Below are 111,010 nucleotides of genomic sequence, written 5' to 3'. Positions count from 1 at the left end.
TCAGGAAAGGACCCCTCAAATAAAAATACGCCCGACGGCGACACGCCGACCGGACACACTTTCTGCTACTTAACCCCTTGTTCACGGCGTTCGGCTTTGGCGTGTGCGTGGTCTCTGATTGACGAGGTCGCGCGCTCTTTGATGCCTCGCGCTGAACAAGCGTGGTGTTTTGTGGCGTTGGTGGTGAACAAGCGTGGTGTTTTGTGGCGTTGGCGGTGAACAAGCACGCTCTTTTTGGGCGCCGGTGGTGAACAAGCGCGGTGGGAAGAGCGGGATCCGGGCCTCGTGGTCCTTTGCGATACCGGAAATAGCAGAGGGTGGAAATTCTCGCAAAGTGACAGACGGGGCCGCAGAAGAACCGAACTCGCCGGGGCCACGAGTACGCTAGGGAACAACTGACACAACGCTTTCCGGCACGATGCCGGCGTGAATGAAGGAACTCAAATGGCACGATTGTTTGGCACCGACGGTGTCCGTGGCCTTGCGAATGTTGATATTACGGCTGACCTAGCGCTGAAGATCGGTGAAGCTGCTGCTCGCCACTTTGGTGCGGTCCGCAGTGATGGGACGAAAGCACGTGTCGTCATTGGTCGAGATACGCGCATTTCGGGTGAGTTCCTTGAGCACGCTCTGGCTGCCGGGCTTGCAAGCGCAGGCATGGACGTGACTCTTCTTGGCGTTGTGACGACTCCGACCGTTGCCTACCTGACTGCTTCGCAGGACGACATTGACTTGGGTGTCATGATCTCGGCGTCGCACAACCCGATGCCTGACAACGGCATTAAGTTCTTCGCGCACGGTGGCTACAAGCTCCCCGACGCGGTTGAAGATGAGATTGAAGCGCTGATCGGAACCGAGTGGGACCGCCCGACCGGCGACGGCGTCGGTGAGGTCGACGCGCAACATGAGAAGGCGAAGCGCCTGTACGTTGACCATTTGGTGAAGTCCGTGAACACGGACCTGAAGGGTCTGACGATCGTCGTTGACGCCGCTAATGGTGCCGCCTTCGAGCTCGGTCCGCTAACGCTACGTGAAGCGGGTGCCGAGGTCATCGTGATCAACGCTGAACCCGACGGCCGCAATATCAACCACAATGCTGGTTCAACCCACCCTGAAGGCCTGCAGAAGGCAGTCGTCGAGCACAAGGCAGACCTTGGTGTCGCTTACGATGGTGACGCGGACCGTTGCTTAGCAGTCGATGCTGAAGGCAACCTGATCGACGGTGACAAGATCATGGGCGCGCTCGCGGTGGATGCACGTGAGCGTGGCAAGCTCAAGGGAGACACCCTTGTCGTGACCGTGATGTCGAACCTCGGTCTGATTCTCGCGATGCGTGACAAGGGCATTAAGACGGTTCAGACCGCAGTCGGCGACCGCTACGTGCTCGAAGAAATGCGCGCCTCCAACTATGTGCTGGGTGGCGAACAGTCCGGCCACATTATTGACCTCGACCATGCGACGACGGGTGACGGGATTCTATCGTCCCTGCTGGTTGCTCGCATGGTGAAGGAATCCGGTCGCTCCCTGGCGGATCTGACTGCGTTTGTTGAGCGCTTGCCGCAGACCCTCATCAATGTGGGCGGGGTTGACCGTAGCGGTGCAGCGACGAACGAAGCTGTCGCGGCGGCTGTCAAGGCTGGTGAAGCGCAGCTCGGCGATACCGGTCGTGTTCTTCTTCGCCCGTCGGGCACCGAGCCGTTGGTGCGCGTCATGGTTGAGGCCGCCACCCAGGAACAGGCTGATTCTGTAGCAGCGTCACTCGCTGACGTGGTGAAGGAAAACTTGGCGATCTGATACGAGGCACCCGCTTAGGGGTGCGACTGAGACATTCAACGGGCTTGGTAGGGGTATCCTCTACCGAGCCCGTTGAGCTTTGTCTTCACCGCCAGAGGCGTTCAGAGTTCTAGAAGGAGCCTCGTCGCCTGATGCGAACTGGGAAAGCTGGTCGCTAGTCCTTACGTAATAGCAGCGAATCGACGCGGTGATTCTGGTCTTTGTGGAAGATCATCGTGGCGCGTTCACGAGTGGGGGCGATGTTTTCGCGCAGGTTTGGCAAGTTGATTGCCGACCAGACCATGCGCGCTGTCGTTTCGGCCTCCGTGTCCGTCAAACTGGCGTAAGTGCGGAAGAAGGAGTCTTCACGCGAGAAGGCAGTCTGGCGAAGAGTGAGGAACCGGTCGACATACCACTGCTCGATGTCGGATTCTTCAGCATCGACGTAGATCGAGAAGTCGAAGTAGTCAGACACGGAAACACCGAGCGCCCCAGGGTGCAGGCGCGGGGGTTGTAGAACGTTCACGCCCTCGACGATCAGAATGTCGGGAGCCTCGACGTGGAGGATTTTGCCCGGGACAATGTCGTAGACGACATGCGAGTACACGGGAGCAGTGACGTCTGGCGCCCCCGACTTCACGGCGGCCAAGAAATTCAGCAGAGCCTGACGGTCGTAGGACTCCGGGAAGCCCTTGCGTGCCATGATGCCCTTTTCTTCGAGCACGGCGTTCGGATAGAGGAAGCCGTCGGTTGTCACCAGGTCGACGCGCGGGGTGTGCTCCCAACGCTGGAGCAGAAGTTGCAGAAGGCGGGCGACGGTTGACTTTCCAACGGCCACCGAGCCGGCAATTCCGATGACGAAAGGGGTGGGTGTGGGCGCTTGCTCGCCGAGGAAGGTGGCGCGCTCGCGGGCGGTGCGTCGCCTGCCGTCAACGTACAGCTGAAGGAGGGCAGACAAAGGGCGATAAATCGCGTCGACTTCGCTCATGTCGATGGGGTCGCCTAAGGAAGCGATCCTGGTGATGTCTTCTTGGCTCAATGGCAGGGGAGTGTGGTCGACCAACCTATCCCAATCGGCGCGTTCAATGCGCGTAAAAGGGGAGATCGCAGAGTAAGCGTGTGCATTGTGGGAAGTCACGATGGCATTGTCTCGCACTCGCTTGTTCGAATGCACCTTTGAGCCAAAAGTGTGAAGAATGGCGGGTATCTGACGGACGTGGGCAAGGCGACGAGCGCAACTCTGCTAGATGTGTTGGAATTGCTTGCATGTGTGGAATTGTTGGACATATTGGTTGCGCCCCTTCCTCTCGTTCGCGTGAGGTCGTCATGGGGGGCCTCGCTCGCCTGGAATACCGTGGATACGACTCTGCCGGTTTGGCTCTGTCAACTCCGGACGGCCTGAAGGTGATTCGCGCGGTTGGTAAGCTCGCGAACCTTGCTGACGAGATCGAGGCCCAGAAGCCTGCCGATGCTGTTGCTGCAATCGGTCATACTCGTTGGGCGACGCACGGTCGTCCGACTGTTGCGAATGCTCACCCGCATTCGTCTGCAGATGGTCGTTTCGCTCTGGTGCACAATGGCATCATCGAAAATGCTGACGCGTTGCGCGCCGAACTTCGCGCCGATGGCGTCACTTTTGCGTCCGATACGGATACTGAGGTTGTTGTCCACCTGATTGCCAAGATGTACGAGGCCGGGACTGCTGGGCAGTGGGGCGGTTCTCTTGCCGGAGTGCACGCTGGCGAAGATGCTGTTCGTCGCCTGATTGCTGCGATGCGCGCTGTTACTGAGCGCCTGCAGGGCACATTCACGCTGCTACTCGTTTCGGCCGATGTGCCGGAGGTTATTCTTGCGGCACGCCGTTCTTCGCCTCTGGTCGTTGGTTTGGGTGATGGCGAAAACTTCCTTGGTTCTGACGTTTTGGCATTCATTGAGCACACGAATCGCGCTGTCGAGATCGATCAGGATCAGATGGCTGTTGTCACGGCTCGTGGCGTGACTGTTCTTGGCCATGATGGGAATGTTGTTCCGCTCAAGGAATACGAAGTTGACTTCACTTCGGATCGTGCGACGAAGGACGGCTGGCCGACCTTCATGGAAAAGGAAATTCACGAGCAGCCTCGTGGCGTTCGTGAAACCTTGGAAGACCGTATTGATTCCACCGGTCACCTTGCACTCGACGAGGTTCGTATCCCCGAATATATCCTGCGTGGCGTCGACAAGATCGTCATGATCGGTTGCGGTACCGCGTCCTACGCTGGTCAGGTCGCCAAGTACGCGATCGAACACTGGTGCCGTATCCCCGTCGAGGTCGAGCTTTCCTCTGAGTTCCGCTACCGTGACCCAGTCGTCACCGAAAAGACGCTGGTTGTGGCCATCTCGCAGTCCGGTGAAACCATGGACACGATCCAGGCGATCCGTCACGCTCGCGAGCAGGGCGCGAAGGTCGTGGCAATCGTGAACACTCCGGGCTCGACTATTTCGCGTGAGTCCGACGCGGTTCTGCTGACCCACGCGGGCCCGGAAATCGCTGTCGCCTCTACCAAGGCGTTCACGTCTCAGGTCACCGCCTGCTTCATTCTGGGCCTGTACCTTGCCCAAGTTCGTGGCAACAAATACTCCGACGAGATCATCGACTATATGGAAAAACTGGCTGAAGCGCCGGAGAAGATCCAGAAGATCCTCGACCAGGGCGAGGCTGTCCGACAGTTTGCTCGCACCATGAAAGACACGACGTCCGTCATCTACCTCGGTCGCCACGTCGGATACCCGGTAGCCCTTGAAGGCGCCCTGAAGCTCAAGGAAATTTGCTACATCCACGCAGAAGGCTTCGCGGCCGGTGAACTCAAGCACGGCCCGATCGCACTGGTCGACGAAGGCCAGCCGGTCATCATCGTTGTTCCGACCCCGCGTCGTCCCGAACTGCACAACAAGGTTCTAGCAAACATCCAGGAAGTTCGCGCTCGCGGTGCAAAGACCATCGTCATCGCTGAAGAAGGCGACACCTCCGTCGACGAATTCGCTGAAATCGTGTTCAGGATTCCTCCGATCCCGACGCTGTACGCACCCCTCTTAACGGTTGTCCCACTGCAGATCTTCGCCTGCGAACTCGCAACCGTGAAGGGCCTTGACGTCGATCAGCCACGCAACCTCGCTAAGTCTGTGACCGTTGAGTAAGCATCCCTGATTGGACTTTTCCTGCGTCTGCCACACGTCGTGGCAGACGCAGGATTCGTTTCATATGGGCGATTTCGCTTTCGCGGGACAAACCCCACTACCATCGGGCTGTATCCGCTTGTTGACCGAGTATGCGAGCCCGGCCTCGTACACCAAAAACAGGATTGAGATTATCGTGATCGACATTCTCTGGGCGCTCGTCCCATCGATTTTGTTTGGCCTTCAAACCACCCTCACCGGTGCGGTTCACACAACTGACCAGCAGCGTGTTCTCGGTTTGACGACGGGTGGTTTTGTTTTCGCGCTCGCGGTCACGCCCTTCCTGGGGGTCGAGTGGAATGTGCGCGATGTAATCGTCGCTTTCGTCACCGGCTTGATCGTCGGCTGGGGTTTGGTGGACCAGATCCCAGCTTTCAACGTGCTGGGTGTTTCGCGCACGATGCCGGTGTCGACGGGCGGGCAGTTGGCGGCGATCTCGCTGGGTGGTGTTCTTCTGTTCGGCGAATGGCGTCACGGTGGGGCGCTCCCGGTAGGCGTGGTTGCGATTATCGTCCTCATTCTGGGTATTTGGTTCGTGTCGCGCACCGAGGAAGGCTCCGATACGAAGAACCTAGACTGGGCGCGTGGGACACGCCTGCTGGCCACATCGACCTTCGCTTTTTCAAGCTACGTGCTGATCGGTCGTGCATTCGGCCTTGACGGGCCGTCGATTCTGTTGCCACAGGCGACGGGCTACTTCCTTATTGCCCTGATCGCGTACGCCGTCGACGCGCGCCGGAAGGGGGACGAGGCTCCCACGCTACTGAGTGTCCCGATGGCGCAAATGACGGCACTCGGCCTGATGTGGGGTGCCGGCGTCGTCCTGCTCCAGGTCGGCGCTGGACGCGTAGGTGTCGCGACCGGTTTCACCCTGTCCCAGCTGGGCATTCTGATTTCGACTCCTCTCGGTATCCTCTGGCTGGGTGAACACCGCACGGGCAGGGAACTGCGTTGGACGGTCATCGGCGTCGCCCTGGTTATCGTGGGCGCTGTGCTTGCGGGGGTCGCTAAGGGGCTCGACGTCGCCTGAGGTGTTTTTCGTCCGCGCTTGGCGCACATCCCCCGGTCTTCTACTACCGCGCTTGTTCACGGTTCGGGGGTGTATGCGACTGCGCTTGTTCACCGTGGCGACACCGCGCTTGTTCACCGTTCATCCGCCTTTTCGCCCGGACGCGTTGAAAGCGACGATTGTCTGACGCTTCCTCGCGTGTGCGCGCTTGTTCACCGCGCGGCGCCGACCCCTGAGAGTGAAGAAACCGCGACAATCCGCGCAATAGGTTGATGCGTACCCAAAGGGGTGACACTATCACTGCATGATCTTCGTGAACGATCGCGCGACTGCGCGTGCCATTGAGGCTGACTTTTTAGCACGCCACACAGATGCAAGAGATAGCGATCCGGATTGGTTAATGAAGCGAGCGGCACACGCAGTAGCTGAAGCCGTGACCGCGCTTGTTCACCGTTCACCCGCCTTTTCACCCGAACGCGTTGAAAGCGACGATTGTCTGACGCTTCCTCGTGTGTGCGCGCTTGTTGGAGGCGGGGACAACGGAGGCGATGCTCTGTATACGCTCGCCTACCTAGCTGAACAGGGGTTTTCCTGCTCGGCTCTGCTTCTTGCTCCGAAGTCTCATTCACGAGGCCGATCAGTTGCGCTTGAGGCAGGTGTGCAGATTCTTGATGCTTACGCGCTTGTTCAGGAAAAGCTTGCCGATCAGCAGGATCCAATCGGTGGCGCTGACGGTGAACAAGCGCGGTCGAAGTTGTGGGCGCTCACTGACATTTCAAGCATGGCCACGGCTTTGGAAGCTCCTATCTGGATCGATGGAATTCTTGGCATTGGCGCGTCAGGCGAGCTTCGGGAACCGACACGCTCGTTCATCGATGAGCTTGCCCAGCTTCAACAAGCGCGGGGAGTGAAGGTCGTCGCAGTCGACGTACCTTCCGGGCAGTTCTCAGATGATGGGGAAGTGACTGGGCCCGTAGTGTCTGCGACAACGACCGTCACTATGGGATTGGTGAAGACACCACTCGTCCTCCCTCCCTCCGCCTATTACGCGGGGACTCTGCAGTGTGTTCCGCTGGGTTTTAACGCCCAGGAATCAGACGTTCGAGTCGTGAGCGACCAGGATATTGCCCGCACGGTCATTCGCCCCGATTGGACGGACCACAAGTACACGCGCGGAGCCGCAGGCTTGGTAGCCGGCTCGGAAACTTACCCCGGAGCAGGGATCCTGACTTGTCTGGGTGCCAGCTATTCCGGCGTGGGCATGGTGCGTCTTGATGCGCCCGAACGAGTCCTTGACCTGGTGCTGACGCGCGAGCCGGGGATCGTTGGTGTCGGTGGTCGAATTCAGGCGGGTCTGGTTGGTCCGGGAATGGATGATGACACGCGTGTGAACGCGCTTGAGCTGGCAAAGTTCTGCGTTGCCTCGCATCTTCCCCTGATTGTCGATGCTGGCGCGCTGTCCTTTGTCCGAGAAGTGGCGACGATGGGAGGCTTGGAGCGGGTGCTCCTCACCCCTCACGCGGGCGAAGCCGAGGCTATATTCAGCCAATGGGGTCAGAAGCGCCCCCGCTGGTGGGTTGAGCAGTGCCCGGTAGAGGCAGCACGTCTTCTTGCGAAGCTCAGTGGAGCAAACGTGTTGCTGAAAGGAGCCTCGTGCATTCTTTCAACACCGCACGGTGAAATCGTTGCTGTTCCGCGAGGGAGTGGCTGGGCTGGAGTCGCAGGAAGTGGTGATGTGCTGGCGGGCGTGCTCGCAGGCTTTGCGGCTCAGTGGGGTGCAAAGAATGAACGAGGCTCATCAACTACTTCGCTTGTTGAAGCTCTGGCTGCGGGCGCGCTTGTTCACGCGCGTGCCGGCGAACGCGCTGCATCGAAGGTGAGTGTGAGCGGTGGCCCGGTGACCGCAATCCAGATTGCAAGATGCGTGTCGAGCGTGATCGGGGAGTTGCTCGCCTGATTTTTACTGCGCTTGTTCAGCACTCCGTTTCACCAAATTGTTTCTGACCAGCTGTTTTCTTCAACAAGCGCGGTGTTGTTTGACGAGTAAACGGTGAACAAGCGCGGTCGGTTTGGTGAACAAGCGCGGTGGGAGACGCGCGAATCTGAAGATGGGAGCGACGATGATGGCCCTCCGTAACGTGCGCTTGTACACCGGTGCGATACTAGAAGCGTGATGAACGAAGAATCTTCCGCTTTCGCCCAGTACCCGGCGCGCGCTGTCGTTGACCTCAGCGCCATTGCCGACAATCTGGCGGTGCTGAAACAATCTGCGCCGACGGCCATTCAGATGGCAGTTGTCAAGGCAGACGCCTACGGGCATGGAATTCTTCCCGTTGCGATGACTGCGCTTGAGGCAGGAGCCTCGTGGCTCGGTGTCGCGCAACTCGGTGAAGCACTCGCTCTGCGATACGCGCTCGACGAAGCTGGAGTAGCACGTGAGAAAGCGCCGATTCTGACCTGGATTGCCCCCTCGGGAGCTGACTGGGCACAGGCACTCGAAGCAGACTTGGATCTGTCGGTGTCGTGGACCTGGGTGCTGGCGCAGATCTGCGCGGCTGCACGCGAAACTGGTAAGAAGGCGCGCATTCACGTGAAAATCGATACGGGCATGTCGCGCGCGGGTTCGACGCTCGCGGATTTGCCAGCACTCGCTTCGGCAGTGCGAATGGCCCGCGACGAGGGTCTTGTCGAGGTGATCGGCGCGTGGAGTCACCTGTCGCGCGCGGACGACCCCAGCGACGAGGGTAATGCGTCGACCGCCTCGCATGTTCGATTTTTCGAGGCCGGTTGCACGATTCTGGCGCAGGCTGGAATTAGGCCGGAACTTCGCCACCTGAGTGCCACATCAGGCATCCTCTGGCATCCCGAAGCGCACTACGACATGGTGCGCGCCGGCATCGGTATGTACGGACTGAGCCCCGACCCCGCCGTGGCGTCCGCATCTGACTTGGGCTTGCGTCCCGCGATGACCCTGCAAGCGCCACTGACCAGTGTCAAAGTGATCGAAGAGGACACCCCCGCTTCATACGGTGGCACGTGGCGTTCACCCTCGAGGCGCTGGGTCGGTCTGGTGCCCCTCGGATATGCCGACGGTATTCTGCGCTCCGGATCGAACGGCGCCCCCGTCCTTGTCAACACGGATAGGGAGCCGATTCGCGCGCATATTGTGGGCCGAGTGTGTATGGACCAGTTCATCATCGACCTTGGCCCGGCATCGGGTGAAGCGCGTCTGCCCACCGGCCGCACCGAGAATGCGCCCGCACAGGTTGGCGACGGCGTCATCCTTTTCGGTGACCCAGCCACCGGCGCGCCACTGGCTGACGAATGGGCAAGCCAAGCCGGCACCATCAACTACGAAATCGTTGCCCGCTTGGGTGAACGCATCCCGCGCCTCTATATTGGCACGACCCGACGTGAGGAGAACCGTTCATGACCGCTGAACCCCAATCGCTGGAGACCGCTTCCGCTGATGAAACGCGGTGCCTGGGGCGCGCCTTGGGCGAAAACCTGCGCGCCGGCGATCTCATCATGTTGCGTGGCGGTCTGGGCGCCGGCAAGACGACGTTCACTCAAGGCCTGGGCGAAGGCATCGGGGTACGAGGCCGTGTGGCATCCCCGACATTCATCGTGGCCCGCGTTCACCCGAACCTCGGCGACGGTCCTGACTTGATCCACGCCGACGCCTACCGTATCCGCGACCTCGAAGACCTCGAAACCCTGGACCTTGATTCTTCTCTGGCAGAGTCCGTGACCGTCGTCGAATGGGGCGAAGGCAAGACGGAATCCCTGTCTGATGAGCGCCTCGAAATTGATGTCACGCGCAAGACCGGTGGTGAAGCTGCCCACGACGGAGACGCGATCAACCTCGAAACGATGGATGACGGCGAGCGCACCATTACACTCCACCCGCACGGCACCCGTTGGGATGGCGTTCTCGAAGCAGTCATGGCACGCGCCAGCGAACTGATTGCCACCTTGGACGAAGACTGATTGGCAAGCCCCGTGTTTCTTGGACCCGCCCGCTCCCGAACCTCGCGTCGTGACCCGCTGATCCGACGAGTAGGATTGCCCTTGTGATTGAACTGAGCCTTGATACCTCCGCCGCCACGATCATTTCTCTCTTGAAAGACGGAACCGTGGTGGGACACGCTCGCAACGAATCGACCCGTCACCACGCGGAATCGATCACCGAGCTTGTCCGCGAGGCCCTCGATCAAGCCGGTCTGCCGGTCGAGGCGAAGGACGCTGGTATTGAACGCGTGCTGGTTGGTACCGGGCCGGCACCGTTTACCGGTTTGCGCGCGGGCCTCGTCTCCGCGCGAGTGTTTGCGCTTGCGACAGGCGCGCCCGTCTACGGTGCCTCAAGCTTGGATGTCATTGCCCGCCAGACACTCGACTTGCTTCCTCCGGACACCCACGTGTACGCCGTTTCTGATGCGCGCCGTAAGGAACTGTACTGGGGACACTACGTCGCAGAAGGTGCCGATGATGTGCGGTTGATCGGTCGCCTTGAGGTCGGCACGGCTCAGAGCCTGCTCAACTCGATGCGTGAGGCGGACGGTCTGATCATCAGCGCGGGTGAACTTCCCGCTCACTCCGTCGACTGCCTTGCCCCCGCGGGTAAGGGGCCGATCGTTGATGGAGATCCGGCAGTTCTGTCGCGTATCGTTTCTGCTCGTTTGGCCAAGGGCGAAGAAGATCGCCTCAGCACCGAGCCACTCTACCTGCGCCGTCCTGAGATTCACGGCCAGCCGATGGAGCGCATGTGACCGGCGCTCCGCTTGAGTTCCATCAGGCAAAGCCGGGGGATGAAGAGATCCTGGTTGCGCTTGAAGAAGCTCTTTTCCCGGAGGATCCGTGGACGTGGGGAATGATCGCCGACGAGCTGGCCTCCCCATTTTCCACCTACTACCTGGCGGCATTCCCAGATGGCCCTGACCTGCAGGTTGTCGGCTACGGGGGAGTGAAAGTGGTGGGCGACGGCGCCGACATTATGACAATCGGCGTTTTCCCTCATTTACGAGGCCAAGGTCTGGGTAAGCAGATTCTCGACCTGCTGGTATCTCGCGCACGTGAAGCTGGAGCCGACTATGTGTTTCTTGAAGTTCGCGAGTCGAATGAAGCTGCGCGACGCCTCTATGAACGTTCGGGTTTTATCGTCCTAGATCGCTTGAGTGGGTATTTTAAGAATCCACTCGAAGACGGCATCGCCATGCGATTGGAGCTGACGAACTGAAAGCGTGGGCGGCCTCGTCCCTTCAACGTCGAACGTGACGGTGGCGGAAGAGAACACCCAAGTAGGCGCGCACCTGCGTTTTACGACGGGTTTCGCAAAACTGTCATATGCTCGAAATTTGAAACAGGACGGTTAGGTAAAAGGCAGTCAGCACCCGCCTGAAATGCCTCTGTCACACGCGTAACCAGCCCCCAAAACGCCAAGGATGCCCCCTAGAATTTTGCTAAATTACGCGGAAAACTGCGCTGGCAAAACGCTCGTCTAGGACCAAGGGCGGACAACGGTCCTAAAATGCGCGAAGACGTGTGGATATTCTTGGGACATGGCCACTACAAATGTCGCAACGAAGAAGCGCCGCGCGTGGACCACCAGTGTTTTTATTAAGCAGCTGATGGCCATCTCGGGCTTCATTTTCGTCTTCTTCCTGCTGTTCCACTCCTACGGCAACCTCAAGATGTTCCTCGGTCAGGAAGCGTATGACCATTACGCACATTGGCTGAAGGAAGAGGCTTTCGTGCCGATCTTCCCGCACGGCGGATTTATCTGGGTCTTCCGCGCCGCGATGCTCCTGATGCTTGTTATCCATCTGTACGCAGCTGCATACACGTGGAAGCGTTCGCGTCGCGCACGTTCGACCCGCTACGTCGTGAAGAAGTCCGTTACCGATTCGTACGCTGCGCGCACCATGCGCATGTCCGGCGTTCTGATTCTGTTCCTCTTCGTCTTCCACATCCTGCACTTCACGACCGGTACCGTCCGCACTGGCTTCACCGCTGATTCGACGCCTTACGAGCGCATGGTTGCATCGTTCAATTCGCCCCTGCTCGTCATCGTGTACGCAATCTTCGTCGGTCTTGCATGCGTTCACGTTTCGCACGGCTTCTGGTCCATGTTCCAGACGCTCGGTTGGGTTCGCCCCGCGACTCGTAAGCCGATGATCGTCCTCTCCGGCCTCGTTGGCGCCATCATCTTCGTGATGTTCATGGCACCTCCGATCGCAATCGCCGCCGGAATCATCTCTTGAGGAAGCTGATTACTCATGACTGAAACCCTGATTAAGGGCCTCTACCGTGAAGGCGATAAGATCGCTGACACCAAGGCTCCTCTCGATGTGCCGATCGCCGAATGCTGGGAACAGCGTAAGTTCTCCGCCGCTCTGGTGAACCCGGCTAACCGTCGTAAGCTCCGTGTCATCATCGTTGGCACCGGCCTTGCGGGTGGCGCTGCTGCCGCTTCGCTCGGCGAAATGGGCTACAACGTCGACGTGTTCTTCTACCAGGATTCCGCTCGTCGCGCGCACTCCATTGCTGCGCAGGGTGGTATCAACGCTGCGAAGAACTACCGCAACGACAATGACTCCGTCTACCGCCTCTTCTACGACACGGTTAAGGGTGGTGACTACCGCGCCCGCGAAACCAACGTCTACCGTCTGGCAGAGGTCAGCGCGAACATCATCGACCAGTGCGTCGCACAGGGCGTTCCGTTCGCACGCGAATACGGTGGTCTGCTCGACAACCGCTCTTTCGGTGGTGTCCAGGTCTCCCGTACGTTCTACGCGCGTGGCCAGACAGGTCAGCAGCTCCTGATCGGCGCCTACCAGGCGCTGGAACGTCAGGTTGCAGCCGGCACGGTCAAGGAATACTCGCGCCACGAAATGGTTGAGATCATCGTTTCCGATGGTCGCGCCCGTGGCATTGTCGCCCGTGACATGGCAACCGGCAAGCTGGAAACCTACGTCGCTGACGCGGTTGTCCTGGCAACCGGTGGTTACGGCAATGTCTTCTTCCTGTCGACCAACGCGATGGGGTGTAACGCCACCGCAATCTGGCGCGCATACCGCAAGGGCGCCTACTTCGGTAACCCCTGCTTCACGCAGATCCACCCGACCTGCATCCCGCAGCACGGAGATCAGCAGTCGAAGCTGACCCTCATGTCGGAGTCTCTCCGTAATGACGGTCGTATTTGGGTTCCCAAGAAGGCTGAAGACTGCGAAAAGGACCCGCGTCAGATCCCCGAAGAGGATCGCGACTACTACCTGGAGCGCATCTACCCGTCCTTCGGCAACCTGGTTCCCCGCGATATTGCATCGCGTCAGGCAAAGAACATGTGTGACGAAGGTCGTGGCGTCGGCCCGAAGATCGCCGGCGTCGCCCGCGGCGTCTACCTCGACTTCGCCGATGCGATCGAGCGCATGGGTGTGGCCGCCGTCTCTGCGAAGTACGGCAACCTGTTCGATATGTACGAGCGCATTACGGGCGACAACCCCTACGAGGTCCCGATGCGCATCTACCCGGCAGTCCACTACACCATGGGCGGGCTGTGGGTTGACTACGATCTCGAGTCCAACCTTCCCGGTCTGTACGTTGCTGGCGAAGCAAACTTCTCCGACCACGGCGCCAACCGCCTGGGTGCATCCGCGCTCATGCAGGGGCTGTCGGACGGCTACTTCGTCCTGCCGAACACAATCAACGATTACCTCTCCAAGTGCTTCAACCTGCCGAAGCTGGACGAATCGTCCGCTGACGTTGTCGAAGCTCTCTCGACGGCTCAGAAGCGCATCGACACCCTGATGTCGATCAACGGTTCCCGCTCGGTTGATTCCTTCCACAAGGAACTCGGCCACATCATGTGGGAATACTGCGGTATGGAGCGCACCGAGGAAGGCCTGAAGAAGGCAATCGGTATGATCCGCGAACTTCGCAAAGAGTACTGGCAGAACGTTCGCGTTCCCGGCAAATCCATTGGTGAACTCAACCAGTCCCTCGAAAAGGCTGGTCGCGTTGCCGACTTTATGGAGCTTGGTGAACTCATGTGCATCGACGCTCTTCACCGCGAGGAATCCTGTGGCGGCCACTTCCGCGCCGAGTCACAGACCCCCGAAGGTGAAGCGCTTCGTGATGACGACAAGTTCCTGTACGTCGCCGCGTGGGAGTGGGGTGGCGAAGACCAGCCACCGATCCTCCACAAGGAAGACCTCATTTACAACAACATCGAGCTGAAGCAGCGGAGCTACAAGTGAACCTGACACTGAAGATCTGGCGCCAAGATGGTCCCGAGGACCGTGGCGCGATGCACGAGTACCAGGTGAAGGGAATCTCCGAGGAGTCGTCCTTCCTTGAAATGCTCGACGTCCTCAATGAGGAACTCTTCGCACGTGGTGAAGAGCCCATCGCATTCGATTCTGACTGCCGTGAAGGCATCTGCGGTCAGTGTGGCATTGTCATCAACGGCATTGCCCACGGTCCAGAGGTCACCACGACCTGCCAGCTTCACATGCGTACTTTCCATGACGGTGACACCATCACCATTGAGCCGTGGCGTGCAGAAGCATTCCCGGTCATCAAGGATCTGGTTGTCAACCGTTCCGCACTGGACCGCATCATTCAGGCTGGTGGCTACATTTCAGTCAACACTGGTGCAGCCCCGGATGCTCACGCAACCCCGGTCCCGAAGCAGGACGCAGACCGCGCATTCGAAGCGGCTGCATGCATCGGCTGTGGCGCTTGCGTGGCAGCCTGCCCGAACGCTTCGGCGATGCTGTTCACCTCGGCTAAGGTGACACACCTCCAGCTTCTGCCCCAGGGCAAGCCGGAGAACTACAAGCGCGTTGTCAACATGCTCAACCAGATGGATGAAGAGAGCTTCGGCTCCTGCACCAACATCGGTGAGTGTGCTGCGGTTTGCCCGAAGCAGATCCCGCTTGACGTCATTTCCACGCTGAACCGTCAGCTCGGAAAGGCTGCCCTGAAGGGCATCTGATCCGGCTTGTGGCCTTCGCGGGGTCCCGGTGGTTTGCCACCGGGACCCCGCTTTCATTTATGTTTGCATACATTACCAAGAGGGAGGTTGAGGAGTGGATGTGTGCGGGCATCGATTGTTATTCACTAGCAAGCGAGTTATTGCTACTCTCACAGGTGGTGAGTAAGGTAACACTTACGTATCAAATCAGTTGCTTTCGTAAGGGAGCGACATGATAATCGAGAGGATTTCAGCGTGCATTTTGCCTTGCCCACAGTTCAAGAGGTTGTCTGTGAGCATGAGCCGCTATGAATCGGAAGCAGCCACATTATCCCTTTCTATTTGCCTATTTCTTTAACTGCAGGTCTGTGTATTCCGGATGTTTCAACAGTTCGATCAGCCACCTATTTCTAACTCGCGAGAATATACCTTTCACCTTTGCTTGCAATAGCGCATACTTCAATCCCTGGGCATTTGCCCATACAACACAGAGAGGCTCGTGAAGATGCGAGCCACACGAAGAAGGAAAGCATATGAGAACTCGTACGAAAGCGTTGATCAGCGGATGTGCCAGCGCGGTGCTTGTCTTAGTTCCACTTGCTACGCAGGCTACCCCCAATGCTGAGGTGCCTGAAAGTCCGGCGAAGACTGAAGAAAGCGTAAGCCCTGTTCTTTCTGAAGATAATGTGCTCCCTGTTGCGCCCGAATCTGGGAAGCCGGATACCCCAGCAGAAGAGAAGTCTGACTCTGGTGCTTTAGTCACCTCTTCTGAAACAGAATCAGCTCCTCAGCCAGCACGCCCAGGGGGAGACATTGTCATGCTCAACCTCTACACCCTCACTGACGTTCATGGGCATATCGAGCAAGTGAAGGACAAATCAGGAAAAGTCACAGAGGCCGGGCTTTCGGCGATGAGTTGCTACCTGAAGAAAGCACGCACCGATAACCCGAACTCCTCTTTTACTCTGCTTGGTGACAATATCGGAGCCTCTCCCTACACCTCTGGTTCATTGAAGGACAATCCGACGATTGCGGCCCTCAATACGCTTGATCCTCTCGCTTCTACCATTGGCAACCACGAATTCGACATGGGGCAAGCAGTGTTCAAACAGCGTGTCGATGGTTCGAACCCCGCTGAATACGTTCAGGTGGGATTCCCTTATCTTGGGGCCAACGTTCAGGGAATGGGGACTTGGGATTCAGGAACGAAACCCTATCTCGGTGACTACAAGGTCTGGGATTCTCCGGCGGGCGTCAAGGTCGCGTTCATCGGTGCCATTGCTGAGGATGTTCCTTCCAAGCTGAGCCCAGGGGTAACCGATGGACTCACGTTCACGAATCCGATCGAGAAGATCAATAACCTTGCTGCTTCGCTCAAGTCTGATGGGGACGCACAGGTTGTCATCGCCATGCTTGATGATGATGTGAAAAACAACTATCCGAAGGTGTCTGCTGACGTTGATGGCATCATGGGTGGTGACACGCACGTCCCCTACGAGTTCGACAAGGTTGACTCTGCAGAGAAACTTGATTCTCAGAACTCGCTGCTTGCTGGCGTTGCTTCGGGCTCCTACACAGACAACCTCGGTCTGATTCGTATCAGCTACGACACTGCGAATAATAAGGTAGTCAAGGCAGACGCTCAGATCATCTCCGCTGCAACAGTCGCTGATTGTGGAGATGACGCAGTGACACAGGCAATCGTTGACGACGCTGTCAGCAAGTCCGAACAAGCGGGCAATCGCGTTGTAGGTACCGGCTATCAACAGCGTTTCAATCGAGGAGTTTTCGCTGCTCCCGACAAGGATCCGGTTGCTGGCTCAAACCGTGGTATCGAATCGAGCCTCGGCGATTTCGTCGCTGACATGTTCAAGGATAAGATCACGACCACTTCGGGTAAGGGCGTAGATATCGGTGTCGTCGTTGCCGGTGACTTGCGTGCGGATCTAGTTCCGAACGAAGCAGGGGAAATTACCTACAAGCAAACATATGATGTCTTGCCGTGGTCGAACGAACTCGGCTATGTGACACTGACAGGTGCAGATTTCAAACTTGCGCTCGAGCAGCAGTGGAAGGCTCTCTCAGAGCAGAATTCTCGACCGCTTCTCAAGCTCAACCTTTCTTCTAACGTTCACTACACCTATGATCCTCTAGCTGAAGTGGGACACCGTATCACCTCAGTGACCATCAATGGCGAGCCTCTTAATGACACAACGGAATACACGATCGGATCGAATTCTTACATCCTGACGGGCGGCGATTCCTTTGATGCGTTTAAGAAGGGCGCCTTTATGAATAGTGGCTATTTGGATCGGGATAAGTTCAATGAGTACCTCGGTGAGCATTCGAATAAGAATGCGGCTCCGCGTGCACTGAAGTCCTCTATCGGCATCACCCTCCCTGAGGGGCCCGTTGAGAATGGTGCCACAGTTGACATTGCTCTGCGCGGGCTATCCTTCTCTGAAGGTCCTTCGATCACAAAGAAGGTGCGAGTCGCGATTGGAGGGGAGGCTTCCGAAGAAAATGTTGATAATTCGCTCGTCGAAGCACACTCTTCAGATGAAAGTTCCGTGATCACTACCGATGGTGCGGGACGTGCGACTGTTTCTGTTGTTGCAAATGGTGCCTGTGAGGGTAAGGAATCCGGAGAAATCGTGGCAACTCCGGTTGTTGTCGAGACTGATTTCGGTCCGGTCGTTGAAGCGTCTGCCGGTTTGACGATTCCGGTGAAGTGTGGGGACGTTCCTGCCCCTGCATCGAAGCCACACAAGCAGCTTGCCAAGACTGGTGCAAATGATCTGCCTGCACTTCTCGGTACCGTTCTGCTGGGGGCCGGAACAATGCTCGTGCTAGCCCGCAAGCGTCACTAACTCTGCTGAAACAGCCTCAAACCCTGAAGCACACGCTCCCCAGAAGTTGGATTGGTAGTTTCTTTCTTCTGGGGAGCGTGCCTGTGTTGATGTTGAACCGTCAGGCGCGCATGTTCACCGAATTCGACTTGGGATCAAGCGTCGAACTGCGGATGGATGACCTTATCTCGCCGACTACTCAATGCAGAAGAGGCTAGAATAAGAGCACGTAAAATTGCTGGTCAGCGCCATTGTTCAGCGTCGATGTGGAAGGTGATTTCAATGGAGAAATTCGACGAAACAGGCCCGAACACTCACACTCGTCGCTACTGGGTTTCATCATCGGTTGCTATCGGAGCAATGATTGTCTTCGCGATCCTGTCAATCCTGCTTCTCCTTGGTTTGATGTTCGGTTCGGATACAATCAAGGTCATCTCGGATAAAGCATTCCCCTGGTCGCTTCTTGCCTTCACCGTTGCAGGTGTTGCAATGATCGTTGCCAACAAGCGGACTCCGTCGAAGGATGATGACCCCGTAGAAAACTCACAGTGATGGCAGTCCGTGCCACGGCACGGATGTCACACATTTGGATTCACGGCCTCGTTCCTTGCCGGCATAAACTGGAAGGGTGAAGGAATCACTCATCCTCGGAATCGAATCCACCTGCGATGAAACTGGCATTGGTCTTGTGCGCGGGTGCGAACTGCTCGTCGACCGCACGGCCACATCGATGGATCAGTATGCCCGCTACGGTGGTATCATCCCAGAAATTGCGTCGCGCGCTCACCTTGAATCGTTTATCCCGACCCTGAATGCGGCGCTTGATGAAGCTGACGTGACGCTTGATGACGTGGATGCGATTGCTGTTGCTGGCGGCCCGGGCCTCGTTGGTTCTTTGACGGTCGGTATTTGTGCTGCGAAGGCGCTTGCCTCGTCCCTTGGTAAGCCTCTGTACGGTGTGAACCACGTGATCGGCCATCTTGCTGTCGATAAGCTTGCTGACGGCCCGCTCCCTGAGCGCTTTATCGGTCTGGTTGTTTCCGGTGGCCACTCGAATATTCTGCTGGTTAACGACATTGCGACCGACGTTCAAGAACTGGGCGGCACGCTTGACGATGCTGCCGGCGAAGCCTTCGATAAGGTTGGACGCCTGCTTGGTCTGCCTTACCCGGGTGGGCCGCACGTTGATCGGCTCTCTCAGGCTGGCGACGTGAATGCCATTAAGTTCCCGCGCGGTTTGTCCGGTGGCAAGGATAAAGAACGTCACAAGTACGATTTCAGCTTCTCCGGTCTGAAGACCGCTGTTGCTCGCTACGTAGAGGGTGCCGAGGCTCGCGGTGAGACTGTGAGCGCTGAAGACGTGTGTGCTGGCTTCTCTGAGGCAGTGAATGACTCTCTGACCGCTAAAGCAGTGCGCGCGGCGTTGGACATGGGGTGCCAGACGATCGTTGTGGGTGGCGGTTTTTCTGCGAACTCTCGTCTGCGTGCGCTTCTTGCTGAGCGTGCTGAGGCTTCTGGTCTTGAGGTTCGCCTGCCCCCGTTGCGTTTCTGCACGGATAACGGTGCGCAGATCGCTGCGATGGGGTCGGAGCTTGTTCGCGCAGGTGTTGCTCCGTCGGATTGGAATTTCTCGCCAGATTCGGGCATGCCTCTGACGCAGACGTCAATGTTGCCTAGCGCCTGATCTTCCTCTTTGCTATCGGTTGCGCCTCGCCACCACCGCGCTTGTTCACCGTTTGTGTTGGGTGTGACTGCGCTTGTTCACCGTTTGTGTGGGGTGTGACTGCGCTTGTTCACCGTTTGTGTGGGGCGTGGCTGTGCTCCTTCACCGTTCAGGTTGGCGCGTCGGTGGGGCGAAGAAGTTAATTGACGAGGCCGCTTACCGTCACATCACTGCGCATGCGTGCGCGGATCAGCTGATACGCGTTGCAATGATCGCGCGGTGACGTCCCTTGATGCGCGTGGCAATGACGACGCCGTCCTTATTGTCTGAGAGCTTGAGTGAACGCCTCAATGTCGCAGGATCAATGTCGGTGCCTCGCTTCTTGACCTCAATGCGTCCGATGCCAAGGCCTCGAAGAGCAGCGGAAATTGTTTTCGGTCTCAACGTGACGACATCTTCGACCTTGAACCAGCGGATGAATGCGCTCGGTGTTGCCTCAGTCGCACTCAAATACGCGATCGACTCAGAGATCAGATGTGCATCCAACTGGTTGGCGAGCGTTGAAATGAGCCCGGCTCGAATCACTGCATCGTCGGGTTCACCCACGTAATCCGCCAGCTCTCCGACGGGGGCCGGGATAAGTGGAGCGTTTGCTGGGGCCTCGTGAATTGCGCGCAAGGTGAACGTCCGCGATCCCTTGATGACGCACGCAACCCGACCCGAACCATCGCGGGCGAGCAGGCCAGTCCAAATTGCCGCCTCGACCAAGGAGCCATCGACGCTTGTCCACTGCACGCACGCGTCTTCAGGCAGATCCGAATAGGAGATTCCGGGCGCGACTTTGATGCCGATGCGGGGAATTGCGTCGCGCCAGCCCAGCACCGTTGAAAGTGAGGGAGACCAGGATTCAGGATCCATGAGACGCGTGGATCCGCGTTTTGCTCCGGTGCGTCGTGCAGGATCAGCGAAGATGGCGTCGACGCCACGGTCGGCAAGCTCATGAATGTCAAGATCCAGGACATTCCCAAGCAACACATCGCTGTCAGGGAAATCGCGCAGGTTGGTTGCCGCGCATGCGACGGCATCGGGATTCAGGTCGACGCTGAGCGTTTTTAATCCCAGGCTGGCAATCGCCAGCGAGTCACTACCAATCCCACATCCGAGGTCTGCGACGTAGGTTGCTCCGCTGTCCCGAAATCGCCCAGCGTGGTGTGCTGCGACATTGAGGCGCGTTGCCTGCTCCAGCCCGTCGCGCGTGAAAACCATATGGTCGGCAAAATCGCCGAACTTCGTGTGAGCGTGAACGCGCAATTCCAATTGGGTGAGGAGCGCTGACACGAGCGCCGGCTCGATCCCTTCTTTCCGTAAGAGCGCGTTCAATTGTGCCTGCTCTGCTTCTGTTGTGTGCGGGAGGGCCTGCAGGCGGGTAAGCAGATCCCACCCCTCGCGCATCAGGACAGGATCGAGGGAAGAATTCACCCTCCGATTCTGCCACGGACCGCGCTTGTTCGGCGTTTACGCAGATCGTTGGGCATTCGCTTTTCTCGATTGAGCGCGCTTGTTCAGCGTGAGCGCGTGTGGATTTCAGATGCGGGGGACGAGGTTGCGCTCATGAACTGGTCGCTTTTTTGAACAAGCGCGGTGGTGGAGGTGGGTGGTTTGCTGAACAAGCGCGGTGGTGGAGGTGGGTGGTTTGGTGAACAAGCGCGGTGGGAAATCTGCTGAAAGTGAACTGTTTGGCACTCAGGTTGCTCGAGTGCCAGAGGCGGAATATGCTCATGCATGAAGCGGTGAAAACCGCGAAGCGATCCTACCCCTGACCCCCGCGACGGCAGGGAAGGGATGACGGAAACTTTCAAGAAGAAAGGGAGCGACAGTGTCGATCTCCATCAAGCCCCTCGAAGACCGTATTGTTATCCAGCAGGTCGAGGCAGTTCAGACCACCGCCTCTGGCCTGGTTATCCCGGATACCGCCAAGGAAAAGCCACAGGAAGGCGAAGTTATCGCAGTCGGCCCCGGCCGCGTTGATGACAACGGAAACCGTGTTCCCGTCGACGTGAAGGTCGGCGACGTCGTGATTTACTCGCGCTATGGTGGTACCGAGGTCAAGTACGAAGGCAAGGAATACCAGATCCTCTCCGCACGCGACGTCCTCGCAATCGTTGAGCGCTGAACCTAGAGTTCATTTGAGCGCTGAACCTAGAGTTCGCCACTGACAAACAGTGTGGGCCTGGCACCTCAGGTGCCGGGCCCACACTGTATCGAGAACAGCAAAGAACTACGCGGCGTTTGTTTCCGTCTCCTTTGTCCGACGAGGCCACGCGAACCACGCGGCGGCAATCACCAAGACAACAACTGTGATCATTGCCCACGTAGGAATCGTCGAACCGAACCGCATCAGAGACTGTTCCCACGAAGCCAAGGTCGTTGCTGAAATCAATCCGCCAAGTGGATTCGCGATGCCAACGACCAGAAGCATCACGCCCAGCGCAACCAAAACGATGCCTGAGACGACGTTCGTCCACGTTGTATCGCGACCGAATAGTCGAAGGGGGCGGGGACGCAACCAGGTGCTTGAGGACAAATTCGTAGACTGCCACGCCAATGCGAGCACTGCCAGAGGAACAACCATGCCAGTGGCGTACAGAGCCATCAGAGCAGCGCCTGTTGCCGGCGAAGCTCCGATACCTGCGGCCACCAAAACGGCCCCTAGGATTGGCCCAGCGCAACCGGTACCGGCAAAGCCATAAGTGAGCCCCAAAAGGTAGATCGACAGAGGATGAGTGCGATCACGTTCTTTGCGTACTCCCGCCGACGCCTTGCGATGAGGCGTGGGGATTTCAAGAGCGATAATCTCAACGATGCCAAGAATGATGATGATGAAGGCGCAGATGCGTGTGATCAGATCTAGGTGATCGCGCAGAGCTGATCCCGCCGCGCCGACAAGTACGCCCAAAGGCAGAAGAGAAGTCAGCAAACCCAGCCAGAAGATTCCGGTGCGCAGTAGCAGTGCAGAACGCGACTGGAATGCGTATGCGAAGAATGCTGGCAGGATCATCACCGAACAGGGGGCGAAGACCGTCAATACGCCACCGAGCAGGGCAGCCAATGGGGTCAAAGTCATGAACGGGCAGCCTCCGCCTGAAGTTCAATCGTTGTGCGCACATACTCGTAATCGCGGTAGCCCGAAATGTAGGTGTCCCCAATGAACATGAAAGGTGTGCCGGTGATGCCGATGGAGTAGGCTTCCTTCTTCGCGTCGGCGACAGCCTGAACGGTTTCGGCCGCATTCATCGTGGCGCGGAAGGTGTCGATGTCTGAAACGCCAGCTTGTTCAGCGAATGCGACGAGAGATTCCTCGGTGTATTCCGGGTGTTCGTGTTCGTTGGTTGCCTGATACAGCAAGTCGTGGAATTCCCAGAACTTGCCCTGATCGGCTGCCGCACGTCCCGCTTGAGCTGCCAAGGGGGACGTGGGGGTGATCTGTGCCAGGTCGCGCCATTCGATGCGAAGAGTTCCGTCTTCGATCAGATCGGCAAGCTGGGGTTCGATTTTTTTAGCAAACAGCGTGCAGTAGGGGCAGGAGAAGTCAGAGAAGAGTGTGAGGACAACCGGAGCGTCCAGAGCGCCTTTGGCCTGATTGTCGTTGGCGTCGCGCTTGGGTGCGGATCGAATGATTGCAAGGAGCTCTGCGTTCTTCTCACTGGGCGCTGCGACGTTCGGGTCAACGTCGGCGGCCGCCGCGGCAGCGGACGAGGCTCCTGGCGTCGCTGATGCAGATTGGGCAGATTGAGTGTGCGTCGAGTCTGACGATTGCGCTGATGCTGCCGAATCTGCTTGCTTGTTTCCACTAGTTGTCCAAATGCTGACGGCAAGGACGAATGCTGCAATGATGATGAGTGCGATCGAAATGATGAGCGATCGGGATTTACGGCGTGGCTGGGATGAAACAACTGGTGATGTCACGACTTCGCTTCCGATTGGTTGTTGGGGAATAGTGAAAACTATCGATGATTCTTTAGTGTGGCATGAGAAGTGAAGAGGCGTCGCGCTATGTGTGCGACGCCTCTGTAAGACTAGGTTAGATTACGACGCTCGACGCTGCCGATGCGATGAACGGATTTCTTCGCGTCGTTCTTCTTCTGTCATTCCGCCCCAGATGCCGTAGGGCTCTTGCGACGCCAGCGCGTATTCGCGGCACTGGTCTATCACAGGACACGTTGCGCAGATTGCCTTTGCGTTTGCGGCGCGACGGCGACGCGTTGAACCGCGTTCGCCTTCAGGGTGGAAGAAGAGCTCGGTATCGAGGTCACGGCATGCGCCGTCGTACTGCCAATCCCAAGCGTCGATCATTGGGCCGGGGAGACGTGAAACGTCAGACATGTGTACCTCTCATTCGGTGACTGCCGGTCGAAGTACTTCTTCGCGAGCAGCCTCCATCAGTTTAGATATTGTTCGTAAGTTGTTCAAGAGCCGTTCATACATTCTTAGTTATTTCTCAGAAAAGGCAATAAACCTGAGAAAAATCTGAATATATCGCTACAAAACATGCGGAATGCCATGAAGAAGATTTGTCTCACTTACTTGACACTTCTTCTTTGTTCCAGTGGCGAAAGCTCACTCTTCGGTGAACAATCGTTGTAGGAGTGAACAACGTTGAATAAAAACGTTGGTAGCTGGCGAGCGGAAAGGAAACGACATGCCTCGCGCACATCTTGCGTCTTCAGCTGATTCAGGCGTCGATGCTCCGCTGACAGTGACTGCTGTTTCCGTTCGTCTCGGAATCTCCCCCTCGACTCTTCGCACCTGGGAACGACGCTATGGTCTTGGCCCAGATGAGCGCCAAGCAGGAACTCATCGTCGCTATCGTGCCAGCGATGTTGCGCGTTTGACCGCGATGGTTGACCTTGTGCATCAGGGTGTTTCTCCCGCAGATGCTGCCGCTACCGTGTTGGCGACGACCCCTGCGCGTTCGCGTCAAGAAGACCTGCCCGTTCCTCATACGGTTTCTGAACTACTGAATTGTGTATCAGCCTGCCACGGGCATCAGCTGAAGAATGTCCTTCGTTCCGCGGTGGGCGACGAGGGGCTTGTTCATACTTGGAGTCGCTTAGTCAGCCCAGCGCTCGACACCTTGCGTGCCTCCACATGCGGGCAGAAGCCCGGATGTGCGCCGTCCTCGATTCTTCAAAACGCTTTCCTTGATGTGCTCGCTCAGTTTGCTAGCGAGTGCGTTTCTCCTCAGACAGCCCTTGGGTCTGTTGTTGTTCTTACGGACGTTGCCCACGAGCTGGGAGCACACGTTCTTGGTGTTGCTCTTGGCTGGTATGGTATTGATGTGCGCGTCGTTTCGACTGCGACAGTCGATGACCAGGGAGCGTGTGCTCGCGTTGCGCTTCATACCAAAGAACGCCCGGTCGTGTTGGCTATTGTCATGGGTTCTGGGGCAAGTTGCGAGAAATTTATTCATGGTCTTACTACTGATCTTGACCTCGATGTCATGCTGGTTGGCGCAGATGCTCCGAAGGTCGTTGATGAGCGCGTCCTGCGCGTGCGCACAATTGCTGCCGGCGTAGAAGAAACTCTTGCGGTGCTTGCACCCGGTGCTGATCTTTCCTCGGTTTTGTCTTAACAAGTCCCATAGAACCTCTCATCGAAACTTGAGGCAGTGATACCTTTATCGGTGTTACGCATATCTTTTGACCGGGAGTGACAATGAAGACCCCCTGGAATGATTCCGCTCTTATTGACGCTTTTGATGCTGATTTCTTAGCGCTTGTTGAGTTCGCTTCAGCTTCAGCGTGCTCTGCTGGCTTCGGTTATCTGGATGCCGATGGTGCTATTACAGAGTCCAAGGGTGTTGAGCTGTGGATTACGTGTCGAATGACGTATGTGTTTGCGCTTGCTGAGATGCGTGGTGTCCAGGGAGTGTCTGGTCTTGTCGAGCACGGGCTTGATGCGCTGTCTACCTCGTTGCATGACGATGAATATGGCGGGTGGTTCTCCGCTCTGGATGCAACGGGGGAGCAGGCTCGCCCGGTTGAGCCGATCCGTAAGGAAGCCTATGCGCACGCGTTCGTGATTCTCGCGACTTCCGCGGCCTATCTTGCTGGGCATGAACGAGGCCGGGCGTTGCTTGATGAAGCGCTTGCCGATCAGGATGCGCACTGGTGGGAACCATCGTATGGGCGCGTCGCGAACTCGTGGAACAGCGACTGGAGCGAGTGCGAAGAATATCGAGGTCTGAACGCGAATATGCACACGGTCGAGGCGTATCTTGCTGCCTTCGATGCGACGGGTGAGCGACGTTGGTTGGATCGTGCGCGCGAAATAATGCGTTTTGTTGCCGATCTTGGTGCTCGCTTTGGTTGGCGCTTGCCTGAGCACTTCGATCAGAACTGGATTGCTTGTCCCGAGATGTTCATTGAAAATCCCGCTGATCCTTTCCGTCCTTACGGTGCAACTCCGGGACACGGGTTTGAGTGGGCGCGTTTGATCCTGCATGGTCGAGCTTCACTCATTGCGTGCGGGGATACTCCGGGTGAATGGATGTATGACGTTGCGCATTGCCTTGTTGATCGAGCGGATACTGATGGTTGGGACAGCGAAAAGGGTGGGATCGTTTACACGACGGACTTTGATGGAAAGACTGTTGTGGATACTCGCATGCACTGGGTTGCTTGCGAAGCTGTGAACGCAACGCTCGCTCTGGGTAAAGTCAGTGAAGAACTGGGTAATGATGACGACGTCATGGTCCAGTCAGAGCGTTTCGCTCGATATGTGGCGTGGGCGGATCAGGTCATTCATGCTGGCCCAGGACGCTGGATCCATGAAGTCGACGCAGACGGACACGAGAGTGAAACTGTCTGGGCAGGCAAAGCTGATGCCTATCATGTCGGTCAGATGTTGCTGTTGCCTCGTATTGGCTTGTATCCCGGATTTGCGGCGACATTAGCGCAGCTGAGGGCACAAGACCACTCGGAATTGTGAGGTTCGTCCGAAGATTTTATCCGGCTTGAGTCACAGCCTAGACTTGGCCCATGGGAGACTTTTTAGAGCATGATCCGTTCTCGCTGACTGGCCTTACTTACGATGACGTTCTTCTGCTCCCAGAGCTGACTGACGTCGTTCCATCCACTGTTGACACTACGTCGCAACTGACGAAGAAAATTTCCCTGCGTGTTCCGTTGCTTTCTGCAGCAATGGATACGGTGACTGAAGCTCGTATGGCGATTGCCATGGCTCGTCAGGGTGGTATTGGCATCCTTCACCGCAATCTTTCGATTGAAGAACAAGCACAGCATGTTCGTCAGGTGAAGCGCTCCGAATCTGGAATGGTTGAAGATCCTGTGACTGTTGGTCCCGATGCGACCATCGAACAGCTCGATGAGCTCTGCGGTCACTATCGCGTGTCTGGTCTTCCTGTTGTTGACGAAGAAAATGGTCTTGTTGGCATCATCACGAACCGTGACCTACGTTTTGTCCCTGAATCCCAGTGGGCAACGCTGAAGGTTCGCGATTGCATGACCCCGCGCGAGGATCTTGTTGTGGGTCAGGTTGGTATTTCTCGTGAAGATGCGAAGGCTCTGCTGGCTGAGCATCGAGTGGAGAAGCTTCCAATTATTGACGAAAACAATAAGTTGACCGGCTTGATCACGGTCAAGGACTTCGTGAAGACCGAACAGTATCCGAACGCGACGAAGGATGACCGTGGTCGTCTGGTTGTTGGCGCTGCTGTTGGTTATTGGGGTGATACGTGGGAACGTGCAACCGCGCTCGCTGAAGCAGGTGTTGACGTTCTTGTTGTTGATACAGCTAACGGTGGCGCCCAGCTTGCGCTGGATATGATTCGCCGTATTAAGGCGGATCCGTTGTTCGCTGGCGTTCAGATCATCGGTGGCAACGTCGCAACCACTGAAGGTGCTCAAGCGCTGATTGATGCCGGTGTCGATGCGGTGAAGGTTGGTGTTGGCCCGGGCTCGATTTGCACCACCCGCGTCGTTGCTGGCGTGGGCGTCCCGCAGATTACTGCAATTTACTTGGCTGCTAAGGCGTGTAAGCCCGCCGGTGTTCCGCTGATCGCTGACGGTGGTCTGCAGTACTCGGGCGATATCGGTAAGGCTCTTGTGGCCGGTGCTGATACGGTCATGCTCGGCTCGCTTTTGGCCGGCTGTGAAGAGTCTCCGGGTGAGGTTGTCTTCACGAACGGTAAGCAGTACAAGCGTTACCGTGGCATGGGGTCGCTGGGTGCAATGAGCTCGCGTGGCCGCAAGTCCTACTCGAAGGACCGCTACTTCCAGGCTGATGTCACCAGTGATGACAAGATCGTTCCAGAAGGTATTGAAGGGCAGGTTCCGTTCACTGGTTCACTTGCCTCAGTGATTTACCAGCTTGTTGGTGGCCTGCATCAGACGATGTTCTATCTGGGTGCTTCGTCGATCGAGGAGATCAAGAAGAATGGCCGCTTTGTTCGAATCACATCTGCAGGTCTGCGCGAATCTCATCCGCACGATGTGCAGATGACCAGCGAAGCTCCGAACTACCATTCGTCAGGATCTTCTCGCTGATAAACGTTTGACAGGTATTGACCCTCGTCGCAGACGGTTTCACGTATGCGACGGGGGTCCTATTCTTATTCCAAAATGGGCACTAATCTGAACCTGTCGGAACACATTTTCACACTGTTGAAAAGGGAATCGCGCACATGCTCATCCTGATCGATTACGCAAACGTCGAAGCAATTGAACAGACACTGTCCTACCTTCCGATTGACGGTGTTACGACTAACCCGACCATCTTGTATCGCGAAGGCAAAGAGCCTTTGGACGTTCTGCATCAGATCCAAAATTTACTGCCCTATGGGTCGCAGTTGCATGTTCAGATCGTGTCAGAACGCGCCGACGATATGGTTGCCGAAGCGCGTGCTCTGCGTGAAGAAATTGGTGGCAACCTATTTGTGAAGCTTCCTGTAACTCGCGACGGCTTCGCGGCAATTCCTCGTATTGTTGCAGAAGGCATGCAGGTAACGGCAACAGGCATTCACTCTTCGATGCAGGGATTCATGGCGGCAAAGGCTGGCGCCCGCTATGTTGCTCCCTACGTGAACCGCATGGATAACTACGGCATTGATGGTGTTCGCGTTGCCAGCGAAATCCACCGCACGCTGAAGTCGTATGGAATGGAAGCTGATGTTTTGGCCGCGTCCTTCAAGAACTCTGAACAGGTTCTTGAACTGGTCCGCCAGGGCGTTGGTGCTATCACTGCTGCCCCCGAGGTTCTTGCGGCACTGATTAAGAATCCCGCAACCGATGCGGCGATCGCTGAACAGAACAAGCACTTCAGCCTTCTGGTCGGTGAGAAACGCACATGGAAAGATCTGATCGATACCAAGTGACGTCACAGTGGTGGTCAGTGCTTAGCGCTGACCACCACGCGTCCAATCAGTCCCGCCTATGGGACGAAGTCGCGCCCCGCACATGGAAGTGACAGTGCGCTGAAGACTGATGACCCGATAGTAACAACGGCGTTCTATTGGGTCATCGACCTCTTCAATTCACCGACCCGTTCAAATGATGGGGATACTGATCCCTTTAGCTATTCAGAGCCCTTTGTGGCCACTGGGAATCAATCTGCTGGGGCTTACCCTGACGTGCAAAGTAGGTTTCAAGTCCCGTAGCCCATTCTTTAAAAGCGCTGGCCTGCAATGCCATCAACGCATGAGCGCTGCTCTGAGTGAGCGGAGCACCAAAAGCCTGGGCAATTTTCGCCAACACGTCTAACGTCATCGAAACGTCAACTTCTGCCGTGTGAGCATTCGGATCTGGATCCACACCGTAGTGCGGTGCCATGGTGGTCAGGGTTCGCTTTCCCTTCCGGTACTTATCGAAGTGACGATCAAGGACGATCGGATCAAGAATGAGTCCAACAGGGCCACCAAGGCGTTCTTCCAAAGTTTGCAGACCATGGCGAGTGAGCTCGGCATTCATCAACGTAATATCGAACGCCGCATTGAAGACAACAACAGGGAAACCGCGTTGCCAGTGCGCAACCAAAGAATCAGCGACCTCAGTTAAGACCTCGGAAACATCCCGTCCCTGGGTCTGAGCTTTTTCGTTGGAAATCCCGTGAACAGCGCTGGCATTTTCAGGGATCTCTACCCCGGGATTAGCTAGCCATGTGACAACTTCGTCAGGGCCAGATGGGTTGATACCCCCGCGTCGCAAAACAAGCGCAGCCGTGACAAGGCGATCCGAAAGAGGATTCGTGCCGGTTGTCTCTGTGTCGAAACCAAGCCAAGGCTGATCAATCCAAGAAGTGTTTTCATTCATGGAACTAGTGTCGCCTAAACCATGGAGAAACGAAATGGCAATCATCAGGTCGGCGAAGCCGGCCTCGTCGACTACCTCATCGCACCCACGCTGCAATCATCAACAAAAGCGCATGTCAGCGCCCCAAAGTGGTTAGTATCAAGTCGTGAGCAACGAAGTTGAAATTGGTCGTGGAAAGCGTGCGCGACGCGCGTACAGTCTGGACGATATTGCCCTGGTTCCCTCAAGACGCACTCGTGATCCCGAAGATGTGAACGTCGGCTGGCAAATCGACGCCTACCACGTCGATATTCCGATCATGGCTGCCCCCATGGACTCGGTCATGAGCCCCGAAACGGCAATCGCATTCGGAAAACTCGGCGGGTTGGGTGTTCTAGATCTGGACGGTCTATGGACGCGCTACGAAGATCCGGAGCCACTTCTCGAAGAAATCTCCCATCTTGGAGAAGAGGAGTCTATTGCGCGACTCCAACAGATCTATTCGGAACCAATTAAGCCGTCGCTTATCACTGCTCGCCTCGCTCAACTTCGGCAAGCCGGCGTAGTTGTTGCGGGTAAGCTGTCGCCTCAGCGTACCCAAAAGTACTGGCGAGCAGTCGTCGATGCGGGCGTGGACCTTTTCGTCATCCGAGGCTCAACAGTCTCTGCAGAACATGTTTCCAGCCGATCTGAACCCCTCAACCTCAAGCGGTTCATCTATGAACTCGACGTCCCCGTCATTGTTGGTGGAGTCTGCACGGATACGGCAGCGTTGCATCTGATGCGCACGGGTGCTGCCGGTGTTCTTGTCGGATTTGGCGGGGGAGCGGCACACTCGACCCGTCAATCGCTTGGCGTGCATGCCCCGATGGCAACAGCAATCGCCGATGTGGCCGCTGCGCGTCGCGATTACATGGATGAATCCGGCGGACGCTACGTTCACGTCATTGCCGACGGTGGCATTGGGCGTTCTGGTGATTTGTCGCGCGCCATCGCCTGCGGCGCGGATGCAGTCATGCTGGGTGCTGCCCTGGCTCGTGCGGAGGAAGCGCCTGGGCGCGGTTGGCATTGGGGTTCCGAGGCCACGCACCCAGACATGCCTCGCGGTCAGCGTGTTCACGTAGGCACATCCGGAAGTCTGCAACAGATTCTCTATGGTCCTTCGACGCGTGCAGACGGTTCCCTGAACTTTGTTGGCGCCCTGAAGAGGACCATGGCATCGACCGGCTATTCGGAAGTCAAAGACTTGCAGAAGGTCAATGTGGTGGTCTCGCCCTATCAGCCAAGCTGAGTTTTCAACCTCCATCTTGGGATCCTCTAGGAGCGTCCGGGCGCGGTTCCTTGCCGTGCTTGGGCGCTTCTCGTCTCCGCTGAGCCGTTGCAGGGCGAGTGCTTGGTGGGGCTTCAGTGTGTTTGGCGGAGCAAAGTGGTCCTTACTAGGGTGAGCGCCCCCGGGGTAATCATGTGTGCTTCGCCCCCGACTTGAATGCTCTGTATTCGCATACTCGGGCGGGCAATAGGGGTCTTTAAAAAGTAAATAAATAATTTTCGTTTACGAATAGGTGTCCATTTGTTAATCTTGGGATTTGCAGGGTGTCAAAGTTGATGCCCGTTTCGATTCCACTCCCTTGGCAAGGACGCACAAGGGTTACAGAAGGGGATTCCGAAGTGCGAGGAACAGTACTGCACGGCCTTATCGGAGGGGTCGCCGCCCTTATCCTTGCGACGACTCCGCTCGTCGCCCAGGCCGCCCCCGGCGCGGCAGGAACGTCCGCAGACGCGCTCGGCGCGGGCGCTTCTCAGTCCGGGGCACTCTCCCCGGGCGCCGATGAGCCTGTCGAGGCCACTCAATCCGGCGGCGAATCCGCCGATGGGGGGGCCTCCGTCCCGTCCACTGACTCCATGGTCCCCGCACATTCGGCTGAGGCCCAGTCGGAGGTCCCGTCCTCGTCGCCTAAGCCTCCGATCCTGCGTCGCGCTCCCCGCTCCGCCACGGCGCTCACACCGATCCCGGATATCCAGACGATCGGCGAGGGCGACGACTCCGCCCTCGTGGGAGTGGAGGTAATCACCCGTGGTGTCGTCACAGCCTCCTACCCGTACGGCGAGGACGGACTCACTTCGACCCTCAGCGGCTTCGTCATCCAGACCCCTGGAACTGGCGGCACATGGGACACCGCGCGCACGGCCTCCGACGCCATCTTCGCCTACGTCGGCACGAAGGCGATTGACGTCCCGGCAATCGGAAGCTGCGTCCAGGTGGCTGGCAAGGTCTTCGAATACCCCGAGACTGGCCCCAAGACCCCCGCCTCCACGCAGAGCCTCACCCAGATTTCCGTCTCCTCCGTTTCCGCCGTCGAGGGTTGCGAGCCCGTCGCACCGACCCCCCTCGACACCGTACCGACTGGAGCGCAGATGGAAGCGCTTGAGTCGATGCTCATCGCCCCGCAGGGAACATGGACGATCACCGACAACTACTCGGTTGGCCAGTACGGCACGCTCTCCCTCACGCCGGGGACCGAGCCTCTGCGTGCCGCCACCGACGTTGTCGCCCCCGGCGACCAGGCCCGCGCCTACGAGGCCGAAAACGCCGCGCGCGCCATCGCCCTCGACGACGGCACGAACACCAACCTCGGACGCGCAGCCGCGACCGAAGTCCCCTACGCCTACCTCGCCAATGGTGCGCCCGCACGCGTCGGCTACACGCTCGCCTTCGACGCGCCCGTGATCCTCGATTCGCGCCACGAGGCATTCATCCTCCAGCCCACCCGCATGGTCGCCGCCCACCCCGACCGCTCGCCCGTCACGATCAGTGGCGAGAGGCCGAGTCTGCCCGCCGTCGGTGGAGATATTCGCGTCGCCACCTTCAACGTCCTCAACTACTTCTCCGACCTCGGCGAGAACGAAGCCGGTTGCTCCGGCTACCCCGACCGCGAGGGGAATTTCGTCACGGCGAAGAAGTGCCAGGTACGAGGCGCCTACTCGGCCAAGGCTTTTGCGATGCAACAGTCGAAGATCGTCGCCGCGATCACCGAGATCAACGCTGACGTCGTCGCCCTCGAGGAGATCGAGAATTCTGCCGTAGTTGGCGCCTCTCACGATCGTGACGCTGCCTTGAAGAACCTCGTCGAGGCACTGAACGCGAAGGCCGGAGCGGGCACCTGGGCCTACGTCCCGAGCCCGACGAACGTCCCTGCGAACGAGGACGTCATCCGCGTCGCCTTCATCTACCGGCCTTCGACCGTCGAGCCCGTCGGCGAGTCGATGATCCTCGACGACCCGGCGTTCACCGGTCTTGCCCGACAGCCACTCGCGCAAGAATTCACCCCCGTGGTCACCGAGACCCAGGTTGGTCGCAGCGTCGTCGTTATCGCCAACCACTTCAAGTCGAAGGGCTCCGTGCCCAAGGGAATGGAGGAGGGCAACACCGACAGCGGAGACGGCCAGGGGAATGCCAACGCCATCCGTGTCGCCCAGGCGAAGGCACTCGCGGCTTTTGCCGAGAGCTTCTCGGGGAAGCCGACTCTCCTCGTCGGCGACTTCAATTCCTACGCGAAGGAGGACCCTCTCGCGGTCCTTGAGGCCGCGGGCTGGAACCGGGAATCCGGTAGCGCGCACCCGTCCTATGTCTACTCCGGACGTTCAGGGTCGCTCGACCACGTCTTCTCGAATGCCGCGGCCCATCCGCTTGTCGTCGGTGTTGCCTCGTGGGCGATCAATGCCCAGGAATCCGTCGCCTTCGAGTACTCGCGCTCCAACGCGAACATGTTCCTTGCGACGGAGACGACGAACCCCTATCGCTCGTCCGATCACAATCCGGAGATTATTGGCCTTGACCTCGTCCGCGACGTCGAGCCCTCCCCGAACCCTCAACCCCAGCCTCAGGGCACACCTGGGCAGACGCCCCCCGCTCGGACTTCGCCGTCCGCCTCAAGGGGGCTCGCGCGTACGGGCGTCAATGACGGCTTCGCGCTCATCACCGTCGCAGGACTCCTCCTCGGGGCGGTAGGCGTCGCCGGTATGGCGGCGTCGAGGAAGCGACGCTGACCAGACCTGAGGTCAACGCCGCGCAAGCGCCCGCGATGTGGCGGGCGAATAAACGAAGGAACACCATGAATAAACGCAGAACAATGCTCATCGGTGGCAGCGCCGCCTTCCTCCTGGCTCTGTCGCCTGTCGCGGCTCTTGCTGTGCCAACAACGGACGGAGCCTCGGATGAACCTCAATCCGGTGTTGCCGCAGGCGTTACCGGAGCCCAATCGGGGGCCGCGACAACCCTCGTCGACTCCGACGCCGAGGGCGCGAGCGCCCCGTCGGCTCCCGATTCGACCCCGGCGACCGGGGCGCCGGCGTTGGCGCCCGCGAACGGCGGGGGAGTCGTCGAACTCGACCTCTACACACTCACCGACGTCCACGGGCACATTGAGCAGGTGACGAAGAAAGGCACCGTCAAAGAGGCCGGGCTTGCGGCGATGAACTGCTACCTTAAGTCCGCCCGTAACAAAAACCCGAATTCGTCGTTCACGCTCCTCGGTGACAACATCGGCGCCTCGCCCTACACGTCCGGGTCTCTCAAGGACAATCCGACGATCGCCGCGCTCAACACCCTCGATCCGCTCGCTTCGACGATCGGTAATCACGAGCTCGACATGGGGCAGGCCGTCTTCAAGCAACGCGTCGACGGCTCGAATACCGCAGAGTTTGTGCAGGCGAGCTTCCCCTACCTCGGAGCCAATGTCCGGGGAATGGGCTCGTGGGAAGACGGGGGGATTTCAAAGCCCTACCTCGGTGACTACAAGGTGTGGGCCTCGCCCTCGGGCGTCAAAGTCGCCTTCATCGGCGCCATCGCCCAGGATGTCCCCTACAAGTTGAGTCCGGGAACGACCGCGGGGCTCGTGTTCGACGACCCGATCGCCAGGATCGACGAACTGGCCGCGCAGATCAAGCAGTCCGGCGAGGCCCAGGTGGTCATCGCCATGCTCGACGATGATGTGAAGAACAACTATCCGCTGGTTGGGAAAAATGTCGACGGCATCATGGGCGGGGATACCCACGTGCCCTACGAGTTTGACAAGGTTGACTCGGCCGAGAAGCTTGACTCGAAGAACCCGCTACTTGCTGGCGTTGCGTCGGGCTCGTACACCGACAATCTTGGACTCATCCGCATCTCGTACGACATGACAGTAGGAGCCGTCGTCAAGGCGGACACCCAGCTCGTGCCTGCGGCGAAGGTCGCCGAGTGCGGCGAGGCTCCCGAGACCAAGGCCATCGTGGACAAGGCGGTCGCGGATTCGAAGGAGGCTGGCAAGCGGGTCGTCGGTACCGGTTATACGGAGGCGTTCCGACGGGGCGTCTTCACAACCCCGGGCGGACAGACCGATCCTGGATCCAACCGTGGCATCGAGTCGAGCCTCGGGGACTTCGTAGCCGACGCGATGCGCGAGACGATCACGACGAAGGAGGGGCGTCCCGTCGATATCGGTATCATCAATGCGGGTGGTCTGCGTGAGGACCTCGTCCCGAATGATGACGGCACCATCACCTACGCTCAGTCGTACGCGGTCATGCCCTTCTCGAACGAGCTCGGATATGTGTCCATTACCGGCGCTGACTTCAAGCTCGCCCTCGAACAGCAGTGGAAGACCAATCTCAACTCCCAGAATTCCCGCCCGCTGCTCAAGCTCGGGCTCTCCGAGAATGTTCGGTACACGTACGACCCTGAGCGTCCCTTCGGCGAACGCATTACCTCAGTCACCGTCAACGGCCAGCCACTGGACGAGGCGAAGACCTACACCGTCGGGTCCGTCACCTTCTTGCTTGCCGGAGGCGATTCCTTCGACGCGCTGACGAAGGGCGGGCCGTTCGTTAACAGCGGAAACCTTGACCGCGACAAGTTCAATGAGTTCCTCACCGCTCATTCGGGAGCCACGCCCCGATCGCTTAAGTCCTCAATTGGCGTCACTTTGCCCAAGGACCCCGTCAAGGACGGTGCCTCATTCACCGTCGGACTGAGGGGGCTCTCCTTCTCGGAGGGGCCGTCGAGAACCGCGGGCGTTCGAGTCGCGGCGGGCGGTAAGGCCGGAGAGGCCGCTGTCGACAACTCCCTCGTCGAGGAGCACGCCTCCGATGAATCCTCGGTGATTACGACCGACGGAGCCGGACGGGCGACCGTCTCGGTCACCGCCGTCGGGGCATGTGAGGGGAAGGCGGCTGGCGAGGTCGTGTCGACGCCTGTGACGATCGATACCGACTTCGGCCGCGTCGTCGAGGCGTCCGCCGGTCTGAGCGTCAACGTCGCCTGCGCCGGTCCCGGCTCGAACCCTCCGAGCGACGGAGGTGCGGCCTCGTCTGCGTCCACTACCGGAACCTCGTCGGGGAAGACGGGGAAGAGCGGTCTCGCGCGAACTGGCTTCGATGGCGGATCTGTCCTCGTGCTCGTGGGACTCTTCCTCGGTGCGGGCGCCGTCGCTCTCACGACGAAGCGGCGCTGACGCCCCGGCCCCGGACGCGGTTCTCACCCGCCGCGCTCCGGGGCTGACCCTGCCCGCGTTCCGCCGAGAGGCGGTCCGAACCGGGATGAAAGTCGCGACTCTCGACGCGTGCGAACGCTCACGCCTGAGAGGGTGAACGCCCCGTGTCGGGCAACACATGTTGCGAAAAGATAAAGGGCGACAGTCGTGACTTCCCGTCCTTGCTACAGTTGTCAACCCCCGACATCGCAGGATGTCAGTGTTCGACGACGAGCGCCGGATGAGGGGTGATGCCACCCCCTCATCCGATCCTCGGCCCCGGCCTCGTCGTCCTCGAAAACTAAGGAAGAATGCATGCCCTGGTGGGAAATCATCGGCTGGACCGGATCGGCGCTCGTCGTCATCTCGCTCATCGTTCCTTCGATCAGGCGTTTCAGAACGCTCAATCTCGCCGGATCGCTCATCGCGACCGTGTACAACGTCGTCTTCGGCATCTGGCCCTACGCGGCGATGAACGCCGTCATCGCGATTATCGACGCCTATTGGCTCTACCGTCTGCGCAGCGGGGGGCGTGAATACCGCTTCGTGCCGGCCGAGGCGGATTCGCCTCTCGTCCGCGACTTCCTCGAGGTTCACGCCGCGGGCATCGAGGAGGCCTTCCCGGGCTTCTCCCGTTCGGATCTCAGCACCGCTGGCGCTCATCTCATGATGTGCGCGGATGAGATCGCGGGCGTGTTCGTCCACGTGAACAACGGCGACGAGGGCCGGGTTCTGCTCGACTACGTCACCGACCGCCACCGTGATCTCACTCCCGGGCGTGCCCTCTATTCCGACGAGGGCGTTCGTCGGGTCGTGCCCGCCGCGTTGCGCCTTGCGCGCAGTGCGACGAGCGATCCGGCCTATTTCGAGCGGATGGGGTTCATCGCCGAGGGCGACGATCTCTTCTTGAGTCTGCATGATTGACCAGGGGACTTGACAGGTCCCGTTCCACTCTCGATAATTTTATCACACGTCAATTCGGAGTTTTACTAATGTTCCATACGGGATGTCGACGCTCCGCAAGGACGGAGCCGAAGAAGGCTCAAGCAACAGCGCTGTTCAACGACGAACAACCCAACTGGAGGAAACCCATGAACACCTTCTCGAAGTACCTGGCAGTCGCGGGAGTCGCCGCGCTCGCCCTGGCCGGCTGCACGTCCGGCGCCAAGCCCGCCGCCGAATCCGGCGACACCGCTAGCGAAGGCTCCTCTTTCAAGGCCTGCGCCGTCTCCGACGCTGGCGGCTGGGACGATAAGTCCTTCAACGAATCCGCCTACAATGGCCTGACCGCCGCCAAGGAGAAGCTCGGAATCTCAGTCAACACCGCCGAATCCTCCTCCGACGCGGACTTCGTCCCGAACGTCGAGGCCATGGTTGACGACGGCTGCAACCTCATTATCGGCGTCGGCTTCAAGATCGAGAAGGCGCTCCACGCCTCTGCCGATCAGAATGCGGACCTCCACTACGCCCTCGTCGACTCCTCCTTCTCGGACGCAGACTTCAACACCGTCGTCCTCGAGAATGGCCGTCCGCTCCTCTTCAACACCGCTGAGGCCGCCTACCTCGCCGGCTACGTGGCCGCAGGCATGACCCAGACCGGCAAGGTCGCCACCTTCGGTGGCATCCAGATCCCCTCGGTCACCATCTTCATGGATGGCTTCGCCGACGGCGTCGCCGCCTACAATGCCGCCAAGGGCACGAACGTCCAGCTCCTCGGTTGGGACAAGGCCGCCCAGAACGGCTCCTTCACCCAGTCCTTCGACGACCAGGCCCTCGGCAAGCAGCAGGCCCAGCAGTTCATTGACCAGGGCGCCGACATCATCATGCCGGTCGCCGGCCCGGTCGGCCTCGGCGCCGCCGCAGCTGCCAAGGAGCACGGCTCGACCTATATCATCGGCGTCGACTCCGACTGGTTCCTCACCAGCCCCGACTACTCCTCGATCATTCTCACCTCGGTGATGAAGGAGATCGGCGCTTCCGTCGAGCAGGCGATCGCAGACTCCGTCGAGGGCAAGTTCACCTCCGACCCCTACGTCGGCACCCTTGAGAACGGCGGCGTCTCCATCGCCCCCTTCCACGACTTCGACTCCAAGGTCTCCCAGGAGCTCAAGGACGACATCATGAAGCTCACCGACCAGATCAAGAGCGGCGAGCTCAAGGTCGAGTCGGCGAACTCCCCGAAGTAATCGACCTCGAGGGCGTGGTGGGGCACCCCGCCGCGCCCTCGTCGTCTCAAAAACCCGCTCACCGACACTCGAAGAAGAGCCAAAGGCAGGTTCTCAGTGAAACTGGAACTCAGGGGGATCACGAAGCGCTTCGGGCCCCTGGTCGCGAACGACCACATTGACCTCACCATCGAGGAAGGACGGATCCACGCCCTCCTCGGAGAGAACGGCGCCGGAAAATCGACGCTCATGAACGTCCTCTACGGACTCCACCAGCCCGACGAGGGGCAGATCCTCATCGACGGGGCGCCCGTCGTCTTCAGGGGGCCCGGCGACGCGGTCGCCGCCGGCATCGGCATGGTGCACCAGCACTTCATGCTTATCCCCGTCTTCACCGTCGCCGAATCGATCGCCCTCGGCGATGAGCCGGTCGGCAAGGCCGGGCTCATCGATCTGGCGAAGGCTCGCGCCCTCGTGAATGAGGTCTCCGCCCGCTTCGGATTCGACCTCGACCCCGACGCGAAGATCGAAGACCTCCCCGTCGGAGCCCAGCAGCGCGTGGAGATCGTCAAAGCCCTCTCGCGCGAGGCGAAGGTCCTCATCCTCGACGAGCCGACCGCCGTCCTCACCCCGCAGGAGACCGACGAACTCATGGCCATCATGCGCCAGCTCGCCGACTCGGGAACCTCCATCGTCTTCATCACCCACAAGCTCCGCGAGGTCCGCGCTGTCTCCGATGACATCACCGTCATCCGCCGTGGTGCCGTCGTCGGCACCGCCTCGCCCGACGAGTCCGAGAACGAACTCGCCAACAAGATGGTCGGCCGCGCGATCATGCTCAAAGTCGAAAAGGAGGAGGCCAAGCCGGCAGGCGGGGGACTCTGCTTCGACAAGGTTTCGCTCCTGGGCTCCGCCGGCAACACAATCCTCGATCACGTCAGTCTCGACGTCGAACGGGGCGAGGTCGTCGCCGTCGCCGGCGTTCAGGGCAACGGCCAGACCGAACTTGCTGAAGCCATCCTCGGCCTCGTCAACCCCGACTCGGGCTCAATCACCCTCGAAGGCGTCGACATCACCCACGCCGGGCCACGCAAGTCGCTCGACGCGGGCATCGGCTTTATCCCCGAGGATCGCTCCACCGACGGCATCATCGCAGGCTTCTCCATCTCGGAGAACCTCATCCTCGATCAGTTCGATAAGGCGCCCTTCGCGGCCGGCCCGGCTCTCAGGCTCGGCGTCATCGAGAAGAATGCGAAGGCTCTCGAAGAGGAGTACGACATCCGTCTGACCTCTATCGAGGACCCGATCTCCTCTCTCTCGGGTGGCAACCAGCAGAAGGTCGTCGTCGCCCGCGAGCTCTCGAAGGATCTCAACCTCCTCGTCGCGAACCAACCGACCCGTGGCGTTGATGTCGGCTCCATCGAATTCATCCACAAGCAGATCGTCTCCGTGCGCGACCAGGGGACGCCCGTTCTGCTCATCTCCTCCGAGCTCGACGAGGTCGTGGCGCTCGCCGATCGCATCGCGGTCATGTACCGCGGGCGGATCATGGGCGTCGTCGCTCCCGATACCCCGCGTGAGGTCCTCGGCCTCATGATGGCGGGCGTGCCCCTCGAAGAGGCCCTCGCCTCCCAGTCCGATTCCACCCAGGAGGAGGCACGATGACGAAGAAACCTCAATCCAAGGGCGGCCTCGTCGCCCGGCACATCCTCGGATCGAAATGGTTCGTCTCGATCCTCGCAGTCCTCATCGCCTTCGCGGTCGGCGCGATCCTCATCGTCATGGCTGGCGCCTCGGTGACCGACGCCTACTACGCGATGTTCCGCGGCGCTATTTTCGACCCGGAGGCCAATAGCTTCGTCCGACAGATCAAGCCGATCACGAACACGTTGCTCTACGCGACCCCGCTCATTATCGGTGGCCTCGGCCTCGCCTTCGGCTTCCGCGCGGGACTGTTCAACATCGGCGGTAAGGGCCAGGTTATCTTCGGCGCGCTCGCCGCCGTCTGGGTCGGCTTCAACCTCCACCTGCCACCGGTTCTGCACACCGTCGTCGCTCTCCTCGCCGCGGTCGTTGCGGGAGCACTGTACGCGGGGATCGCGGGCTTGCTCAAGGCTCGCACCGGAGCCAATGAGGTCATTGTCACGATTATGCTCAACTCGATCGCGGCTCTCACCCTCGGCTATGTGCTCGCGCAGAAGTCCTGGCAGGTTCCCGGCTCGAACCAGCCGCAGACCCCCGATGTCGCCGACACGGCGGCCTTCCTCCCGATCCTCCCCTCGCCCTTCAAGCTCCACGCGGGTATCATCGTCGCCTTCCTGGCCGTCGTCGTGTTCTGGTGGATCTTGGACCGCTCGACCCTCGGCTTCCAGGTGCGCGCCGTCGGTGCCAACCCCGCGGCCGCCCGCACCGCCGGCATCTCCGTCGAGAAGATCACCACGATCACGATGATGATCTCCGGCGCTTTCATGGGTCTTGTCGGTGCGAACGAAGCTCTCGGAACCGTCGGGTATGTCTCGCGTGATATCGCGGGATCGCTCGGCTTCGATGCGATCACCGTCGCCCTGCTCGGACGCAACAAGCCCCTTGGAACCATGTTCGCCGGCCTTCTCTTCGGCGCGTTCAAGGCCGGTGGCTACACCATGCAGCCTAAGGGCGTTCCGATCGACATGATCCTCATCCTCCAGTCGGTCATCGTCCTGCTCATCGCTGCCCCCGCTCTCGTGCGCTGGCTCTTCCGCCTGCCCAAGGAGTCCGAGAAGTCGTTGCGCGCCGAGCTCGCCACCCTCGGCATTGACGATGAGGCCCCCGCCCTCGTCACCCCGACGACCTCGAAGGTGGCCGAGACCGCCGTCGACGCCACGGCCGCCGATGCGGAAGGAGAATCGCGATGACCACCACCCGAACTCAGGCCGACGTCATGGATGACGTCCAGGTGAAGCGCTCCTGGAAACTGCCGATCGTCTACACCCTCGCGGCGCTCCTGCTCACCTTCTTTTCCTTCACGGCGAAGGGCGAGGTCACGATCCGTCTCACCGACAATGCGCAGGCTTTCGAGATCCCCGATATCGTCCTTGGTGGCGCGGGCATCCTCTGGGTGTTGCTCGCCCTCGTCGCGCTCGTAGCCGTCTGGTCGATCATCACGACTTCGATGCGGGTCAAGAGCCCGCGCTGGCTCGATATCCTCGGGATGACTCTTGCCGGTATCGGCACGATTCTCGCGTTCCTCGTGTACGCGGGCTCGGGCTCGGCGGGCGTCGTCACCCTCACCTCGACCCTCGTGTCGACGGTGGCGATCTCGACGCCGCTCATCTTCGGTGCCCTCTCGGGCGTCGTGTCCGAGCACGTTGGCGTCGTCAACATCGCGATCGAGGGCGACCTGCTCGTCGGCGCATTCGCGGGCGTCATGGCGGCTTCCTTCTTCCAGACCCCCTACGCGGGTCTCGTTGCGGCTCCTCTCGCAGGGGCGTTGCTCGGTAGCCTGCTCGCCCTGTTCTCCGTCCGCTACGGGGTGGATCAGATCATCGTCGGCGTCGTACTCAACGTGCTCGCCCTGGGTCTGACCACCTTCTTCTACGGGACGCTCATGAAGGTCTCGCCCGAGACCCTCAACACGAACAGGTTCTCCCTGCCTTCGCTGAAGATCCCCTTCCTCGCGGAGATCCCAATTATCGGCCCGATGCTGTTCAACCAGACGGTGCTCGTGTACCTCATGTACGCGACCGTCGTCTTCCTCGCGGTCTTCCTCTACCGCTCGCGCTGGGGCCTGCGCCTGCGCGCCTGTGGTGAGCACCCGAAGGCCGCCGACACCGTCGGCATCAACGTCAACCGTACGCGTTCGCGCAATACGATCCTCGCCTCGGCTTTCGCGGGCCTCGGTGGCGCGTTCTTCACGATCGGCTCCGGCCTGGCCTTCACGGACAACATCTCCGCGGGCAACGGCTACATCGCCCTCGCAGCGATGATCCTCGGCAAGTGGCATCCGATCGGCGCCATGTCGGCGGCCGTCATGTTCGGCTTCGCCCAGGCCGTCGCGAGGATGCTGCCGAACGTGGCACCCGCGATCCCCTCCGACCTCGTGTCGATGATCCCCTACGTCGTGACGATCATCGCGGTCGCCGGGTTCGTCGGGAAGTCGAAGGCCCCCGCGGCTGAGAACATCCCCTACGTGAAGTGAAGGACGCATCATGGTGGACACTGTCGATGAGGTGATCTGGGATCGCCTGCGCGTCGCGGCGATTGAGGCGATGAAGCGGGCCTACTGCCCCTACTCCGGGTACCCCGTGGGTGCGGCAGGCCTCGCCGAGGACGGGAGCATCGTCGTCGGCTCGAACGTCGAGAACGCCGCCTACGGTTGCGGGCACTGTGCGGAGACCTCGATGGTCTCCGAGCTCATTCGCACGGGTGCGGGTCGCCTCCTCGCAGTCGTTTGCGTGAACGGGAACTCCGAATCGGTGGTTCCCTGTGGTCGCTGCCGACAGGTGATCTTCGAGCACGGCGGTCCGACTTGCCTCGTCCTCATGCCGACCGGCGTCATGCCGATGAGCGAGGTCCTCCCCCAGGCATTCGGCCCCAGCGACCTTGATGAAGTCGCCACCTCCACCCCGCGCAAGGATTGAGGGCTTGGTCGGCTCTGGAGACGCTGGAGCCGACCGCCCTCGTCACCTCGTACAGCTTCGGGCGCTCTCGGCAGCGCCCACAGGAAGGAAAGAGAAGATGGAAGTTTTCGACGTCGTCGATGTCATCCGTACCAAGCGGGACGGTGGCGTTCTCAGCGGCGAGCAGATCGACTGGACGATCGACGCCTACACCCGCGGCGCTGTCAAGGACGAGCAGATGGCCGCCCTCGCGATGGCGGTCTTCCTGCGTGGGATGAACCGCGAGGAGATCGCGCGCTGGACGAAGGCCATGATTGCCTCCGGTGAGCGCATGGACTTCGGTCGCATCGCGCGCCCCACAGCCGACAAGCACTCGACCGGGGGAGTGGGGGACAAGATCACTCTGCCGCTCGCGCCCCTCGTCGCCGTGTTCGACGTGGCCGTCCCGCAGCTGTCGGGTCGTGGCCTCGGGCACACGGGCGGAACCTTGGACAAGCTTGAGTCGATCCCGGGCTGGCGGGCCGCCATGACGAATGAGGAGATCTACCGCGAGCTTGGAGAGGGCTGTGGCGCGGTGATCTGCGCCGCCGGAGCGGGTCTGGCACCCGCGGACAAGAAGCTCTACGCGCTACGCGACATCACCTCGACGGTCGACTGCATTCCTCTCATCGCCTCGTCGATCATGTCGAAGAAGATCGCCGAGGGCACGGGCTCGCTGGTCCTCGATGTGAAGGTTGGCTCGGGAGCCTTTATGAAGGATCTCGAGCAGGCGCGTGAACTCGCCCGGACGATGGTTGACCTCGGTACCGACGCTGGAGTGAAGACCTTCGCCTACCTCACCGATATGTCGACCCCGCTCGGCCTCAAGGTCGGCAACGCCCTCGAGGTGGAGGAGTCCGTCGAGGTTCTCGCCGGTGGTGGCCCCGCGGATGTCGTCGAGCTCACCTGCGCGCTCGCGCGCAAGATGCTTGAGATGTCGGGCAAGTCCGATGTCGATGTCGAGGCAGCCCTCAAGGACGGTCGCGCGATGGATCGCTGGCGCGAGATGATCCGCGCTCAGGGTGGTGATCCCGATGCGGAGCTACCGACCTCTGCGGAGAAGCACGTCGTCTACGCGGAGTCTGACGGTGTCCTCGAGACGCTCGACGCGCTGGCCGTAGGCGTCGCCTCTTGGCGCCTGGGCGCCGGACGCGCCGTGAAGGAAGACCCGGTTCAGGCAGGCGCGGGCATCGAGATCCATGCGAAGCCCGGTGCGACCGTGAAGAAGGGCCAGCCCCTGCTCACTCTCCACACCGATGACGAATGGCGCATAGCCCGTGCTCTGGAATCTCTCGAGGGCGGCGTCATGATCGGCTCGGCCGTCCCCGAGGCCCGTTCGGTGATCCTCGGAGAGGTCCAGTAGGGCGCGGTGCGCCCGCGCGCATCGGGGCGCGGATCACGACACGGAAGGAGAAAGAGTGGATAAGAAGGACGAACAGGCGATTGACGCCGTCCGGCTCTATTTCGAGCGTGGCCTGAGCCAGGCCGAAGTCGCGGCCAAGATGGGCATTTCGCGTCCGACCGTCGCCAAGCTCCTGCTACGCGGGAAAGAGGCCGGCTTCGTCACCGTGGAGATCCACGATCCTCGAGAGACCTCGTCGGTGTTGGGCGAGCAGCTCGCTCAGCGATTCGGCTTGGTCGAAGCGCGGGTCGTCCATGGTTCCGGTGCATCCGAGCGCGAAATCCTTGACGATCTCGGGCGCGTCGGCGCGGGTCTTGTCGAGTCCCTCGTCGAGGACGGCATGAGTGTCGGCGTCTCCTGGGGGCGGACGATGAACGCAATCGCGTCGCGTCTGCGGTGCACGCTGAGGCGCGATGTCGAGATCGTGCAGCTCAAGGGCGGGAGCTCGCATTCCTCGGAGGTGACCAATGACTTCGAGGTCATGAGGGCCTTCTGCGAGACCTTCAATGCGATTCCGCGCTACTTGCCCCTGCCGGTGATCTTCGAGGATGTCCGCACCTTGGAGATCGTGCGTTCGGATCCGTATATCGCGACGATCCTCGAGGCGGGCAGGCAGACGGATCTCGTGGTCTTCACGGTCGGGGACGTCTCCACCGAGAGCCTGGCGATCAGCCATTCCCGCCTCAAGGGATCCGAGACGACTGAGTTGCTCGCGAAGGCGGTGGGGGATGCGTGTTCACGCTTCTTCACCGCCGAGGGCGAGATCGCGGTGCCGGGAATCGATGAGAGGACCGTAGGCATTTCCTTGAAGGATCTCGCCTCGCGTCCGATCCGCGTGCTCGTCGCGGGCGGTCCGAAGAAGGCTGTGGCTTTTGCGACGGCTCTGCGGATGGGCTTGGCGACGCATGTCGTGGTCGATCAGGATCTCGCGAGAGTGCTTCTCGCCGAATCCGTTCGCGCCTGAGCCCCGCCCTCGTCGCGAACAAATGTAAAAGTAAAGCTTGACTCTTTGGAATATCTCTGATTAGTCTGATCGGACCCCGGCACAAGGACGCCCGGCGAATGGTTTCGCCGTCGCGGGTCCACGAAGGAGAAGAAATGAAGGCAACGCCACATATCGACCCCCAGGCCCCGATCGCTGAGACGATCCTGCTGCCCGGCGACCCACTCCGCGCGAAGTTCATCGCCGAGACCTACCTCGAGGACGCGGTCCAGTTCAACTCAGTGCGTAACATGCTCGGATTCACCGGCACCTACCAGGGCACCCCGGTCTCCGTCATGGGCTCGGGCATGGGTATCCCCTCGATTTCCCTCTACTCCTGGGAGCTCATCCACGTCTTCGGATGCAAGAAGCTCATCCGCATCGGCTCCTGCGGCGCGATGCAGCCCGGCGTCAACCTCTACGATGTCGTTATCGGACAGGCCGCCTGTTCCAACTCGGCGTTCATGGATCAGTACGACCTGCCGGGCACCTACGCGCCGATCGCCTCCTTCCGACTGATCGAGGCCGTGCGCCGCCGCGCCGAGGAGAACGGCGTCACCACCCACGTCGGCAACATTTTGTCCTCGGACACCTTCTACAACGCCGATGAGACCTTCAACGAACGCTGGCAGAGGATGGGGATCCTCGCCGTCGAAATGGAATCCGCGGGCTTGTACGCCACCGCCGCGCACGCCGGCGTCGAAGCACTCGGCATGTTCACAGTCTCGGACTCGCTCGTCACGGGCGAAGCCACAACCGCAAAGGAACGCGAGACCGCGTTCACCCAGATGATGGAACTCGCGCTGCCCCTGGCGCAGATCTGAGGAAGGCACCACCATGAAGAAGACCGAAGTCGCCCAGATGATCGACCACACCCTTCTCAAGCCCGAGGCGACCGCCTCCGATGTCGCGGCCCTCGTCGCCCAGGGCGCCGAGCTCGGCACCTATTCGGTGTGCGTCTCGCCCTCCATGCTGCCCCTGGAGACCCCTGAGGGTCTCATGGTTGCTTGCGTCGCAGGCTTCCCTTCGGGCGCCGTCAAGCCTGAGATCAAGGCCGCCGAGGCTGCTCGCGCCGTTGAGGACGGCGCCGACGAAGTCGATATGGTCATCAACATCGCCCTCGTGAAAGAAGGCCGTGAGGCCGAGCTCGAAGCCGAGATCCGCGCCGTGCGCGACGCCGTCCCCGCTCCACGCGTCCTCAAGGTCATCATCGAATCCGCGGCCCTGACCGATGAGGAGATCGTCATGGCCTGCCGCGCCTCCGAGAACGCGGGGGCCGACTTCGTGAAGACCTCCACCGGCTTCCACCCCGCCGGTGGTGCCTCGGTGCACGCTGTTAAGCTCATGCGCGAAACGGTCGGCGACCGCCTCGGCGTCAAGGCCTCGGGCGGGATCCGCGATGCCGCGACCGCACTCGCCATGATTGAGGCCGGAGCCTCGCGCCTCGGCGTATCGGCGACGGTCGCGATCCTCGAGGGCATTGAGGAGTGAGACGATGGACGATCAGCTTCTTGCGACGGCTCGCGAATGGGCCACTCATGATCCGGACGGTCAGACCTCTTCGGCGCTCCTCGCCTCCGTCGAGGCTGCTTCGGCGGGTGATGAGGCTGCCCTAGCCGAACTGCGGGCCGCGATGAACGGGCCCCTCGAGTTCGGCACCGCGGGTCTGCGTGGCGAGATCGGCCCGGGTGAATCCCGGATGAACCTCGCCGTCGTCATCCGTGCGACCGCGGGCCTCGCCGCCTACCTCAAGACGCAAACCGAGCGCGAACCTCGCGTCGTCATCGGCTGCGATGCCCGGCACGGCTCCGTCGATTTCGCCCGTGCGGCCGCGCGCGTCGTATCGGCGGCGGGCTGTCGGGCCTTGGCCCTCCCCGTCTCGCACCCGACCCCGCTCACCTCCTTCGCGGTGCGCGCCCTTGACGCCGACGCGGGCATCATGATTACCGCTTCGCACAACCCCGCTAAGGACAATGGCTACAAGGTCTACCTCGGCGGAAGCGTCGTCACCGACGCCGGTCAGGGCGCCCAAATCGTGCCCCCGCATGACGCGGGCATCGCCGCCGCCATCGCGGCAGCCGCCCCGGCCGACGAGGTTCCCCAGGACGAGGAGCACATCGAGCAGGTCGATCCGCGCGACGACTACGTCGCAGCCGCCACGGCCCTGGCCACCGGCGAGCACCGGGGAGACCTCAAGATCACCCTGACCGCGATGCACGGCGTCGGTGGAGCGCTCACTGAGCGCGTCCTCAAGGAGGCGGGCTTCACCCAGGTGTCGCTCGTCGCCGAGCAGGCGGCGCCCGACCCCGACTTCCCGACCGTCTCCTTCCCGAACCCGGAGGAGCCCGGCGCCCTCGATCTGGCAATGGCGCATGCGCGCGAGCACGGCTCGGACCTCATCATTGCCGTCGACCCCGACGCCGATCGTTGTGCCCTCGCCATCCCGGACGAGGCCTCGGCGAGCGGATGGCGTCAGCTCACCGGCGACGAGACCGGTTCAATCCTCGGCGAGTTCCTGGCCGGGCGGGCCCCGAAGGGCGGGGTCTTCGCCAACTCAATCGTGTCGAGCCGCCAGCTCGAGCGGATCGCCGTGGCGCACGGCCTCAACTACCGCCACACCCTCACGGGATTCAAGTGGATCGCCCGCACCCCGGGCATCGTCTTCGGCTACGAAGAGGCCATCGGCTTCTGCCCCGATCCCGAGCACGCGCGCGACAAGGACGGCATCTCGACCTCGGTCGTCGCCGCCTCCCTGTTCGCCGACCTCAAGGCGCAGGGCCGCACCGGCCAAGACGAACTCGAGCGCATGGCCCGCGCCTACGGCTGCTACGTGACGATGCCACTCACCTTCCGCGTCGAGAACCTCGGTCTCATCGCCGAGGGCATGGATCGTCTGCGCGAGAACCCGCCGGCGCAGCTCGCGGGCTCGCCGGTTGTCTCCGTCGTCGACATGTCCCAGGGCTGGGACGGCCTGCCGGGCACGAACGCGATTATGGTCACCACTGAGGCGAACGACCGCATCATTGCCCGCCCGTCTGGCACCGAGCCGAAGCTCAAGTGCTACCTCGAGGTTATCCTCCCTGTCGAGGACGGTGCTCCGGTCCCCTGGTCGCAGGCGCGCGAACGTCTGGAGACGATCAAGGCCGAGTTCGGAGCCGCGATCGGCATCTGAAAGTCCCACCGTGAGCCCGGCCTGTGATGGGCACGGTCGGGCTCACGGTCCTCTGTCGCATACGCCGTTCTTTTCCGCGCCGAAAGCATCACCTTTTGGTGTCGAGGCGATGCGGGGAGACCCCGGCGCCCGGTTCAGCATGTGCTCACGCTGAACCGGGCGCCGTTTCCTCTTCAGAAGGGCGCTCCGCCCCTCGTGAGTGAGACGCGGCGGGGAAGAGAGACAAAAGAACGTGCGTCCGAGGCGCAGTGAGAGGACGAGAGAGCACTGAGAGGACGAGGCATGAGACGCTGGCCTGCCCGGGGTAGGGGCCGAGACGCCGAAGTTCGAGAGGTCTTCCACGGCGCGAAGAACGTGGCTCTGCGAGCGACGCTCGCAGAGCCACGCAACCCCCTCACAGGCGAAGCCCGAGAGCCCCGGTTTGTGAAAGGGTCACAACCCGGGGCGCTTACCGATCGTCAGTGTGACCTCCTGCGTGCCCGCGAAAAAGTCGTTGCCCTTGTCGTCGACGACGATGAAGGCCGGGAAGTCTTCGATTTCGATCTTCCACACGGCTTCCATGCCGAGCTCTGGGTATTCAAGAAGTTCGACCTTCTTGATGCAGTTTGCGGCCAGTTCAGCAGCCGGACCACCGATCGAGCCGAGGTAGAAACCGCCGTGCTTCTGGCAGGCGTCGGTGACCTGCTTGGAGCGGTTGCCCTTTGCGACCATAATCATCGATCCGCCGAGCGCCTGGAACTGATCCACGTATGAGTCCATACGGCCTGCGGTCGTCGGGCCGAAGGAACCGGACGGCATACCTTCCGGAGTCTTCGCCGGGCCCGCGTAGTAGACGGGGTGCTTGAGCATGTATTCCGGCATCGGCTCGCCGTTTTCGATGCGCTCGCGGATCTTCGCGTGGGCGATATCACGGGCAACGATCATCGTGCCGTTCAAAGCCAGGCGTGTCTTCACCGGGTACTTCGACAGTTCGGCAAGGACTTCGCTCATCGGGCGGTCGAGGTTGATCGACACGGCGCCGGTGTCTTCGCCCAGCTCAGACGGGTCGGTTGCCGGCAGGAAACGGCCGGGGTTGAAGTCGAGTTGCTCCAAGAAGACACCCTCGGGCGTGATCTTTGCCTTTGCCTGGCGGTCAGCTGAGCAGGATACCGCGATGGCGACCGGTAGAGATGCGCCGTGGCGAGGGAGGCGAATGACGCGGACGTCGTGGCAGAAGTACTTGCCACCGAACTGGGCGCCGATGCCCATCTGCTGGGTCAGCTTGAAGACCTCCTCTTCCATCTCGACATCGCGGAAGCCATGCGCCAGTTCCGAACCGGTGGTCGGTAGCGTATCGAGGTAGTGAGCGGACGCGTACTTCGCGGTCTTGAGCGCGTATTCAGCGGAGGTGCCACCGATGACGATCGCCAAGTGGTACGGCGGGCATGCTGCGGTGCCGAGGGACCGAATCTTTTCTTCCAAGAACTGCATCATGTGTTCCGGATCAAGGATTGCCTTCGTCATCTGATACAGGTACGACTTGTTCGCGCTACCGCCACCCTTAGCCATGAATAGGAAGTGGTAGTCGAGCTCGTGACCGACCTGCGTGTCCGCATAGAGTTCGATCTGTGCCGGCAGATTGCAGCCCGTGTTCTTCTCTTCGTACATGGTGATCGGAGCGTTCTGCGAGTAACGCAGGTTGAGCTCGGTGTAGGCGTCGTAGACACCCTTCGCGAGGGGGCGCTCGTCCACACCTTCGGTGATGACGCGCTGGCCACGTTCGCCCTTGATGATGGCCGTGCCCGTGTCCTGACACATCGGCAGAACGCCTGCGGAGGCAACGTTTGCGTTCTTCAGTAGGTCGAGTGCGACGAAGCGGTCGTTTGCGGATGCTTCCGGGTCTTCGAGGATCTTCGCCAGCTGTTCGAGGTGCGCGGTGCGCAGGTAGTACGAGATGTCGTGGTACGCGGTTTTCGCCAGTAGCTCGAGTGCACTGGGGGCAACCTTGAGGAACTGTGTTCCGTCGGGGCCTTCAACGGTTTCGACGCCTTCGGTGGTGAGCAGACGGTATTCGGTTGTGTCTTCACCCAGTGGCAGCATGTCTTCATAGAAGAACTCGGTCATTAGGACTCCTTGGAAGGGAATGTGTCAGTAGATCTGGCAGTTTCCGTGCGCTGGATTGCGCCCAGAAAACGCCATGTTCGTCTCCACGCTATGGCGCGCTTGTTCACCAATTCGGGACCGTTGTCCCGTTTGAAAGCGTCAGATCTTTTGATGTTTTCTCGCCTTTTGTTTTTCGCAAGCTGGTGCGAATAATTCGGTGACGTGCGCTGATGAATTCACGAGGCCGCGCCCACATTCCTAATGTCTTTCCTTGTATGTGGCGCGGATTTGTGCTGCTTAACGGGCTGCGTATTTTGCGGATATCTCTACGGTTTGCCTAACCTTTCCTGCCCGATTGGAGGGGTGAAGCGGTGAACAAGCGCGGTAAAAGAGCAGGTGGTGGTGAACAAGCGCGGTGGGGGTGGGGTCACGGAGCCAGATTTTGCGAAGGCTGAAGGCGACACTCCGCTGATTGATCCGACGTCGCACGTCGCGATGGTTCACCCTGAAAACAACAACGGTCGTCGTATGTTGCGTCGTGGGTACAACTACCTTGAAGGCGTGGACAAGCTGGGGCGCCTCGAAGCTGGTTTGTTCTTCATTGCTTTCGTCCGTGATCCTTCGACGAACTTCATCCCGATCCTGTCGAAGATGGTGAACGACCAGATGACGGAGTACCTCCAGCACATTGCGACCGGCATGTACTTGATGTTGCTGGGCGTGAAGGAGGGCGACACCTACGTGGGTGAGAAGCTGTTCGCTTGAGCGAAGAGTTTCAATGTGGCGCGGTTGTGTTGTTTTCAACGGGACCGCGCCTCCTTTATTTTCGCTACCTTGCTCGACCGCGCTTGTTCAGCATTTGCCCAGCGCGCTTGTTCAGCATTTGCCCAGCGCGCTTGTTCAGCGTTTGTCTAGTTTAGGGCCACGCTTGTTCACCGTTTGCCTAGCTTGTGGTCGCGCTTGTTCAGCGAGCGCCTACAAGCAAATCAGGGAGACACCTGATTGAAACGAGCTCGACTTCTTGGATAGTGTTCGAGCATGTCTAGCTCGGCCTCGTTTACCCCGAAGAACTCTGTCCGCTATCCCGCGCCGGATCTTGCGCGTGGCTTTATGCTGATTCTGATCGCGGTCGCAAACGTGCCGTTTTGGCTTTCTTTCTTCCCCGACAATCCCGAATACTCACTGAGCGATCAGTGGTGGGTGTTCATTCGCGGAATGTTCATTGACCACCGCTCGTATCCGCTCTTTTCGATGCTCTTCGGTTTCGGTCTGATGACGATGGTGTTGCGACGCCAGCGTGCATACGTGGAACGTCGAATTGGTGAGCTTGATGAGAACCTGCCCGGGATGCCTGACCAGGTGCGCGCAACGTGGATCGCAGGATTCGAAAACGAGAGTATCGATGACTCTCGCCGTCTGATCCGTAGGCGCGGCTGGTGGATGCTCCTCTTCGGTTTTGTCCACGCACTCTTCTTCACCGGCGACATTATCGGTGCGTATGCGCTGGTTGCGATTGTTTTCGCAGGACTCATTGCGCGGCGACGCTTCACGATCTTGACCGTGATTGCTCTGGTCGTCCTTGCCATCATGACGCTGAGCCAGCTTGGACTCGAATCGTTCGTGAACTGGGGCGAGAGCTTGAAGGGGCTTGGTGGCGCAACCAGTAGTACACAGATGATGACCGCTTCCGCCGACCTGATGCTCGGCTGGTACTACCCGCTGATCAGCGTATTTGGCTGGGTATTCTCGTCACTCCTTGGGCTGATTATGACGACAGTTCTTCCTGCGACCGTCTTCGGTGCGTGGTTGGCCACCACGGACTATATTTCGCGTCCGGACGTTCACAAGGGGCGCCTGATGCTGGTGGCGTTCCTGGGTCTTGGCCTGGGTGCCCTTGGTGGCCTGTCCTATTCCTTGAAGGCTTCGGGCCTGATGGATTCCTACTTCTTCGGTCAGGACGCTCTTCACGAGATTACTGGTTTGCTTGGAGCTGCAGGTTGGCTGGCCTTGCTCGGGTTGCTTGCCGGTCCCGCACGCGAAAACCTCGGGGGAGCGCGCCACTTCTTTATCGCGGTTGGTAAGCGCTCAATGACCGCATATGTCGGTCAGACCGTTCTTTTCCTTGCCACGTTCATTGCTCTCGGCTTGGCGGGTATTCGAGGAATTTCCCAGACCCTCGGGCTTGCTATTGCGCTCGCGGTCTGGACCTTGATGGCGCTATTCTGCTGGATGCTCGAATCGAAGGGATATCAACGAGGTCCCCTAGAGGTTCTTCTTCGTCGAGCAGTGGCACGAAGCGCCGGCACTCATCCGGTGCCTCGGATTCCTCGTATGATTCAGCCGGCAGGTATAGACGCAGAAGTGGACACCCCACAATCGGCGGTCAGCCCAATGTCAGCGTATGCGCCACCGGCTGACACTGAGCGTTAAACCCTGACTGTGAAATAGCGTGTGCCCCCGGGTTTCTCCCGGGGGCACACGCGCCGTATCAAGGATAAAGATCAGCTCTCGGTCTGATCAGACTTCGCCTGGCGCTTTGCCGCGTTAATCGCGGCCGCGCGCGCCAGCGCTCCAAGAGCGAGGGACACAATAATCCCGGAGATCAACAGAACGTGAAGGAAGGCTTCGCCGTCATTGCCCATGAGTGAAGCAAGACCGCAGCCAACCGCGTGAAACACCGCCACAACGCAGGCCATGGCCATGATCGGCCAGGCGGCCTCGTGACCCGTATTCCATGCGTCGTCGGAGGACTCCAACACTGCCGAATGGAGACCCAAGCCTGAGCCTCGTGCCAGAGCGCCAGCCCTGCCTTTCAGGGCAACCAAGCCGAAAACACACGCGATCACGGCAAAACCGATCACGCCGGTCAACGTCAGCGTCGTCATCAGTTCTCCTTCGTCTGAGTAGCCGGAACGCCACTGTTAGGAACGCCCGCGACGGCCTCTTCCAACTCTGCGATCCACCGTGCGCCGGACACGTCGGACGGCATTCGCCAGTCACCACGAGGCGATAGAGCGCCACCAGCCACAACCTTCGGGCCATTTGGCAGAGCAGAACGCTTGAACTGCTGCGTGAAGTAGCGGCGCAGGAACAGGGTCTCCCACTTCACGATCTCTTCGAGTGAATAGGCGACGCGGTCGCTTTCGGGGAACCCGGCCGGCCACTCGCCAGCATTCACATCCGCCCACGCCTTCTCAGCAAGGAAGGCGATCTTCGACGGACGAGCCCCTCGACGCAACACGTAGTACAGGGTGAAATCCTGTAGGTTGTACGGGCCGATCTTGTCCTGCGTGGACTGCATCTTCTCACCGGGCTGAGCGGGAACCAATTCGGGAGAAATCTCCGTGCCGAGGATCGACAGCAGAACCTCGCCCGCGCGATCGGAGAACTGGCCGGAAGCTACAACCCAGCGGATCAGATGTTGGATCAGAGTCTTCGGAACACCCGTATTGACGGCGTAGTGGCTCATCTGGTCGCCCACGCCGTACGTGCACCAGCCGAGCGCCAGCTCGGACAGGTCACCCGTGCCCAGAACAATTCCGCCGTTGCGGTTGGCAATGCGGAACAGGTAGTCGGTGCGCAGGCCCGCCTGAACGTTCTCGAAGGTGACGTCATACGTGTCGTTGCCGTCGGCGTAGGGATGCCCCATGTCGGCCAACAGCTGGCGAGCCGCCGGACGAATATCGATCGTCTGGCAGGGAATATCGAGGCTTTCGCACAGCGCAATCGCGTTCGACTTCGTGTGATCGGACGTCGCGAAACCGGGCATCGTGTAGGCCAAAATGTCCGTTCGCGCCCGACCCAGCATATCCATCGCGCGCGCCGCAACGATCAGAGCATGAGTGGAATCGAGGCCACCGGAAACACCAATAACGATCTTCGGGTTACCGATCGCCTTGAGGCGCTGAACCAGGCCATGAACCTGAATATTGTAGGCCTCGTAGCAGTCCTGAGCTAGGCGCTCTGGATCATCGGGAACGAAGGGGAAACGATCAACGGTGCGTTCCAAACCAAGGTCCGTGCGGGGCGGGTTCAGCTGGGTGTAGACGGGCATAGGGGCGGTCGCCTTCAGTCCCTGATCCTCGCCCAGGTAGCGATCCGCGTTGTCCTTAAACGAATTCTGGCGCGTGCGTTCAGTGACAAGATGATCGAGGTCCACGTCAGCGATCGTGATCTGACGACCTCTGGCTTTGAAACGCTCGCCCTCTGCCAGCAGGTCGCCGGCCTCGTAAATCATTGTCTGGCCGTCCCATGACAGGTCGGTTGACGATTCGCCCGCACCCGACGCGCAGTACACGTAGGCGGAGTTGAGGCGCGCTGACAAACTGCGAACCAACAGTCGACGGTCTTCCGCACGACCAACGGTGATCGGCGAAGCGGAAAGATTCATCAGAACCGTCGCACCATTCAGAGCAGCAAGAGTTGACGAGGTAAGCGGAACCCACATGTCCTCGCACACTTCGGGGGCAATGACGAGGCCAGGAACATCCTCAACATTGATTGTGATCGGAGAGAAAGGAACGAATGCCGAAGCACAGTCATCGTCGACAAAACCCCACGCGGTTGTGTCAATGAAGGAAGGAGTTGTCGGACCGGGAGTCGCGAAATGGCGCTTCTCGTAGAACTCGCGATAGTTCGGCAGGTGTAGCTTCGGGGTGACACCCAGGATCTTGCCTCGGTGGATCGTTACCGCACAGTTGTAGAGGGACCCATCGTTGCGAATCGGGGCACCAACAATGAGGATCGGCAACAGATCCTTCGTCTGAGCAGCAATGCGATGCAGAGCCTCAGTCACTTCATCCAGCACGACATCCTGAAGCAACAGATCATCAATGGCGTAGCCGGAAATGCCCAGCTCGGGAAAGACGGCCGTGGCAACGCCCTTGGCATCAAGCTCGCGAGCAGCGTCAATGACCTCGTTAGCGTTAGCAAGCGGCTGAGCGGGATGAACAGGAACTGTCACCGCAGCGACGCGCGCGAATCCCTGGTCGTAAAGCGAATGGAAGTTCAACTTTCCTCCTAGTGTTGCCTCTATTGTCTCCCATGACCCATCCGTTTGCCCACGCGCTTACGCTCAAAGCTGATGGCAGGAAAAACAATGGTGGGCTGGCTCTTTCGAGCCAGCCCACCACAGCTCATCACGTGCGAGGCGCGAGCAGAACTCAGATCACCTCACGTGCGAGGCGCGCGATCGCGAACTCTTCGTTCGTTGGGTACACCAGCAGGGTGACCTTCGAATCGGGGGTGGAGATCACGCGAGGCTCGCCGATACGACCGTCGTTTGCTGCCAGGTCGATCTTCACGCCGAAGGGCTCTAATGCTTGGGCGAGTTCCTTACGAACATCCCAGTCGTTCTCGCCGATGCCAGCGGTGAAGGTGATGACATCCAGGCCACCGAGTTCAGCGGTGTAGGAGCCAACGTACTTGAGCAGGCGGTTGATGTAGACGTCCATGGCAACGCGAGCCTTGTGCTGCGCTTCCTTGTCGTCATCGTTGAAAATCATTTCCCACACGCTACGCATGTCGGATTCGCCGGTCAGGCCCTTCATGCCGGACTGCTTGTTGAACAGCGTGTCGATCTCGTCAATCGTCATGCCACCCTGGCGAGCCAGGTGGAAGACAACGGCCGGATCGATGTCGCCGGTGCGGGTGCCCATCATGAGGCCTTCCAGCGGGGTTAGACCCATGGAGGTATCGATCGGCTTACCGTTGAGGACTGCGGACACGGAAGCGCCATTTCCGAGGTGCATGACGATCTGCTTGAGATCATCGCGACCTAGGTATTTTGCGACCTCGCGGGAAACGAACTGGTGCGAGGTGCCGTGAGCGCCGTAGCGACGAACAGCGTACTTCTCAGCGACTTCAGCGTTCAGTGCGTAGGTGTAGGCCTTTTCGGGAAGAGCCTGGAAGAACGCGGTGTCGAAGACTGCAACGTGAGGGATTTCCGGCATGAGCTCGCGGGCCACGTCGATACCCTTGAGGTGTGCGGGATTGTGCAGGGGAGCCATCGGGCAGAGCTCTTCGATGAGGTTACGGACCTCGTCGTTGATGACGGCCGGGCCATCGAAGTACTTGCCACCCTGAACGATGCGGTGGCCGACGGCAACGATGCCAGCTTCTGCAAGCTTCGGGCCCTTGTCGTCGAAGAGGCGAAGAACTTCACGCATACCAACTTCGTGGTCTGCGATCGGGATTTCTTCGATGGTGACGTCGTCACCGTGGGTGTGCTTGATCTTGCCGACCGGGTCGCCGATACGTTCGACAAGCCCCTTGGCGATTGCTTCACCGGTTTCGGGATCGACCAGCTGATACTTGATCGAAGAAGAGCCGGAGTTAATGACGAGAACGGTCTGGGACACGAGTTCGCCTTTCCTGTGAGTAATCGGTAAAAACTTGGAATCTTCAGCCCTGCGCCTGAACGGCGGTCAGAGCAACGGTGTTGACAATGTCCTCAACCAGTGCGCCACGTGACAGATCGTTGACCGGCTTGTTCAGACCCTGGAGGATCGGGCCGACGGCGACCGCGCCGGAGGAACGTTGAACCGCCTTGTAACCGATGTTGCCTGCGGACAGTGACGGGAAGATGAAGACGTTTGCCTTGCCGGCAACGGGGGAGCCGGGGAGCTTCTTTGAAGCAACGGCCGCGTCAACGGCTGCGTCGAACTGGATCGGGCCCTCGATCGCAAGCTCGGGGGCCTTCTCGCGGGCGATCCGGGTCGCCTCGATGACAGCGTCGACGTCCGGGCCGGAGCCGGAGTCCCCGGTCGAGTAGGAGAGCATTGCAACGCGAGGCTCAACACCGAACTGAGCGGCGGTGCGTGCCGAGGAAATGGCGATGTCGGCAAGCTGTTCCGGAGTCGGGTTCGGGTTCACGGCGCAGTCGCCGAATGCCCACACCTGATCCTTCATCAGCATGAGGAAGATGGAAGAAACAATCGAGACTCCGGGAGCGGTCTTGATGATCTGGAAGGAGGGAACGATCGTGTGCGCGGTCGTGTGGGCTGCGCCGGAGACCATACCGTCTGCGTCGCCCATGTGGACCATCATCGTGCCGAAGTAGGATACGTCCTTGATCTTCTCGCGAGCCTGCTCGAGCGTGACGCCCTTCTTCTCGCGCAGGCGTGCGAATTCAACGGCGTACTTTTCGGACAGTTCTGGGTCGTCTACGGAGACGACGGATGCTGCAGTGAGGTTAATACCAAGTTCACCTGCGCGGGTTGCAACGGTAGTGGCGTCACCAACGAGGATGACATCTGCGATACCGCGAGCGAGGACCTCGGCAGCTGCGAGGAGGACGCGATCATCTTCCGGTTCGGGCATGACGATGCGCTTGCGGTTTGCGCGTGCGCGGTCAATCAAGTCTGCCTGGAAAGCGAGGGGAGTGACTGCGGTCGGAGCGGGGGCCTCAACCAGGGTCTTGAGTGCCTCGTCGGAAAGCGGAAGAGAGAAGACAGGGACGTCGACGCCGAGATCGGTGGGGGCGCCGGGCAGAATCACTGCCACGAGCTGCGCTTGATGCGACTTGCAGCGGGCAGCGAAAACGTTGATTTCTTCAGTGAGCAGTTCGGCTGGAACACCCTCGGGGTCGAGGACCAAGATGACGTTTGCGCGAGCCGATGCTGCCAGGTTCACGTTCCAACGGATGGCATCGAACGTGCGAGCTTCTCCGGCGACAACTCCGTCAATCAGAACGAAGTCTGCGTCAGCTGCGCGAACAGCTTCGACAGCTGCCGGCAAAGCCGAGGCGCTGGAGGTCGCTGCTGCGGATGGGGTCGTGCCAGCGAGCGCGTCAATGCGCGCAAGCGTTCCACGCGCTGAAAGCGCGGTGGCAAGTTCGTGAGCTGCGTCTGTTGCAGCATTTGCGGAATCGGGCCCGACAACGATGTAACGGGAAGTCACTGATGCTCCTTCAACACGTGAAAATGTGCGCGGCCTGCTCGGTCGCATGAACATCGTAGCGCGCTCCGGAGGTAAATTAAGACGTGAAGATGTGTGAATAATGCATTACCCCGTAGGCTTGCAGTGTGAAGAAGCAGTTGCGAGTGAATATGTCGCCGTCGTATGCGTACTGGGGGACGATCATTTTCGTCCTCGTCGGTGTTGGCGCTACGACGATTTTTGCGCTTTTGAACCACCCTCATCGTGCGGTCTATGCCCTTGCTGGCACGTTGCTTGTGATGGCTGGTGCGCGTCTTGTTTTGCCGGGACGCCCGTGGTTTGCTTCGCGTAATCGGTGGACGGATGCCGTGGTGCTCGCTTTCTTGGCGCTTGGTATTTGGTATTTTTCGCCGTTCACGGCAACGATGAACCTCCTGTCCTAACTAGTCAGCCCGACATGTTTGTGTTGTCGGGATCTTTACGTTGGTGAGCGTATTTCTTCTGTCTCATCTGTGGGCGAGAGTGTATTTAATCAAGTAATCTTGATGTCAAGATAATTTCTCGCGCAGCGCCAGCTCGCCCGACGAAAAGAGAAACGATGTCGAAAATGAAGGTTGCAGGCCCGGTCGTTGAACTCGATGGCGACGAAATGACCCGCATCATGTGGCAGTTCATTAAAGACCGCCTGATCCACCCGTACCTGGATGTTGATCTGCGCTACTACGACCTGTCGATCCAGAATCGCGACGCGACTGACGACCAGGTGACGATCGATGCCGCCAACGCGATCAAAGAGCACGGCGTGGGCGTCAAGTGCGCGACAATCACTCCCGATGAGGCGCGTGTTGAAGAGTTCGGCCTGAAGAAGATGTGGCGTAGCCCCAACGGCACGATTCGCAATATTCTTGGTGGCGTTGTCTTCCGTGAACCAATCATTATTGACAACATTCCGCGCCTCGTCCCCGGATGGACCAAGCCGATCGTTATCGGTCGACACGCATTCGGCGACCAGTACCGTGCGACTGACTTTAAGGTTCCGGGAGCGGGCACCATCACGCTGACCTTCACTCCCGACGATGGGTCGGAACCGATTGAGCACGAAGTGATCCGTATGCCTGAAGGTGGTGGCGTCACGATGGGCATGTACAACTTCAACGAATCGATCGCAGACTTCGCTCGAGCATCCTTTGAATATGGACTCAAGCGCAACTATCCGGTCTTCCTGTCGACGAAGAACACGATCCTCAAGGCCTACGATGGTGCGTTCAAGGACATTTTTGCCGATGTTTTCGAGCGCGAATATAAGGACAAGTTCGCCGAAGTTGGCTTGACCTACGAACATCGTCTGATTGATGACATGGTTGCCTCGTCCTTGCGCTGGGAAGGTGGCTACGTCTGGGCGTGCAAGAACTACGACGGTGACGTTCAGTCGGATACTGTCGCCCAGGGATTCGGCTCGCTGGGTCTAATGACCTCCGTCCTGATGACCCCAGATGGTCGTACGATGGAAGCTGAAGCCGCTCACGGCACTGTCACCCGCCACTACCGCAAACACCAGGCGGGGGAACCAACGTCAACCAACCCGATTGCCTCGATTTTCGCTTGGACCCGCGGTCTTGCTCATCGAGGAATGCTTGATAATACGCCTGAGATTATCGACTTCTCCTACAAGCTTGAGAAGGTCATCATTGACACGGTTCTTTCAGGCAAGATGACGCGCGATCTGTCTCGTCTGGTCGGTGGCGATACTCCGTGGCTCACCACTGAAGAGTTCCTTGCGACGCTCGACGATAATCTGGCGAAAGCCCTCGCTTGATCTGCTCGCACAACGAAACTGGGGTGCGGTGAGCTTCGGCTTCCCCGCTCCGGTTTCGTCTATATAGCTATATAGCGCATGAAACTGCCCGAGTAGCGGTGTCGGAATGTTCGAATAGTGAACGAAAACTAATCGGAATGCGGTCTGCGGGCATCCTGTACGTATCCCGATCAGTCGAACGACTCAAGGAAAATCATGCGAAAGTTTATGGAGAAGAGCAGCATCCTCGTGTGGGTGCTCGTTGCAATCGTCCTCGCCCTCGTGCTGGGATCCATCAAAGTAGGTGACTCGCACCTGGTGCCTGTCGCAGTTGGACGAGTCTTCGCGACATTCTCAGCTATCTTCAGCCAGTTCCTGTCCTTCTCGATTCCGCTCATTATCATCGGTCTGGTCACTCCGGCTATTGCTGATCTCGGACGTGGCGCGGGCAAGTGGCTCGGCATTACCGCTGCGCTGGCCTACACCTCGACTCTTTTCGCAGGCTTCCTGACCTACCTAGTCACAGCAACCGTCTTCCCGAAGCTCCTTTCGAACGGTCTTGCTGACGTTACCGAGCCCGGCTCGGCACTCGAATCGTTCTTCACCATCGAAATGCCTGCAGCTGTCCCGGTTATGACCGCGCTGTTGCTCTCCTTCGTGGTCGGCATCGGACTTGCAATGATCCCGCGTGGCGTTATGCGTAAGGGCTTCATTGAATTCCGCGCCATCATCACCAAGCTCATCGAGCGCATCATCATCCCGCTGTTGCCCCTGCACATCTTTGGTATCTTCTTGAACCTCACCTACACCGGTGAGGCGTGGGACATTATGCGCACCCTGGTCCGCGTTGTTGTCGTCGTCCTCCTGCTTGAGGTCGTCATCCTGCTCACGCAGTACATCGTTGCTGGCGCAATCGGCAAGAAGAACCCGATCACGTCGCTGCTCACCATGATGCCCGCCTACCTGACGGCACTCGGCACCTCGTCGTCCGCGGCGACTATCCCGGTCACTCTGCGTCAGGCAAAGAAGAACGGCATCTCCGACGCCGTTGCGTCCTTCACCATTCCGCTCTGTGCAACGATCCACCTAGCAGGCTCGACCTCGAAGATTTTCGCATTCGCGTTCGCCATCGTCATCACCCAGGGCATCGATGTCGGTCCCGTGCAGTGGGTTGGCTTCATCTTCATGCTCGGCATCACGATGGTCGCAGCCCCCGGCGTTCCCGGCGGTGCAATCATGGCAGCAACCGGTCTACTCTCGTCAATGCTTGGCTTCGACGATGCCCAGGTTGCCCTCATGATCGCCACCTACATCGCCCTCGACTCCTTCGGCACCGCAACCAATGTGACCGGTGACGGCGCAATCGCGATCATCGTTGACCGGATGGCCGGTGGCAAGATCGGCGCAGAAGGCGATCCGGAGAACGCTCGCGAGCTCTCCTTCGACGGTATGGCTTACCTTGACCGCGTCTCGGTCGAAGGCGTTGTCAGCGCCGAAGAACTCGCTGCATCTGCTGCTGCGAACCCGTCGGCTAGTAACTGACGGATTGGCTCGCGCGCGTACCCATCATTATTCGTCATCAACCGAATAGACGCTGATTCTTCAACGCACGAGCTCACATGCCCCCTAAGAGTGGTGGCCCGCAATGAGACATACGGGTCACCACTCTTTTATGTCCGAAAACTGTTCTGGCAAGCCTGAATACTCGATTGCTCTACCCATCACTTCCCGCTTCGCCGTAAACTGGACGAGGCTGGTAACACTTTCAGACCGTGAACAGGAATGGAGCTTCACGCAATGGCTACTCCGCAACCGCTCAAAGCCCCCGCTGACTTCAAGATCGGCGTTCTCACATCAGGCGGTGACGCGCAGGGAATGAATGCGGCCGTCCGCGCCGTCGTGAGAACTGCGCTTGCCGTGGGCGCCCAACCCTATGCGGTCATGGAAGGCTGGTCTGGCGCCGTTAAAGGTGGAGATGCGATCAAGAAGCTCTGCTGGTCGGACGTCTCATCAATCCTCGCCGAGGGTGGCACGGTTATCGGTACGGCCCGGTGTCCAGAATTCCGCGATTACGAGGGTCGGCATGCGGCCGCGAAGAATCTGGTCGAACACGGTATTGACCACCTTGTCGTTATTGGTGGCGACGGCTCCCTCTCTGGCACGGATGAATTCCGAGGCGAATGGTCGCAACACATTCGCGAACTCGTTGATGAAGGCGTGCTCAGTGAAGAAAAGGCAGCAAAGCATCCGGCTCTGATGGTTGTTGGTCTTGTCGGCTCGATCGACAATGACATGGTGGGCACCGACATGACAATCGGTGCGGATACCGCACTCCATCGCATTTTGGACGCGATGGACCAGCTGACATCCACGGCAGCGTCTCACCAGCGCACCTTCGTTGTCGAGGTCATGGGTCGCCATTGTGGCTACCTACCCCTGATGGCAGCGGTTGCCGGTGGTGCCGACTACGTGTTTACCCCCGAAGATCCGGTTGGACCGGGCTGGGAAGAAGACCTCGCTGAACACCTGCGTTTGGGTCGTGAAGCAGGGCGACGCGAATCCATCGTGTTGGTCGCCGAAGGTGCAACCGACCGCGAGGGCAATGTACTGACCACTCAACACATTGCCAATGTGATTACTGAGCGCACGGGTGAAGATGCGCGCGTGACGATCCTTGGCCATGTCCAGCGTGGTGGCTCGCCGTCAGCCTATGACCGCTGGATGTCATCGTTGCTTGGCTACGCCGCTGTTCAGGAAATGCTTTCAGCAACGCCGGAAGACACCCCGAATGTTCTGGGTGTCCGCCACAATCGCGTGACCCGTATTCCGCTGATGAAGGCGGTGCACGATACTCGCGCGGTCAAACACCTGATTGCGGCCGGCGACTATGAAGCTGCCCAGGCTTCGCGCGGTGTTTCTTTCACGACGATGGTCGAAATTAACACGATCCTTTCGACTCCGCCTCAGCTGACGCTCGAACCTACTGAAAAGCCTCGTCGAATCGGTATCCTGCACGCTGGCGGTCTTGCACCCGGCATGAACACGGCAGCGCGCGCGGCAGTCCGCTTGGGTATCGCCCGCGGTTGGACGATGCTGGGAATCGAAGGCTCGTGGAAGGGGTTGGCCGATAACGCGGTCAAGGAACTGACCTGGGCTGACGTTGAAGGCTGGGCGTTCAAGGGTGGCGCGGAACTCGGCACGAGGCGCGATGTCCCCGAAGTTGAGCAGTTCTACGCGCTGGGACGCGCTATTGAACGTAACGAATTGGATGCGCTGATCGTTATTGGTGGCCTGAACGCCTACCTTGCTGTCCACTCGATGATCTCCGAGCGTGACCGCTATCCGGCGTTCCGTATCCCGATCGTTCTGGTTCCCGCCTCCATCGACAACAACCTGCCCGGTTCGGAACTTTCGATCGGTGCCGATACCGCGATCAACAATGCCACCTGGGCGCTTGACCGCATCAAGGAATCCGCCGCAGCAACCAAGCGTTGTTTCGTCGCCGAAATCATGGGACGACGTTGCGGGTACCTGACGCTGATGGCGTCACTGTCATCCGGTGCTGAGTACATCTATCTCAACGAAGATGATGTGACTCTGAATGAGATCGCTGATGACACGAAGCGCATGGTTGATTCCTTCGCTGAAGGACGTCGCCTGTTCCTGGTCCTCGTCAACGAGGCAGTGTCGAAGTACTACGACCGCGAATTCCTTGCGTCCGTGTACGAGGCAGAATCTGACGGCAAATACGACGTGCGTCATTCCGCGCTCGGCCACCTGCAACAGGGTGGTTCGCCCAGCCCGTTCGACCGCCTGCTGGCAACGCGCCTTGCTCACCGCGCGCTCGACCACATCAATAACCAGTTCAATCGTGGCGAATCCGAGGGCGTGTACATCGGTCAGGTGCGCAACCACATCGAAGCTCGCCTGGTGAAGAACATGTTTGAGGATCTGGATATCCGCAATCGTCGTCCGTTCGATCAGTGGTGGCGAGAGCTCAGCCCGGTTCAGCGCATCGTTTCGATGAAGGATTCGGGTAAGCCTGCTGTCGAGATTTCCATCGCAGATCCCGAGTAAGTCATCGCCGAATCATCGGATTCGAATAAAACTGATATTTTTCATTCAAGAAGTGCGAACTCATCGCAGATCCATTGATACAGGAGAATTCATGACTGACAATCCGGTCGTTGACCCCACAATGACTCCCGCGTGGGAAGCACTGGACGAACATGCCGACGCTTTTGATCCGGACCTTCGCGCTTGGTTCGCAGCTGATCCGAACCGTGCAACTCGCTGGACGATTGACGGTGCCGACCTGCACGTTGATTTCTCGAAGAACCTGATTGACGAAGACGTGCTTGCTGACCTGCTGGCGCTGGCTGAGCAGACTGGCGTCTACGACCTGCGCGACCGCATGTTCGCCGGTGAGCACATTAATGTCACCGAAGACCGCGCTGTTCTGCACACCGCGTTGCGTCGCCCGGCAACTGACGAGCTGACCGTTGACGGCCAGGATGCGATCGCGGACGTTCACGAGGTTCTGAACAAGGTCTACGACTTCGCAGAGCGCGTTCGCTCCGGCGAATGGACCGGTATTACCGGCAAGCCGGTTGAAACGGTTGTCAACGTTGGTATCGGTGGCTCAGACCTTGGTCCGGTCATGGCCTACGAGGCCCTGAAGCCCTTTGTTCAGGATGGCCTTGAATGCCGTTTCATCTCGAACATTGATCCGACCGACGCGGGGGAGACCACGAAGGATCTCGATCCGGAAACCACCCTGGTTATTGTTGCGTCGAAGACGTTTACGACGCTTGAAACGATCACGAACGCCAAGGTTGTGCGCGACTGGTTCCTCGGCGCCCTGCGCGACCGTGGCATCGTCACCGACGAAGCAACCGAGAAGGACGCCATCGCCAAGCACTTCGTCGCCGTGTCCACCGCTCTGGACAAGGTCGCTGAGTTCGGCATCGACCCGAACAATGCTTTCGGCTTCTGGTCCTGGGTTGGCGGCCGCTACTCCGTGGATTCCGCTGTCGGCACCTCGCTGGCAATCGCGATCGGCCCGGATGGCTTCGCTGAATTCCTTGAGGGCTTCAATGCGATGGATGTCCACTTCGCCACCGCGAAGCCGGAAGAAAACCTGCCTGTCCTCATGGGCATGCTGAACGTCTGGTACTCGAACTTCCTCGGTGCCGACACGCACGCTGTCCTGCCGTACTCGCAGTACCTGCACCGCTTCCCGGCCTACCTTCAACAGCTGACCATGGAGTCGAACGGCAAGTCCGTCCGGCGCGATGGTGCTCCCGTCACCTACGAGACCGGCGAGGTCTTCTGGGGCGAACCAGGCACCAACGGCCAGCATGCCTTCTACCAGCTGATTCACCAGGGCACCCGCATGGTTCCTGCCGACTTCATTGCCTTCGCTAACCCGGCGTGGCCTCTGAAGGATGGCGAGGCCGACATGCACGAGCTGTTCCTGTCGAACTTCCTGGCTCAGACGAAGGCTCTGGCATTTGGCAAGACCTCGGACGAGGTTCGCGCTGAGGGCACCCCGGAGGCCATCGTTTCGGCTCGAGTCTTCACCGGTAATCGCCCGACCACGTCGATCATGGCACCGGCCCTGACCCCGCGTGTTCTTGGCGAACTGATTGCTCTCTACGAGCACATCACCTTCGTCCAGGGCGCCGTCTGGGGCATCGATTCCTTCGACCAGTGGGGCGTAGAGCTAGGCAAAGTCCTGGCCAAACAGATCCTGCCGGCCATCGAAGGTGACTCGGCTGCATTCGACGCGCAGGATGCCTCCACGAAGGCTCTCATCGAGTACTACCGCGCGAACCGCAAGTGAGCCTTCTCAGCTAAGTGCTGCGCCGGTTTGACAGCGGTGCGCGGCAAGTGTAGCGACACAGTTCCGGCCTCGTTGATTTCATTATCGACGAGGCCGGAACTTTACTGTCGCTCTATCCCTTCATAGCAGGGAGCGAGCGGGGAGCAACTATCCCCAGGCGCTCACGGAAATGTGGGGCGCATCTTTTGAAGCGGAAGCGTCCGATTTCTTCGACTTCTTCTTGTCGGATTTCTTGGATTTCTTGGGTTTTGACTCGCCTTCATTCTTATCTTGGGATCCCGTGTCACCTGACTTTTCGTGGGCATGAGATGACAGAACCTCAGGGGTGAGCGAAGCCGAAAGACGATCTTTCGCACCATCGACATCGAAGTCGGCTTTCGGCCATGTGGGGTTAATGCCTTCGAGCGTACGGACAAGGATCTCTTGGACCGCCAAACGTGCATACCACTTGCGGTCGCCAGGAATGACATACCACGGAGCAATGCGCGTCGAGGTCCGGCGAATCACTTCGGAATAGGCGTCTTGGTAGGCACTCCAGTTGTCGCGAGTATCGAGGTCACCCGTGGAGAACTTCCAGTGCTTATCTGGGCGCTCCAAGCGCTCCATCAGACGTTCCCCCTGTTCTTCATAGGAGACGACCAAGCAGACTTTAATGACCTTCATCCCGGCTCGAACGGCTTCTAATTCCATCTCGTAGATATCGTGATAGCGACGGTTCAGCTCATCCTCATCAGCGGCGAAGACAGATTCTTGGTTGGCGTAACGCGCGGAGGTGGGAACCAGAAGATCCTCATAGTGCGAGCGGTCAAAAACACCGATGTATCCCGGGCGGGGGAGGTGTGGGCGGACACGCCAAAGGAAATCGTGGGCACGCTCTTCTTCCGTGGGTGCTTTGAAGGCTTTCAGAGCAACACCCTGCGGATCCACCTGCCCGATGACGTGGCGAACGATTCCGCCCTTACCAGCCGTGTCCAAACCCTGAAGGATCAACAGAACTGAATCTGACGCACCTTCCTTCGACGCGGCATACAGGCGTTCTTGGAGTTCAGAAAAATCTACCGCCCGCTTCTCCATCGCTTTCAACGCCTTCTTTTTACTTGCGCCCCAACCGGGCGTGGCGTCACGAATGAAGGAATTCAAGTCGAACGCATCAGAGGCAATCAGCAGATCGCGCGGATCACCCGTCCAATACTTCGACGGCCCAAACACGTAGCTCATGGAGTCTTCAGGTGACTCCTGACCTGTGTTTTCTTTCGATCCCATGATGACCTCCAACGCGTGACCTCGACACAACCTAGAAAATGCAAGGCTCGAAAACGAATGTACGTACGTGCAACTCTAATCATGGTCTAGATCACGTGCTTGCGTGTATGAAAAGTAGGACTGCTAGCCCTGTTTTCCCACGCCGAAAGCGTTTAGGCTTGGAACGTCAGTATGTGGCGAAACCGCCACCAGGCGACGGCGAACACCGCCGACGCACACAAACTAAGAAGGAGTGCCGAATCATGGCAGAACCTCGCATCGTTACCGTCACCGGCGCCGCCGGCAACATTGGCTACGCCCTGCTTTTCCGTATTGCCTCCGGCCAACTGTTCGGTCCCGATGTCCCCGTCAAGCTCAACCTTCTTGAGATCCCCCAGGGAGTGAAGGCCGCTGAGGGCACCGCAATGGAGCTCGACGACTGTGCATTCCCGACCCTTGCCGGCGTTGAAATCTTCGACGATGCCACCAAGGCATTCGAAGGCGCCAACGTTGCCTACCTCGTTGGCGCAATGCCGCGTCGCCAGGGCATGGAGCGCGCAGACCTGCTGGAGGCCAACGCAGGCATCTTCGGCCCGCAGGGCAAGGCCATCAACGATGGCGCAGCAGACGACATTCGCGTCCTTGTCGTTGGCAACCCGGCCAACACCAATGCCACCATTGCTCAGAACGCTGCTCCGGACGTTCCGGCCTCTCGCTTCACCGCAATGATGCGCCTTGACCACAACCGTGCAGTTGCTCAGCTGGCCCATAAGACCGGCGCCACAGTTGCCGACGTCAAGGATGTTGTCGTGTGGGGCAACCACTCCGCAGATCAGTACCCGGACGTTTCCTACGCGACCGTTGCTGGCAAGAAGGCTGCTGACCTGGTTGACGAAGCATGGCTTTCAGAGACCTACCGTCCGGTTGTCGCAAAGCGTGGCGCTGCCATCATCGAAGCCCGTGGCGCATCCTCGGCAGCATCGGCCGCGAACGCAGCAATCGATCACATGTACTCTTGGATCCACGGCACCCCCGAGGGTGAATGGGTCACTGCAGGCGTCATGTCCGACGGCACCCACTACGATGTCCCGGCAGGTCTCTGCTTCGGCTTCCCGGTCACCTCTGACGGTGGCGAGTGGCAGATCGTCGACGGTCTGGAGATCTCCGAGGCAACTCGCGCAGGTATCGATCACAACATCAAGGCTCTGCAGGAAGAGTACGACGCAGTGAAGGCTCTCGGTTTCATTAAGTGAACTGAGCGTCAACGCGATTCGTTGAAACGCTGATCCTGTCTGATTGACAGGGATGGAAGTGGCCACGGGCTAAGCCCGTGGCCACTTTTATTTTCTCTGACCGTGTGCCCCCCTGATTCGCTACTACGCGTCTATCTACAAGAATGAATGAAACAAGCTTGTGACCAGCGTCAATGCACTCACAGCCCCAAGCTCAGCTGTCGTGGGTGCAATTCGTGAAAAACCCGCAAATGCGCACCGAGTATCGCGCTCAACAATTGCGCATCCCGGTGGGCATCGCCCTTGCGTGCATTTCGCCCGCGGCCTTCGTGAAATGCGAAATATTACTTGCACACCCGAAGAAACGCTCTGAAAAGAACGAGCGTTTTGTTGAGCAAGGAGGCCATCACATGGGTCTGCGCATTGTCGTTGCTGGTGTCGCTTCGTAGTGGCATTGCTCATTCGTTGATTGTTTGTGAAGACGTTGCTCAAGCGATTCTCGACCGTGCCGAGGAGCTGGATTCTCCAGGCTGACGGAAGGCATTGTGGCCGTGGATACTGGGCGATGAGTAAACCCGCTAATCTGTACCCATGAGTGAATCGACCGTAGAAAACACGAAGCTTGTCATCACACTGTCCTGCCCGGATCAGCCGGGTATTGTCCACGCGGTGACGGGTGTGATTGGCAGTGTGAATGGCAATATTATTCAGTCCCAGCAGTTCGGGGATCCGGATTCTGGCCTGTTTTTCATGCGTATTGAGGTTGATTCGCCGGTCGGTCGAGGTCCCGTCGAAGAAGGTCTGGCGAAGGTTGCGAAGACTTTTGATGCGACCTGGCATATTGATGCCCTCGGTCGTCGCCTGCGTACGGTCATCATGGTGTCGCGCGAGGGCCACTGCCTGACTGACTTGCTCTACCGTCAGCGTAGCCAGGGCCTGCCGATCGAGGTTGTCGCGGTCGTGGGTAACCACCCGGATCTTGCTCCCGTTGCCCAGTTCTACGGCGTTCCCTTCCTGAACATTCCGGTGACGAAGGAAACGAAGGCTGACGCTGAGCGCGAGTTGCTCAACCTGATCCGCTCGGAAAAGGTGGAGCTGGTCGTTCTGGCACGCTACATGCAGATTCTGTCTGAGAAAATCTGCGAAGAAATGCGGGGGCGCGTCATCAATATTCACCACTCGTTCCTACCCTCTTTCAAGGGCGCTCGCCCGTACGCGCAGGCGCATGATCGTGGCGTGAAGCTCATCGGTGCCACCGCGCACTACGTGACCGCCGACCTGGACGAGGGCCCGATCATCGAGCAGGACGTCACGCGCGTAACGCACGCCGACTCCACGCCGGACATGGTGGCGCTTGGCCAGGACGTGGAACGTCGCGTTTTGGCTCAGGCAGTCCGCTGGCACGCCGAACGTCGCGTCCTTATGGACGGCACGCGAACCGTGGTGTTCTCCCGCTAGTTTTCGTCTATTCCCCAGGCGGATGCGTGACACAACCACTGCTGAGAAATTGATTCACGAGGCCGAGACCACTTCTCGCTGGTGAGCCTGAGCGCCGGTTTCGGCTTTCGTCCTATCCGCCCCATAGTAGGCGGGGAGTGCCTAGATGGAGGCGGCCTCGTACGTGGGAAGGCAGTGCGCGACCTGGTCGCTTCGCGATAGGGTGGAGCAGTCGTGACTGGCGAACAGGTGGGAAACCACCGGGGAGCGATGAACAGGCACCGTAGCCGCCCGCCTGGGCTAAGGCGCCGACCGAGAAATCGGCAGTTCAAGGAGCAGGAGAACCCAATGGATTCCCTTAATGACATGACTCTTGCCCAGCTGGATCCCGAGATTCAGGCTGTGCTCGACGCTGAACTGGCACGTCAGCGGACGACCCTCGAAATGATTGCGTCGGAGAACTTCGTCCCACGCGCAGTCCTAGAAGCGCAGGGATCCGTGCTGACGAACAAGTACGCGGAAGGCTACCCGGGTCGTCGCTACTACGGTGGCTGTGAAGCCGTTGACGTCGCAGAAAACCTTGCGATTGAGCGTGCAAAACAGGTCTTCAAGGGCGCCGACTTCGTCAACGTTCAGCCACACGCCGGCGCACAGGCAAACGCCGCAGCCCTGATGGCGATGGCAAACGTGGGCGACACGATTCTTGGCCTGTCCCTCGCTCACGGCGGTCACCTGACCCACGGCATGAAGATCAACTTCTCCGGCAAGAACTACAACGCGGTGGCCTACGAGGTCGACCGTGAGACCATGCGTATTGAGGCTGAGCAGGTGCGCGAAGCTGCTCTGCGTGAGCGCCCCAAGGTCATCATCGCCGGCTGGTCCGCCTACCCGCGTCATCTGGACTTCGCGGCATTCCGCGAGATCGCTGACGAGGTCGGCGCAGCACTCTGGGTTGATATGGCACACTTCGCCGGCCTTGTCGCAGCAGACCTGCACCCCAGTCCACTCCCGCACGCTGACATTGTCACCACTACCGTCCACAAGACGATCGGTGGCCCCCGTTCGGGCATGATTCTGTCATCACGTGGCGAGCAGTGGGGCAAGAAGATTAACTCCGCAGTCTTCCCCGGCCAGCAGGGCGGTCCGCTCATGCACGCGATCGCCGCAAAGGCAATCGCCATGAAGGTCGCGCAGACCGAAGAATTCAAGGATCGCCAGCGTCGCACCCTCGAAGGTGCTCAGCTACTGGCTGATCGTCTCAATGCTGACGATGCGAAAGCGGCCGGCATCAAGCTGGTCACCGGTGGTACCGACGTTCACTTAGTCCTCGTTGACCTCGTCGAATCGAAGCTGGACGGCCGCGACGCAGAAGATCTTCTGCACGAGGTCGGCATTACCGTCAACCGCAACGCAGTTCCCTTCGATCCGCGTCCCCCGATGCGCACCTCCGGTCTGCGTATCGGCACGCCGGCTCTAGCAACCCGTGGCTTCGACGCCAAGGACTTCGCTGAGGTCGCCGACATCATCGGTACCACGCTGGTTCAGGGGGCATCTGGCGCATCGGTTGACGTTGACGGCCTGCGCGCGCGCGTGAAGGCTCTGACCGACGCTCGTCCGCTCTACGTTGGACTTGGCGAATGAGGACCGGCTGGGAAGGACCCGCTCAGGTCCTCGACGGTGCGGGTACAGCTGCCACAATCAAGGCAGAACTTGCCCAGCGTGTGAAGAATCTCCGTGCTCGTGGCGTTGTGCCCGGCCTTGGCACGATCCTCGTCGGGGAAGATCCCGGTTCGGTGTCCTACGTTGCGGGTAAACATCGCGACTGCGCTGAAGTGGGTATCGAATCCATCCGCGTTGACCTGCCGGAGTCGGCTTCGCAGGCTGAAATTGAAGCGGCGATTGACCAGTTGAATGCTGACCCGGCATGCACGGGCTACATCGTTCAGTTGCCACTGCCGAAGGGTATCGACCAGAACGCGATCCTAGAACGCATCGATCCTGCCAAGGACGCAGATGGCCTGCACCCGATGAACCTTGGTCGCTTGGTTCTTCGTGGCTCTGGGCCGATCGATACTCCGCTTCCATGCACGCCTCGCGCCGTCATCGAACTGATGGAACGACACGGCATTGACCTTCGTGGCAAGGATGTGTGCGTTGTTGGTCGCGGTGTCACTGTTGGCCGTTCAATTGGTTTGCTACTGATCCGCAAGGAAATCAATGCAACCGTCACCGTCTGCCACACCGGTACGAAGGACCTTGTTGCTCACGTGCGTCAGGCGGACGTTGTCGTGGCCGCGGCGGGTAGTGCTGGACTGATCACCAAAGACATGGTGAAGCCGGGCGCAGTTGTGCTCGATGTTGGTGTATCCCGCGTTGAAGGGGAAGACGGCAAGGCTCGCCTGCACGGCGACGTTGCAGACGGTGTTGACGAAGTCGCATCGTGGCTGTCCCCGAACCCGAAGGGCGTAGGTCCCATGACCCGCGCGCTCCTGGTGACGAACGTTGTCGAGGCAGCAGAGCGCCTCGCGTAACTGTTTTTGGTGCTGGGGTGGAGCCTGGCGTTGAGGCTCCACCCCAGTGTCACATATGTTGGAGTTGAAAATATTGAGTTCACTGAATCCGTCAGTCACATCTGAAGTTGGCGCACTGAAGACAGTCCTCGTTCACCGTCCCGGTAACGAAATGTCGCGTATTACGCCAACGAACATGGAAGAACTCCTCTTCGATGACGTGATCTGGTTGGAGCGCGCCCAAGAAGAACACGATGTGATGACCTCAAAGATGCGTCATCGTGGCATCGAGGTTCTTGATTTTTCGACTCTTTTGACCGAAGCCCTCGAAGTTCCCGGCGGTCGTGATGAGGCCCTAGAACTCGTTTTCACCGATAAAACGGTTGGTCCTGCAGCCTTGGATTCACTCCGCGCTTTTGCAGCCGGACTGGATTCGTCTCGCCTTGCCGAGATCTTGATTGCCGGTATGACGAAGCGTGAGCTTTTAGAACAGATCGATGAACCGAAGTCGGCCTGGATCTCCGGAATGGACTTGGATGACTTCATTCTTGCCCCCTTGCCGAACCACCTGTTCACCCGTGACACCTCATCGTGGATCGGCGGGGGAGTTGCGGTTTTGTCTATGCGGAAACCGGCTCGTCGTCGCGAAACGATCAACCAAGAGATCGTCTACCGGTTGCACCCGCGTTTCGCTGATCTGAACATCCCCTTCTGGAAGCACGGGACTCTTGACGGTCAGGCCACAATCGAGGGTGGCGACATCATTAACGCCGGAAACGGCACAATGATTATCGGTGCCTCAGAACGTACGACTGCTCAGGGAATTGAACGTCTTGCTCGCAGGCTTTTTGCCGGCGAAGTAGCGTCCACCGTGATTGTCCTGCAGATCGAAAAGAAGCGTGCTCAGATGCACCTCGACACGATCTTCACGATGCTCGATGAAGCAACATTTACTGCCTATGCCGGGTTGGGAAAGGTTCGTACTCAGGTGATTCGTCCCGGTGTTGCTGGCGAATTGGATATCACCGTTCACGAAGCTGATGAGATGTATGACGTCATCGCTGCCGGATTGGGATTCGATTCCATTCGCGTGCTGATGGTCCCCACGGATTCCTTGACCGCCGAACGCGAACAGTGGAATGACGGTTCGAATCTCCTTGCCCTAGAGCCCGGTGTCGTCATGTCATACGAACGAAATACGGTGTCGAACGACTACTTCTCGGACCAGGGTTTTGAGGTCATTACGATCCCCGGCAATGAACTTGGTCGCGGACGTGGCGGGGCGCACTGCATGACTTGCCCGATTGTGCGCGATACTTTACCCGCACGCGTTTAACGTTTGATGCCTCTCACGTTCAACGTTCCTACTCTCAGACCTACACAATCTCAAAAGGAGCATCCATGCCTCACGCTCTTCATGGTCGTCCGTTCCTCCGCGAAATCGACTTCACTCCTGCCGAATGGCTGTCTTTGATTGATCTGGCAGCTGAACTCAAAGCAGCGAAGAAGAATGGTACCGAGGTCCAGCACCTCAAGGGGCGCAATATTGCGTTGATCTTCGAGAAGACGTCGACGCGCACGCGTTGCTCCTTCGAGGTGGCAGCTTTCGATCAGGGTGCGCACACCACCTACCTCGATCCTTCCGGTTCGCAGATGGGACACAAGGAGTCGACTGCTGATACCGCTCGCGTTCTGGGTCGCATGTTTGACGGTATCGAATACCGCGGTGATGAGCAGGAAAAGGTTGAGGTTCTTTCGGAGCTCTCCGGTGTTCCGGTGTGGAATGGTCTGACCGATGACTGGCATCCGACTCAGATGCTCTGCGATTCGCTGACCATGCGTGAACACGCCGGTAAGCCTCTGAATCAGGTGTCCTACGCCTACGTTGGTGATGCTCGTTTCAACATGGGTCGTTCCCTGCTGGTCAACGGTGCATTGATCGGAGCTGATGTCCGCATTGTTGCGCCGCGTGAACTTTGGCCGGATGAAGAATGCATCGCTCACGCACGCCGTATTGCCGAAGAAACTGGGGCGAAGGTGACGGTGACCGACAACGTTGATGAAGGTGTTGCGGGTGTTGACTTCGTCCACACTGACATTTGGGTGTCGATGGGCGAGCCGAAAGATGTTTGGAATGAACGCATCGAGATGCTACGTGACTACCAGGTGAATGCTTCGCTGATGGAAAAGGCCGGCCCGCAGGCAAAGTTCATGCACTGCCTGCCGGCGTATCACGATCGTAAGACCATGATCGGCGAGCAGCTGTTTGAAGCCACCGGTATGGATGGCATCGAAGTGACCGACGAGGTCTTTGAAGGCCCCGCTTCGATCATCTTCGATCAGGCAGAAAACCGTATGCACACGATCAAGGCGGTCATGGTGGCCACGCTGGGCGACTGACACGCTGGTGAATTCAACGCACAAGGGATAAGCGTGAAGATTACAAGCATTAACCTGAACGGGATCCGTGCAGCGGTAAAACGTGGTTTCCTCGACTGGATTGCGGTCGAAGACCCGGATGTTCTGCTGATGCAGGAAGTACGCGCCGATACTCAGATCACCGAAGACATCTTGGGGCAAGAGTGGGTGCTTGCCACCGAGCCGTGTCGCATCAAAGGTCGCGCGGGTGTTGCGATTGCAGTGCGACGAGGCCGTGCAACCCTCGATGATGTTCGCGCAGGGTTGGGGGACGCGGACACTGACGGTGACTCTGGGCGTTGGATTGAAGCCGTTGTCACCGCGGACTCTCAGAGTGTTCGTGTTGTGTCCGCATACTTCCATTCGGGTGAAAAGGATACGCCGAAGCAGGAAGCGAAGATGGCTCATCTGCCTCGCATTGGCGAGCGCATGGCTGAGATTCTTGCGTCGGGTGAAAAGGCTGTCGTCTGCGGTGACTACAACGTTGTTCGCTCACGTCAGGACATAAAGAACTGGACCCCGAACCACAATAAGCGCGCGGGTGTCTTGGACGAGGAAATCGCATTCCTGAATGAGTGGGTGGATGCCGGCTGGCATGACGTTGTTCGTGACCTAGCCGGTGACGTGCAGGGGCCGTACACGTGGTGGTCGTGGCGAGGCAAAGCCTTCGATAACGACACGGGCTGGCGCATCGACTATCACTATGCGACTCCGGCTCTGGCATCGACCGCGACTGCATTCGTGATCGGGCGCGCTCAGGCTTACGACCAACGATTCTCTGATCATGCACCACTCACCGTGACCTACCAGGTCTAACCGCTAGGGCTGTCGCGGAGCCTGGAAGGGAATCTTCTGGATTTCTTTTCAATTCGGGCATGAAACAAGCGAAGTGGGGGAACACCATCTGGTGTTCCCCCACAGTCGTATTCAGCTTGCCCGGCCTCGTGAACTAACGGCGGAGGGCAGTTACTTGATCGTCTGCCACTCCAAGTCGCGGCTTGCCGAATACAACGGGTCGGGGCGAACTTCCCCGGAAATCGGGTGGTGTGGCCAGAGCAGTGTTCGCGGATCCGAGCAGGTGATGTAGTTCGGGCGCTCTGTGAAATGAACTTCGTCAGCCTCTGCGGGCTTGCCGGGTGCCGGCGGGTTTGCCGTCCACGCGCATGCCATCAGGAAAGCTCGCATCTGTAGGTTGATCCAGAGGATCAGCGTGATGATGGAAGCGCCCGCCGCAAGGAGTGGGCTCGACGAAGCGCTGACAGCAGACGTGCCAAGAATTCGTAGCATGATCGATGCGACTGAGATGATTGCCAGTCCCCAGATCAGGTCTTTGCGCGGAGGATGAACGCGCGCGACAACCCAGATGAGAAGCCACGTGACCAACGCATAGACGACGAAAGCGACCGCGTAGGAAGCAATTTTCAGCAGGGCAGTGGCAACGGGTCCGGAAGACAAACCGATCGCGCCTAGGATCCACTGGCCACCAAGATCAACGACAATGCCAAGGCCGGCGCCCAGAATGATGGAGAGGGCAAGGCCGAGTGCCCCCAGCGCATTACGCAGAATCTGCATCAACGGATTATCGGGGACCGTGGGGATCGCGAACATTTTGCGAATCGAATTCGCGAGCTGTCCAATCACGCCGATGGCACTCCACGCCATGATCGCAAGAGCGATGATGCCGGTAATCGACACGGCTCCGGTCATCACGAAATCATCGGGGCTGACCATTCCGTTCGGGTTGTCATCTGTTTGGATCAGGGATGGGATGGCCTGCGCAATCGCATCGAAGAATGCGGTGCGGAGCTCCTGATTGTCGCCGATGATCGACAGGAAAACAGTGACAAGAACGGTCAAAGCGGCGGTCAATGACAGGATTGCGGTCAGAGCCATGCCTGAAGAAATCAGGTTGCCGGAGACCTGGTTGTAGCGTGCGAGCATACGCGCTAGGCGCGTATGTGCCCACCAGGCGCCAAGTTGGGCGACCTTATCGCCCAGGGTCGGGGCGCGGAGCGCGTCAGCTAGACGCGGGGGTGCGGAAGTGGGGATGGCATCCTTGTGTGTTTGAGGGGACGAGGCCGCCTGTTCTTTCGTCATGTATTCACCGTAACGGTGGCGGATGAGTGGACACAACGAACGTGACGGATCCCCTGAGTGAGGGGGAGTTGAAGAGATTAGAGTGTGGCTGCTTCGAAGTCGAATAGGGCCATGGTGGAGTACATACCTCGTTCATCGACTTTGTCGAGGCGGAATCCGGGGACAATCCACGAGGCTTCGAAGGTGTTGCCGATATCTTCAGCCAAGTCAAGCACAGGATCCTCAAGACCCTGTGCCAAGGTGACGTGCGGGTGGTAGGGGAAACGTTGCTCGATGTCCAGTGGCCCAGTGCGGACTTCGTCGGCGAGGCTTTCACATTCGCGCGCACCATGATCCACATTGAGGAAGGCAACCGGTGAAATCGGACGGAACGAGCCACTGCCTTTGAGGGTCACGCGGAAGGGGCGGTGGTGTTTTGCCACTTCACGCAGATGACGAATGACTTCGGGACGCTCGCCCGAGGGGAATGGCGTCGGCGGAAGGATCGTAATGTGCGCCGGCACCATCGACCCTTGAAGATCTCCGAGGTTCAGGCGAAGTTCTGTCAGCTGTGTGACCCACGGCTCCGGGATTGCAACAACGACACCAAGCCAGTCTTGGCCGGGGGAACGCTGAGGAAGAAACATTGCAATGCCTAGGGTAGATGGTGAACAAGCGGAGTAGCTGCTGACAAGCCTACGTGAGCAACGCATATGCCCGCTAACCCACTTCGGTCCGCGTGGTGTGCAACGCCTTATACGTCATTGTGTGGACGCTAATGGCAGAATCGACGTATGACGTCTTCATCCACGTGGCTTGTTGTTGGCCTTGGTAATCCGGGGGAGCAGTATGCTGCGACCCGTCACAATGTCGGTCAATTGACCGAAGATGTGTTGCTCCAACGTACAGGTGCATCGTGGTCATCTCATCGAAGTGGCACCCACGTAGCGGATGTGCGTCTTGGGATTCTTCCCGGCGGTGTGCCCGGCCCGAAAGTTGTGCTCGCAAAGTCGGATTCCTATATGAACACCTCGGGTGGCCCGGTTGGCCGACTGATGAAGTTCCTTGGAATCGATGCCGATCATCTTCTAGTCATTCACGACGATCTGGATCTTCCTGCGCATGAGCTTCGCTTGAAAAAGGGCGGTGGCGAAGGCGGCCACAACGGGTTGAAGTCCATTTCTCAGGTCCTTGGAACGAAGGACTATCATCGCCTGCGTATTGGTATCGGTCGCCCGCCGGGCAGGCAGGCCCCCGCAGACTTTGTCCTTGCTCGTCTGAGCGCCAAAGACCGCCCCGAATGGGACGTGACCTTTGAAAATGCTGCCGATGTTGTCGAATCCATCGTGACAAACGGTTTTGCTCCGACTCAGATGGCTCTGCACTCAGCGAACTCAGGGAAGTAAAGAGTGAACCTTACCGGTTTAAAAGGCATTATTGCCTCAGATTCTGCACTCGATCAGGCGTGCGGTTCGATCTCGTCGGCAAGGAACGGTGTTTTCGTTGTTCCCGCTGGCGCGCGTCCTGTCGTTCTTGCCACTCTGAGCGAATACGGACAGGCACAGCCACTGATTGCCCTGACTGCGACAGGGCGGGAAGCTGAACGTTTGACTGCTGCCCTGAGGTCGTGGACGGACAGTGTTGAAATGTTCCCTTCCTGGGAAACGCTCCCGCATGAGCGTCTTTCACCTCAGGTCGACACGATGGCCCGTCGTATCGCTGTGCTCCGCAGGCTGGTTCATCCCGTTGCAGGCGATCCGCATGCGGGTCCACTTTCGGTTCTTGTTGTCCCGATCCGCGCGTTCCTCCAGCCAATTATTCGAGGTGTGGCTGACATTGAAGTCGTGCGCGTCAAAGTCGGGGATCGTGTTGACCTGACGGATCTTGTCGACCGACTGACTGAACTGGGATACCAGCGCACCGACATGGTCGAATCTCGCGGACAAGTCAGCGTTCGCGGTGGAATCCTTGACGTTTTCCCGCCTCAGGAAGCGCATCCACTACGCATCGAGCTGTGGGGGGACGAAGTCGATGAGATTCGTGCCTTCTCTCTTCAAGACCAGCGAACCTTAGGGGAAGCACCGGACGGCCTCTGGGCAACCGCATGCCGTGAACTCCTGCTCAATAGGGCAGTGCGAGCTCGCGCACGCGAATTGGCCACCGAGCTTCCAGGCGCTACCGAAATGCTGGCACTCGCTTCCGAGGGAATCGCGGCACCCGGCATCGAATCCTTGGCACCGGTTCTCACCTCCGGCATGGATCGTCTGCTTGATCTTCTGCCCGCAGACAGCCCGATTATCGCCTGCGATCCAGAGAGGATCGCTGCCCGCGCCCAAGACCTGATCGCAACGACCGAAGAATTCTTAGCAGCCGCCTGGTCCACCGCCGCCGGTGGAGGACACGTGCCCATTCAAGCAGGCGAGGCCTCGTTCCTTCACTACGAGGACATCTGGAAGTCGGATGATCGTGCCTGGTGGGAATTGACCACGCTACCCCCACCCGAACTTGCCGACGCGCTTGGCGAGGACACTTCCGACGCGCTCGCGGAAGAGACAAAGGCAGTGGTTGCGTCCCCAACTCTGATGAGCATGGGAGCACGTGACGTACGCTCGTACAGGGGCGATTTTGTGTCGGCGAGCGCAGATTTGAAGCAGCTTGCGTCGCAGGGCTGGCGGATTGTCATCACAACCGAAGGCCCCGGTCCTGCACGCCGAATCCGCACAATTATGGCTGAAGCAGGGGTTCGGGCAACTCTGCGTGATGATATTGAGACTCCTGTCGAAGCCGGTTCGGTTGCCGTTACGACCGCGCAAGCTGGACAGGGTTTTGTCCTGCCGGATGAGCAGTTCGTTATCCTCACAGAGTCGGATCTGACGGGTCGTACGGGTTCTACAACCCGGGACATGCGACGGATGCCCTCGCGTCGCAAGAAGGGTGTCGACCCGCTGTCACTGCACCCGGGTGACTACATCGTCCACGAGCAACACGGTATCGGCCGATTCATTGAGATGGTCTCGCGCACCGTGGGACATGGCTCCGCATCTGTCACCCGTGACTATCTGGTTTTGGAATATGCGCCTTCGAAGAGGGGCCAGCGTGGGGATCAGCTGTTTATTCCGACCGATGCCCTTGGACAGATTTCCAAGTACACGGGTTCGGATCAGCCGACGCTGACGAAGATGGGTGGAGCTGACTGGGCGAAGCGGAAAGCGAAGGCGAAGAAAGCGGTCAACGAGATTGCCAAGGAGCTTATTCGCCTCTACGCTGCTCGCCAAGCAACCAAAGGACACGCGTTCGGCCCCGATACTCCGTGGCAACGCGAACTTGAGGATGCATTCCCATATGTGGAAACCCCCGATCAGCTGGTGACGATTGATGAAGTGAAAGCTGATATGGAGAAGCCGATCCCCATGGATCGCCTGCTAACGGGCGATGTCGGATACGGCAAGACCGAAATCGCTGTTCGCGCTGCGTTTAAAGCAATTCAAGATGGCAAGCAGGTTGCAGTGCTTGTTCCGACGACCCTGCTTGTACAACAGCATGTTGAAACTTTCACCGAACGCTACGCGGGCTTCCCCGTGACCATTGCGTCCCTCTCGCGTTTTTCAACGCCGAAGGAAACGCAAGAGGTGAAAGAGGGGCTTGCCTCGGGGCGCGTTGACCTTGTGATTGGCACTCATTCCTTGCTGACGGGAACGGTGGTGTTCAAGAACCTCGGCCTTGTCGTGATTGACGAGGAACAGCGTTTCGGCGTTGAGCATAAAGAGACGCTGAAGGCGCTGCGCACCGACGTGGATGTGCTGTCGATGTCGGCCACGCCGATCCCAAGAACGCTGGAAATGGCAGTGTCAGGTATTCGCGAGATGTCGATTCTGCAGACTCCACCAGAAGAACGCCAGCCGGTTTTGACTTTTGTTGGGGCGTACACGGATGCGCAGGTCAGCGCGGCAATTCGCCGTGAGTTGCTGCGTGACGGACAGGTGTTCTTCGTCCACAATCGCGTGGATTCAATTTCGAAGGTCGCATCCCACATTCAGGAACTCGTTCCCGAGGCGCGCGTGAGGATCGCTCACGGAAAACTCAGCGAACACCAGCTAGAGGACGTGATCGTCGACTTCTGGAACCACGAGTTCGACGTTCTGGTGTGTACCACCATTGTGGAAACCGGCTTGGATATTTCCAATGCGAATACGCTGATCGTGGATCGCGCCGATGTGTTCGGCTTGTCCCAATTGCACCAGTTGCGCGGTCGAGTGGGACGAGGCCGCGAGCGTGCGTATGCGTATTTCTTCTATCCGGCGGACAAGACTCTGACGGAAACCGCGCATGAGCGCCTGAAGACTATCGCTGCGAACACCGACCTGGGTGCAGGGCTTGCTGTCGCACAAAAGGATCTAGAGATCCGAGGTGCCGGCAACCTGCTGGGCGGGGCTCAATCCGGTCATGTTGAAGGGGTTGGCTTCGACCTGTATGTGAGAATGGTCGCCGATGCGGTCGCAGCCTATCGAGGTGAGGCTCCTGAAGAGAAGAGCGACCTGCGGATGGATCTGAGCGTTGATGCCCACATTCCTGAGGACTATGTGCCCAGTGAGCGTCTGCGCCTGGAGGTATACGGCAAGATCGCGTCGATCACGTCGCCCGAGCGAGCAGTCGATGTGCGCGAGGAACTGATTGACCGATACGGGCCGTTGCCCCGCAATGTGGAATTGCTGTTCGATGTTGCTCGCCTTCGCACTATCGTGCGCGCAACCGGCATTGAAGAGATCGTGACCCAAGGCAAGTACCTGCGTGTTGGTCCGGTAGACCTGCGCGAGTCTCAGGTTCTTCGCTTGAAGCGTTTACACCCGGGTGCGGTCATTAAAGCTGCTGTTCGACAGGTCATGGTTCCCCTTCCCATGACTCGTCGAATCGGCGGAGAACCGCTCACGGATGAAGCGTTGCTGGATTGGGTTGAAATTTTGGTAACGAAGATTCTTGTCCCTTTTAACGCCTGATTTCATTATCACGGCGCTTTCAGCACTTTTAAAGGAACGTGTCATAAAATAATCGTGGCCAACATGGGCCATACGGCAGGGAGGACCTACGTGTTCAGCGTAAAGAAAGCAGCAATGGTTGCTGTAGCAAGCATTTCCATCCTGGGACTCGGAGCATGCTCGGCACACCCGGGCACCGCAGTTTCAGTGAACGGCGTCAACTACTCCGAAGCTGATGTTTCAGACGCCCTTTCCCAGTACGCTGAGTTGACCGGCCAGCCGATGGGTCGCGCAACCCTTGTTGCCATGCTTCCCGATGCTTTGAAGTTCACGCAGCTGGCTAATGAGAACCAGATTTCTGCAACCGATGAGCAGGTGAATGAGTTCGTTGCGTCGCTTGTTGACCAGGGACGTATTCATGCTCCATCCGGTGACCTCAGCCCCGTTCTGACCGAGATTCTTCGCTACTCGGTGATCAAAGCTCAGCTGGACCAGATGGGCCAGGATGCGCTTGCCCCCCTCGCTGAGGACTACAAGGAAATCGCTGCTACGCAGCAGGTTGACATCAACCCTCGTTACGGCACGATTGAAGAAGATGGCAGCCTCAAGTCACCGATCTTCGGTGACGTTGTGGATGCTTCCGTTTTCACGGCTGACCAGACCGGTGGCGGAGCTGGGGCTGGCGAGTGATCGTGTGATCCATTCCTCCTTGGTTCCGTCAAAGATCGGGACCAAAGGCGGCTGAACGGATCATCGCACCCCACAAGGCGTGAATGCTTGTTCAGATTTGCGTCTGCAACTAGGCCGAACGGCCGCAAACGTACTACCGTTATGACTGACAACAGTCCACGAAATTGATCGATTGGAGAATGACGTGGCAAGGATTGAGGCTATTGGAGCTCGCGAGATTCTGGACTCGCGCGGTAACCCGACCGTTGAGGTTGAGGTCCTGCTCGAAGACGGAACGCTTGCACGTGCATCCGTGCCTTCAGGCGCTTCCACCGGCGCATTTGAAGCAGTTGAGCGTCGCGACGGCGACAAGGGCCGTTACCTGGGCAAGGGCGTTCAGGACGCCGTTGACGCAGTGAACGACATCATCGCCCCCGAACTGATCGACGAGGACGCTGCAGATCAGCGCACCATCGACCAGATCATGCTGGATCTCGACGGCACCCCGAACAAGGGCAAGCTTGGTGCAAACGCCATCCTCGGTGTTTCCCTCGCCGTTGCACACGCAGCAGCTGAGTCCGCTGGTCTGTCGCTCTACCAGTACCTCGGTGGCCCGAACGCTCACGTTCTGCCCGTCCCGATGATGAACATCCTCAACGGTGGTTCGCACGCCGACACCAACGTTGACATCCAGGAATTCATGATCGCTCCGATCGGTGCACCGACCTTCCGCGAAGCCCTCCGTTGGGGCACAGAGGTCTACCACACCCTCAAGGGCGTCATCAAGGAACGCGGTCTGTCCACCGGCCTCGGCGACGAAGGCGGTTTCGCACCGAACCTCGAGTCCAACGCTGCAGCACTCGACCTGATCATCGAAGCAATCGAAAAGGCCGGCTTCAAGCCCGGCGAAGACGTTGCTCTCGCCCTCGACGTTGCTTCCTCTGAGTTCTTCAAAGACGGCCTGTACCAGTTCGAAGGCGAAGGCCGCACGACCGAGTACATGGTTGAGTACTACGAGAACCTCATCTCGAAGTACCCGCTGGTTTCCATCGAAGACCCGCTGTCGGAAGACGAATGGGATGCATGGAAGTCCCTCACCGACAAGATCGGCGATCGCGTCCAGCTCGTTGGCGATGACTTCTTCGTTACCAACCCGGAGCGTCTGCGCAAGGGCATCGAGCTCGGCGCCGCCAACGCCCTCCTGGTTAAGGTCAACCAGATCGGTTCGCTCACCGAAACCCTCGATGCGGTTGAGGAAGCACACCGTAACGGCTACCGTTCGATGACCTCGCACCGTTCCGGTGAGACCGAAGACGTCACCATTGCTGACCTCGCAGTTGCCACCAACTCCGGTCAGATCAAGACTGGCGCACCGGCTCGTTCCGAGCGCGTTGCCAAGTACAACCAGCTCCTGCGCATCGAAGAAGAACTCGGCGATGCAGCTGTTTACGCTGGCCGTTCCTCCTTCCCGCGCCTCGGTCGCTGAACTGAGCGTAGCTAGGAAAGACGCTTCGTCGACGATGTGCTCACGCACTGAGGCGACGTGTGGGCCCCGAACCGACGGTTCGGGGCCCACTGCTGTATCAAGCCAATGAAGCTTAAAAGTTGGAGCACATCACAGGTGCACGCTTCGGCTCGCCGTTAGGCTGACGCGCGCCGAAGCCCGAAGTGGGGCACCATTAGAAGCATGCCTCGTAATCCACGCAGTGAGCGCCCCCAAGCGCCCCGACGACCAGACCCCAATCGTGGTCTATTGCGTGGAACCGCGCCCAAAAAGGATCAGAAGGCTTCAGAAAAATCATCCTTGTTCAAGCGCTCCAAGAAGTCTGATAGCGCAAAGGGACAGGCAGATACGCAAGCGCCACGCTCTCCCGCAGAACGCCTAGAGCGAGCACGGGAGATTCGTAGCGCTCATAGGGCGAATGCCGCTGCTTCAACTCGTCAGCTCCGTCCTGCACGTGTTCCGCTCAGTCGTGAAGAACGCCGTCGAGCTAAAGCTCGCGAGCGTCGTCAAGAGAAGAAAGCTCGCCAAGAACGCCGTCTTGCTGAAGGAAAGACGTTCCTTGTGGGCGGTCTGGAGCTTTCGACGCGTTTGCTCTCCGTTGTTGTTCTTGTCGGTGTGCTTGGGGCATTGCTCGTCCCCAATTTGTACGCGTGGTGGAAACAGGAGCAGGAGCTTCGTGACATCACCGCGAAGGTAGAACAGACGAAGCAACAGAATGCTCAGATGCGTGAGCAGCTCGACTTGTGGAGCGACCCGGAGTTCATTGCCTCGCAGGCTCGTGAACGACTCGGGTACGTGAAGCCGGGTGAGGTGCAGTACGCGGTGGTTGATCCTGGTGAGGAGTATTTGGACAAAGCGCAGATCAACGCTGCGTCGCCTGAAGGCCCAGCACGGCCGTGGATTCAAGTTGTCGGTAAACTGATTCAAGAAGCTGACGAAGCTGAAGTGGGTCAGTCGAAGGCTGTACCATCGCAGTCTGGCGATCAGTCAGCGCCTGGTGACGCCCAAAGCGCTCAATCTCAATAGTCGCGCGTTGCGGCCAAATCGTAAGGAGCACGTTATCGTGACCGAAGTGGGGAAAGACCCGTCGATTGCTACCGAAGCAGATCTGGATGTTTTGCGTGAGCAGTTGGATCGTGTGCCTCGCGGTGTTGTTGGTATTGGTGCACGTTGCGTGTGTGGTCGTCCGACTGTCGTGAAGACGGCTCCGCGTCTTGAAGACGGTAGTCCGTTCCCGACGACGTTCTATCTGACCAGCCCTCCGATCGTGAAGGCGTGTTCAACGCTCGAGGCTGAGCATGTCATGGAAGATTTCAATGACCTGCTGGCCAATGATGAAGAGGTTGCCACTCAGTACCAGGCAGCTCATCGTGACTATATTGAACGTCGTCTCGAATTGGGGGATGTTCCTGAAATCTCGGGTGTTTCCGCTGGTGGCATGCCGGCGCGTGTCAAGTGTCTTCATGCTCTGGTTGGTCATGCCCTAGCAGCGGGTCCCGGTGTGAATCCGATTGGTGATCGCGCGTTAGCGATGATGGAAGAACGAGGGATGTGGAGCGCTCAGCGCTGCTCCTGCTAGCCGGTGGTTGGCCGCGGTTGTTGCGTGGCAATGACGGTGTCGTTGATGAGGTGACGGCGTAGCTCGGGAGTGTGCCCCAAAAAGGAATGTGTATTTAATGAATCGTGTCGCTGGTATTGATTGTGGAACGAACTCCATCAGGTTGCTTGTTGCCGATGTAGAGCGTGATGAAAACGGTGTGCGCCTGACTGATTTGACTCGTCAGATGCGTATTGTTCGCTTGGGGCAGGGAGTAGATAAAACGGGTCGTTTCGATCCTGCTGCGATTGATCGCACGATTGATGCCGTTGTTGAGTATGAGCGCATGATCTCCCGCCTGGGTGCTTCGAAGGTGCGGTTTGTGGCGACGTCTGCGTCGCGGGATGCGTCCAATCGCGATGAATTTATCGATGCTGTTCGTTCGATTCTCGGCATCGATCCGGAGGTTGTTGAAGGAACGCTCGAGGCCGCCCTGTCTTTCTCGGGCGCAGTCTCTGGCCTAGGGGCGGGCGTCGAAAGCCCGATGCTTGTCGTCGATATCGGTGGTGGCTCGACCGAACTGGTCTTGGGTGATACTGAGGTTCGTCAGGCAATTTCTGTCGATATGGGTGCAGTGCGCGTGACAGAAAAATTCTTTGCTGACACTGATCAAGAAGCGGGAATCCCCCTTGCGGATCAAGAGCGTGCAATCGAGTGGATTGATGAACAGCTCGATAGGGCGCAAAAAGTTGTTGACCTTGAGCGTGTGAAGACATTGGTGGGTGTTGCTGGCACTGTCACAACGTTGACCGCTCAGGCTTTGGGGCTTGCGACATATCAGCCGGAACTCATTCACGGTGCGTCGTTGAGTCTTGATCAGATTGATCAAGCGGTGCGTTTCATGGTGGATCAGCCTTCGAAGGTGAAGGCCGCTCTTGGGTTTATGCCTGAGGGGCGTGAAGATGTGATTGCGGCGGGTGCGCTGATTTGGAGCCGTATCGTCAAGCGTGTTGTTGCTCGCGCAACTGAGCAGGGGACCGTCATTGACCGTGTTGTGACGTCCGAGCATGACATCCTTGATGGCATTGCCATGTCGCTTGCCTAGGATTAGAGGAATTGCCTGAGATAGGCGGGGAGTGAAAAGTACCCCCAGTCGGACTCGAACCGACAACACACCGATTTTAAGTCGGTTGCCTCTGCCAATTGGGCCATGGGGGCCGCGCATGTGCGCGTCTCATTCTAACCTAAAGAACGCACTGCCTGGGCATGAGGATCTGTCGGCCATGCGCGCTTGTTCACCGCTTTCTTAAGCCTTCTCCGTCTGGCGAGGGATGAGTGTTTTCAGGAAAGACACAGGTTTTGTGGCGGTTTTGTGCGGTTTCTTCTAGGGAAAGTCCGTGGAAGTCGTGGGACAATAGAGGTAGACACGTAAGACCTAGGAGGCCAGAAGTTGTCTAACCCAGTTTTTGACAAGCTTGAAACTCAGTGGGCGAAGGAATCGCACTACACGCCGGCGGGATACCCCACAATGCCCGGATACGCTCCGTCATCACAGGTGGGCACCGGTAACGCTGCGGATCAGCGTTACCCATATTCGACGGCGAACCCGTATTCCACCCAAGCTGGGTCGGCCTCGTCGATGGACTACGGGCGCTACACGCAGTCTCAGATGGAGTCGATGTACCAAGCACCGGCCGCGGATGCTGTTGACCGTGGGATGATGACCTACGACGACGTCATTATGAAGACCGGAATCTCCCTGGGTGTCCTGCTGGTTGCCGCTACGGCAACGTGGATGCTGTCTGCCGTGAACCCGTCGATGGCGATTGTGCTGTCCGGTATTGGCGTGCTTGTTGGCTTCATTCTGGCGATGGTGAATTCGTTCTCTAAGACCATTCGTCCCGCTTTGATCCTCGCCTATGCGGCTTTTGAGGGTTTGGCTCTTGGCGCAATTTCTGCCGTCTTCGAATTGATGTACCCCGGAATCGTCGTTCAAGCACTCGTTGCGACGGCCGGCGTCTTCGGTGTGACCCTTGCGCTCTTTGCTTCCGGTAAGGTCCGTAATTCGTCGAAGCTGATGAAGTTCACGCTGATTGCACTGATCGGCATCCTCGTTTACCGACTCTTGTCATGGGTTTTGACCTTGACGGGTGTCCTTTCCTCCGCTGGCTTCGACTCGATTACCGTGATGGGTATTCCGCTGGGCATTGTCGTTGGTCTACTGGCTGTCTTCGTTGGAGCAGCCTGCCTGATCGGCGATTTTGACCAAGCGCGAATCGGTGTAGAGCAGGGTGTTCCTGCAAAGTATGCGTGGATGTGTGCTTTCGGTATTCTGGTCACCGTCGTGTGGATGTACCTAGAGATTCTGCGACTCATCGCAGCATTCAGGGACAACTGACTCTTCCTCTCCGATTCCAACGCAAGGAATCGAATTCTTACCGTGCATCACGAATCTTGAAAGAATCCTCATGGAAAACATCACTGTTACCGGCGACTTTGCTCGTAAGCCCCAGCTCACCTTCGAAAATGCTCCCTCCGACGAACTTCTTGTCGAGGTCCTGACAGAAGGTGACGGCGACGTCGTTGAAGCCGGAGACACCATCCACTGCCACTACCTTGGCCAGGTATTCGGTGGCGATATCTTCGACAACTCCTACGATCGCGGGGCAGCCCTGAGTTTCCAGATCGGCGTTGGTATGGTCATCCGCGGATGGGACGAGGGCCTGCTGGGCCACCGCGTTGGTTCGCGCGTTCTGCTCTCCATCCCGCCGGAATACGGCTATGGCGCACGTGGCGTGCCACAGGCAGGTATCGGTGGCGGTGACACGCTGGTGTTCGTCACCGACATCATGGGCGTTGCCTGAGTTCAGAGACAACGAACCGCGCCCGTAGCAAGCACAATGCTTTGTTGCGGGCGCGGCCTCGTATATATGCGCACAAGCCAACCAGAAACGTTGGGTGTTGAAGCGCTAGGTGACTAGACGATCGGGCAGGGGATCCCTGTTCGTGCGTGGCATTCGTATCCGTTGGGATTCTTAAACAGGTACTTTTGGTGATAGCCCTCTGCATACCAGAATTGACCGGCTTTAGATGCGGGGGCGATCTCAGTTGCGATTTGGCCGAAGCCAGCTTCGCTGATCTTTTCTTGATACGCATCACGGGCAGCGAGAGCCGTTGCCAACTGTCCATCCGTCGAAGTCCAGATTGCACCGCGATACTGGGTCCCACGGTCGTTACCCTGGCGGTTCACTTGAGTTGGATCGTGAATCTCAAAGAAGAGGGAAATGAGCTGAGCCACACTGGTCTTTTCGGTTGAATAGACAACGCGCACGGTTTCAGCGTGACCGGTCAGCCCGCTACAGACGTCTTCGTAGGAGGGGTTTTCCAGCGTGCCACCCATGTAGCCCGTTGCGGTTGCAACGACCCCAGGAGTATTCCAGAAGACTTTGTCGACTCCCCAGAAACACCCCGCTGCAAAATAGATGACTTCTTCGTTCTTGCCGGGCTCAGTGTGAATGTGAGCGTTGAGAGCTGCAGGGGCAATGAAACTGCCACCGCTGAAAAGATCAGTCAGGTTTGTCATGGCTTAATCCAAACACTGAATACGCCAAGGCGCGACAGGAGGAGGAAATAGGCTGCAAAAGGATTTGTACACGGTCTCAGGTAGTCTTGAAACAGTTCAACAGTGAAAGGGGTCGCGATGTTTGATCGCAGTGGACGAAACAAAGCGCGTCTTGGCGCGTTTGTTGCTCGGCTCGTGTCAGAAGCGGAGCACAAGAATGGCGTCGGCGCAGAAGAGTCCACGATGGAGTTTCACCGCGGGGATACGCTTGAAAGTGAACGCGATGCAGCAAGGTCTGTTCCTTGGCCTCTTCGCTTATCTGCCGCGCTGTCATGGCGTCTGATTGTCGTTGCGATCGCAGCGGTGGGTATTGCGTGGGCTGCCTCCAAGATCTGGACGCTGATTATTTCTGTCGCGATCGCTTTGCTTCTTGCTGTCTTGCTTGAACCGCTTGTGCGTTGGCTGACGGTAAAGGCAAAGCTCCCGAGGACGCTGGCAGCAGCTCTGGGTCTGCTATTTCTGGTTGGGCTTGTCGCAGGTTCTCTGTCGCAGGCGGGCACAGAAATTACCATGCAGTTGCCTGATCTGATGACGAAGGCTAGCGGTGGTCTTGATACGTTCCGTGACTGGCTGGCTAAGTTGCCATGGAAGATCGACATGACGGTCTTCGACAATGTTGTCACCAGCGCGATGACTCAGATTACCAACTATGTGCAGCAGAACGTGCAGCAGATTTTCAGTCAGGCCTACTCGGTCACATCCTCGGTGGTGTCGTTGGTTTCCGGCTTCCTGATTATGCTGTTCTGCCTGTTCTTCTTCCTTAAAGAGGGGCGCACAATCTGGCTGTGGATCGTTCGACTGTTCCCAGCTCCGGCACGTACTCCTCTGCACGAATCTGCGATTCGTGGCTGGGTGACGCTCGGTTCGTACGTTCGCACCCAGATTGAAGTTGCTGCTATCGACGCGGTGGGTATCGGTTTGGGAGCCTTCTTCTTGGGGCTCCCCATGGTTCTTCCGATCATTGTGGTCGTATTCTTTGCGTCCTTCGTTCCGATTGTTGGCGCATTGGTGTCCGGTGCCATCGCTGTTCTGGTTGCTTTGGTCGATCAGGGGATTACGGCTGGCGTCATCATGCTGGTTATCATCTTGGTTGTTCAGCAGATCGAATCGAATCTTCTTCAGCCTCTGTTGATGTCTCACGCTGTTTCTCTTCACCCGATGGCCGTGTTGCTTGTCGTGGCAGGCGCTGGTTCGCTGGGTGGTATTCCTGGCGCTGTTTTCGGTGTTCCGATTGCGGCGTTCTTGAATGCCACGTTCCTCTACCTGCATGGATATGACTCCATGCCAGAGCTGGCAGCAAAGCAGGATCGTCCCGGCGGTCCTCCCGGAATGCTCGATGAAATGGTCGCAGCATCGTACTCGTCGAAGACGCGAGTCAGCGAGGCCCCCGCTCAATCTTCGTCCCAGGACGCGACGTCTCAGGTCGTGGCTGACGGATCGGTTGCGTCCACTTCTAGCCACGAGACCCCCGGTTCAGAGGAAAAACCGGATATGGACGACACTGAAAGTGCGCAGAGCATGGAAAGCCCAGGGGAGGCTAGATAGCGTTTAAGACAGTTAAACACGTGTGGCGGGGTCAGTAGTCAACAACTACTGACCCCGCCACACATGCTTCGGCGCTTTTCCCTTCGGGTGTTCTATGGAAGAACAAGGCGCGTATCCTCTTTGAAACGCTGACCTTGAAGCTGCCCCTGAAGACAGAGCAGGAATGAAAGGGCGCTCTAGAGCAGATCAGCCAACGAAAGGCTTTGCTGCGAGGATCTCGACCTCGATCTCCTTGCCATTTGGGGCCTCGTACGACACCTTGTCGCCCGTCTTATGCCCGGTGACCGCGGCACCCAGAGGAGCCTTCGCAGAGAAGACCTGCACGCCCAAGTCTCCACCAGCGTCACGTGAACCGAGAAGGAACGTCATCTCGCGTCCGCCAACCCGAGCAGTCACAACCATGCCGGGTTCAACGATGCCGTCATCGGCGGGCGTTTCGCCAACCTCTGCTGAAGCGAGCATCTCCTGCAGAGTCTGGATACGCGTTTCGTTCATCGATTGCTCATTGCGTGCAGCGTGGTAGCCACCGTTCTCACGCAGGTCGCCCTCCTGGCGAGCCGCATCGATCAGCTTCGCAATTTCCGGGCGCTTGATTTCAATGCGCTCGGTGAGTTCCTTTTGCAGAAGGTCGTACTGAGCCTGAGTCAGCCACTGAGTGTCGGCCATGAGTTTCCTCCAAAACGATAGCCGGCACGATGGTACCGGCGCTAAGACTCAGTCAGTCTAGCAATGCCAAAGCATTCCTGCCCGAATGCAAAGCAGTTAGGTGAATTCCGGGCGCAAACGTAACGTGCAGATGAGTCGTCCGGCCTCGTCAACGAAGCCGCAGAAATCAGAGAAGAACGGCCAAATACACGGCCACGCAGTGGCATGCCCAAGCGGCAACGGTGAAAGAGTGAAAGATTTCGTGGAACCCGAACCACGTCGGGGAAGGATCCGGACGCTTTGTTGCGTAGACGATTGCGCCCAGCGTGTAGAGAATGCCCCCTGCGACGATCAGCCAGACCACAGCCGGGCCACCAGCGCTCCAGAGCTGAGGGAGGTATGCGACAGCAGTCCATCCCAAAACCACGTAGATTAACGTTGAGAGCCACCGTGGGGCGGTCGGCCAGAAAAGGTTGATGAGGATCCCGATGATGGCGCCAGTCCAGACAATCGACAGCAGAACCGTTGCATCGTGCCTGGTTAGCAGGGCAACCGACAAGGGAGTGTATGTGCCGGCGATCAGAAGGAAAATATTCGAGTGATCAAGCCGTTTCCACACGAGCTCCCAGTTCGGCTTCCAGTAGAAGCGATGATAGAGACCCGAGATGCCAAAAAGAAGAAGAGACGAGGCAAGGTAAACCGCTGATGCCCACTTCGTCGGAGTCGTCGGGGCAAGACAGATCAGCACGATCGATGCCGCTAGCGAGAGTGGGGCTGTAACAAGATGTAACCATCCTCGCAGGTGAGGCTTAATAGCGATCAGTTGGTTTGGAACCCACGACTTCGGATGAAGTGATGCGACCTTCACGATGCCTCCCTAAACGAATGTGAACGCGAATAAATGCGAACTGTGGCTGTCAGCCTCAAGCTGATATCCACATAACCTACGTTACCGTAAGTTAGTGATTGTGCACGAGGTGCGATCCAGCAGATGACCATCTTCCAATGCCTTCGAGGTGTTCGGTTCCAACAATCGTGCTCATCGCGTACCTCCAATGCGCATATGCGTGTAGGTGAGGTCACTTTCACTATGAAAAACGATTACCCTTAACGCAGATCAACGATCGCTAGCGGTTGCCTAATACGGTGTCGTTAGCGGTTATGGCACTGTCAACGGCTACCGCTAGCTTGAAATGGGAGGGAACATGGCGCGACTAGCTCTGGCCTATGACCTGTATGAGGAACGTCTGCGCAAGCAGCTTCCCCAGTCGGCCATCCCCAGACACATTGGTGTCATTCTTGACGGAAACCGTCGTTGGGCCAAGTCCACCGGCAAACAAGCGTCGCAAGGCCATCGTGCCGGCGCCGAAAAGATCTCCGAATTCCTCGTCTGGGCAGAAGAACTCGGCGTCGAAGTCATCACATTGTGGATGTTGTCGACCGACAATCTTTCTCGCACATCAGAGGAACTGACCGAACTTCTTGGTATCATCGCCGACGCCGTTGATCACTTGGCTATGCAAGGAAAATGGCATCTCAACGTCGTTGGAGACTTGGGCCTACTCCCCGAAGACGTAGCAGCGCGGATACGCGCATCGGTTGCATCGACCGAGACCATTCAGGGCATGAAAGTCAACGTTGCTGTCGGCTACGGAGGACGCCACGAAATCACCGAAGCTGTTCGCGCCATCATGCGCGAGGCGTCGGCCCAGGGGAAGAACCTTGACGAAGTCGCGGATTGTCTATCCGATGCGGATATCACTGCTCACCTGTACACGAAAGATCAACCGGACCCCGATTTGGTGATCCGCACGTCCGGCGAGCAACGACTGTCCGGGTTCATGATTTGGCAGTCAGTCCATTCGGAGTACTACTTCTGCGAGGCCTATTGGCCGGACTTTAGGCGCGTGGACTTCCTGCGTGCTCTGCGCTCCTATGCTCAACGTGAACGCAGGCTGGGAAAATAGATCCGTCGGAGTGTGACACCGGTGATGTGAAGCCACCTGTTGCGTAGAGAATACGGGCGATACCTCATGAGGTATCGCCCGTATTTCACGTAGTGTGTCAGTCGATTTCGTGCGACCAGGGCGGGTTAGCGCCCGCGCGCGACACGGTCACGTCAGAGACTCGGGAAGCGCGGTCGAGGATCGTTTGGACCTTGTCGGCATTGATCGTTTCAAGGCCAGCGCGTCCCTGAGGACCGCGCAACTGAAGACGCCACATTGCATCCAAAATGCCACCCATGAACGAATCTCCGGCACCAACGGTGTCGACGACCTTGACATCGCCGGGGGTAGCTTCGACGCGGACACCGGACTTCGAAACGGCTAGACCGCCCTTCTTGCCGCGAGTGACGATAATCAGCAAAGGCCCAAGGCCAAGCCAACGGGCAATCACATGATCGAGGTCTTCACCATTGGTGAGCCACTCAAGATCCTCGTCGGACACCTTGATGACGTCCGATACTGCGACGAATTTTTCGACGAGGGGCAAGGCTTTTTCTGGCGAGCCCATAACGGCAGGACGGGCGTTCGGGTCGAAGGTGATGAGCGCGTGAGGACGTGCTGCTTTCAAGGCCTCGTACACGGTGTCGGCACCGGGTTGGACGGCCGCGGAAATCGAGCCTGCATGCACGATCAGCGCCTGGTCAGACACAGGGATCGGGCTGGTGGGGTTCCAGTCGAAGTCGAACGTGTAGGTGGCCGCGCCCTTGTCATCAATGGATGCAAGAGCGGTGGTCGTGTGGTGAGCCCCGCGCGATTCGGGGGTGATGACCACGTGGGAAGCGGTGAAATGTTCCTCGATGACCTTGCCACGCGGGTCGTTTGCAAACCACGTGGAGAGCACCGACGGGCGCCCCAGACGTCCAAGGGTCATAGCGACGTTCGCTGGCGAACCGCCGGGGATTTCGCGTGCATCTTCAGGGTGAGAAATGGGCGTAACGATGTCAATGAGCGCTTCGCCGATGGCGAGAATATGAGGCTCGTGAGCAAGATCCATGGCACATCCTTTGTTGGGTGCGCAGACAGGCTGCGCGATCTGTACCGATTTTAGTCTGAGCAGGGTTTCAACGTGCCCAATCGATGCTCGCGTGTGGCATCTGTGCGCAGGGCGTTGGTCTGTTGCTCGGCCATGAACACCGCGATCGACCCCAAAGCGGATATTCAAGCAAATCCACAAAGGCTCCCAAACGAATCCGATTGCAAGCTCTACCGCGAACCATCATTCGCGCCTGCCAGCTACTGTACGCGAGCCTCAGCCTTATCCAGACGAGACGCGGCAACATCAAGAATCTGCTTGCAGTGAGCGGCCAGCGCTTCCCCGCGCTCCCACTGAGACAGAGTCGTTTCAAGCGGTGCTTGACCCGATTCGAGTTGCTTGACGATCTGCACGAGTTCGTCGCGTGCTTGCTCGTAGGACAGTGACTCGACGGGAGCCAGTTCGTTATTCATATCCATATGTACCTCCGGGGTATGACAGTCGATGTGAGAGTGAGTGATGTGCAAAGAAAGGAGGACGAGGCCGCGTCCATTTATCCGTTCGCTTGGTCTGCCGGGGGCGCGGGCGTAGTTCCCACAACCTGAGCGACCATTCGGCCCGATGCAAGGATGCCTTCGATCAAACTACCTTTTGGTGCGTCGGCAACATCTTTGATGATCGCTCCACTGGGAAGCTTCAGAATTGAATATCCACGGTCGAGTGTTCCCTGTGGGGAAAGAGCAGTGAGTGTTGCCTGCATCCGTCCCAGTGCGGTTGTTTCAGCTGAAAGGCGTCGCTCGACTGCATGTCGCAAACCGGTGAGCGCTTGAGTAAGCCCCGCGCGATGCGTATCGACGACCGCCCCAGGGCTGAGCAGAACCGGGCGAGAAGCGTATGAATCGATGAACTGGCGCTCGCGGCCCAATCGAAGCATGATGGCTCCGCGCATTGTGTCGATTGCTGTTTGAATGTGCGCTTGCTCAGTTGCATAGTCCGGGACGATTCGCTTCGCGGCATCCGTCGGAGTCGACGCCCTGAAGTCGGCGACAAAGTCCAGCAGGGGAGCGTCGGCCTCGTGCCCAATCGCCGACACGACCGGAGTGGAAGCTGATGCGACGGCGCGCAGTAGTCGCTCGTTAGAGAACGGCAGAAGGTCTTCGACGGAGCCACCACCGCGTGCAATGACGATGACATCAATATCGGGCCGTGCGTCCAATTCACTGAGAGCGCTCATGACTTCGGGTACGCAGCGCTCGCCCTGAACGGCGACTTCCCTGATCTCGAAGTCGGCGACGGGCCAGCGGTCTGTGGCATTGACGAGGACATCGTCTTTCGCTTTCGCGTTCGACCCGCAGATCAGGCCGATTCGACCGGGCAGGAAGGGGAGGGGCTTCTTTCGCTCAAGCGCAAAGAGTCCTTCTTTTTGAAGCTGAACGCGCAATTGCTCGATCTGAAGCAGAAGATTGCCCGAGCCCGCGATACGGATTTCTTGTGCGCGCAGATTCAGGGAACCCTTTGATGTCCAAAACTGAGGGGTAACACGCGTGACGATCCGTGCGCCCTCTGTGAAAGCGTCACCAAGTTCTTTCACTATTCCCGGCCATGCGGTGACGGTCATCGAAGTGTCGGTCTCAACATCACGGAGGACGAAGAATGCGATTTTCGAGGTAGCGCGTGGCTTATATTCAACGATCTGGCCTTCGACCCAGAGCGTAGACATACGTTCGACGTAGATTTTGATGTTCTCCGTTAGCTTGCGGAGAGGCCAAGGGTTATCTGCGGTTGTGTCCGCGGCCCGAAGTGCCAGAGGTTGATTCGTCACGCATTCAAGAATGCCACAGACCATGGGTGAATCGAATTGCAGAAATGTGGAGCTGTACTCAAAGCCCCGTTCAGCGCGCACTCACGACCCAGATGTCGGTAAATTGAGAGCATGAGTGACCTGACGGATGCTTTTCCCGCCATCGATTCGACCTACTCCGCTTCTTCAAAGGAATCGGGAGAGGAGACCGGTCGCATCTACTTGGCCGCACCACGTGGGTACTGCGCCGGAGTGGACAGGGCTGTTGATGTCGTTGAAAAGGCCTTGGACCTTTACGGTGCGCCGGTTTACGTGCGTAAAGAGATCGTGCACAACAAATACGTCGTTGAGTCACTGACGAAGCGTGGCGCGGTTTTCGTCCAAGAGACTGACGAGGTCCCCGAAGGGGCTCGCGTCGTCTTCAGCGCACACGGTGTTTCGCCACAAGTACGTGATGGAGCTGAACGGCGTCAGCTTGCCACGATCGATGCGACGTGCCCGTTGGTGACCAAGGTTCACCGCGAGGCCGTGCGTTTTGCGAAGGAAGATTACGACATCATTCTGGTCGGGCATCAGGGGCACGAAGAGGTCGAAGGTACTTTCGGTGAAGCCCCTTCGCATATTCAGGTCGTGGGAACACCCGACGAGGTCGCAAACGTTGAGGTTCGTGATCCTGACCGTGTCGTGTGGATTTCACAGACCACGTTGTCCGTTGATGAGACGCGCGAAACGGTTGACCGCCTGCGTCAGCGTTTCCCCAATCTGATTGACCCTCCGTCGGACGACATTTGCTACGCGACCCAAAACCGTCAGGTTGCCGTTAAGACGATTGCCCCGAAGGTTGACGTCATGGTGGTTGTCGGTTCGGCGAACTCCTCGAACTCGGTGCGCCTTGTCGAGGTCGCTCTTGAAGCCGGTGCCGGTGCAGCGTATCGCGTGGATAAGGCTGAAGAACTGCAGGAAGCCTGGTTTGAAGGCGCTCAGACGGTCGGTCTGACCTCGGGTGCTTCCGTGCCTGAGATCCTAGTTCGCGATGTTATTGAGTGGTTGCAACCTCGTGGGTTCCCCACGGTTGACGTTGTTCGAACTGAAACGGAAACGATCACCTTCGCGTTGCCTCGTAATTTGCGAACGGAACTGGAAGCGAAGGGCTTAGTCGACGCGCGCCCGCACGCACCGCGCAAGGCTGGCCCTGATCACACCAGCTGATACTCCACACGATGGCACGCTGACCTAGAATGGTGAGCGTGTCTCTTACTATCGGAATCGCAGGACTGCCCAACGTCGGCAAGTCGACCCTGTTCAATGCTCTGACTCGTGCCACCGTTCTGGCGGCGAACTACCCGTTCGCAACCATCGAACCGAACGTTGGCGTTGTGCCTTTGCCGGATCCTCGTCTGAAGGTGCTGGCGGATATCTTCCATTCAGAGAAGATTATTCCCGCGACGGTTTCCTTCGTTGATATTGCAGGTATCGTCCGAGGTGCGTCTGAGGGTGAAGGCCTGGGCAACCAGTTCCTCGCGAATATTCGCGAGGCCGACGCGATCTGTCAGGTGACTCGCGCATTCTTAGACCCCGATGTCGTGCACGTTGACGGCAAGGTTGATCCTGCTTCCGACATTGAGACGATCCAGACCGAGCTGATTCTTGCCGACATCCAGACGCTGGAAAAGCAGATCCCGCGCCTCGAAAAAGAGGTGCGAGGTAAGAAGACCGAAGCGGTCGTCCTTGAAACTGCCAAGGCAGCTCTTGAAATCCTCGAACGTGGCGAGCTCCTGTCGGGCCCTGCGGGCGCTGACTTGGATCCCGATGCGCTGAAGTCGTTCCAGCTCATGACGACCAAGCCGTTCATTTTCGTGTTCAACATGGACGCGAAGGGGATGGAAGACGAGGCCCTGCAGGCATCGTTGCGCGAGCTGGTCGCTCCGGCCGATGCCATCTTCCTTGACGCTCAATTCGAAGCCGAACTGGTTGAGCTTGATGAAGACGATGCGCGCGAGATGCTGGAAGAATCCGGACAGAGCGAAGCCGGCTTGGACAAGCTGGCGCGCGTTGGTTTTGAAACTCTTGGCTTGCAGACCTATCTGACGGCAGGCCCGAAGGAATCACGCGCGTGGACAATCCATCGCGGTGATACTGCTCCGCAGGCTGCCGGGGTTATTCACACGGACTTCCAGAAGGGCTTCATTAAAGCTGAGATCGTGTCCTATGACGACCTGATCAAATACGGTGGCATGCAGGAAGCCCGCGCGGCCGGCAAGGTCCGCATGGAAGGCAAGGATTACGTGATGGCTGACGGCGACATCGTGGAGTTTCGTTTCAATGTAACCTGAGGCGCGCTAGTGTTAGCGGCATGACAACACGTGCTGCTATTTACCTCCGTATCTCGCTCGATGCTGCCATGGACGGCCTCGCCATCGACCGGCAGCGCCAGGACTGCGAAGCCCTTGCCGAGCAACGCGGCTGGGACGTCGTGCATACCTACGTCGATCAGTCGATCTCCGCGTCGAAGAAGGACGTGGACCGCCCCGACTACGACGCGATGGTGGCGTCCTTTGAGCGCGGCGAGATCGACGCGATCATTTGCTGGGACCTCGACCGCCTCACACGGCAGCCCTGGCAGCTCGAAGAGTGGATCGACAGGGCAGAGGAGCAGGGGCTGAAACTCGTCACTGCGAACGGTGATGCTGACCTTGCCACCGACGGCGGCAGAATGTACGCGCGCATCAAAGCAGCCGTGGCACGCGGCGAGATCGAGCGAAAGAGCATGCGCCAGTCTCGTGCGCAACAGCAACGCGCCGAGCAGGGCCGCTGGTACTCCGGCGGTGTGCGCCCTATCGGCTACACCTCCACCGGCGAGATCATTCCATCCGAAGCCGCCGCCGTGCTCGGTATGTTCCGCGCTGTCGAGAGGGGCAACTCCATGCGCGACATTGCGCGCGCCTTATCTGGGGTCGATCAACCGGGCTTGCCGGATATCCCGACCACGCCGCGCCATATGTACACCGTGGTCACAGAGCGCAACGCTCGACGCCGCGCTGAAGGCCAGGAAGAAAAGCCGGTTCCCGACGCGCAGCCGTGGGCCTACACGTCGTTGCACTCGATCCTGCGCAACCCCGTGTATGCGGGTTACTCCACTTATAAGAAGGCCAAGCGCAAAGGCGTGAAGAACAAATACCGCCGTGTCACGCATATCGTCCGCGACCCCGATACCGGCGAGCCGGTGAAAGGGCAGTGGGAGCCGATCGTCACACCAGATCTGTGGTGGCGCGTGCAGAACGTGCTCGACGATCCCGACCGGCTGACCAACAAGGAGCGCCGGAACACTCGCCGCCATCTCGGCTCGGGTCTGTATGTCTGCGACGAGTGTGGCAACCCCGTGCGCACACATGCCGACCGCTACCGCTGCGCCGCCTGTGGATTAGTGCGCACACATAGCGTCGATGATTTTGTGCTCGCCGTGATCCGCGCCCGCCTTGGCCGTGACGACCTGGCGGACCTGCTGCCGACTGTGGACGACGACGAGGTCAACGCCATCGACGACGAACTCGCTGAGCTTCGCGCAAAGCTCGCCCGCGTCCAGGCTGACTACGATGAGGAGCTTATCGAGGCCCGTGACCTCAAGCGCGCGCGAAACCGTTATGAGCCGCAGATCGAGAAACTCGAAACGCGCCGTGCCCGTCTTGCTGGCGCATCGGCGCTGCTCGACACAACCGGCTACGCCTCGCCCGTGGATGCCTTCGACAACGCAGAGCTTGCCGTGCAGCGCCGAGTTATCAATACCCTGTGCCAGGTGCGCCTGCGCCGTGGCGTGCGCGGCACCAAGACCTTTAACCCTGAATCGGTGCAGATCGTGTGGAACTAGGTTGCAGTGTGTGACACGTCAACAATCGCGCGCATGCGCTGCGGCGCGCAAAGCTCTTACGAAGGAACGCCACGGGAGCCGGCAGTTCGGGGGAGATCTGCCTTCGTGTATCGGGGGCGACACTGCTCAACCGTGGCGTTCGCAGGAAGTATGACACGGCTCTTGTTACCCCAGAGGTCGTAGGTTCGAATCCTGCCCCCGCTACCAACTTCCAAGCCCCTACCAGGAGAAACACTGGTAGGGGCTTTAGTTATTTCTCTTAAGGCGCACGTCCTGGGACTCAAATCGGGACTTTAGCGATGGCATTTTGTCACTTAAGCCGGTTTGGAAGTGATGGGGTTAAGTGACAATTTTCGATTTTGTGACCTTGGATGACTGTGTCGTTTTGAGGAGTCGTCTGCACGGATTTCAGAAGTCCTCTGTACTATCGCCATCCACTCCGGAGAGGCCGCGGGCGTTCGTCCACTTCATCTGGAACGCGATTCGACAGAGCGCATTCAATACGATGGTCTTTTTCTCCCTGCGAAGGATGGGGGCAGTTTAGGGTACCAGGGTGTTGACCAGATCGAGGAATTCCTCAGCGTAGGCAATTTGCTTGCGTAGCTTTTCGTAGCGGGTGCGCGTCTCCTCACGAATGTCGGCAAGGGTGGCCTTGGCATTACTCCGTGCCTGCTGTGCGGTATCACTGTCCTGCCCGCCATCTGAACTATGAAGAATCTCCGCAGCTTCCAGGAATTCCCGCATCTGATCCAGAGTAAACCCCAGCGGTTTCATCCGTCGCACCAGCAAAACACGACGTACATCAGCCTCACTATAAAGCCTGAACCCACCAGGGCTACGCCCCGATGGGGTAATCAGGCCGACGTTGTCATAATAACGCAAGGTGGGAATCGACAACCCCGTCTGGTCAACGACCTCGCCGATCTTGAAATTACTGTTTTGCATTGCCTGTTCTCCTTCACGGTGATGTTGCCCACGGGTTCCTGTGCCTGGGTTGGCGGTTGAGTAAAACTCCCGCTACCATGACCACCATCACCAAACCTAAAGTTACTAGAGGGTTGGATTCCTTTCGGGCGTTCGCCCAGTTACCTATCCCCTCAAAGATTGGACATCTATGACTGAAACTAGCACGGCGGCCCCCCGCCCCCTCCTGAGTCCAGACGGCGCTGATGCCCCTACCGGGATCATCGAATCCTTCCGTTACGCATTTTCTTCCCCCGCCCGTATCCGTATAGAGATTCTGGCCGGACTGGCGGTATCCCTGGCGCTGATCCCTGAGGCCATTGCCTTTTCCATCCTTGCCGGTGTTGACCCAGCCATGGGTCTGTTTTCCTCGGTAGTCATGGCCATTGCGATCGCCTTTACCGGTGGCCGCCCGGCAATGATCACCGGCGCCACCGGGGCTATTGCCCTAGTCATTGCTCCTGTGGCGCGTGGTTACGGGATGGATTATTTCATCGCCACCGTCCTGTTGGGCGGTGTCCTACAAATCGTGCTCGGCGCCCTCGGTGTGGCGAAACTTCAGCGTTTTATCCCCCGATCGGTGATGCTGGGTTTCGTCAATGCACTGGGCATTATGATTTTCACCGCCCAACTCGAACACCTCATTGATGTGCCTTGGATAGTCTACCCACTCGTCGGCTTGGGTGTGGTGATCATGATTTTCTTCCCCAAGCTCACCAGTGTGATCCCTGCCCCGCTGGTCACGATTATCGTGCTCACCGGTTTGGTCATTGCCGCCGGTTTGACTGTCCCGACGGTCTCGGACATGGGCAAGATGCCGGAGACCTTACCGTCCCTGTTTATTCCGAACGTGCCGTGGACGTTGGAGACCCTGCAGATCATCGCGCCTTATGCCCTGGCCATGGCCGTGGTCGGTCTCATGGAATCGTTGATGACCGCCAAGCTCGTCGATGACATCACCGACACTCATTCCGATAAAACTCGTGAATCCTGGGGACAGGGGGTGGCTAATATTGCCTCCGGTTTCTTCGGCGGCATGGGTGGCTGCGCGATGATCGGTCAAACCATGATCAACGTCCGCGAATCCGGGGCACGTACCCGCCTATCCACCCTGTTAGCCGGTGTGTTCCTGCTGGTCCTGGTCCTGGCACTGGGCGACATCGTTGGCATGATCCCGATGGCTGCCCTGGTGGCAATCATGATCATGGTCTCGGTCGGCACCATCGACTGGCACTCGGTGCATCCACGCACCCTTAAACTCATGCCGGTCTCTGAGACCATTGTTATGGCCGTGACGATTATTGCCACCCTAGCCACCAGCAACCTGGCCATTGGTGTGGTGTTGGGTGTGGTCACCGCGATGATCATGTTCGCCCGTCGGATGGCACATATCGCTTCCATTGAAAAGGTCTCCGAGATCGACGGCGACGGCGATGGAGAGATTGATACTCGTACCTACCGGGTGCATGGCCAGTTGTTTTGGGCATCAAGCAATGACCTGGTTTATCGCTTTGATTACACCGATTCTGCCCGTCATATCACTATTGATCTCACTGAGGCGGAGATCTGGGATGCCTCCACGGTCGCGACCTTTGACGCGATTACGCAGAAGTTCCAGGACAGAGGCAAAACCGTGTCCATTATCGGGCTCGACGGTCCCAGTCAGGACCGGCTGAACCGCCTGTCTGGCCGGCTTGGCACCGGCCACTAACATCCCCCGACTCGAGCACATCGACTTGGCGCCCCAACTTATAACCGGGGCGCCAGTTTATTGGTGCTGTTGCAAAGTTGGGGCATAGGAAGAGCATAAAAGAAGCGTAGCGGTTAACCGCTACGCTGTGTTGTGGGGATTTTTACTTTTTACGGTGCACGTGTTCTAGTTAGTGGTTCGTTTCTTTCCTCGGGTGATTGCGACGGTATTCCTCGACTAAGTGAGCAATACCCGGCGCAGCCTGGGACAACATCCAGGTCATAAGCGCTATAAGAACCCCTATGACGATAAGTGTTAACGCCAACCAGCCCAGTGTTGGGCCGATGCCGTTGGCCTCCTGGACGTGACCCCACAAGGCAGACACGCCGTCGGGTATGCCGAGCATACTTAGCAGCCCGTTCCCCAAGGCTCCGACAGCAACGAGTGCGATAGCAACGAAGAGAACACTGGCTGCAATCCACGAGGCAGACATGCAGGCCTTAATAAAGTTCGTGTTCGACTTTTCCATATCGTCGTTATACTGCTTGCGTTCTGCGCGTATCTCCTCCAGCAGCTTTTCGTTGGACTCCTTCTCCTGGAGCAGAGCGCTGCGAGCCTTCTTAGAGGCTTCTGCTGCCTCGTGCAGGCTCTTAGGCTCTTTCGACATTGCCTCAGATACAGCTACTTCTACCAGCGGTTCCAGGCTAGAAGTCAGGCTCGAAGTCATCTGAGCGTTCAGGCTCTGGCTGCGACCCGGACCACATCTACTCAGACACCATCTCCGGCACCAACTGGCAACGGCCTGGTCTTGATGACGCGCTGGCGTACATGCGCCCCGACGACACGCTCGTTGTCACGCGCTTGGACAGGCTCGGCCGCAGCCTCGCGGACACCGTGAACACCATCGCTGACCTCGCCGAGCGTGACATCAACGTCAAGGTGTTGGAGCCAGCGCTGGACACGTCGAAGCCCACCGACAAGGTGGTTATCAACGTCATGGCAAGTCTTGCCGAGTGGGAGCGTGACCTGCTTGTCCAGCGCACCCGTGAGGGCGTGGCGCACGCCCGCGCACAGGGCAGGGTCGCCGGCCCCAAGCCGAAGCTCAGCGCTGAGCAGGCGCAGATGGCCAAGGAGCTTATCGACGGCGGCAAGTCCGTCAGCGCTGTAGCGCGCACCTTTAACGTCTCGCGGCCGACGATCTATCGCGCTCTCAAGCGCATCGAAGCCGACGCTTAAGCACAGGCTGCGTCGCTAGCGCTCGCACCCGGCGAGAAGGCATCAGGCTGCGCTAGCGACGCTCGGCACACATGAGTGCTGCACTGCTGGGATACGCCTGCGACCGGCAGAGCCGGGCCGAATACGGGATTGACCACATACACCCCGTATTCGTGCAAAGGAGCACTGCCATGTCCACCCATTCTCACACGCTTGCATCCCACGGCGAGATCCTCGCGAACCTCCCCGGCATCCTCGGGTTCTACCCGAACAACTCGCTGATCCTCGCGTTCTTCGTCGACGACGAGGGCGTCGACACCGTCCGCCTCGGCCCGGTCGCACGGTTCGACCTGGACGAAGCAGTGGAGAAGCTCACCGAGAGCCGCGAGCGGTTCGCAGCGTGGGTCCACCACCTCGAACTCGACGCTGTTATCGCGTACATGATCAGCGATGACATTGCGCAGCCGGTCTTCGACGAGACGGCCACGTACCTCACCAGCGGGGCCTCGCCGCTACCGCCGCTGCTCGGGGTGGTGCAGGTGCCCGAGATCGTCACTGGGGCTGCTTGGTGGTCTGTGTACCAGCATCCGCTCATCGACGAGCCGCGCCACGGTGTTGTCGGCGAGGTCGCCGCATCAGCGGCGCTGCAGCAGATGCTAGAGCACACCGGCGAGCTGCCGGAGCCGAGCAAAGACGACATCGAGGCACGGTTGAACAGCACTGACCACGGCATCGACGCTGCCGAGCACGCCGACATCATCGAAGACGCGCTGGCGTATATCCCGCCCATGTTCGCAGACGTGCTGCAGCGTGAGTATGAGCAGGCGGCGGCAGGGATCACCCAGCCGAGCGCTCGCGCTGTTCGGTCTGCGCTGAAATGCTTCACCACGCCGCGCTTGCGGGACACGCTGCTTGCCGCACTGCTCGATGACCCGCAGGCGGGCCTTGCGTTCATAGAGAAGGTTATGCGCGCTGTCCCGACCAGCTGGCCAGGCATGCGCTCGCAGCTCACCGCCACTGTTGCCGTGCTCGCTCACGCCACAGGCCAGCCGGGGCTAGCTGGCGTGGCTGCGCAGCGAGCCACCGAGATCGGGCCAGACGAGAACTTCCCGTCGCTGGTGGCGAAGCTGACCGATATCGGCCAGGGCGAGCGGATGGTCGAGCTTGTCCGCGAGGGCGCTGAGAAGACCCGCACGATCTTGTTTGCCGAGTAGCACCACACACCCCGTTGTAGCAATGCAACGGGGTTTCTTTTTCTCGCGGGGCCTTGGCTTGCGACGACAGACACCGCAACGAGGCAGGGGAGTGACCTTTAGACAGCAGAGCTGTCTCCAACAGACGGATTGACCATCAATCCGAACAAGGAGGCACGTGATGCGCGACATCACCCACACCGACCTGGAACTGCTCTACCAGCTCGCCGACGGCATCGACGGCGAGGACGCCGATCCGGGCGCAGCACAAGAACTGCGCGACCTAGAGGCGGCAGGCACACCGCTGCCCTGGGCAGTGTTGTAACGACAGCGCAACCGCCCCGCAGCAGCAAAGCAGCTGCTTAAGTACCCAAATTGCACGGCAAATCACACCCACTCACGTAAGGAGAACCAACATGTCCAACCCCTTCAACAACGGCACCATCGTCGGCAACGCAGCTCGCGCACCCAAGCTGTTCGAGCACGCAAACGGCGGCGCGACGGTGAAGCTCAGCGTCTATGCGCGCAACACCTTCAAGAACAAGTCCACCGGCAAGGTGGAAAGCGAGATCGTGGAGCTGACCGGCTACGTCCAGGACGCCGCGAACCCCGGTGTGTTCGGCTGCATCGGCTCCGGCGATCGCGTTGCGGTGAGCTACTCGCTCAAGACCGACGTCTACACCGACAAGGACGGTGTGAAGCAGTACCCGCTGGTGGCGCGCATCGACACGGTGCAGCTGATCGATTCCAAGAAGGAGTCCGCTGCTCGCGCTGCCCGTCGCGGAGGCGAGGCGGCGACCGCCGCCCTGGCTGGCGCTGAGGGCGAAGAAGTACCGTTCTAACTACGAAACCCCGCAGGGAAACCTGCGGGGTTATTTTTTCAACCATTTCACACGCCAATTTGCTGCGAATCACTTGTGCAGTTTTACGGTGCAGTGGTGCGGTGCTTTTACTGGCGTTTCTGCTGCGCAACTCACTGCACTATGTAGTGTCTGTGACATTTCATTAACACGTAGGTTGCACTGTGTATTGGGCACCCATTTCATCGACACGTTTACTGCGCAATCAAATGCCCTGTCACTTTAATGACATGTGAATTGGGCAGTGAAGTGGTTTGTCATCCTATTGACACCTTTACTACGCAACAGAATGACAACGACATTCTGTCGGCCCTTCTACGGACATCTCTTCTGCGCAGCACATGCCCCGTCGTACACACCGACGTGCTGCGCACTATCTCCGCCACTCAACAGGCCAATTCACTGCGCAACGTAGTGACACCGGCCCCGCCTAGCCGAGATTTCTTCGATTTTCGCTGAATATCAGCCGTTTACCCGCCGCCAATGACCTACGACGCCGACGGCCCCCTGTTAGGCCCGCAGAAGGCCGTACAGGGCAGGGGAGAGCAGTGCTACAACTCCATACCGCCATCACGATCACGCTGCTGTTGCTGCTGGCGGCGCTTCTCGATGCGCTCGCGTGCACGCTGCTGCGCCCCGCCCTTCTTGCCTGAGGTCTGCGACTGCCTGAACAGCGTGTAACGCTCAAGCAACTCTGGGCTGCGATGCAGTTCTTGCACCAGGAACTTCTTATCCAAGTGCTCCAACTGTTGTCCTGACTTCACCGCTTCTTCGATGATGATGGCGGCTTCATCTTCGGCGTCCGTGTGCGCGTTGCGGCGGATCTGATCAGCCTCATCGCGGGCATCCTTGCGCGTTACTGCAGCGTCGCGTGTGGCCTCGTCGCGGATGCTCGTGGCCTCATCTCGTGCTTTGCTGCGGATCGTCTCGGCGTCGCGCTCAGCCTGCTTACGGGCCTCGTCGGTCTTGCGAGTGATCGTCTCTGCTTCGCTGCGAGCTGCGGCTGTAATATCGCCCGCCTTGGCCCGCGCAGTCTCTTCGGCTCGTTCGAGCAGCTCGTCTGCTTGCGCTTCGGCCAGGCCCAACTCCTGCTCAGCATCCTTGCGTGCTTCGCTGCGGATCTCTTCGGCTTCTTGCTCGGCCTTCTCGCGTGCTTCCTTGAGCACACGCTCGGCAACCTCGCGAGCCTGTGCTTCAGCATTCTCCTGTACGCGCTGGGCTGCTTCGCGGGCTTCTTGCGCCTGTTCAAGTTCCTTAGCAGCCTGCTCGCGGTCACGATCAATTGCGTCCATGTCGCGCTGCACGGATCGCTTCTTGACTTCCACATCATCCTCGCGCTTGGCGAGATCGCGCTCCCGGTCTTGTTGCTCGGTGTAGCGGTCGAGGTTGAGTGACTCGTCATGACGTTCGGAGACTTCTAGTTCCACCGGATAGCCGAGCGAGTGCATGTGTTCGCGCAGGCCCCGTTGCGCGTCGATGAACTTCTGGTTACCCGAGATCTGCTTGCCCTTCTTCGGGCCGGATGTGTACCGCACTGAGGTGTCAGTGTTGTACGCGATGCCGGGGCGGCAACGGAGCTTGTCGGGATCTTCGGGCTTCGGTGAGAACGTATCCGCCTGGAACTGGATGTGTGGCGTTGATTCGTCAAAGTTTATATCACCGCCAGCGACTGCGTCGATACCGCCGGGGATGAAGTTTTCTGCAAGCCAGCGCATTGACTCTTCGAGGTACTGCTTTGCTTCCTCGTAGTCGCGGGCGACATAGCGCGGACGTTTCACTTCGCGCCCGTCCACCTCACTGGTGTAGTAGTCGGGGATCTCCTTGCACATCGACTTCGGCAGATACACGACGAACAGCGACGTCTTGAAACTGTTCTTCTGCACGCGCACTCCGTCCATCCGAGGCGTCTACGGCCGCCACAGGGCCGTACAGCCGCTGCCACAAAGATGAACCAATCGAGTCGCGGCGCTACACATGTGCATCAACCGCTGCCGCTGGATCTGCTGCAGCGCGACGCGCTCGCGAAACACACGTCGCTGGCGGTGCTCATTACATGCGCTTGCGCGCATATCTCTGCCGCGAGCGTGATGCGTCTGCACCGATACTGTGCTTATGGCACGGGCAGATATGGAGTGTATTAATCAGGCCCGTGGTTCAACCCCCGCAGCAGCATCAACACCGCCTGGCGGCGGATGGCTCGCTGCGGGATTTTCACCACCCTGCAATAACCGCCTAACGGCGGTGTCACGGTGCAGGGTGTGGCTGTGCGCACCACGTAGGCGATGTCGGTCTTGCCGTGCGGTTAGACACCTTGCGCTCGCAAGCTCGCTGCAGGTGTCTCGATGACGCGGGAAGACGCCGCAAGCGGCGTTTCCACCCGTCATCGGCCCTTACTTTAAGACCGACATACAGTGGCTGACGCCGCATGTGGTGCGCACAGCGTGGCGACCTGCAGGTTTTGCGTAGGCACCATGTGCGCTTCGCGCATCAACGGGCCGTTTCGGGTAAGGGTCGAAGACCGTGTCACAACCCGAAACACGCAGGTCGCAGCCCCCTTCTGTGTCAAAACCCCTATATGTTTGTCGTTATAGGGGTAGAAGGGGGAAAAGGGCATAAGGGGGTGCGACGCCTCCGCTGCGCTCCGGCGCTCGGCATAGCCGAGGCACTGCACCGGGTATTACTACTCGCTGGCGCTCGCATAACCCGGTGCCCGGCGCTGGCGCGCCGCCCCTTATAGCCCCAGACTCAGACCTCGCTCGCTCGGTCTGGCTGGGTCTACCTTTCCCTCCGCTGCGCTCCGGTCAAGGTGCCCAATAGTGCAGCTGGCGCTGCACCTTGTGTGATGACCCATGCTCTGCATCACGACACTGCCGGCAATCCGATATATCCCGTTGATATACATTCGGATATGCCAGCATCGATGTGTCGTGTTTGGGTCATCACGAAACGCTCCATCACGGCAAGCCTGCCGAGATGGATATTGGCGTATCTCACGACGCGTCCATTATGCGGCATGCGCCGCATACCATCTGCCGTCGCGGTTGCATCTTCAGCAGCACAGCTGCTGAAATCTGCTCTGTCCACGCTGCTGTCTTTGCTGCACCCACGGCCCCGTCTTCGGCATATTTCAAGTCCACACAAGACTATGCCGGCCAGAACCGCGCATAACAGCAGCGCGACATACCGCCAGCCATGTGGCGGATGATCCAGGCGACGGGGCAGACGTGTATATGCCCCGTCGCCGATACCGGCGCAAGCATCGTGACAGTGTCACGTGTAGCGGTGCCGCAGCCACCCGCACACACGCGAAAACCCCGCCCTTGCGAGCGGGGTGTGTGGCGACATCAAACGTGACGGCTGTACGTCGTCACGCCGCGTGGCCGTACACACATGAGGTGATTGCGTGTACGGCTAAAGGGTTAGTCGGGTACAACTTCTAGATGCCGCTTCGGCTTACTGCCCTCGGTGCTCTCAGGCGTGTCGCCGTCACCGTTCTCAGGTGTATCGCTGTCCCCTTCGGTGCTGGCGGACTTGTCACCGTCCCCTTCGGTGCTGGCGGACTTGTCACCGTCGAGATTCACCTCGAACTCTTCGGCATACTTGCGCAACTGCGCAAGGCGCTCCTTTGTCGCTTTGTGTGCACGGCGCGCCTCGTTCACGGTATCTTTTGCTTGCTGCTCATCGCGCAGCGCTGCTGCGTAATCGTCTCTGAAAGACATGGTTTGTTCTCCTTGGTTGAATGAACTGTTTATTTGGACTCGGGGCACGACGGTGGAGCGCGCGTGTGTAGTAGCACGGCCATCACCCATCAGCCCTCGCACTCAGTTCAAGACCCAGCCTGACTAGCTGAGCTAAGCGGCGGGATCTCGTCGTAGGCGGGTTTGTCCGCATTAGTGCTTCACACCGCCCAGCACCGTGACGAGCTGCTGGCGCTGCTCATCTGTCAGTTGGGGCGCTGCATTCACGACGGCATCGACGAAGCCGTCGAATAGCTGCGGGGCAGGGCGGCGTGCGGCCGCGAGGTAGGCGTCGAGATCGTCTTGGCGAATCCGATAGGCGGTGCCGAAACGGTGGAATGAAAGACGGCCCTCTTTAATAGCTTTTCGCAACGTGGACTCGGAGCCGACGCCGAGATCGGCGAGTTCCTGCAGCGTGTAAAAGCGTGGCGCGACGGCGGTAGTCGTGTCCTTTTCGGACATAGAAAAACGCTCCTGGGCAGATTGATCTGTCCCGGAGCGGGGTGCTTTACCGGCTTGCTATTCAGGCGGCTTGGAGTGCCGTGCTCAACTCGCTAGAACGGTGGTCTGCCGTCCCATCGCTTTACGGGAGCGCTTACTCCCTACCTGACCGCTTTTGTGGTTGGCAATGCCGTTGCCGACCGGTCTATCTCGTCGGAGGAACCGCGCCTATCACGGTCGAGAGGCTGTCTCTTTATGAATTATCCTCGGGGTTATCCCCCGTATGCGGCTGGCTAAACCAAAAACGAATTAAAACGCCACATACGGTCTGGGGGCCATCGTACGGAACTTATGCGTCGCGCACAATAGCCTGCGACCTAATCTTTACGAATCGAACCGAGCACGTTTCTACACGCCACGTGGCACGGCTGGGGTGTTGTGGTGGGGCAGCTGTTGTGTGGCGGCATGGTGACACGCAAGGGGCGCGCCTTTTTATGACCTGTGACACGTCTATAGTGTGCTCGTTTCGTAGTTTTGACCTCGTTTCGTAATTTGCCGATCAAAATACGAAAAAATTACGAAACGCTCTACCTGCGGT

92 protein-coding genes, 1 tRNA gene and 1 riboswitch are annotated in these 111,010 nt (G+C 58.9%); of the genes, 67 read left to right on the top strand and 26 right to left on the bottom strand.

Annotated features, from left to right (window positions below; genetic code table 11):
* Positions 1-444: 444 nt before the first annotated feature.
* Positions 445-1,794: a phosphoglucosamine mutase gene (glmM, locus tag QP109_RS03335; RefSeq protein ID WP_285023286.1), complete on the top strand. Its 1,350-nt coding sequence runs from the start codon at positions 445-447 to the stop codon at positions 1,792-1,794.
* Positions 1,795-1,948: 154 nt separating this feature from the next.
* On the opposite strand, the gene coaA is transcribed toward glmM, so the two are convergent.
* Positions 1,949-2,911: a type I pantothenate kinase gene (gene coaA, locus QP109_RS03330; RefSeq protein ID WP_285023284.1), complete on the bottom strand. Its 963-nt coding sequence runs from the start codon at positions 2,909-2,911 to the stop codon at positions 1,949-1,951.
* 128 nt (positions 2,912-3,039) lie between these two features.
* Between coaA and glmS the strand changes: the two genes are divergently transcribed.
* The 13 genes from glmS (at position 3,040) to tsaD (ending at position 19,505) form a co-directional block, all read left to right on the top strand.
* Entirely contained in the window at positions 3,040-4,950 is a 1,911-nt protein-coding gene (gene glmS, locus QP109_RS03325; RefSeq protein ID WP_285023283.1) for a glutamine--fructose-6-phosphate transaminase (isomerizing), read from the top strand.
* 64 nt (positions 4,951-5,014) lie between these two features.
* A complete protein-coding gene (locus QP109_RS03320) occupies positions 5,015-6,019 on the top strand; it encodes a GRP family sugar transporter (protein WP_243381093.1) in 1,005 nt (334 codons plus the stop codon).
* Between the two features lie 283 nt (positions 6,020-6,302).
* Positions 6,303-7,955, top strand: a complete 1,653-nt coding sequence (locus QP109_RS03315; RefSeq protein WP_285023282.1) for a bifunctional ADP-dependent NAD(P)H-hydrate dehydratase/NAD(P)H-hydrate epimerase — start codon at positions 6,303-6,305, stop codon at positions 7,953-7,955.
* A gap of 216 nt (positions 7,956-8,171) precedes the next feature.
* The gene (gene alr, locus QP109_RS03310) at positions 8,172-9,431 is read left to right on the top strand and encodes an alanine racemase (RefSeq protein ID WP_285023292.1); all 1,260 of its coding nucleotides are present in this window, start codon (positions 8,172-8,174) and stop codon (positions 9,429-9,431) included.
* Entirely contained in the window at positions 9,428-9,988 is a 561-nt protein-coding gene (tsaE, locus tag QP109_RS03305) for a tRNA (adenosine(37)-N6)-threonylcarbamoyltransferase complex ATPase subunit type 1 TsaE (RefSeq protein ID WP_285023280.1), read from the top strand. The genes alr and tsaE overlap by 4 nt, the downstream gene beginning before the upstream one ends.
* Positions 9,989-10,071: 83 nt before the next feature.
* Positions 10,072-10,767: a tRNA (adenosine(37)-N6)-threonylcarbamoyltransferase complex dimerization subunit type 1 TsaB gene (tsaB, locus tag QP109_RS03300; protein WP_285023278.1), complete on the top strand. Its 696-nt coding sequence runs from the start codon at positions 10,072-10,074 to the stop codon at positions 10,765-10,767.
* A complete protein-coding gene (gene rimI, locus QP109_RS03295; protein ID WP_285023276.1) occupies positions 10,764-11,234 on the top strand; it encodes a ribosomal protein S18-alanine N-acetyltransferase in 471 nt (156 codons plus the stop codon). The genes tsaB and rimI overlap by 4 nt, the downstream gene beginning before the upstream one ends.
* Positions 11,235-11,556: 322 nt before the next feature.
* Positions 11,557-12,258 carry a succinate dehydrogenase cytochrome b subunit gene (locus QP109_RS03290; protein ID WP_285023274.1) on the top strand — a complete coding sequence of 234 codons (702 nt, stop codon included), beginning with the start codon at positions 11,557-11,559 and terminating at the stop codon, positions 12,256-12,258.
* Positions 12,259-12,273: 15 nt separating this feature from the next.
* Positions 12,274-14,253, top strand: a complete 1,980-nt coding sequence (locus QP109_RS03285; RefSeq protein ID WP_101627617.1) for a fumarate reductase/succinate dehydrogenase flavoprotein subunit — start codon at positions 12,274-12,276, stop codon at positions 14,251-14,253.
* Entirely contained in the window at positions 14,250-14,993 is a 744-nt protein-coding gene (locus QP109_RS03280; protein WP_285023272.1) for a succinate dehydrogenase/fumarate reductase iron-sulfur subunit, read from the top strand. The genes QP109_RS03285 and QP109_RS03280 overlap by 4 nt, the downstream gene beginning before the upstream one ends.
* Before the next feature lie 512 nt (positions 14,994-15,505).
* Positions 15,506-17,842: a bifunctional metallophosphatase/5'-nucleotidase gene (locus QP109_RS03275; RefSeq protein WP_502929271.1), complete on the top strand. Its 2,337-nt coding sequence runs from the start codon at positions 15,506-15,508 to the stop codon at positions 17,840-17,842.
* A gap of 261 nt (positions 17,843-18,103) precedes the next feature.
* Positions 18,104-18,373, top strand: coding sequence for a hypothetical protein (locus tag QP109_RS03270; protein WP_285023271.1), 270 nt, complete (start codon positions 18,104-18,106; stop codon positions 18,371-18,373).
* 76 nt (positions 18,374-18,449) lie between these two features.
* Entirely contained in the window at positions 18,450-19,505 is a 1,056-nt protein-coding gene (gene tsaD / locus QP109_RS03265) for a tRNA (adenosine(37)-N6)-threonylcarbamoyltransferase complex transferase subunit TsaD (RefSeq protein ID WP_285023270.1), read from the top strand.
* A gap of 228 nt (positions 19,506-19,733) precedes the next feature.
* On the opposite strand, the gene QP109_RS03260 is transcribed toward tsaD, so the two are convergent.
* Positions 19,734-20,963: a THUMP-like domain-containing protein gene (locus tag QP109_RS03260; protein WP_285023268.1), complete on the bottom strand. Its 1,230-nt coding sequence runs from the start codon at positions 20,961-20,963 to the stop codon at positions 19,734-19,736.
* 397 nt (positions 20,964-21,360) lie between these two features.
* On the opposite strand from QP109_RS03260, the gene groES reads away from it, so the two are divergent.
* Complete coding sequence (gene groES / locus QP109_RS03255) at positions 21,361-21,657, top strand: co-chaperone GroES (protein WP_006681451.1); 297 nt, start codon at positions 21,361-21,363, stop codon at positions 21,655-21,657.
* Positions 21,658-21,762: 105 nt separating this feature from the next.
* Here groES and QP109_RS03250 read toward each other — a convergent pair whose 3' ends face one another.
* From QP109_RS03250 to QP109_RS03240, 3 genes are all read right to left on the bottom strand, one after another.
* Positions 21,763-22,608, bottom strand: a complete 846-nt coding sequence (locus QP109_RS03250; protein WP_285023265.1) for a cytochrome c biogenesis CcdA family protein — start codon at positions 22,606-22,608, stop codon at positions 21,763-21,765.
* Positions 22,605-23,450: a DsbA family protein gene (locus tag QP109_RS03245; protein ID WP_101627611.1), complete on the bottom strand. Its 846-nt coding sequence runs from the start codon at positions 23,448-23,450 to the stop codon at positions 22,605-22,607. The genes QP109_RS03250 and QP109_RS03245 overlap by 4 nt, the downstream gene beginning before the upstream one ends.
* Positions 23,451-23,570: 120 nt before the next feature.
* Positions 23,571-23,867 (bottom strand): WhiB family transcriptional regulator, encoded by a 297-nt coding sequence (locus QP109_RS03240; RefSeq protein ID WP_006681448.1) that lies wholly within the window; start codon positions 23,865-23,867, stop codon positions 23,571-23,573.
* Between the two features lie 316 nt (positions 23,868-24,183).
* On the opposite strand from QP109_RS03240, the gene QP109_RS03235 reads away from it, so the two are divergent.
* The 4 genes from QP109_RS03235 (at position 24,184) to QP109_RS03220 (ending at position 28,878) form a co-directional block, all read left to right on the top strand.
* Positions 24,184-25,116, top strand: coding sequence for a MerR family transcriptional regulator (locus QP109_RS03235; RefSeq protein ID WP_285023262.1), 933 nt, complete (start codon positions 24,184-24,186; stop codon positions 25,114-25,116).
* Between the two features lie 83 nt (positions 25,117-25,199).
* Positions 25,200-26,474, top strand: coding sequence for an AGE family epimerase/isomerase (locus QP109_RS03230; RefSeq protein WP_285023260.1), 1,275 nt, complete (start codon positions 25,200-25,202; stop codon positions 26,472-26,474).
* Between the two features lie 50 nt (positions 26,475-26,524).
* Positions 26,525-28,051, top strand: coding sequence for an IMP dehydrogenase (gene guaB / locus QP109_RS03225; protein ID WP_285023258.1), 1,527 nt, complete (start codon positions 26,525-26,527; stop codon positions 28,049-28,051).
* A 137-nt stretch (positions 28,052-28,188) separates the two neighbouring features.
* Positions 28,189-28,878: a transaldolase family protein gene (locus QP109_RS03220; RefSeq protein WP_101627607.1), complete on the top strand. Its 690-nt coding sequence runs from the start codon at positions 28,189-28,191 to the stop codon at positions 28,876-28,878.
* A gap of 196 nt (positions 28,879-29,074) precedes the next feature.
* Here QP109_RS03220 and QP109_RS03215 read toward each other — a convergent pair whose 3' ends face one another.
* Entirely contained in the window at positions 29,075-29,812 is a 738-nt protein-coding gene (locus QP109_RS03215; RefSeq protein ID WP_285023256.1) for an exonuclease domain-containing protein, read from the bottom strand.
* A 145-nt stretch (positions 29,813-29,957) separates the two neighbouring features.
* Here QP109_RS03215 and QP109_RS03210 point away from each other — a divergent pair, with 145 nt between their 5' ends.
* From QP109_RS03210 to QP109_RS03145, 14 genes are all read left to right on the top strand, one after another.
* The gene (locus tag QP109_RS03210) at positions 29,958-31,082 is read left to right on the top strand and encodes a GuaB3 family IMP dehydrogenase-related protein (RefSeq protein ID WP_101627606.1); all 1,125 of its coding nucleotides are present in this window, start codon (positions 29,958-29,960) and stop codon (positions 31,080-31,082) included.
* A 377-nt stretch (positions 31,083-31,459) separates the two neighbouring features.
* Entirely contained in the window at positions 31,460-33,838 is a 2,379-nt protein-coding gene (locus QP109_RS03205) for an ExeM/NucH family extracellular endonuclease (RefSeq protein ID WP_285023253.1), read from the top strand.
* 65 nt (positions 33,839-33,903) lie between these two features.
* Positions 33,904-36,282 carry a bifunctional metallophosphatase/5'-nucleotidase gene (locus QP109_RS03200; RefSeq protein WP_285023251.1) on the top strand — a complete coding sequence of 793 codons (2,379 nt, stop codon included), beginning with the start codon at positions 33,904-33,906 and terminating at the stop codon, positions 36,280-36,282.
* Between the two features lie 333 nt (positions 36,283-36,615).
* The gene (locus tag QP109_RS03195) at positions 36,616-37,224 is read left to right on the top strand and encodes a hypothetical protein (RefSeq protein ID WP_101627604.1); all 609 of its coding nucleotides are present in this window, start codon (positions 36,616-36,618) and stop codon (positions 37,222-37,224) included.
* A gap of 167 nt (positions 37,225-37,391) precedes the next feature.
* Entirely contained in the window at positions 37,392-38,486 is a 1,095-nt protein-coding gene (locus QP109_RS03190) for a BMP family lipoprotein (protein ID WP_101627603.1), read from the top strand.
* A gap of 96 nt (positions 38,487-38,582) precedes the next feature.
* On the top strand, positions 38,583-40,130 hold the full coding sequence (locus QP109_RS03185; protein ID WP_285023250.1) for an ABC transporter ATP-binding protein: 1,548 nt from the start codon (positions 38,583-38,585) through the stop codon (positions 40,128-40,130).
* Positions 40,127-41,359, top strand: coding sequence for an ABC transporter permease (locus tag QP109_RS03180; RefSeq protein ID WP_101627601.1), 1,233 nt, complete (start codon positions 40,127-40,129; stop codon positions 41,357-41,359). The genes QP109_RS03185 and QP109_RS03180 overlap by 4 nt, the downstream gene beginning before the upstream one ends.
* Positions 41,356-42,642: an ABC transporter permease gene (locus QP109_RS03175; protein WP_285023248.1), complete on the top strand. Its 1,287-nt coding sequence runs from the start codon at positions 41,356-41,358 to the stop codon at positions 42,640-42,642. The genes QP109_RS03180 and QP109_RS03175 overlap by 4 nt, the downstream gene beginning before the upstream one ends.
* Before the next feature lie 10 nt (positions 42,643-42,652).
* Entirely contained in the window at positions 42,653-43,084 is a 432-nt protein-coding gene (locus tag QP109_RS03170) for a cytidine deaminase (protein ID WP_101627599.1), read from the top strand.
* Positions 43,085-43,181: 97 nt separating this feature from the next.
* Positions 43,182-44,465: a thymidine phosphorylase gene (locus QP109_RS03165; RefSeq protein WP_285023290.1), complete on the top strand. Its 1,284-nt coding sequence runs from the start codon at positions 43,182-43,184 to the stop codon at positions 44,463-44,465.
* Positions 44,466-44,520: 55 nt separating this feature from the next.
* On the top strand, positions 44,521-45,468 hold the full coding sequence (locus QP109_RS03160) for a sugar-binding transcriptional regulator (RefSeq protein WP_285023247.1): 948 nt from the start codon (positions 44,521-44,523) through the stop codon (positions 45,466-45,468).
* A 134-nt stretch (positions 45,469-45,602) separates the two neighbouring features.
* Positions 45,603-46,310: a purine-nucleoside phosphorylase gene (deoD, locus tag QP109_RS03155; protein ID WP_101627596.1), complete on the top strand. Its 708-nt coding sequence runs from the start codon at positions 45,603-45,605 to the stop codon at positions 46,308-46,310.
* Positions 46,311-46,323: 13 nt separating this feature from the next.
* Positions 46,324-46,977, top strand: coding sequence for a deoxyribose-phosphate aldolase (gene deoC / locus QP109_RS03150; RefSeq protein WP_101627595.1), 654 nt, complete (start codon positions 46,324-46,326; stop codon positions 46,975-46,977).
* A gap of 4 nt (positions 46,978-46,981) precedes the next feature.
* Positions 46,982-48,658, top strand: a complete 1,677-nt coding sequence (locus tag QP109_RS03145) for a phospho-sugar mutase (RefSeq protein ID WP_285023245.1) — start codon at positions 46,982-46,984, stop codon at positions 48,656-48,658.
* A 432-nt stretch (positions 48,659-49,090) separates the two neighbouring features.
* Here the strand turns inward: QP109_RS03145 and QP109_RS03140 are convergent, their stop codons facing one another.
* Positions 49,091-50,761, bottom strand: a complete 1,671-nt coding sequence (locus tag QP109_RS03140) for a fumarate hydratase (RefSeq protein WP_285023243.1) — start codon at positions 50,759-50,761, stop codon at positions 49,091-49,093.
* Between the two features lie 378 nt (positions 50,762-51,139).
* Here QP109_RS03140 and QP109_RS03135 point away from each other — a divergent pair, with 378 nt between their 5' ends.
* Together QP109_RS03135 and QP109_RS03130 are read left to right on the top strand one after the other, a co-directional pair.
* Positions 51,140-51,505 (top strand): Dyp-type peroxidase, encoded by a 366-nt coding sequence (locus QP109_RS03135; protein ID WP_285023242.1) that lies wholly within the window; start codon positions 51,140-51,142, stop codon positions 51,503-51,505.
* A gap of 273 nt (positions 51,506-51,778) precedes the next feature.
* The gene (locus tag QP109_RS03130; RefSeq protein WP_285023241.1) at positions 51,779-53,170 is read left to right on the top strand and encodes a DUF418 domain-containing protein; all 1,392 of its coding nucleotides are present in this window, start codon (positions 51,779-51,781) and stop codon (positions 53,168-53,170) included.
* A 71-nt stretch (positions 53,171-53,241) separates the two neighbouring features.
* Here QP109_RS03130 and QP109_RS03125 read toward each other — a convergent pair whose 3' ends face one another.
* The 4 genes from QP109_RS03125 to pta form a co-directional block, all read right to left on the bottom strand.
* On the bottom strand, positions 53,242-53,625 hold the full coding sequence (locus QP109_RS03125) for a hypothetical protein (protein WP_285023239.1): 384 nt from the start codon (positions 53,623-53,625) through the stop codon (positions 53,242-53,244).
* The gene (locus tag QP109_RS03120; RefSeq protein WP_285023237.1) at positions 53,625-55,751 is read right to left on the bottom strand and encodes an NAD(+) synthase; all 2,127 of its coding nucleotides are present in this window, start codon (positions 55,749-55,751) and stop codon (positions 53,625-53,627) included. The genes QP109_RS03125 and QP109_RS03120 overlap by 1 nt, the downstream gene beginning before the upstream one ends.
* Positions 55,752-55,902: 151 nt before the next feature.
* Complete coding sequence (locus tag QP109_RS03115) at positions 55,903-57,099, bottom strand: acetate/propionate family kinase (RefSeq protein ID WP_179369871.1); 1,197 nt, start codon at positions 57,097-57,099, stop codon at positions 55,903-55,905.
* Between the two features lie 43 nt (positions 57,100-57,142).
* Positions 57,143-58,687, bottom strand: a complete 1,545-nt coding sequence (gene pta / locus QP109_RS03110; RefSeq protein ID WP_285023235.1) for a phosphate acetyltransferase — start codon at positions 58,685-58,687, stop codon at positions 57,143-57,145.
* Positions 58,688-58,764: 77 nt separating this feature from the next.
* Between pta and QP109_RS03105 the strand changes: the two genes are divergently transcribed.
* From QP109_RS03105 to pgi, 5 genes are all read left to right on the top strand, one after another.
* The gene (locus QP109_RS03105; RefSeq protein ID WP_243381084.1) at positions 58,765-59,061 is read left to right on the top strand and encodes a DUF3017 domain-containing protein; all 297 of its coding nucleotides are present in this window, start codon (positions 58,765-58,767) and stop codon (positions 59,059-59,061) included.
* Between the two features lie 155 nt (positions 59,062-59,216).
* The gene (locus tag QP109_RS03100; RefSeq protein ID WP_285023233.1) at positions 59,217-60,434 is read left to right on the top strand and encodes an NADP-dependent isocitrate dehydrogenase; all 1,218 of its coding nucleotides are present in this window, start codon (positions 59,217-59,219) and stop codon (positions 60,432-60,434) included.
* Positions 60,435-60,629: 195 nt separating this feature from the next.
* Positions 60,630-61,955: a dicarboxylate/amino acid:cation symporter gene (locus tag QP109_RS03095; RefSeq protein ID WP_101627585.1), complete on the top strand. Its 1,326-nt coding sequence runs from the start codon at positions 60,630-60,632 to the stop codon at positions 61,953-61,955.
* A gap of 255 nt (positions 61,956-62,210) precedes the next feature.
* Complete coding sequence (locus QP109_RS03090) at positions 62,211-64,490, top strand: 6-phosphofructokinase (RefSeq protein WP_285023232.1); 2,280 nt, start codon at positions 62,211-62,213, stop codon at positions 64,488-64,490.
* A 91-nt stretch (positions 64,491-64,581) separates the two neighbouring features.
* Complete coding sequence (gene pgi, locus QP109_RS03085; RefSeq protein ID WP_285023231.1) at positions 64,582-66,258, top strand: glucose-6-phosphate isomerase; 1,677 nt, start codon at positions 64,582-64,584, stop codon at positions 66,256-66,258.
* Between the two features lie 147 nt (positions 66,259-66,405).
* Here pgi and QP109_RS03080 read toward each other — a convergent pair whose 3' ends face one another.
* The gene (locus QP109_RS03080; protein WP_285023230.1) at positions 66,406-67,521 is read right to left on the bottom strand and encodes a PPK2 family polyphosphate kinase; all 1,116 of its coding nucleotides are present in this window, start codon (positions 67,519-67,521) and stop codon (positions 66,406-66,408) included.
* A 242-nt stretch (positions 67,522-67,763) separates the two neighbouring features.
* On the opposite strand from QP109_RS03080, the gene QP109_RS03075 reads away from it, so the two are divergent.
* The 8 genes from QP109_RS03075 (at position 67,764) to QP109_RS03040 (ending at position 75,913) form a co-directional block, all read left to right on the top strand.
* The gene (locus QP109_RS03075) at positions 67,764-68,753 is read left to right on the top strand and encodes a malate dehydrogenase (protein ID WP_101627582.1); all 990 of its coding nucleotides are present in this window, start codon (positions 67,764-67,766) and stop codon (positions 68,751-68,753) included.
* Positions 68,754-68,983: 230 nt separating this feature from the next.
* Positions 68,984-69,181 carry a hypothetical protein gene (locus tag QP109_RS03070; RefSeq protein ID WP_285023228.1) on the top strand — a complete coding sequence of 66 codons (198 nt, stop codon included), beginning with the start codon at positions 68,984-68,986 and terminating at the stop codon, positions 69,179-69,181.
* A gap of 142 nt (positions 69,182-69,323) precedes the next feature.
* The gene (gene purU, locus QP109_RS03065; protein WP_101627580.1) at positions 69,324-70,190 is read left to right on the top strand and encodes a formyltetrahydrofolate deformylase; all 867 of its coding nucleotides are present in this window, start codon (positions 69,324-69,326) and stop codon (positions 70,188-70,190) included.
* Positions 70,191-70,393: 203 nt separating this feature from the next.
* Positions 70,394-70,477, top strand: a riboswitch (ZMP/ZTP riboswitch).
* 40 nt (positions 70,478-70,517) lie between these two features.
* Positions 70,518-71,810, top strand: a complete 1,293-nt coding sequence (gene glyA, locus QP109_RS03060; protein ID WP_285023226.1) for a serine hydroxymethyltransferase — start codon at positions 70,518-70,520, stop codon at positions 71,808-71,810.
* Positions 71,807-72,700 (top strand): bifunctional methylenetetrahydrofolate dehydrogenase/methenyltetrahydrofolate cyclohydrolase, encoded by an 894-nt coding sequence (locus QP109_RS03055; RefSeq protein ID WP_285023225.1) that lies wholly within the window; start codon positions 71,807-71,809, stop codon positions 72,698-72,700. The genes glyA and QP109_RS03055 overlap by 4 nt, the downstream gene beginning before the upstream one ends.
* Before the next feature lie 82 nt (positions 72,701-72,782).
* Entirely contained in the window at positions 72,783-74,015 is a 1,233-nt protein-coding gene (locus QP109_RS03050) for an arginine deiminase (protein WP_285023289.1), read from the top strand.
* Between the two features lie 65 nt (positions 74,016-74,080).
* Positions 74,081-75,079, top strand: coding sequence for an ornithine carbamoyltransferase (argF, locus tag QP109_RS03045; RefSeq protein WP_285023224.1), 999 nt, complete (start codon positions 74,081-74,083; stop codon positions 75,077-75,079).
* 27 nt (positions 75,080-75,106) lie between these two features.
* On the top strand, positions 75,107-75,913 hold the full coding sequence (locus QP109_RS03040; protein WP_285023287.1) for an exodeoxyribonuclease III: 807 nt from the start codon (positions 75,107-75,109) through the stop codon (positions 75,911-75,913).
* Between the two features lie 150 nt (positions 75,914-76,063).
* On the opposite strand, the gene QP109_RS03035 is transcribed toward QP109_RS03040, so the two are convergent.
* Positions 76,064-77,194 (bottom strand): YihY/virulence factor BrkB family protein, encoded by a 1,131-nt coding sequence (locus QP109_RS03035; protein ID WP_285023223.1) that lies wholly within the window; start codon positions 77,192-77,194, stop codon positions 76,064-76,066.
* A gap of 77 nt (positions 77,195-77,271) precedes the next feature.
* Entirely contained in the window at positions 77,272-77,820 is a 549-nt protein-coding gene (locus QP109_RS03030) for a 2'-5' RNA ligase family protein (RefSeq protein ID WP_101627573.1), read from the bottom strand.
* A 147-nt stretch (positions 77,821-77,967) separates the two neighbouring features.
* Between QP109_RS03030 and pth the strand changes: the two genes are divergently transcribed.
* The 7 genes from pth (at position 77,968) to QP109_RS02995 (ending at position 86,961) form a co-directional block, all read left to right on the top strand.
* On the top strand, positions 77,968-78,579 hold the full coding sequence (gene pth, locus QP109_RS03025; RefSeq protein ID WP_101627572.1) for an aminoacyl-tRNA hydrolase: 612 nt from the start codon (positions 77,968-77,970) through the stop codon (positions 78,577-78,579).
* Positions 78,580-78,582: 3 nt separating this feature from the next.
* On the top strand, positions 78,583-82,167 hold the full coding sequence (gene mfd, locus QP109_RS03020) for a transcription-repair coupling factor (RefSeq protein ID WP_285023222.1): 3,585 nt from the start codon (positions 78,583-78,585) through the stop codon (positions 82,165-82,167).
* A 63-nt stretch (positions 82,168-82,230) separates the two neighbouring features.
* Positions 82,231-82,836, top strand: a complete 606-nt coding sequence (locus QP109_RS03015; RefSeq protein WP_285023221.1) for a hypothetical protein — start codon at positions 82,231-82,233, stop codon at positions 82,834-82,836.
* Between the two features lie 184 nt (positions 82,837-83,020).
* Positions 83,021-84,301 (top strand): phosphopyruvate hydratase, encoded by a 1,281-nt coding sequence (gene eno / locus QP109_RS03010; protein ID WP_285023220.1) that lies wholly within the window; start codon positions 83,021-83,023, stop codon positions 84,299-84,301.
* 318 nt (positions 84,302-84,619) lie between these two features.
* Positions 84,620-85,345 carry an FtsB family cell division protein gene (locus QP109_RS03005; protein WP_285023219.1) on the top strand — a complete coding sequence of 242 codons (726 nt, stop codon included), beginning with the start codon at positions 84,620-84,622 and terminating at the stop codon, positions 85,343-85,345.
* 37 nt (positions 85,346-85,382) lie between these two features.
* A complete protein-coding gene (locus QP109_RS03000; RefSeq protein WP_285023217.1) occupies positions 85,383-85,898 on the top strand; it encodes a DUF501 domain-containing protein in 516 nt (171 codons plus the stop codon).
* Positions 85,899-85,995: 97 nt separating this feature from the next.
* Entirely contained in the window at positions 85,996-86,961 is a 966-nt protein-coding gene (locus QP109_RS02995; protein WP_101627566.1) for a Ppx/GppA phosphatase family protein, read from the top strand.
* A gap of 39 nt (positions 86,962-87,000) precedes the next feature.
* Here the strand turns inward: QP109_RS02995 and QP109_RS02990 are convergent.
* Positions 87,001-87,074: transfer RNA gene (locus QP109_RS02990), tRNA-Leu, on the bottom strand.
* 232 nt (positions 87,075-87,306) lie between these two features.
* Here QP109_RS02990 and QP109_RS02985 point away from each other — a divergent pair.
* A complete protein-coding gene (locus QP109_RS02985; RefSeq protein ID WP_285023215.1) occupies positions 87,307-88,254 on the top strand; it encodes a Bax inhibitor-1/YccA family protein in 948 nt (315 codons plus the stop codon).
* A gap of 70 nt (positions 88,255-88,324) precedes the next feature.
* The gene (locus QP109_RS02980; protein ID WP_101627564.1) at positions 88,325-88,720 is read left to right on the top strand and encodes an FKBP-type peptidyl-prolyl cis-trans isomerase; all 396 of its coding nucleotides are present in this window, start codon (positions 88,325-88,327) and stop codon (positions 88,718-88,720) included.
* A 113-nt stretch (positions 88,721-88,833) separates the two neighbouring features.
* On the opposite strand, the gene msrA is transcribed toward QP109_RS02980, so the two are convergent.
* Positions 88,834-89,439, bottom strand: coding sequence for a peptide-methionine (S)-S-oxide reductase MsrA (gene msrA / locus QP109_RS02975; protein ID WP_285023214.1), 606 nt, complete (start codon positions 89,437-89,439; stop codon positions 88,834-88,836).
* 117 nt (positions 89,440-89,556) lie between these two features.
* Between msrA and QP109_RS02970 the strand changes: the two genes are divergently transcribed.
* A complete protein-coding gene (locus QP109_RS02970; RefSeq protein WP_285023213.1) occupies positions 89,557-91,023 on the top strand; it encodes an AI-2E family transporter in 1,467 nt (488 codons plus the stop codon).
* 186 nt (positions 91,024-91,209) lie between these two features.
* Here the strand turns inward: QP109_RS02970 and greA are convergent, their stop codons facing one another.
* The gene (greA, locus tag QP109_RS02965) at positions 91,210-91,689 is read right to left on the bottom strand and encodes a transcription elongation factor GreA (protein WP_101627561.1); all 480 of its coding nucleotides are present in this window, start codon (positions 91,687-91,689) and stop codon (positions 91,210-91,212) included.
* Positions 91,690-91,855: 166 nt separating this feature from the next.
* Positions 91,856-92,536, bottom strand: a complete 681-nt coding sequence (gene trhA / locus QP109_RS02960; RefSeq protein WP_101627560.1) for a PAQR family membrane homeostasis protein TrhA — start codon at positions 92,534-92,536, stop codon at positions 91,856-91,858.
* Positions 92,537-92,873: 337 nt separating this feature from the next.
* Here trhA and QP109_RS02955 point away from each other — a divergent pair, with 337 nt between their 5' ends.
* Positions 92,874-93,635: an isoprenyl transferase gene (locus tag QP109_RS02955; RefSeq protein WP_101627559.1), complete on the top strand. Its 762-nt coding sequence runs from the start codon at positions 92,874-92,876 to the stop codon at positions 93,633-93,635.
* 97 nt (positions 93,636-93,732) lie between these two features.
* On the opposite strand, the gene QP109_RS02950 is transcribed toward QP109_RS02955, so the two are convergent.
* The 3 genes from QP109_RS02950 to xseA form a co-directional block, all read right to left on the bottom strand.
* Entirely contained in the window at positions 93,733-94,668 is a 936-nt protein-coding gene (locus tag QP109_RS02950; RefSeq protein WP_285023212.1) for a carbohydrate kinase family protein, read from the bottom strand.
* A 239-nt stretch (positions 94,669-94,907) separates the two neighbouring features.
* Entirely contained in the window at positions 94,908-95,120 is a 213-nt protein-coding gene (locus QP109_RS02945) for an exodeoxyribonuclease VII small subunit (RefSeq protein WP_502929272.1), read from the bottom strand.
* 80 nt (positions 95,121-95,200) lie between these two features.
* A complete protein-coding gene (xseA, locus tag QP109_RS02940; protein ID WP_285023208.1) occupies positions 95,201-96,493 on the bottom strand; it encodes an exodeoxyribonuclease VII large subunit in 1,293 nt (430 codons plus the stop codon).
* A gap of 87 nt (positions 96,494-96,580) precedes the next feature.
* Here xseA and QP109_RS02935 point away from each other — a divergent pair, with 87 nt between their 5' ends.
* The 3 genes from QP109_RS02935 to QP109_RS02925 are packed head-to-tail and all read left to right on the top strand — an operon-like array spanning position 96,581 to position 100,313.
* On the top strand, positions 96,581-97,657 hold the full coding sequence (locus QP109_RS02935) for a 4-hydroxy-3-methylbut-2-enyl diphosphate reductase (protein ID WP_270772076.1): 1,077 nt from the start codon (positions 96,581-96,583) through the stop codon (positions 97,655-97,657).
* A 38-nt stretch (positions 97,658-97,695) separates the two neighbouring features.
* A complete protein-coding gene (ychF, locus tag QP109_RS02930) occupies positions 97,696-98,781 on the top strand; it encodes a redox-regulated ATPase YchF (RefSeq protein ID WP_285023204.1) in 1,086 nt (361 codons plus the stop codon).
* Between the two features lie 20 nt (positions 98,782-98,801).
* The gene (locus QP109_RS02925; RefSeq protein WP_070421670.1) at positions 98,802-100,313 is read left to right on the top strand and encodes a recombinase family protein; all 1,512 of its coding nucleotides are present in this window, start codon (positions 98,802-98,804) and stop codon (positions 100,311-100,313) included.
* 540 nt (positions 100,314-100,853) lie between these two features.
* Here the strand turns inward: QP109_RS02925 and QP109_RS02920 are convergent.
* Positions 100,854-101,258: a MerR family transcriptional regulator gene (locus QP109_RS02920; protein WP_048733850.1), complete on the bottom strand. Its 405-nt coding sequence runs from the start codon at positions 101,256-101,258 to the stop codon at positions 100,854-100,856.
* A 169-nt stretch (positions 101,259-101,427) separates the two neighbouring features.
* On the opposite strand from QP109_RS02920, the gene QP109_RS02915 reads away from it, so the two are divergent.
* Positions 101,428-102,987 (top strand): SulP family inorganic anion transporter, encoded by a 1,560-nt coding sequence (locus QP109_RS02915; protein ID WP_285023203.1) that lies wholly within the window; start codon positions 101,428-101,430, stop codon positions 102,985-102,987.
* Positions 102,988-103,156: 169 nt separating this feature from the next.
* Here QP109_RS02915 and QP109_RS02910 read toward each other — a convergent pair whose 3' ends face one another.
* Complete coding sequence (locus tag QP109_RS02910; protein ID WP_034664648.1) at positions 103,157-103,633, bottom strand: hypothetical protein; 477 nt, start codon at positions 103,631-103,633, stop codon at positions 103,157-103,159.
* A gap of 95 nt (positions 103,634-103,728) precedes the next feature.
* Between QP109_RS02910 and QP109_RS02905 the strand changes: the two genes are divergently transcribed.
* The 4 genes from QP109_RS02905 (at position 103,729) to QP109_RS02890 (ending at position 106,216) form a co-directional block, all read left to right on the top strand.
* Positions 103,729-104,202 carry a recombinase family protein gene (locus QP109_RS02905; RefSeq protein ID WP_080972893.1) on the top strand — a complete coding sequence of 158 codons (474 nt, stop codon included), beginning with the start codon at positions 103,729-103,731 and terminating at the stop codon, positions 104,200-104,202.
* Positions 104,203-104,372: 170 nt separating this feature from the next.
* On the top strand, positions 104,373-105,395 hold the full coding sequence (locus QP109_RS02900) for a DUF4192 domain-containing protein (protein ID WP_049181628.1): 1,023 nt from the start codon (positions 104,373-104,375) through the stop codon (positions 105,393-105,395).
* Positions 105,396-105,555: 160 nt separating this feature from the next.
* A complete protein-coding gene (locus QP109_RS02895; protein WP_016456431.1) occupies positions 105,556-105,699 on the top strand; it encodes a hypothetical protein in 144 nt (47 codons plus the stop codon).
* 91 nt (positions 105,700-105,790) lie between these two features.
* Entirely contained in the window at positions 105,791-106,216 is a 426-nt protein-coding gene (locus tag QP109_RS02890) for a single-stranded DNA-binding protein (protein ID WP_016456430.1), read from the top strand.
* 569 nt (positions 106,217-106,785) lie between these two features.
* On the opposite strand, the gene QP109_RS02885 is transcribed toward QP109_RS02890, so the two are convergent.
* The 3 genes from QP109_RS02885 to QP109_RS02875 all read right to left on the bottom strand — a co-directional run bounded on the left by QP109_RS02885 (position 106,786) and on the right by QP109_RS02875 (position 110,433).
* Complete coding sequence (locus QP109_RS02885; RefSeq protein WP_285023202.1) at positions 106,786-108,117, bottom strand: hypothetical protein; 1,332 nt, start codon at positions 108,115-108,117, stop codon at positions 106,786-106,788.
* 1,536 nt (positions 108,118-109,653) lie between these two features.
* Positions 109,654-109,953, bottom strand: coding sequence for a hypothetical protein (locus QP109_RS02880; protein ID WP_024058949.1), 300 nt, complete (start codon positions 109,951-109,953; stop codon positions 109,654-109,656).
* 171 nt (positions 109,954-110,124) lie between these two features.
* Positions 110,125-110,433 (bottom strand): helix-turn-helix domain-containing protein, encoded by a 309-nt coding sequence (locus tag QP109_RS02875; RefSeq protein WP_024058948.1) that lies wholly within the window; start codon positions 110,431-110,433, stop codon positions 110,125-110,127.
* Positions 110,434-111,010: the final 577 nt, after the last annotated feature.

It is taken from the genome of Pauljensenia sp. UMB9872, from assembly GCF_030212665.1.
In the GTDB taxonomy this organism is placed as follows: domain Bacteria; phylum Actinomycetota; class Actinomycetes; order Actinomycetales; family Actinomycetaceae; genus Pauljensenia; species Pauljensenia turicensis_B.
This window is presented reverse-complemented; position numbering and strand designations above follow the sequence as displayed.

Bases quoted from the DNA above. Each gene is read 5' to 3' on its own strand.
- QP109_RS02935 (WP_270772076.1), top strand. From the start codon at position 96,581: ATGAGTGACCTGACGGATGCTTTTCCCGCCATCGATTCGACCTACTCC.
- QP109_RS03170 (WP_101627599.1), top strand. From the start codon at position 42,653: ATGGTGGACACTGTCGATGAGGTGATCTGGGATCGCCTGCGCGTCGCG.
- QP109_RS03070 (WP_285023228.1), top strand. From the start codon at position 68,984: ATGCGCACCGAGTATCGCGCTCAACAATTGCGCATCCCGGTGGGCATC.
- tsaE (WP_285023280.1), top strand. From the start codon at position 9,428: ATGACCGCTGAACCCCAATCGCTGGAGACCGCTTCCGCTGATGAAACG.
- glyA (WP_285023226.1), top strand. From the start codon at position 70,518: ATGGATTCCCTTAATGACATGACTCTTGCCCAGCTGGATCCCGAGATT.
- QP109_RS02875 (WP_024058948.1), bottom strand. From the start codon at position 110,433: ATGTCCGAAAAGGACACGACTACCGCCGTCGCGCCACGCTTTTACACG.
- QP109_RS02970 (WP_285023213.1), top strand. From the start codon at position 89,557: ATGTTTGATCGCAGTGGACGAAACAAAGCGCGTCTTGGCGCGTTTGTT.
- QP109_RS03195 (WP_101627604.1), top strand. From the start codon at position 36,616: ATGCCCTGGTGGGAAATCATCGGCTGGACCGGATCGGCGCTCGTCGTC.
- QP109_RS03095 (WP_101627585.1), top strand. From the start codon at position 60,630: ATGCGAAAGTTTATGGAGAAGAGCAGCATCCTCGTGTGGGTGCTCGTT.
- QP109_RS03270 (WP_285023271.1), top strand. From the start codon at position 18,104: ATGGAGAAATTCGACGAAACAGGCCCGAACACTCACACTCGTCGCTAC.
- QP109_RS02950 (WP_285023212.1), bottom strand. From the start codon at position 94,668: ATGGATCTTGCTCACGAGCCTCATATTCTCGCCATCGGCGAAGCGCTC.
- QP109_RS02945 (WP_502929272.1), bottom strand. From the start codon at position 95,120: ATGAATAACGAACTGGCTCCCGTCGAGTCACTGTCCTACGAGCAAGCA.
- guaB (WP_285023258.1), top strand. From the start codon at position 26,525: ATGGGAGACTTTTTAGAGCATGATCCGTTCTCGCTGACTGGCCTTACT.
- deoD (WP_101627596.1), top strand. From the start codon at position 45,603: ATGAAGGCAACGCCACATATCGACCCCCAGGCCCCGATCGCTGAGACG.
- pgi (WP_285023231.1), top strand. From the start codon at position 64,582: ATGACTGACAATCCGGTCGTTGACCCCACAATGACTCCCGCGTGGGAA.
- QP109_RS03200 (WP_285023251.1), top strand. From the start codon at position 33,904: ATGAATAAACGCAGAACAATGCTCATCGGTGGCAGCGCCGCCTTCCTC.
- QP109_RS03075 (WP_101627582.1), top strand. From the start codon at position 67,764: ATGGCAGAACCTCGCATCGTTACCGTCACCGGCGCCGCCGGCAACATT.
- QP109_RS02910 (WP_034664648.1), bottom strand. From the start codon at position 103,633: ATGTCGAAAGAGCCTAAGAGCCTGCACGAGGCAGCAGAAGCCTCTAAG.
- greA (WP_101627561.1), bottom strand. From the start codon at position 91,689: ATGGCCGACACTCAGTGGCTGACTCAGGCTCAGTACGACCTTCTGCAA.
- alr (WP_285023292.1), top strand. From the start codon at position 8,172: ATGAACGAAGAATCTTCCGCTTTCGCCCAGTACCCGGCGCGCGCTGTC.
- QP109_RS02920 (WP_048733850.1), bottom strand. From the start codon at position 101,258: ATGCAAAACAGTAATTTCAAGATCGGCGAGGTCGTTGACCAGACGGGG.
- QP109_RS02895 (WP_016456431.1), top strand. From the start codon at position 105,556: ATGCGCGACATCACCCACACCGACCTGGAACTGCTCTACCAGCTCGCC.
- QP109_RS03100 (WP_285023233.1), top strand. From the start codon at position 59,217: ATGTCGAAAATGAAGGTTGCAGGCCCGGTCGTTGAACTCGATGGCGAC.
- QP109_RS03080 (WP_285023230.1), bottom strand. From the start codon at position 67,521: ATGGGATCGAAAGAAAACACAGGTCAGGAGTCACCTGAAGACTCCATG.
- QP109_RS02890 (WP_016456430.1), top strand. From the start codon at position 105,791: ATGTCCAACCCCTTCAACAACGGCACCATCGTCGGCAACGCAGCTCGC.
- QP109_RS03015 (WP_285023221.1), top strand. From the start codon at position 82,231: ATGGGCCATACGGCAGGGAGGACCTACGTGTTCAGCGTAAAGAAAGCA.
- QP109_RS03055 (WP_285023225.1), top strand. From the start codon at position 71,807: ATGAGGACCGGCTGGGAAGGACCCGCTCAGGTCCTCGACGGTGCGGGT.
- xseA (WP_285023208.1), bottom strand. From the start codon at position 96,493: ATGGTCTGTGGCATTCTTGAATGCGTGACGAATCAACCTCTGGCACTT.
- QP109_RS03165 (WP_285023290.1), top strand. From the start codon at position 43,182: ATGGAAGTTTTCGACGTCGTCGATGTCATCCGTACCAAGCGGGACGGT.
- QP109_RS03250 (WP_285023265.1), bottom strand. From the start codon at position 22,608: ATGACTTTGACCCCATTGGCTGCCCTGCTCGGTGGCGTATTGACGGTC.
- QP109_RS03230 (WP_285023260.1), top strand. From the start codon at position 25,200: ATGAAGACCCCCTGGAATGATTCCGCTCTTATTGACGCTTTTGATGCT.
- QP109_RS03180 (WP_101627601.1), top strand. From the start codon at position 40,127: ATGACGAAGAAACCTCAATCCAAGGGCGGCCTCGTCGCCCGGCACATC.
- glmS (WP_285023283.1), top strand. From the start codon at position 3,040: ATGTGTGGAATTGTTGGACATATTGGTTGCGCCCCTTCCTCTCGTTCG.
- QP109_RS03035 (WP_285023223.1), bottom strand. From the start codon at position 77,194: ATGACGAAAGAACAGGCGGCCTCGTCCCCTCAAACACACAAGGATGCC.
- QP109_RS02925 (WP_070421670.1), top strand. From the start codon at position 98,802: ATGACAACACGTGCTGCTATTTACCTCCGTATCTCGCTCGATGCTGCC.
- QP109_RS03240 (WP_006681448.1), bottom strand. From the start codon at position 23,867: ATGTCTGACGTTTCACGTCTCCCCGGCCCAATGATCGACGCTTGGGAT.
- QP109_RS03175 (WP_285023248.1), top strand. From the start codon at position 41,356: ATGACCACCACCCGAACTCAGGCCGACGTCATGGATGACGTCCAGGTG.
- QP109_RS02980 (WP_101627564.1), top strand. From the start codon at position 88,325: ATGGAAAACATCACTGTTACCGGCGACTTTGCTCGTAAGCCCCAGCTC.
- QP109_RS03125 (WP_285023239.1), bottom strand. From the start codon at position 53,625: ATGACGACGCTGACGTTGACCGGCGTGATCGGTTTTGCCGTGATCGCG.
- QP109_RS02915 (WP_285023203.1), top strand. From the start codon at position 101,428: ATGACTGAAACTAGCACGGCGGCCCCCCGCCCCCTCCTGAGTCCAGAC.
- QP109_RS02955 (WP_101627559.1), top strand. From the start codon at position 92,874: ATGGCGCGACTAGCTCTGGCCTATGACCTGTATGAGGAACGTCTGCGC.
- pta (WP_285023235.1), bottom strand. From the start codon at position 58,687: ATGCGACCGAGCAGGCCGCGCACATTTTCACGTGTTGAAGGAGCATCA.
- QP109_RS03220 (WP_101627607.1), top strand. From the start codon at position 28,189: ATGCTCATCCTGATCGATTACGCAAACGTCGAAGCAATTGAACAGACA.
- QP109_RS03290 (WP_285023274.1), top strand. From the start codon at position 11,557: ATGGCCACTACAAATGTCGCAACGAAGAAGCGCCGCGCGTGGACCACC.
- QP109_RS03140 (WP_285023243.1), bottom strand. From the start codon at position 50,761: ATGACCGAGTTCTTCTATGAAGACATGCTGCCACTGGGTGAAGACACA.
- QP109_RS03315 (WP_285023282.1), top strand. From the start codon at position 6,303: ATGATCTTCGTGAACGATCGCGCGACTGCGCGTGCCATTGAGGCTGAC.
- QP109_RS03145 (WP_285023245.1), top strand. From the start codon at position 46,982: ATGGACGATCAGCTTCTTGCGACGGCTCGCGAATGGGCCACTCATGAT.
- QP109_RS03030 (WP_101627573.1), bottom strand. From the start codon at position 77,820: ATGTTTCTTCCTCAGCGTTCCCCCGGCCAAGACTGGCTTGGTGTCGTT.
- QP109_RS03285 (WP_101627617.1), top strand. From the start codon at position 12,274: ATGACTGAAACCCTGATTAAGGGCCTCTACCGTGAAGGCGATAAGATC.
- QP109_RS03130 (WP_285023241.1), top strand. From the start codon at position 51,779: ATGTCTAGCTCGGCCTCGTTTACCCCGAAGAACTCTGTCCGCTATCCC.
- argF (WP_285023224.1), top strand. From the start codon at position 74,081: ATGCCTCACGCTCTTCATGGTCGTCCGTTCCTCCGCGAAATCGACTTC.
- QP109_RS02880 (WP_024058949.1), bottom strand. From the start codon at position 109,953: ATGTCTTTCAGAGACGATTACGCAGCAGCGCTGCGCGATGAGCAGCAA.
- QP109_RS03275 (WP_502929271.1), top strand. From the start codon at position 15,506: ATGAGAACTCGTACGAAAGCGTTGATCAGCGGATGTGCCAGCGCGGTG.
- pth (WP_101627572.1), top strand. From the start codon at position 77,968: ATGACGTCTTCATCCACGTGGCTTGTTGTTGGCCTTGGTAATCCGGGG.
- QP109_RS03215 (WP_285023256.1), bottom strand. From the start codon at position 29,812: ATGAATGAAAACACTTCTTGGATTGATCAGCCTTGGCTTGGTTTCGAC.
- QP109_RS03090 (WP_285023232.1), top strand. From the start codon at position 62,211: ATGGCTACTCCGCAACCGCTCAAAGCCCCCGCTGACTTCAAGATCGGC.
- QP109_RS03320 (WP_243381093.1), top strand. From the start codon at position 5,015: ATGGGCGATTTCGCTTTCGCGGGACAAACCCCACTACCATCGGGCTGT.
- purU (WP_101627580.1), top strand. From the start codon at position 69,324: ATGAGTGAATCGACCGTAGAAAACACGAAGCTTGTCATCACACTGTCC.
- QP109_RS02995 (WP_101627566.1), top strand. From the start codon at position 85,996: ATGAATCGTGTCGCTGGTATTGATTGTGGAACGAACTCCATCAGGTTG.
- deoC (WP_101627595.1), top strand. From the start codon at position 46,324: ATGAAGAAGACCGAAGTCGCCCAGATGATCGACCACACCCTTCTCAAG.
- QP109_RS03235 (WP_285023262.1), top strand. From the start codon at position 24,184: ATGCCTCGCGCACATCTTGCGTCTTCAGCTGATTCAGGCGTCGATGCT.
- glmM (WP_285023286.1), top strand. From the start codon at position 445: ATGGCACGATTGTTTGGCACCGACGGTGTCCGTGGCCTTGCGAATGTT.
- QP109_RS02900 (WP_049181628.1), top strand. From the start codon at position 104,373: ATGTCCACCCATTCTCACACGCTTGCATCCCACGGCGAGATCCTCGCG.
- QP109_RS03190 (WP_101627603.1), top strand. From the start codon at position 37,392: ATGAACACCTTCTCGAAGTACCTGGCAGTCGCGGGAGTCGCCGCGCTC.
- msrA (WP_285023214.1), bottom strand. From the start codon at position 89,439: ATGACAAACCTGACTGATCTTTTCAGCGGTGGCAGTTTCATTGCCCCT.